Consider the following 109,685-nt stretch of genomic DNA (forward strand, 5'->3'; position numbering starts at 1 on the left):
TCTGGCCCTCGTGAGCGTCACGTGCAACGAGATACGCCTGCTGAAGACGTTTTATCTGGTCTTCAGGCAGGTAGGTTTGAATCAGTTGATTCAGGCTTTCAAACAGATACAAGGGTTACCCGCAGGGTTAATTAACGACGACCTTCAGCAATTGCGGTCACGGCCTGCAGTTCTGCGGCTTCCTGCTCTTGCTGCTCCTGGCGCTCACGCACGTCGAGGATCTGGTTGTTGATAAGACCCTCTTCGATTTCGCGCAGGGCGATAACGGTAGTTTTATCGTTTTCTTCCGGTACCAGCGGATCCTTGCCGCCTACCTGCATCTGACGAGCGCGACGCGCGGCGACCAGCACCAGGTCAAAACGGTTACCAATTTTCTCTACAGCGTCCTGAACGGTTACGCGTGCCATATGTATAAAGCTCCACAGATGAAGAAATGACTGGGCATGATACTGAATGTGGGCTCAGTCTGCCAATAGTTTGCTGATTAAAGCGTCATGTCGCTGCTTCTGACGGCTGATGCGCAGACGTTCAGCGCGGATAATGATTTTCAGGTCGCTCAGCGCGGTATCAAAATCATCATTCACAATAAGGTAATCATATTCGGCGTAGTGGCTCATTTCTGCAACCGCCTGCGCCATGCGTCTGGCAATCACCTCTTCGCTGTCCTGGCCGCGGCCGCGCAGGCGACGATCCAGTTCATCCTTCGACGGCGGAAGAATGAAAATACTGCGCGATTCCGGCATGCGCTTGCGGATCTGCTGCGCGCCCTGCCAGTCGATGTCGAGAAACACATCGACACCGGTTTTCAGCACCTGCTCGATGGTTTCGCGCGAGGTGCCGTAATAATTGCCAAACACTTCCGCATGCTCAAGAAAGGCGTCTTCGCCAATCATTGACCGGAACTGGTCGTGATTAACAAAGAAATAGTGTTCACCGTGCACTTCACCCGGGCGCGGCGCGCGCGTGGTGTGTGAAACGGAAACCTGGGTATCGTACAGCGGTTGGGTTTTCAGCAGAGCCTGAATCAGGCTGGATTTACCCGCGCCGCTGGGCGCAGAAACTATATAAAGCGTGCCTTGAGCCATGAGAAGTCTTGTATGTGAGTCGGAAAGAAAGTCTACATACGAGCCTATTATACACGTCGCCGCTGCGCGACGTAGCCTTTGTCACACTTTTTGTCAGCCAGCGGCGGCTTTTACGCGCCGTTTCCACGATTTTTTGCACCGTTGCAGTCACGAGAGTGGTTTCTCTGAATCGGCTTCGCAAAGGCGAAAATGCGTCGTCGATTGGCGTTTTCCGCCGGGCTATAACTCGCCGCAGATAAAAGGAGGCAACGATGATATGGCGCAGCGTTGGGCTTTTGATACTCATACTGATCGGCACGCCGGGGCAGGCGACATGCCCGGCGTGGTCGGCCGGGCGGGCCGCCAGCGAGATCGCCCGGCTTGAGGCGCAGATAGCGCGCTGGAACGATCGCTACTGGCAGGCGGGTATTTCCGAGGTCAGCGATGAGACCTTCGATCAGCTCAGCGAACACCTCGGTCAGCTACAGGGCTGCTTCGGCCGGTCGAAACCGCTGCCGCCAATTGCCGCCCGGCGCGGCGGCGCGCGTCATCCGGTTGCCCACGTCGGGCTGCGTAAAATGGCCGACGGCGACGCGCTCGCGCGCTGGATGGCTGCAAAGCAGGATCTGTGGGCGCAGCCCAAAATTGACGGCGTGGCGGTGACGCTGGAGTACCGCAATGGCGCGCTGTACCGGGCCATCAGCCGCGGCGACGGCTTCGCCGGCGAGGACTGGACGGATGCCGTCAGGCGGCTCCCGGCGGTGCCGGCGCGGATATCCGGGCCGCCGGGCGACAGCGTGCTGCAGGGCGAGCTGTTCCTGCTGCGCGACGGACACGTGCAGCAGGCGATGGGCGGCATCAACGCCCGGGCGAAGGTTGCGGGCGCCATGAAGCGCAGGGCCGCCGCTTCCGCACCGGAAACGATCGGCATCTTTATCTGGGGCTGGCCCGACGGCCCGGCCGCGATGGCGGCGAGACTCACGCAGCTGAAGGCGGCCGGTTTTGGTTACGTCAGCGACTACACGCTGCCGGTGGCGCACCTGGGCGACGTCGAGCGGCTGCGCCAGCGCTGGCTGACCGCGCCGCTGCCGTTCGTGACCGACGGCGTGGTGGTGCGTGCGGCCCGAGAGCCTGCGGGCAGGTTCTGGAAGCCCGGCGACGGCGAGTGGGCGGTGGCGTGGAAATATCCGCCGGTGACAAGGGTAGCGGAAGTCAGGGCGATTGCCTTCAGCGTCGGGCGCACCGGCAAGGTCGCGGCGGTGGCGCAGCTGGCGCCGGTGACCCTTGATGATAAGCAGGTAACGCGCGTTAGCCTCGGCACGGTCGACCGCTGGCGGCGGCTGGATATCGCGCCGGGCGACCGGCTGGTGATCGGTCTTGCCGGGCAGGGCATTCCGCGCCTTGAGCGCGTGGCGTGGCGGGCCGCAGAGCGAACGAAACCAGCGCCGCCCGCCGGCGATTTCCACGCGCTCAGCTGCTATCGCGACCTGCCCGGCTGTCGGGCGCAGTTCCTGTCGCGCCTGCAGTGGGCCGGAAAAATGCTGCAGATTGAGGGCGCGGGCGAGGCGATGTGGCGGCAGCTGCTGCGGGCGCACCGCTTCGACACGCTGTTCGGCTGGCTGGCGCTGGATGCCGGGGCCCTCGAAAAGACGCCGGGTCTGTCGGCCAAACGCGTACCGACGCTGCTGCACCAGTTTAATCTCGCCCGGCGCAAACCTTTTCGCCTGTGGTTACAGGCGGCAGGCATCCCGCTGAGCGCCGATGCGCTGCGTCTGCTCGGCGATGAACGCTGGGGTCAGCTGCTGGCCCGCAGCGAGGCGGAGTGGCAGCGGCTGCCGCAGGTAGGGAGCGTAAAGGCCGGCCAACTAATGAAGTGGCTGCGCGCGCCGGAGGTGGCCGCCCTTGCCCGCTGGCTGGCGGAGCAGGGCGTGAGCGGTTTTGGCAGTCAGTGAGCGTCGTGGCGGTAGTAGAACACCGGCAGGCCGAGTTTCAGACGCAGCGCCAGCAGGCGGGCGGTAAAGCCAAACAGCAGCGTGGCGATCACCACCACGTCCTGGCTGCTGACGTAGTGCTGCAGGGCGATATAGAGCACCGCGGAGGCGAAGGAGATCCCGGCATACAGCTCTTTCTGGAATACCAGCGGGATGCGCTTGCAGAACATATCCCGCAGCACGCCGCCGAAAACGCCGGTCACCACCGCGGCAATGGTAGCCACGATGGGGCCATGGCCCATATCGAGCGCAATCTGGGCGCCGATAATGGAAAACACCACCAGGCCAAGGGCATCAAGCAGCAGAAACAGGCGGCGCAGGTGCGGCATTACCGGCGCGGCGAATGTGGTGACGACGGCGGCGACGGCCACGATGATTGCGTACTCCGGATGCTTTACCCAGCCCAGCGGATAGTGTCCCAGCAGAATGTCGCGCACGGAGCCGCCGCCTAAGGCCGTGGCAAAAGCAATAATGATCACGCCGAAAGTATCCATCCGGCGACGCCCGGCGGCCAGCGCGCCGGTCATGGCTTCGGCAGTAATGCCAATTAAGTAGAGTACGTGTAGCAGCATGGGGCCTCCCTGAACTGAGGCCGCAGGGTAGTCAATTGTGAGCAGACTCACGATTGAGATTTTCTAAGGCAAGATGCAATTGATTACTTTTTCTAATCTTAAAATCGAATTTTCACGCTTTTAATAAGGGTTGGTGGTTTTTTTATCATAAATTTTACTATCGCCAGAGGTCGGGCCTCGTACGGAACTGCCCCGACATGGCGCTGGGGTTGCGGCGTGCGGCTGCCTCCGGCGGGAAGCAGACCCCGCCCGGGCTCAGTGGGGAAGCTCCAGGATCTCAATCCAGTAGCCGTCCGGATCGAGAATAAATGCCACCTCTTTCATCCGCCCCTCTGACGGCCGTTTTTTAAAGGAGACGCCCATGTTCTCAAACCGCGAGCAGGCTGCGGCGAGATCCGGCACCACCATGCATAAGTGGCCAAAACCGCGCGGTTCGTCGTTACCGCTGTGGTAGCTGAACGCGCTCTGCTTTTCGGTGCCGTGATTCCAGGTGAGCTCCAGCACGCCCGGCCGGGACAGGATCCATTGGTAGCGCAGCGCGTCGTCTTGAGGGATATCGCTTGCCGCGTTTGCGATCATATAGACGATGGTAAAAGCATCGTCGTTAAAGTCCCGACGATAAACCGGTGTGAATCCCAGCACGTGGTCATAGAAATCCATTGACGCCTGCAGGGACTTCACCCGGATCATGGTGTGGTTGAAAATATAGCCATCCGTTGCTGATGTCTTATCTGGATTACGCATAGTCATTTTCTTCTCCAAATAGCGCCCCGACGCAGCGGGGCTGCAAAACGTTAGCGGGCGATTTCGCTGTAATGGTGTTCATCATAGGCTTCGCTCAGGAAGCTGTTCACTACGTCGTTAAACGCAATCCAGTGCGCCGTTTTCTGATGTTCTTCCAGCGCCGCTTTGCTGGTCCACGCCTCAATCAGCGCGTAGTGCAGGGGATCGGCGTCATTGTTCCACAACTGGTAGCGCAGGCAGCCGGCTTCCTTGTTGGATTCAGTGACCATATTGTGCAGAACACTAAGGAAATCAGCTTCTTTAGACGGGGAGACCTTAAAAAATACGTTAAGAATAATCATGGAATTGCCCTTTTACTGTTTATCCCGATGGATATTGGGAGGTGAATAGCGCGTCGCAGCTATACGCCTTAACGCCGACGCGGCAAATAATAGGGCAGGAGATAAATTACTAAAATTGAATTAAAATGACTTAATCAATTCACTAAAAGTGAAATAACATGCTAAAGATCAGATATATAGAGGCTTTTTGTCAGGTCGTGCGTCTGGGAAGTGTTTCTGCGGCGGCCGACGCGCTATTTTGCGTTCCCTCTAACATCACCAAAATGATAAAGGAGCTGGAGTCCGGCCTGCCCGCCCCCCTGTTTAACCGCGACAGGGGAAGGCTGACCGTGACCACCTTTGGCCTCAGTTATTACGATGAAGTAAGCCAGCTTCTGACGATGGCTGCGAATATTGAGGAGAAATATCAATCTGACGCCAGCCGTACCCTCAGAATTGGCGCGCTGGATATCGCCGCCGATTACTGGCTACCGGACAAGCTCGTCGCCTTTCAGCAGGCTTATCCCCACTATTTGCTCAAAGTGTACCGCGCTTTTTCCCGCGAGCTGGAGAGCGGGCTGCTTGAAAACCGTTATGACGTTATCTACTCTGATGGCCCGCTCGTTCATCCCGAAATTGAGAGTCAGCCTGCATTTAACGGCTATCTGCAAAAAGTGGGCTTTCCGGAGACGGCGCGCGGGGAGACCGTCCGGGTCTATAGCTTTGGCCACGACTGTCTCTACCGGGCAATGATCGAGGCATGGATCGCCGACCGTCCCGCCGGCCGCTATCAGATCGTGGATATTGAGAGCTATCCGCTGATAAAGGCGCTGGTGACCAGCGGTTTTGGCATCAGTTTTGTGCCGCAGAGCATCGTGGCGGATCTGCAGTTTCCACAGCAGATTATCGGTAAGGATATCATTAAAACGGAGAGTTGCTTTGCCTGGGAGCGGTTCAGAAAAGACGCGGCGATTGCGCAGCTGATTACCTTTATGCGGGCGTAAATCAGCAGCGGCCGTGCATAGCCGCCGCCAATTGATGATTACAGCCCGTAGGCGCTCAAATCCGGTCCCGCCGGTACAATACCGTTCGGGTTCAGCGCTTTAATCGAGTAGTAGCCCTGCTTGATATGGTCGATGTTGACCGTTTCGCGCACGCCGGGAATATCCAGAATATGCTGGAGATAGCGATCCAGATTCGGGTACTCCGCCAGCTTGCGAAGATTACACTTAAACAGGCCGTGGTAGGCGGCGTCGAAGCGCACCAGGGTAACAAACAGGCGAATGTCCGCCTCGGTAAGCTGCTCGCCGCACAGGAAACGGCGGTTTGCCAGGCGCTGCTCCAGGGTATCCAGCATGGTGAACACGTCGCGAACCGCCTCTTCATAGCTTATTTGCGTTGTCGCAAAGCCGGAGCGGTAAACGCCGTTGTTGAGCTTCGGATAGATCTCCGCGTTGAGGTCGTCTATCTCCGCCTGCAGGTGATCCGGATAGAGGTCGTACTCGCGGCTGGCGAGATCGCCGAATCCGGAGTTAAACATGCGCAGGATATCGGCGGACTCGTTGTTGACCATGGTGTCGGTTTTTTTGTCCCACAGCACGGGAACCGTTGCCCTGCCGGTGAAGTGCGGGTCGGCGTAGGTGTAGAGCTGGTGCAGCCACTCGACCTGCTTTAGCGCGTCCGGGGTTGAGCCGGGGTAATCGCCGAAGTGCCAGCCTTCGTTGAGCAGCCAGGGCTCCACCACCGACAGGCTGACGATCTCCTCCAGTCCCTTGAGCTTGCGCGCAATCAGGGTGCGCGAAGCCCAGGGACAGATCAGCGCGACGTAAAGGTGGTAGCGGCCCGGCTCGGCAATAAAGCCGCCGTCGCCTGTGATCCCCGCCGCGCCGTCCGGGGTAACCCAGTGGCGAAAGCTGGAGGTCTGGCGGACGAATCCGCCTTTTTCATCTTTGGCCTGGACCGGATGCCAGTCCGCCGTCCACTTTCCGTCTATCAGCATATCGTTACCATTAAGCTTTGGTCGTTGGTTTCAGCGCGTATTTACCGTCGCCAATCAGCGCCAGCGCCAGCAGGCCAACTATCCAGAATGCCGGGAACTCCCAGCCGCCGTTCGGATTAGTGAAGAAGAAGCCTGCCGGACCGTGTACGGTAACAATAGCACCAAGCAGAACAGGAACCAGCACAATGGCCACCGCGCGGGCATAAATACCGAGCAGCAGCGCAATGGCGCCTACCAGCTCAATTGCCATGGTGATGTAGGCCAGCCAGCCCGGCAGGCCGAGGGAGGCAAAGAACTTCGCCGTGCCGGCTGGGGTAAAGACAAAAAATTTCAGGCCAAAGTGGGCAAAGAACAGTACGGCCAGCGCCAGGCGCAGAAGCAGCGCTGCGTAGGGAGTCGTGCGTTGATCGAACATAGTGGTTGTATCTCCTGTGTGTTGATGGAGGATACTGTAACGTTTTTTTTCTGCCCGATTATCCCGCTAAAAGGGAGATGTTTATTTCCATAATGGAAATAATACTCACAGCTGTCTGCGCCTCTCCTCATCGGCGAAGATCGCCACCAGAAAATCGATCATTACCCGGGTTTTGTGCGCCATATAGCGTGCGGGAGGAAAGACGGCAAACAGCGCCAGCGGCGGCGCCTCATAGGCGGTGAGCAGCGGGCGGATGCGGCCATTTGCTATCGCGTCACTGGCGATAAACAGCGGCAGGCGGGCGATCCCGAGCCCGGCGCAGGCGGCTTCCAGACACACTTCGGCGTTTGAAAAGCGCATTCTGCCGCTTACCGGCTGTGAGTGGAGCTTCTGCTGGGCGTCTAGAAACGGCCAGTGCCACGGATCGCGAAAGTTAGTATCGACGATGAGCGGATGCTGACTCAGCTCCTGCCAGTGCTGCGGCTCGCCGTGGGCGGCAAGATAGGCCGGTGAGGCAATTACCACGTTGCGTATCGGGCACAGGCGGCGGGCCAGCAGGCTGCTGTCGGTAAGGCTCCCGATGCGCAGCGCCAGATCAAAACCCTCATCGACGACGTTGACCAGCCGGTCGGCGTAGCTGACATCAAGCTCTATCTCGGGATAGCGGCGGGCAAACGCCACCAGGTGCGGGGTCAGTCGGGAGGTGCCGAAGGTGACCGGGGCGGAGATCCGCAGCTGGCCGGAGGGCGCGTTGGAGATATTGCGCACCGCATCGTTGAGCTCGTCATAATCAATGAGCAGCTGGCGGATCCGCTCGTAGTAGGCCAGGCCGACGTCGGTGGGCGTCAGCGAGCGGGTGCTGCGGCGAAACAGGTTGGCGCCGAGCTCTTTTTCCAGCCGGGAAATAAGCTTCGATGCCTGGCCGTGGCTGGTGCCGCGCCGCTGGGCGGCCAGCGTAAAGCTGCCGGTTTCCATCACCGCCACGAACATGCGATCGCAATCCAGTCGTTCCATGTGCCGCCTCTTCCGGAGCCAAAAAGCGTATCTTAATACAAGGGGGACCGGCTTACACTTCGCTCCACGACCGCAGCAGATTGTGATACATGTTGAGCAGCGACAGGGTCTCCGGGCTGTCGCCGTGGCGCGCCTTCAGTCCCTGAATATTCTGGTCCAGCTCAAACAGCATGGCCCGCTGTTTGTCGTCGCGGATCATCGACTGGATCCACAGGAAAGAGGCTTCCCGGCAGCCGCAGGTTACCGGCGTCACGCAGTGCAGGCTGCTGGAAGGGTAAAGCACCAGATCGCCCGCCGGCAGCTTCACCTTGTGCTGGCCGTAGGTGTCTTCAATCACCAGTTCGCCGCCTTCGTAGCTCTCCGGCGCGCAGAGGAACAGCGTGGCGGAGAGGTCGGTGCGCATCCATCCGGCCTGACCGTTTCTGCGCATCGCGCCGTCAACGTGGAAGCCGTAGGTTTCTCCCTGCTGATAGCGGTTAAACAGCGGCGTGGAGATGGTCAGCGGCAGAGCGGCGGCGAAGAACAGCGGGCTGCGGTTCAGGGCCTCCATCACCGCCGACTGCAGGCGCTGATAAAGCTCGCTGTCGGTATCAATTTGCTGATTGTTTTTGACGGTGGCGCCCTGATGGCCCACGGTCGCCCGCCCGTCAATCCAGTTCGCCTGCTGCATCAGCTGTCTGAAGTCGGCAACTTCGGCCGCAGTGAGCACCGCCGGGATGTGATACATCATGATCTACTGTCCTTTAAAACGCGGGGCGCTGCCGCCCCGCAGATAACTCAGAAATGGACGTTTGCCGTCAGCAGGAAGGTGCGCGGCTCGCCCGGATGATAGCGATAGCCGCTTTTGTTGATCGACGCAACGTAATCCTTATCGAACAGGTTATAGACGTTGAGCTGCAGATCGAGGTTGTTGTTCACCTTGTAGCCCACTTTCGCGTCCGCCACCCAGTAGCCTTCGGCGTGGTCCGGCGTGCCCACCGCGCCGTCGCTGCCGCGACGCATGCTGCCGACGTAGCGCGCGCCGCCGCCGACGGAAATCGCTTCGGTGGCCTGGTACTGCGTCCACAGGGTGAAGGCGTGTTTTGGCGTGTAGGAGAGCGAGGAGGAGCCGTCCTGCGAGACGCTGGTGCCTTTTTTCACCGTCGCGTGCTGGTTGGTATAGCCCGCCATCACCGCCCAGTCGTCGGTAATATTGCCGGTGGCCGACAGCTCGTAGCCCTCCACCCGCTTTTTGCCATTCTGTGAGTAGGTGCCGTCGTCGTTGGCCTCAACCTCATTTTCGATGTCGGTGCGGAATACCGCGGCGCTCAGCAGCAGGCGCTTATTGAGGATCTCCCACTTGGTGCCGATTTCGCCGGATTTGGCCTTCTGCGGGCTGAAATCGGTGCGGTTGGCGCTGTTGCCGCTGCCGCCGGCGCTGAGGGCAAAGCTGCTGCCTCCGGGAGGCTGCTTAGAGGTGGCGTAGTTAATGTAGATATTGCCCTCTTTGGTCAGGCGATAGAGCGCCCCGGCCTTCCAGTTCATCAGCGTCCCGGATTTTGAGGTATTGACCGTACTGACCGGAGATCCTTTCGCCACGCCAACCGGACAGGCAATAGCGCCGCGGCCGGTGCCGCCGCAGGCGGTGGCGCTGTCGTAGTCGGTGTCGTAGCGGTCCATGCGCAGCCCGCCGTTAATCTCAATATCGTCGGTGATGGTCAGGGTATCGAAGGCGTAAACCCCGAAGGTATCCGTCTGGCCGTTGGCATTGGCGCCGTTGCGCTGCAGGCCGCCGACGGAGATATCGCTTATCGGATGATAAATATTCACCGCCGGCGGCGTGATGGCGTTAACGCCGTAGTTGGTCTGCTTCTCGCGGGTGAACTCCACGCCTGCGCTGACGTCGTGGCCCACCTGCCAGGTGTTGAACTTCGAGGTGATGTTGGTCTGGTTGGTGAGGATGCGGTTGCTGACGTCCTTGGTGTTCGCCAGCCGCGACCATGACCAGCTGTCCAGGTCATTGATATCCGGAGCGGTGATATTGCTCGCGCCGCCCATTATGGCGGTCAGCAGGTATTTCTGCTTGACCCGCGACCAGCGGGTGGTGTTGCGAATGGTGGTGCCTTCCGTCAGATCGCGCTCGAAGCGGATCGTGCCGGTATCGCGGGTCGAATGGTCGAAGTCGGAGGCGGTGCCGTAGTAGTTGTGGGTGTTGACCTTGCCCGCGTCGCTGAGCGCCCCGTATTTGTCCGACGGCGCCGAGTAGCCCGGCAGGCCGATGGTCGGCACGCCGCCGTCCGGCGTGTTGTTCTGGTGCTCGTGGAGATAGTTGACGTAAAGCCGGGTCGGGGTGTCCAGGCCCAGCGCCAGAGACGGCGCAAAGCCGTAGTGCTCGTTCTGGACGTTATCGCGGCCCTTATCGTGGTTCTTCTCGCCCATGACGTTGAGGCGGAAGGCGGCGTTGTCGTTGATGACCTGGTTATAGTCCAGCGTTCCCCGGCGGCGCCAGGCGCTGCCAATGCTGGCGGAGCCGTCGAGCGAGTTTTCCAGCCGCGGCTGCTTGCTGATCATATTGATCGAGCCCGACGGCGCGCTGCGGCCGTAGTCGGTGCCCGCCGGGCCCTTGATCACCTCAACCTGCTCGGTATTAAACGTATCGCGGCTGACGGTGCCGATATCGCGAATGCCGTCGAGGTAGATGCTGTTAGAGGTGTCGATCCCGCGCATATAGATAGCGTCGCCGGTCGAAGAGCTGCCGTTTTCGCCGGCGTAGAAGGCGCCCACGCCGGGAACGTTTTTCAGCGCGTCGGTGAGGTTGGTCACGCCCTGGTCTTTAAGCAGCTTCTCCGGCACGACCGTCATGGTGCGGGTGGTGTCGACCAGCGGCTGGGTAAATTTCGGATCGGCGGACACGCCCGGTGAATAGAGCGACGGCAGCGGCGCCTGTACGACCAGAGTTTCATCACCATTACTGTTTGATTTCTCTGCTGCCAGGCTGCTGACGGGTAAAGTACCCAGACAGAAGCCGGTGAACAGCGCCAATGAGTTGAAGCTATTAAATGCAAGAGGTGAACTTTTATTCATTTTAGCAGGTGCGTTTTTGTTATTAAGTAACAATTTTCGCCAGTAGAAAGCAAAGAAAACCCTATCTATCATCAAGATAGATTCTTTGAGGTGGCGAACGGTTTAAATGATAAAAGGAATAATTATCATTCTGCTTAGCATTTTACATATTGCGGGTAAGTTATAAATACATTTCTTTACTTAATTTTTAATTCAGAAAAATTGACGGAAAAAACCGCGTCCGGCAGCTATCCGGACGCGGTTTTGGCTACTGATGACGCTATTTTTGTCTGTGGGCCAGTTCAACATCGAAGTGCAGGGGCGCATCGCGGGGCAGGGCGGTAAGCCGGGCGTAGGTATAGCGCTCGTCGTCGCAGGGCAGGTGCCAGGTCCGGCTGTAGGCTTCCGGCGTATTGCCGAGCGGCCCCAGGGCGCGGCCGGCGTCGGGTGTACACTGAGGGTTCGCAGCCTGTCGTCCCGTACCGGGATGTCGCTGCTGCGCATCGCCTCCAGCACCCTGGTGACCGTCATGTCGCGCACGCGCCCTTTTCGTCCAATCGGCGTGAAGGGCGTCTCTTCCGTCTGCAGCCCGGCGGTGAAATAGACAATGCGGCTACCCTTGATGGCCTCCTGTGTCTGCCTGGCCACCGGCGCCTGAAATTGTCTGCATGCTAATTTATTCTACTGATCGCCAATCGTTTTTTGAGTATAAGTTTAAAGTAAACTTTAATGTTGACGGTGCATTCGGGAGGGGTATGAAGATTGGTGAACTGGCGAAAGCAACGGGCCTTGCGCCGTCGCGTATTCGCTTCTATGAAGCGGAGGGGCTTATCGGCCGGGCGCCGCGCAAAGATAACGGCTATCGGAACTATCCGCCGGAAGCGGCGCTGAGCCTGAAGCTTATCGAGCGCGCGCAGCAGCTTGGGTTTTCGCTGGCGCAGATACGTCGCGTGCTGCCGCAGGGTGGGGAGAAGTGGGATCATCGGGGGCTGGTGCAGTCCCTGGAGGAGCGGGTGGCCGGGATCAGGCTGCTTCAGCAGCAGTTGGAGGAGAATATCGCACAGATAAACGATCTGATCGCCGGTATTGAAAGCAGGCCGGACGGCATTACCTGTCAGGAGAATATGCAGCGCGTCATGGATCTGATGCAGTTTGATATCCCGTCTCCGGGACGCGCGGGCAGGTAGCAGGGGCGCATCCGCTGCGCCCTCACTCTTAGCTGTTGATAAAGGCCAGCAGGTCGGCGTTGACCCGATCGGCGTGGGTGGTCGGAATACCGTGCGGCGCACCTTCATAGGTGTTAAGCGTACCGTTTTGCACCAGTTTCGCCGACAACGCGCCGGAGTCGGCGTACGGCACCACCTGATCGTCATCGCCGTGGATCACCAGTACCGGAATGGAGATACCCTTCAGATCTTCGGTGAAGTCAGTCTGGGAGAAAGCGACTATCCCGTCGTAATGCGCCTTTGCACCGCCCATCATCCCCTGGCGCCACCAGTTATAGATAATGGCGTCGGAGGATGCTGCGCCGGGGCGGTTAAAGCCGTAGAAGGGACCGGCGGGCACATCGTAGTAGAACTGCGAGCGGTTTGCCGCCAGCTGGGCCTGCATATCATCGAACACCGATTTCGGCGTGCCCTGCGGGTTGCCGTCGGTTTTCACCATCAGCGGTGGCACCGCGCTTATCAGCACTGCTTTCGATACCCTGTCCTCGCCGTAGCGGGAAATATAGCGCACCACCTCGCCGCCGCCGGTGGAGTGACCGACGTGCATCGCGCCCTGGACGCCAAGTTGCTCAACCACGGCCGCAACATCGTCGGCGTAGTGGTCCATATCGTGCCCGTCCCACACCTGGCTGGAGCGGCCGTGGCCGCGCCGGTCGTGGGCGACGACCCGGAAGCCTTTGTTAACGAAGAACAGCATCTGCGTGTCCCAGTCGTCGCCGGAGAGCGGCCAGCCGTGATGGAAGAAAATGACCTTTCCCTCTTTTGGCCCCCAGTCTTTATAGAAAATCTCAACGCCGTCTTTGGTGGTTACGTAACCCATGCCGTTACTCCCGTCAGTGTAATCGCTGAAGATGGCGCTTTTTCGCGCCTGGATTGGAGACAGTAGCCGCCGGAGAGGTTCGGCAATTGCCGCAGTCCTGCCGGAGCCAGCCATGGGGAAGTATAGGTTTGAAGTTGGGTTTAAGGTCAATGGCGGGTTACCGGAAAAGCGGCCATGTTTTCATGCGTGAAGAGGGGGGTTATTTGCCGCTACCTTCAGGCCCGCTGCAGCAGGCACATCGGCAGTGAATGAGAGAGTTGCGGGGGCGGACAACAATAACGTCATATTTTACGATATAATTGCGCACTCCTCTCTGTTTACGATTATATTGCCATGTTGATAGCAAGGTTATTGATGGGGCCGTTCCCGGCCTTATCAGGCAGGTTGTTTTTGGCAACCCGGTTCACGGGATGGAAATAAAACAGCGATGAAACAGCATGTTAATTCAGCGATTTTGGGGTTCAGTGAGCAAAATCTGCACACTCTACTCGAACTCATTAGCGATGGTATCTGGGACTGGAATGCAAATACGGGCGCAGTCTATCGTAATCCAGGCTGGTACAGCATGCTGGGTTATCCCCGTGATTCCCTTTCCGGGACGGTGGGAACATGGGAGAACATTATCCATCCTGATGATTACCCGCGCGTTATGGAACACTTCAGGCGCTGCATAACCCAGGACGAGCAATATCAAATTGAATATCGGTGCCAGTGCCGGAATGGAACGTACCTGTGGATTGAAGACCGCGCTCGAATCATTGCCCGCAATCCGGATGGCTCTGTCGCCCGAATGCTGGGTGTCCATAAAAATATTGATGCGGCAAAACGTCTTATCCTAAATTTACAGCAGAAAAATAAATCCCTTGAAACTATTATCGCAGAGCGTACTGCTGAGTTATTGGTTCTCAATCAGCAGCTGCAGCATCGGCTGAAAGAATACAAAATATTGCTGGAACGCGATCCGCTGACGCTGGCCGCAAACCGTTACGGGCTTGAAAGAGCCCTTTCCGAACAGTGCGAAAGGGCGCGTCTCTTTCGCCAGCCGCTCTCAGCGATCGTGCTGGATGTCGATGATTTCAAGGAGATCAATGATAAGCATGGCCATCTCTTCGGCGATACCACGCTGATAAAAATCGCAGACTGCATTCGCAGCAGCCTGCGTGAAAAGGACGTTGTCGCCCGATGGGGCGGAGATGAGTTTGTGCTGGTGTTGCCGGAGACCGCGCATGAAGAGGCGGAACAGGTTGCCTGTCTGATTCAGAGGAACGTCAATCAAATACGGCAACCCGATGAGCAGCAAATAAAGCTGACCCTGAGCTTTGGCGTTGTTCAGTTTTGCGAAAACGAAACGCAAATTGATTTTCTTGAGCGGGCCGATAAGGCGCTGTACCGTGCCAAAGGCGCGGGCAAAAACAGCATATCCAGATAGGCCAATGTTTATCCTGTCGGGTCGTCTGTTCCATCAGGTGCCGCGCTAACGGGTCAACGATTTTCTCGCCTTAAATCGGCGCAACGGGTCCTGATGCCGCGGCGGTTGAGAAACGTCATCGGATTAAAAATGCGGTGGGCGTCGTGCCATTGATGTAACCCCGGGTGAGCAGGGCGGGCGAGGGAGAGTGGTCGTCGGGTTACATCCCCGTCCGCAGGCAGGCGGGGAGCGGACATCAATTATTTCGTTCTAATGCCTCTCTACCCGCTTTGCTGAGGCAGCATGGTATGAGAAATGAAGGCATCAGGTGGCGGTCGATAAGCCAGCGATCGACGGAGAACTTACCTGCGCCGGAAATAACGAAACTGCCAAAAAAGACCAGCAACAGCAGAATGTATTCCCAGCCGCCGTTGCTCAGGCCACCCGATGCCCGGATATTCCAGGTATAACCATTAAAGAAATGTCCACCATACTGATTGACGCTCAGAATATATAAAAACCCGCCCAGACCCGCGAGGCGAGTCAGGAAACCGAAACCAAGACCAATTGCCAGCGCCAGTTCGCAGAGCCCGGCAAAAATCACATAGCTGCCGGTGTTGGTGTGCAGTCCATACCGGTAGAATACTTGTTCGAGGTGCTGGAAAGAGTCGTTGCCTGCAAATAGCTTTTCAGTACAGTGACCGACTTCGTTATATGCGAAGTAGATACGTACAAAGGTCATCTGCCACTGCATATCCCCAAGCCAGCCATCTTTCTTATAATGATTCTGGTCATTTCGCATACAGTCGAAAAATTGAATGGCAAAGAAAAACATTCCAATGGAGCATATGACCATAATTGGTTTTACGTCGTTCATTGCGCCTACTCGCCAGGCGATCGCGAAGGGTAATAATGACGTCAGGAAGCCGACAGAAAAGTTGCGTGGCATGACGGTTGTGCAAATAACTAAAGAGATAAGTAACAAAAGTGTCGTTGTATAAGCAGAGAAATCTGGGAGCTGATCCGATATAAAACCACAGTAAATCGCAATAAGTAATGCTATAAAGACGATTGCCGAGATTAATTTGTCCGGGACATACCGTGGTTTTAAGTAGGTTAACTCATTAATACTCTTTTGACTCACAACCCTGTCGTTTTTCATTTTTTAACTCCGGCTATTTTTATCGCCAACAATTCCTATCTCATTACGGAGATAGGTATTTTACTTAATGAAGTATCTATCATCGCTGACATGTCAGAAAAATATCTGGCCGGGAGCGGAATCAGAACATAATCATAACCCTCCGGTAATACCATAGAATATATCGTTCAGGTTTGGCTTTATAGTTTATCCATCCTGGCGCTGTCATTAAAAGGCGCAGTTGTAATAAATACAGTGAAGGCGTTAAGAATCCCCACCTTTGCCTGAAAATAGTTATACAACGGTCCTTTGACTCATGAGATTATTAAGAGGTGTCGTTCATCCACCCATCGGAAAAAATCGGCCAATGCATTTTTAATTAGCATTTTTATGATTACGTTGCGCGACTTTTATTTTATCGGGATTCGACCTCTCTTCTTGCCCATCCGTTCTGAACCCTTGAGCCTACAATAATCCTCCGGGTAACGAGTTTCATTACGAAATTGAACGCCCGGTCAAATTTTGATCTGGCATGTGATGTTTGTCACATAATGACCATGAATCCCCTACCTGATGAGAGGGTAGTCGGTGGTTACAATGCGCCTGGAATGCGCGTAATGTTAATATTTTACAACGAGTTAACACTTTGTTATCTCTGACAGTATCCGGTAAGGACATGTAAATTCTCGGTTATCCCCCCTGGCAATATAAATAGCGGCACCTTATACCGCTGCCAGACCACGCGTCCTCCTGCGGGGACGAGGATAACAAAAACCACCGGGCGAGCAGCTGACAAACAGGGCCAGCGGCGCCAATACGTTTCACTGAAAAAGGTCAGCTTAGCGATGGAAATATTCCGTGAGAAACTCCCCGGCTCTCTGTATTGCGGCATCCGTAACGGGCAGTACGCCAGCCATTTCGATAAAACCATGTACCATGCCGGGGTATTCGATATATTCCACAGCAACGCCGGCCTGTTGCAGCGCATCGCGATACGCACGCCCATCATCACGTAACACGTCACATTCGCCGGTGAAAATCAGCGCCGGGGGGAGCCCTGTAAAATCCGTCGCCTGCAAAGGGGAAACCTTCGGATTTCGACGGTCAAAACCGACAACGAAAGGCTCTGACATTGCTTTCATCAGCGACAGCGTGAGCGGGGGGACCGTGCCGTTTTGCTCCCGGGAGGGGAAGGCGTCTCCCGACGGCGACAGGTCGGTAGAGGGGTAAAATAAAACTTGCGCACGCAATGTCACTTCCCCGGTCCGTAACTGCTGGCAGGCGACTGCGGCCAGGCTGCCTCCCGCACTGTCGCCCGCCACCGCTATCCGGGAGGCATCAAGTCCCAGTTCATCTGCGTGGGCTGCCAGCCATCGGATCGCGGAAACCACATCGTCAGGCCCGGCTGGGGCCGGATGTTCAGGCGCGAGGCGGTAATCAACGGCCAGAACAGGATAACCTGTTGTACGTGCAAATCTGCGACAGACTCTGTCATGACTATCCAGATCTCCCTCACTCCAGCCGCCGCCGTGCAGATAAACGGTTACCGGCAGCGCTTCATCTCCTGGAGGATCGGGCTGATAAAGACGTAAAGGAATCGCGTGGGGACCTTCCGTCACCTTTAATGCTGTTACGGCGTGGACAGCTAATGGCTCTCCTCCCAGCATGTTCCCTATCTGCTTGTATGCTTTACGCATTTCTGGAATGGTCAATGTTTCCAGAGGAGGAATAGTCTTGTCTGCCATCAGGGCCAGCATTTTTTTAACATCAGGGGATAAACGGGAAATTGCAGCAGGATTAATCGCCATAAGAAGTCTCCGGAGATGATTCGGGCCTAACGACGGGCATGTCAGAGCAAGGTAATGCTCATAACGGTTGCAATCCATAACGCATTCAATATAGCCATAATAGTTTATGCTGATGCAATACCTTATTGGTATCGCGGCGTATTCATGCGCGGCGAAAACATTCCTGAATTATTTTTTACATCAATGGCAAGCCTGTCGAGTTTTCCCGGATTATTGAGAGGAGAGAAGATGAGTGTTGATGTAATATGAAGCTTTCATGGTTATACATTAATAATCCAGTCTACGAAAATCCGTGGATTTCATTGAATAATCATGCCCAGTATTGGTGTGGAATGAGCATTAAAAAGCCCATATATATAATGGGCTTATGAATATTATTGGTCTGTTGTGGAATTTACTCGATATTCTGAATCTGTTCCCGCATCTGCTCAATCAGCACCTTCAGCTCAATCGCCGAGGTCGTCACCTCAGTATTGATCGACTTCGACGCCAGGGTGTTCGATTCGCGGTTGAACTCCTGCATCATAAAGTCGAGGCGGCGGCCGACGGCCTCTTTCTTCTTGAGGATGTTCCAGGTCTCTTTGACGTGGGCCTCCAGCCTGTCCAGCTCTTCGGCGACGTCGATGCGCTGGGCCATCATCACCAGCTCCTGCTCCAGGCGGTTATTCTCCAGCTGCACCTGGGCCTCTTCCAGCTTGGCCACCAGGCGCTCGCGCTGCCACTGCAGGATCTCAGGCATATGCGCGCGCACTTTGGCGACTTCGGCGCTGACGCCGTCGAGGCGCTGTTCGATAAGCGCCTTCAGGGCCTGGCCTTCGGTTTCGCGGGCGACGATGAAGTCGTCCAGCGCGCCGTCCAGCGCGGTGAGGATTTCGGCGGTGATGGCGTCCAGATCCTGCTCCTGAGCGGCCATGACCCCCGGCCAGCGCAGAATATCGACCGGATTGATTTCACCCTCGTCGCTCTGCATCTTGACCCAGTTGGCGGCGTTGACCAGCTGCTTTGCCAGCTTCTCGTTGAGGATAAGCTCGCCCTGGGCGCTGGGGTCCTGTTCGAAGCGCAGGGTGCACTCCACCTTGCCGCGGGTCAGGCGGGTGCGCAGGCGCTCGCGCACTACCGGCTCCAGGCTGCGGAACTGCTCCGGCATGCGGAAATAGGTTTCAAGATAGCGCTGGTTTACCGAGCGCAGCTCCCAAGCGGCGCTGCCCCATGTGCCCTTGACTTCGCGGCGGGCGTAGGCGGTCATACTGCGGATCATAGACGTTCCTGTTTTTAAAGGAGAGTGGGAGGATTATAGCCGCCGGGGCTATCACAGGATAGGAATAAGCGCCCTTTATCCGTATATACACGTCATCCTTCAAGTTGCCTCTTTGTTGGCTGCCCTTACTCACCCCGGTCACTTACTTGAGTAAGCTCCCGGGGACTCGCTCGGTTGCCGCCGCGATGCAACTCGAATGATTTTGTGTATAATGCGCAGCCACATTCGTTTGAAGCCGGAGAATTTCCTATGCGTCCAGCAGGCCGTAGCGCACAGCAGGTGCGTCCCGTTACCCTGACCCGTAACTACACTAAACACGCAGAAGGCTCCGTGCTGGTCGAATTTGGCGACACCAAAGTCCTGTGCACCGCCTCTATCGACGAGGGTGTGCCGCGCTTTCTGAAAGGCCAGGGCCAGGGCTGGATCACCGCCGAGTACGGCATGCTGCCGCGCGCCACCCACACCCGCAATGCCCGCGAAGCCGCGAAAGGCAAGCAGGGCGGCCGCACTATGGAAATCCAGCGCCTGATCGCCCGCGCCCTGCGCGCCGCCGTCGATCTGAAAAAGCTTGGCGAGTTCACCATCACCCTCGACTGCGACGTTATCCAGGCCGACGGCGGCACCCGTACCGCCTCCATCACCGGTGCCTGCGTGGCGCTGGCCGACGCCATCAATAAGCTGATCGCCAACGGCAAGCTGAAGACCAACCCGATGAAGGGCATGGTGGCGGCGGTATCCGTCGGCATCGTCGGCAACCAGGCGGTCTGCGATCTGGAGTATGTGGAAGATTCTGCCGCAGAGACCGATATGAACGTGGTGATGACCGAAGACGGGCGCATCATCGAGGTGCAGGGTACCGCCGAGGGCGAGCCGTTTACCCACGAAGAGCTGCTGGAGCTGCTGGCGCTGGCCCGGGGGGGCATCGAATCCATTATTGCGACGCAGAAGGCGGCGTTAGAAAATTGATATTAAGGGCGACGCGGTCGCCCTTTTTTTTGTCCAGAGAGTGTAGAGAGGAGCGAGTCCATGAAACCGTATCAGCGCCAGTTTATTGAATTTGCGCTTAACAAGCAGGTACTGAAGTTTGGCGAATTTACGCTGAAATCCGGGCGTAAGAGCCCCTATTTCTTTAACGCCGGGCTGTTTAATACCGGGCGCGATCTGGCACTGTTGGGCCGCTTCTACGCCGAAGCGCTGGTGGATTCCGCCATCGACTTCGACCTGCTGTTCGGGCCGGCCTACAAGGGCATCCCGATTGCTACCACCACCGCCGTGGCGCTGGCCGAGCACCACGAGCGCGACGTGCCCTACTGCTTTAACCGCAAAGAGGCGAAGGACCACGGCGAGGGCGGCAGCCTGGTCGGCAGCCCGCTGGAAGGTCGCATTATGCTGGTGGATGACGTGATCACCGCCGGTACGGCCATTCGCGAGTCGATGGAGATTATCCAGGCCCACGGCGCGACGCTGGCGGGCGTGCTTATCTCTCTGGACCGCCAGGAGCGCGGCCGGGGCGAGATCTCCGCCATTCAGGAAGTGGAGCGCGACTACGGCTGTAAGGTGATCTCTATCATCACCCTCAAGGACCTGATTGCTTACCTGGAAGAGAAGCCGGAGATGGCCGACCACCTGGCGGCGGTGCGGGCCTATCGCGAAGCGTTTGGCGTATAAAAACGAAACCGGGCGGACGCCCGGTTTTTCTTACTGCAGCTGCGCGGCGACCAGCGGCCAGCGGATCTCAAAATCAGCCGTCGGGCTATACCTGAACTCGCTGCGCACGAAGCGCGACAGCATGCCCTCGCAGAAGGCCAGCAGCTGGCTTGCCAGCAGATTTTCGTCGGTGCTGTAGCCCTCGCCTTCGCGCATCTTCTTCTCGCGCAGCACCTGGCGCAGCTGGGCCTCAATGCGCTCGAACAGCTGGTTGATGCGCCCCTGCAGCCTGTCCTGCTCAAACATCAGCGCGTGGCCGGTGAGAATGCGGGTCAGGCCGGGATTGCGTTCACCGAAGCCGAGGATCAGCTGCACAATGAGCCGCAGGCGGGCAACAGTGTCCTTTTCATCCTTTAAAATCAGGTTGATGCGGGTGATCAGGCTATCTTCGATAAACTCGATCAGGCTGTCGAACATCCTGGTTTTACTGGGAAAATGACGATACAGCGCCGCTTCGGAAACGCCTACCGACGCCGCCAGCTTGGCGGTGGTGATGCGTTGGCTGCCATCGCTGGATTCAAGCATCAGTGCCAGAGATTGAAGTATTTCTTCGCGACGATTCCGTTTCGCAGTTTGTTTTTCTGCCATGTTTTAAAATACCCCTGAAATAAACGCGCATCAGACGGGCACCCGCACTGCGACCGCAACTGCCGTGTTGCGATGCGTTTTTACTTATTACGCAGTGGGGTACTCAGCAGGGCGAGTTATTTACGCCCTGAATGGCCGAAGCCGCCTTCGCCACGGTCAGTGGCGTCAAACTCTTCTACCAGATTAAATTCCGCCTGCACCACCGGGACGAAGACCATCTGCGCGATGCGCTCGCCCGGTTCGATGGTGAAACTCTGCTGGCCGCGGTTCCAGACGGAAATCATCAGCTGGCCCTGGTAGTCGGAATCAATCAGGCCCACAAGGTTACCCAGCACGACGCCGTGCTTGTGGCCCAGGCCCGAGCGCGGCAGGATGACCGCCGCAAGCGACGCGTCAGCGATATGAATAGCCAGTCCGGTCGGCAGCAGCGTGGTTGCGCCCGGGGCCAGCTCAACGGCGTCATCAAGACACGCTCGCAGGTCAAGTCCGGCAGAGCCGGAGGTGGCATAGGTCGGCAGCGGGAACTGCTCACCCACGCGCGGGTCCAGAATCTTAACGTCGATTTTTTTCATCATAACGGGTAACGATCTCGTTCAGTAGTTGTTGGCCAAGGAGCGCCTTCTGCGTAAGCGGTAGGACTTTATCTCCCTCCTGCCAGAAAAGATGCAGTGCATTGCTGTCACTGTTAAAGCCCTGATTTTGCTGCGATACGTCGTTAGCGCAAATCAGATCAAGATTTTTGCGGGCTCGTTTTTGCCGGGCATATTCTTCCACATTATTTGTTTCTGCGGCAAACCCTACGACATAGGGGCGCTGCGCTTTTAGTGCGGCAACGCCGGCAACGATATCCGGATTTTTTACCATTTTCAGCGTTAATTCATCGCCTTGCTTTTTGATTTTTTCATCAGCAATGGCCGCGGCGCGGTAGTCGGCGACGGCGGCGCAGCCGATAAAAATGTGCTGCTGCCGGGCGTGGGCCTGGACGGCGGCCTCCATTTCCAGAGCGGTGGTGACGTCAATACGCTGGACGAAGGGCGGCGTGGGCAGGCTGACCGGGCCGCTGACCAGCGTCACCTTTGCCCCGCGCTGTGCGGCGGCGGCGGCAATGGCAAAGCCCATTTTACCGGAGCTGTGGTTGGTGATGTAGCGCACCGGATCGAGCGGCTCCCGGGTCGGGCCTGCGGTAATCATGATACTGAGATGTTGCAGGTCTTTGACAGGCGAAAAGTGGCCTGCCGCCATCTCCACGATGGTGAGCGGATCGAGCATGCGCCCCGGGCCGATATCGCCGCAGGCCTGGCTGCCGCTGTCGGGGCCCCACAGCTCGATGCCGCGCCCGGCGAGGGTGGCAAGGTTATGCTGAGTGGCCGCCGCGCGGTACATCTGCTGATTCATGGCGGGCACAACGGCGATGGGCGATGGCGTGGCGAGGCAGATGGTGGAGACCAGATCGTTAGCCATACCCGCGGCGACGCGGGCGATAAGGTCGGCGGTGGCGGGGGCGAGGATCACCAGATCCGCCCACTTGCCGAGCTCAATGTGGCCCATCGCCGCTTCGGCGGCCGGGTCGAGCAGGCTATCCGAAACCGGATAGCCGGAGACGGCCTGCAGGCTGAGGGGCGTGATAAAGGCTTTTGCCGCCTCGGTCATGGCGACGCGCACCTCGGCGCCGCGTTCGCGCAGGCGACGCACCAGTTCCGGCGTTTTGTAGGCGGCAATGCCGCCGCTGACGCCGAGGACGATTTTTTTACCCGCCAGACTGATCATGATTCTTTCCCGTGGAGTACATCAGAATGTGCCCATTTTATCACATTAGCCCTGCTGTCGTGCTGCAATGCGCAATTCACTTTGCGAGCCTCTGCGCAGGGACGGTATCGCACAGTCGCCTCGTCCACGCCCGTAGCGCACAATGGGCGGCGGAAGAGGAGCGGAATATGGAGACTGCACAACGGATGTTGCCGCGGGAAAAAATGCAGCACCACGGCATCGGCGCACTGTCGGACGCCGAACTGCTGGCGCTGTTTTTGCGCACCGGTACGCGCGGTATGGATTTACTCACCTTTGCCGAGCGGTTGCTGCAGCGCTTCGGCTCCCTGCGGGGGCTGCTGCAGGCGCCGGAGGAGGAGCTAAAAAGCGTTGAAGGCATCGGCATCGCGAAATATGCCCAACTGAAGGGCATCACCGAGCTGGCGCGCCGCTCTTTTAGCCTGCAACTGCTGGAGGAGGACCCGATTCGCACCCCGGACGCTACCCGGGATTTTCTGCACAGCCAGTTTTGCGACGAAGAGCGGGAGATCTTTATCGTTATTTTTCTCGATAGCCAGAATCGGGTCATCAGGCACAGCCGGATGTTTGCCGGCACGCTGAGCTACGTCGAGGTACATCCCCGGGAAATCGTGCGCGAAGCGATAAAAGTCAATGCGGCGGCGCTGATCCTTGCGCACAATCATCCATCGGGGAGTGCCGAACCCAGTAAAGCCGATCGCCTGGTCACCGAAAAAGTGATAAAAAGCTGCGACTTCATGGAGATAAAAGTGCTCGACCACCTGGTGATTGGCCAGGGTGAGATAGTCTCCTTCGCCGAGCGCGGCTGGATTTAGCCCCTGACGGGACAGGTTCTGAGCGATCCATCGGGATCTTTGTCTGTTCGGGACTTGAGCGGACCGCTCAGGCAGCGTATACTACGCCACCTTTGAGAATCTCGGGTTTGGCAATTGGGCCTGGCTGTACGAGTTCACTAAGAACCGTCAAACCAGGCTGTATCAGCCTGACGAGGCGCCAATACCCTATACGAAGCTCGAGCTAATTTGATTTTTGGAGAATAGACATGTCCCGAGTCTGCCAAGTAACTGGCAAGCGTCCGGTGACCGGTAATAACCGTTCCCACGCACTGAACGCGACCAAACGCCGTTTCCTGCCGAACCTGCACTCTCACCGTTTCTGGGTTGAGAGCGAGAAGCGTTTTGTCACCCTGCGCGTATCTGCTAAAGGTATGCGTGTTATCGATAAGAAAGGCATTGATGCGGTCCTGACCGACATGCGTGCCCGTGGCGAAAAGTACTAAGTACTTAAGAGGAAAAAGTCATGGCTAAAGGTATTCGTGAGAAAATCAAGCTGGTTTCTTCTGCTGGTACTGGTCACTTCTACACCACCACGAAGAACAAGCGTACTAAGCCGGAAAAACTGGAACTGAAAAAGTTCGATCCAGTTGTCCGTCAGCACGTGCTGTACAAAGAAGCTAAAATCAAATAATTTTAGTTTTCTTGCGCAAAAAACCTCGCTCCGGCGGGGTTTTTTGTTTTCTGGCCGTCCCCATAATAACGATATCTGTCTGCAGTCGGAGTCGCTATGCCTGAATTACCTGAAGTTGAAACCAGCCGCCGCGGCATTGAGCCGCACCTGGTTGGCGAGACTATCCTTCACGCCGTTGTGCGCAACGGGCGCCTGCGCTGGCCGGTATCGGCCGAAATTCACAGCCTCAGCGACAAGCCGGTGCTCAGCGTGCAGCGGCGCGCCAAGTACCTGCTGCTGGAGCTGCCGGACGGCTGGATAATCATTCATCTCGGCATGTCGGGCAGCCTGCGCATTCTGACCGAAGAGCTTCCCCCGGAGAAGCACGACCACGTCGACCTGGTGATGAGCAACGGCAAGGTGCTGCGCTACACCGATCCTAGGCGCTTTGGCGCCTGGCTGTGGACCCGTGAGCTGGAGGGGCACAACGTCCTGGCGCACCTCGGCCCGGAGCCGCTGAGCGATGCCTTTAATGCGGAGTACCTGCGCGAGAAGAGCGCGAAGAAGAAGACGGCCATTAAGCCCTGGCTGATGGATAACAAGCTGGTGGTGGGCGTGGGCAACATCTACGCCAGCGAGTCGCTGTTTGCCGCCGGGATCCATCCCGACAGGCTGGCGTCATCGCTGTCGGCCGAGGAGTCGGCGCTGCTGGTGCAGGCCATTAAGGCCGTGCTGCTGCGCTCGATTGAGCAGGGCGGCACCACCCTGAAGGATTTTCTGCAAAGCGACGGTAAGCCGGGCTACTTTGCTCAGCAGCTGCAGGTCTACGGTCGAAAAGGTGAACCCTGCCGGGTATGCGGGACGCCGATTGTCGCCAGCAAGCACGCGCAGCGGGCGACCTTCTACTGCCGGCAGTGTCAGAAGTAGGCGCTAGCGCAGCTTCTCCAGCAGTGCCTGGTGCACCGCGGGCGGCAGGAAATGGCTGACGTCGCCCGCGTGGCGCGCCACCTCTTTAACCAGCGACGATGAGATAAACGACCACTCCTTCGACGGCATCAGGAAGACGCTCTCAAGCGATGGCAGCAGATGACGGTTCATGTGCGCCAGCTGCATCTCGTACTCAAAGTCCGCCACCGCGCGCAGGCCGCGGATCAGAATATTAGCCTGCTGGTCGCGGGCAAAATTGGCCATCAGATCGCTGAAGCCTATCACCTTCACGTTTTTCAGGTGGGACGTCGCCTGACGGGCAAGTTCGACGCGCTCGTCGAGGCTGAACATCGGCTTTTTGCCGGGGCTGGCGGCAATCGCCAGCAGCACTTCGTCAAACATGGCGCAGGAGCGGGTCACGATATCGAGATGCCCGTTGGTTATCGGATCAAAGGTACCCGGATAAATTGCCCGCTTTTGCATATCAGACCTTAGTGTGATTTAGGGGGAAGATACGGTTCCAGTAACTGTAGCAGACGCTGCAGGGCGCCCTGGTTCTGATAGAGCACCTCAACGGCGTGGCGTCCATAGAAGCTACGATAATCCGCGTCGGTGAGCAGCGAGTCTACCTCTTTTACCAGCGACGGGGCATCGGTAACGGTGATAAGCCCGCTCGCCTGGCTCAGGCGCGTGCAAATATCTTTGAAATTAAACGTGTGCGGCCCCATCAGCACCGGAATGGCGTGCGCTGCGGGCTCCAGCGGGTTGTGGCCGCCGCGTTCGACCAGCGAGCCGCCGACAAAGGCGAGATCGGCAATGCCGTACAGCAGCATCAGCTCACCCATCGTATCACCGATAACTACCTGAGTGCCGGAGGAGGGTACTTCGCCGGAGGAGCGCGTGATAAAGCTCAGCCCGGCCTTGCGCACCAGGTCGGCGGCATCCGGGAAGCGCTCAGGGTGGCGCGGCACCAGGATCAGCAGCAGATCGGGATGCTGTTTAAGCAGGGTTTGGTGCGCATCGAGAATAATGCTCTCTTCACCGTCGTGGGTGCTGGTGGCAATCCACACCGGACGGCGCGGCGCCCACTGGCGGCGCAGGGTTACGGCTTTCGCCGCCAGCTGCGGCGTGACGGAGATATCGAACTTCAGGCTACCGGTGACTTTCACCTGGCTGCGCTTGGCGCCGAGCGCGATGAAGCGCTCGCCGTCCTCTTCATTCTGGGCGGCGATAAGCGTAATGCGCTGAAGCAGGGTGCGGACGAATTTACCGAGCTTCGCGTAGCCTTTGGCCGAACGCGCGGAGAGGCGGGCGTTGGCAATCACCAGCGGAATATGGCGCTGGTGCAGGCTGCCAATCAGGTTCGGCCACAGCTCGGTTTCCATGATCAGCACAAGCTTAGGATCGACCCGGTTAAGGAAGCGGTTGAGCGCATCCGGCAGATCGTAGGGCAGATAAACGTGCTGAACGTCGTTGCCGAAGGCGGACTGGACGCGCTCCGAACCGGTCGGCGTCATGGTAGTGACGGTAATGGGCAGGTCCGGGTAGCGGTGGCGCAGGGCGCGCACCAGCGGAATGGCCGCCAGCGTTTCGCCGACCGACACCGAGTGCAGCATAATGCCGCCGGGCTTCAGAGGATGCCGGTAAAAGCCGTAGCGTTCGCCCCAGCGTTTCCGATAGGCCGGTGCCTTACGTCCGCGTACCCAAAGCCGTATCCAGATCAGCGGCTGAATAAGGTAGAGCAGGGCGGTGTAAAGCAATTCGAGCATATGTAGATAACTGACTTAGGAATGTGCTGGGGATTCTATGTATTTAGCCAGGGCTTTGCCATTACTTTTCCCGGATTTGACTGAAATAGCGCGTAATCGGCTGAAAGTTGCCATAGGGCCACAGTTTTTTTGTATTTTTATTCGATTCATTGATTTTCGTCGTTGTGTGATAGAGGTTAGCCTGCGCTCTGTGGGCAGAGGCTTTCCTTTATTAAGATTATCTTGCTGATTTTATGTGTAAAACACAGGATGATGGCTAAAGTTTATTCGGGTCGGCTTGGATACAAAGAAGTGCTACACTAGCGCGTTAAAGCAAGTGCGGTATTCGCGGACGGGTAGCTGTTGAGCCCGGGGCGGTAGCGTGCTTTTTCTGCTGCATTCCTGACGGACAATCTCAACAAAAGAGTCGCTTGTGGATAAGCCATTTCGAAAAATTTTGGTTATAAAAATGCGCTTTCATGGGGATATGTTACTGACAACCCCGGTGATCAGTACGCTGAAGCAAAATTATCCCGAGGCCAGGGTCGATGTCCTGCTTTATGAAGACACGATGCCTATTTTGTCTGAAAACCCCGAAATCCATACGCTTTACGGCATTAAGAATAAGAAAGCGTCGGCGGGAGAAAAAGTCTCCAACTTCCTTCATCTGATCAAGGTGTTGCGGAAAAATAAATACGATCTGATCGTCAATCTGGCCGATCAGTGGATGGTCGCTATCCTCGTCCGCCTCCTCAATGTGCCGGTAAAACTCTCTCAGTCCTTCAGGCACCGCCAGTCCGCGTTCTGGAAGAACAGCTTCACGCTGCTGGCGCCGCTGGAAGGTGGCAATGTGGTAGAGAGCAATCTCTCGGTACTGGCGCCGCTGCGGCCAAAGACCCTCGTGGCGCGCACCACCATGAGCTACCCGGCTGCCGCGCAGGCGCGGGTGCGCGGCCTGCTTGATGACGCGGGCGTGGGCCAGCGCTACGTGGTGATCCAGCCGACCGCACGGCAAATTTTTAAGTGCTGGAACAACGAAAAATTCTCCGAAGTGATTGACGCCCTGCACGAGCGCGGCCTGCAGGTGGTGCTCACCTCCGGCCCCGGCGCCGACGATCTGGCCTGCGTTAATGCTATTGCCGGCGGCTGCCGCCGGGCACCGGTAACGGCGCTTGCCGGTAAGCTGACCTTCCCGGAGCTGGGAGCGCTGATTGCCGGCGCCCGGCTGTTTATCGGCGTCGACTCAGCCCCGGCGCATATCGCCGCCGCCGTGGATACGCCGCTGGTGAGCCTGTTTGGCGCCACCGACCACCGCTTCTGGCGTCCGTGGTCGCAGAAAATGATCCAGTTCTGGGCCGGGGACTATCGGCCGATGCCGGCCCGGGAACAGCGCGATCGCAACGAAATGTACCTCTCTGCGATCCCGGCCAGCGACGTTATCGCCGCCGTTGATAAGCTGCTGGCAGAGTATCCGGGAGCCTCAGCATGATCGTCGCCTTCTGCCTCTATAAATATTTTCCGTTTGGCGGGCTGCAGCGCGATTTTATGCGTATTGCCAGGACCGTTGCCGCCCGCGGCCACCGCGTGCGCGTTTACGCCTGGTCGTGGGAGGGCGAGCGTCCCGGGGACTTTGACATCATCGACGTTCCGGTCGCCTCCCGCACTAACCACGGGCGCGGCGCGGAGTATCACGCCTGGGTGCAGGCGCATCTGGGCGAACATCCGGCGGATCGGGTTGTCGGCTTCAATAAGATGCCGGGGCTGGACGTCTACTACGCGGCCGACGTCTGCTACGCCGAGAAGGTTGCCCGCGAAAAGGGCTTCTTCTACCGGCTGACGCCGCGCTATCGCCACTTCGCCGCCTTTGAGCGCGCGACCTTTGCGCGGGGGCTGCCCACGCAGCTGCTGATGCTAACCGACCGGCAGATTGCCGATTTCCAGAAGCACTACCAGACCGAGGCCGAGCGCTTTCACATTCTGCCGCCCGGCATCTATCCGGACCGCAAATACAGCCAGCAGATCCCCGACGCGCGGGAGATCTACCGGCAGAAAAACGGCATCATGCCGCGCCAGCACTTGCTGCTGCAGGTCGGCTCAGACTTTACCCGCAAGGGCGTCGACCGCTCCATCCGGGCGCTGGCCGCTCTGCCGGAGAGCGTCCGCCGCGACGCGCTGCTGTGCGTCGTCGGCCAGGACAGGCCGAAAAAGTTTGCCGCGCTGGCGGAGAAGCTGGGCGTCAAAGGCAACGTGCAGTTCTTCGCCGGCCGCGACGACGTGGCCGAGCTGATGGCCGCAGCCGACCTGCTGCTGCACCCCGCCTATCAGGAAGCGGCGGGCATCGTGCTGCTGGAGGCGGTTACTGCGGGTCTGCCGGTGCTGACCACGGCGGTGTGCGGCTACGCGCACTACATCGCCGACGCTAACTGCGGCGAGGTGATTACCGAACCCTTTCGCCAGGAAGCGCTGAATGAGGTATTGCGCAGGGCGCTAACCCAGCCGGCGCTGCGCGAAGCCTGGGCGGCGAATGCCCGCTACTACGCGGATACGCAGGATTTATACAGTCTGCCGGAACGAGCGGCGGATCTCATAACAGGTGATGTTGATGGTTGAGCTCAAAGAGCCTTTTGCCACCCTGTGGCGCGGCAAAGACGCCTTCGAAGAGGTGAAAAAGCTGGACGGCGAGGTCTTCAGAGAGCTGGAGACGCGGCGCACCCTGCGCTTTGAGGCGGCGGGGAAAAGTTACTTTCTCAAGTGGCACAAAGGCACTACGGCAAAAGAGATAGCCAAAAACCTGCTGTCGCTGCGCACGCCGGTGCTGGGCGCCGACCGCGAGTGGCACGCTATTCACCGGCTGCGGGATCTGGGCGTTGACACTATGCGCGGCGTCGGCTTTGGTGCGAAAGGCCTCAATCCGCTGACCCGGACCTCTTTTATCATTACCGAAGATCTGACGCCGACCGTGAGCCTGGAAGACTACTGCGCGGACTGGGCGACCAATCCGCCGGACGTGCGCGTTAAGCGGATGATTATCCGCCGGGTTGCCGGGATGGTGCGCAGGATGCACGCCGGCGGCATTAACCACCGCGACTGCTACATCTGCCACTTGCTGCTGCACCTGCCGTTCAGCGGTCGCGAAGAAGATCTGAAGATCTCGGTGATCGACCTGCACCGGGCGCAGATCCGCGCGAAGGTCCCGCGCCGGTGGCGCGATAAGGACTTGATTGGGCTATACTTTTCTTCTCTGAATATCGGGCTGACCCGGCGGGATATCTGGCGGTTTATGAAAGTTTACTTTGCTATGCCGCTGAGGGAAGTAATGCGTGTTGAACAGCATTTATTGGCGGCGACTCAGGCTAAAGCAGAAAAGATCAAAGAGAGAACCCTCCGTAAGGGCTTATAGGAAGAGAATTCGATGCGCTATTTCGATGATGACATCGTTGTTGAAACTATCTCGTTCACCCACGTGCGTGATGCGGCTCTGCAGGATATGATGACCATTTGCTATGGCACGGACGGCAGCTTTATGCCGGGGGCGGCGGTATCTGCCTTTTCCGTCGCTGCTGAAAATCCCGGGATTAATATTGCATTTCATATTTTCACCAATGGGCTTGAGGAGGCGTATCGAACACGATTTGCCGCTTTTGCTGAGGAGCAAAAAGTTACCGTCGTCCTTTATGTCATCAATAGCGATTTACTTAAGTCGCTACCGCAGAACAAACTTTGGTCAACGGCTATCTATTACAGGTTTATTATTGCTGATTTCTTTTACCAGAAGAGAGATCGAATCCTGTATATCGATTCCGATATTGTCTGCACAGGTTCGCTTGAGCCGCTCTTTACCACCAATTTACAGGATAATATTGTAGCGGCGGTTACTGAGCGCGATAGCCAATGGTGGCAGTCCAGAGCATCACGCCTCGGTGAGCCAGAATTGTCCGCGGGTTATTACAATAGCGGAGTGTTGCTTATTGATACGCAACGCTGGTTTGAAGAGAACGCCACTCCCCGAGCGATAGAACGGTTACAGGATGCCCAACTCGTGGCTCGCCTTACCTATTTTGATCAGGACGTGCTCAATCTGACAACTTGTGGGAAAACGTGTTTTCTGGACAAAAAATATAATGTTCAGTACAGCCTCAACTATGAGCTTGGTAGTAAGCATTCGCGCCCTGAGCAAGGGAGCTATACGCTTCTGCACTACATTGGTCCGACGAAGCCCTGGCACCAGTACGCCAGCCGCTATGCAATCTCTGCCTCTTATACACGCGCAAAGGCCGCATCACCGTGGCGCGATTTGCCATATCAGCTGCCGCTTTCAAGCATGCAGTTGCGCTATGCAGCAAAGCACTGCTTTAAACAAAAGCGGTGGCTGTCCGGTTTGAAATATTATGCTCTCTATTTTAAAGCTAAGTTGGTTCGTTCATGTTGAACTATTCTCTTCGGGATTCAATAAAAAATTCGACCATGATTGGCGATCCAGGTCTGTTGGAGCAGAAAAGCCTTTTTCATATTACCTATGGTTCTGATGAAAAATATCAGTTAGGTGTTGCTGTTTCTGCTGTATCAGTTCTTATCAATAATCCTGATAAACACTTTGTTTTTCATATCTTTACAGATGTTTATAGCGCTGAATATCAACGCGATCTTCAGGCTATAGCAGAAAAATTCTCGACAACAATTGTGATATATGTCGTCGATGCCACATTTTTTAGTACGTTGCCAAGTACGAATGTGTGGTCTCATGCAATGTATTATCGTTTGCTAGCTTATCAGCACTTATCACAGAGTGTAGACAGAGTTTTATATCTTGATGCCGATGTGATGTGCGCTGGGGATCTCGGCGTCTTATCCGGGTTCCATTTCAACAATAATATTGCCGCCGTCGTTGATGATTTACCGGGAACCCGAGCCTGCAGCCTTCAGCGGCTCGGTTCATTGTTATACGATACCGGTCATTACTTTAATTCCGGCGTTATGCTGGTAAATTTACGCCTGTGGCAGCAGCATGATTTGACTCGTCAGGCGCTTGAGATGTTGCTTTCACCGCAGTATAGTTCGATCATTAAGTATCCTGATCAGGACGTATTGAATATTCTGCTCAGCGGTAAATTATGCTACCTCGAACGCAAGTATAATACGATTTATACTTTAAAATCTGAATTAAAAGACAGAACACATAAAGTATATCAAAACGTGATTACGGATGAGACGGTTTTGGTGCATTACACTGGTATCACTAAGCCCTGGCATGCGTGGGCTGACTATAGCTCTCGAGAAGTATTTAATCGAGCATGGCGTGCATCACCGTGGTACGGTAGCGCTTTGATGCCTGCGAGATCGGTCATGGAAATGCAAAAGGAATATAAGCACCATTTTGCCCGCAGAAGATATCTTAGTGGTATAAAGGCGCTGATTAGATACAGAATTAAGAAAAAATTATGATTACTTCTACTAAGTACCAAGGCTTTGCATTTTACTATAAAGATAATGATGCTAAGTATAAAGAAATATTTGATGATATCCTGGCGTATAACTTTAAAACAATAAAGGTGTTGCGCAATATTGATGATACCAAGGTATCCCTTATCGATACACGGTATGGTCGTTACGTCTTTAAAGTTTTTGCGCCGAAGAGTAAAAGGAACGAGCGCTTCTTTAAATCTTTTGTAAAAGGCGATTATTATAAAAACCTGATTGTGGAAACTGACCGCGTGCGTAACGCAGGATTATTATTTCCCAATGATTTTTATTTCCTTGCCGAGCGTAAGATTTTTAACTATGCCAGTGTGTTTATTATGCTCATTGAATATATTGAAGGTGTTGAGTTGAATGACATGGAGGTTATTCCTGATGGTGTTAAAAATGAAATTAAGGTATTAATGGAAAAACTTCATGCTTTGAATATGCTCTCAGGCGACCCACATCGCGGTAACTTTATTATCAGTCAGGACGGTGTACGTATTATTGACTTGTCGGGTAAAAGCAGCACTGCTGATCGGAAGGCCCGCGATCGTATGGCAATGGAGCGGCATCTTGGGATTCCTAATGAAAATAAGGATTTTGGTTATTACTCTGTAGTCTATAAAACGAAGTTACGTAAGTTTATTAAAAAGCTCAAAGGTAAGGCATAATCGTAATATTGACTTTTTAAAGGTTTACAATGAAAACTCCAGTATACGTGGTCTCTTTGCTGCGAGATGACGACAGAAGAAACAAAATTGAGAAAGACTTCTCAGAGTTAGGCATAGACTTTCAGTTTTTTGATGCTGTTGATGCCAAAGATCCGAAAAATCATGCTTTAATTGAAAGTATGAGGATGCATGGCATTGGGGCAGAAATGACTAATGGCGAGATTGCATGTACCCTGAGCCACCAGCTGATCTTTAAGGATATGCTGGAGAATTTGCACGAGTGGGCGATTATCCTTGAGGACGACGTGATAGTCGATAAGCGGTTTAAAAAATTCCTCTCCTCTTTTAATGATAATGAGAAAAAGAAGCTCAGGAAAGATCACCTTTACATGCTTGGCGGGCAGAAAGGTTTGCATGACTATCCTGTTCTTGGACTTAGCCTTTTTAGTCGGCAACGAATAAGCACCTGTTCGTTCCGTCGGGTAAATTATAACAAGAAAAAAGTTCGTCGAACTTGTTGCTATCTAATGAATGATGTGATGGCTGATAAGCTGCTGCATTTGACGCAGGTGCACGGTACATATCGGGCGGATAGCTGGAAACTGATGCATCAGCAAAATATCATCAATGATTTTTATCTGGATGAAATTATATTACATCCTGTCGTCTGCGGTGCGAACAGTCATCTAGAAAGTGAGCGCTTGCAGGCATTCGGGAAGGCCAAGAGGCCCAGAACTTACTTACAGAAAAAACTGAAGCTATGGCGTTCATGGCTGAAGGTTTCTTTTTTTTCGTTCTGTAAGTAACAAATTATCTCTTGTTTAAAAATATTCAGGATAATACGTGGGAACAAAAGTGAATGCATTCAGAGAAGTTAGCTGTAAATTGATTTTTTTACTGTACCTGGTCGGAGTGGTTTTTATTCCCATTGAACCAAATATTACTAATAAGATAATTAATATAACGGGTGCGTTCTCATTTCTGCTGCTTCTCATTTCTGGTGAGTATCGCTCTTATCAGCGTAGTATTTTGGTGTTGGCATTAGGGATCTTTCTACTTGGGGCATTAGATCTAGCATGGTATGGTTTCTATAAGACACATGATGTGATCTATAAAAATGGCTACCGGGGATATCTGGAAGCTGGTAAGATGCTTGTATTCAGTGCGTTTACTTTCTTATTATTGAGTAAGCAACGCTTCAGTCATAATATAAAATCCCACGTAGTTGCTGCCTCTATTGTCCAGGGAGTAATGATCGGAAGATCATTCTATCAGAGCATTTATCTGCATGCGGAAAGAATCCCTCTCTCTGCTATGGGGGGCGATATTGGTCAGATGGGTGCTGCAACTGTTGCTGCTTACATGATCACTTTTTGCGCCTTATATTCATCGATTGTTTTTCTATCTCTACACTCAAAATATAAGTGGCCACTTTTTTATATTAATTTTGCGCTGACGTTGGCAGCAATCATGATGACCGGAACACGTTCAGCTTTCTTTACATATCCACTTATGACAGTCTTTCTTCTCTTTATTCAAAATCAGAATCAAAAAAAATACCTCCTAAAGGGCTTATGTGGCTTTATGTTTCTGTTAATTGGGTGTGGATTATTATTCAATAAAGATATTACAAAACGTATTGATGACTTCAAAAGTGACATGGTATCTTATTCAAATAAGAGTAATAGTATGTCTTCTGTAGGAGCTCGTCTTTCCATGATACAGGCAGGATTCGCAAGCCGTCCGGAAGGTCTTCATTGGCAATCTCTTGAACAGCGGGCCGTGAAAATTACAGACTTAAGTCAAAGAGATTCTGTCTATCTTGGCGCAACGGTATTTATGGATGTCCACATGCATAACGAGCTTGCAGAAGCTATTTCTACAAAAGGCATTTTCGGAATTATTTTCCTGGTCATATTCTACTTCGGGCTTATTCACTACTGCCTGCGTGAGAGACTCTATTTGCTACTGGTATTTCCCTCATCCATTATTCTGTTTGGCCTGAGTGATGTGATTACTCATGCCAAACCTATTCCGGCATCTTGGATTGTTTGCCTGATGCTCTCAATTGCGGTGTTAGGTAAGAAAAAAGAAGATAACATCTAGTTCGAATGCGAGTGGGTGACTCACCCACTCATTTTCAATTTTAGCTATTTTTAATTACCTGTGCGACGGCTCCTGCCGTAAGCCGCCTCAGATCTCCCCCCGGCGCCCGGCACACCACCTGATTCTTCCCGTACCCGCCAATCAGTCCCGGATCCGTCGGCCCGTAGAGCGTGACGTTCGGGCGGTCCAGCGCGGCGGTCAGATGGCTCAGCCCGGTATCCACCGACACCACGAACTTCGCCCCGGCAAGCTCCCTCGCCACGCCCTCCAGGCTCATCTTCGGCAGCACCTCGACGTAATCAAACCCCTCCGCCAGCCTCTTAGCGCGCGCTTCTTCGTGCGGCGCGCCCCAGGGCAGCTTAATCGTTATTCCCGACTCGCCCAGCAGAGCAATCAGCTCGCGCCAGCCCGCCTCCGTCCAGTGCTTGTCGTCGCGGGTGGTGGCGTGGAGGAAGACCGCGTACTGCCCGGCATCTGCATTGAGATGACTGAGGAAATGCTGCGCGATGGCGTAGTCGCCCTGGGTTGCCGGCTTGGCATAGCCGAGGCTTCTGGCGAACAGCTCCCGGGTGCGCTCCACCGCGTGCTGCTGCTTAGCGATATGGTGGCGGCGATTATAAAACAGGCTCGCCAGCGGCTCGCGCGCGGTCTGCCAGTCCATGCCGTGCTTCACGCCGTGGGCCAGCCGGGTAACCAGCGCCGCGCTCTTTACCAGCCCCTGGGCGTCGATGACGGTGTCATACCGCTGCGCCTGTACCGCCCGGCGGAAGGCGCGGCGCTCGGCTTTAATCGGCGCAGAGAACCACGCCTTGCGCCAGCGGCGGATAGCCACCGGGATAACGCGGTCAACCGCGTCGTGCCAGGCAGGGATCTGGGCGAAGCCCTCTTCCACCGCCCAGTCAAAGCGGACGCCCGGTATTGCCCGCGCGGCATCGGTCAACGCCGGCAGCGTGTGCAGCACGTCGCCCATCGAGGAGGTTTTTACGATCAGTACCCGCATCCGTCAGGCGTCCTCGTCCAGCAGCAGCTGATTGAGGGTGTCCAGCACCTGTGCCGGGGTAATGTCGATCAGGCTCTGGTGATAGCCTTCGTCGCCGTCGCCCTTGCGCACGCGGTGATAGCCGCTGATCAGGCGAATGACTCTGGCTTTTTTCGACAGCGGCGGGGTGAAATCCGGGCTGCTCGGACCGTAGAGCGCCACCAGCGGGCGGTTCAGCGCGGCGGCGACGTGCATCAGGCCGGAGTCGTTGGTGACCACCGCCTTACAGGCGGCAATCAGCACCACCGCCTGCTCCAGCTGGGTCTCCCCGGCCAGGTTGCGGCACCAGGGCTGCTGCTCCGGGCTCAGCGCAGTGAGGATCTCGTTGCCGGCGTCGTGGTCTTTGGCCGAGCCGAACAGCACCACCTGGTAACCCTCATCAATCAGCTGCTTCGCCAGTTCGGCGTAGTGGTAGTGCGGCCAGCGCTTGGCCGGGCCAAACTCGGCCCCGGGGCAGAAGCCGATGATCGGACGCTCGTTCGATAGCGTGAAGGTGGCGGTCATCTGCATCTTCTCGCTTTCGGTCACCTGCAGCTGCGGCCACAGCAGCGGCTGCGGCAGATCGTTGGCCGACTCCATCGCGCCCTTATCGAAGGCCAGCGCTACGTAGCGCTCGACCATCAGCGGCCAGGCGGCTTTGTCCAGCACCCGGGCGTCGTTGAGCACGCCGTAGCGCATTTCGCCGCGCCAGCCGGTGCGCAGGGGAATGCCCGCAAAGAAGGGCACCAGCGCCGATTTAAAGGAGTTTGGCAGCACGTAGGCGCGGTCGTAGCGCTTCTCGCGCAGGCTATGGCCGAGCCTGCGCCGCTCGCCGATCTCAAGCGCTCCGTGGCCCAGCGGCATCGGGATCGCCTCGTTGACTTCCGGCATCCGCGACAGCAGCGGACGGCACCACGCGGGCGCCATCACATCAATAACGGCCTGGGGAAAGCGCGCCCTGAGCGTGCGATAGAGACTCTGCGACATCATCATGTCGCCTACCCATGACGGGCCAACCACCAGAATCTTCATGATTATGCGTCGCGGTTCAGCCAGGCCATATACTCCGTTACGCCTTCGGCAACGGTCTTAAACGGCTTGTCGTAGCCGGCGGCGCGCAGGTTGGTCAGGTCCGCCTGAGTAAACGCCTGGTAGCGGCCCTTGAGCTTCTCCGGGAACGGAATGTACTCGATGCTGCCTTTTTTGTGGAAGGCGAGAGTGGCGTCGGCCACCGCCTGGAAGGACTCCGCCCGGCCGGTGCCGAGGTTGAAGATGCCGGAGACGCCGTTTTCGAGGAACCACAGGTTTACCGCCGCCACGTCGCCAACGTAGACGAAGTCGCGCTTAAAGCCGTCGCTGCCTTCAAACAGCTTCGGGCTTTCGCCGTTGTTGAGCTGGGTGTTGAGGTGGAACGCCACGCTCGCCATGCTGCCCTTGTGGCCTTCGCGCGGGCCGTAGACGTTGAAGTAGCGGAAGCCGACGATCTGCGAGTCCGCTTCCGGCAGGATCTGGCGCACGTATTCGTCAAACAGGAACTTAGAGTAGCCGTAGACGTTCAGCGGCTGCTCGTACTCGCGGGATTCAATAAAGTCGGAGGTGCGTCCGCCGTAAGTGGCGGCGGAAGAGGCGTACAGGAACGGAATTTCGCGCTCCAGGCAGTAGTGCAGCAGCTCTTTAGAGTACTGATAGTTGTTGTCCATCATGTACTTGCCGTCCCACTCGGTGGTGGAGGAGCAGGCGCCTTCGTGGAAAACCGCCTCGATATCGCCAAAATCTTCCCCGGCCATAATCTGAATCAGGAAATCTTCCTTATCCATGTAGTCGGCGATATTCAGATCCACCAGGTTCACGAATTTGGTGCCGTCTTTCAGGTTGTCGACCACCAGAATGTCGGTGATGCCCTTGTCATTCAGCGCTTTAACGATATTGCTGCCAATAAAGCCCGCGCCGCCGGTAACGATGATCATAACGATAGCCCTTGAGAGTGGATGGCCGGGACTATCCCGGACGCTAATGCTGAATATCATATCATTACATTGCTGAGGCTTCAGCCATTCACCGACTGGCCGCAGGGGTACACGTGATTTATGCTGCAAAACGGGAATCCTGTGCTGCGTCATCTCGTACAGAGGCGAGGCATTGGGTAAGATGTGCCAAATTTTGCCGAATCTGGAGAATTGCAATGCGTGGTGATTTTTACAAGCAGTTGAACAGCGATCTCGACACCGCCCGGGCAGAAGGGTTGTTTAAAGAGGAGCGCATTATTACCTCCGCGCAGCAGGCGGATATCGTGGTCGGTGACGGTAGCCGCGTCATCAACTTCTGCGCCAACAACTACCTTGGCCTGGCTAACCACCCCGATCTTATCGCCGCTGCGAAGGCCGGCATGGACAGCCACGGCTTCGGCATGGCCTCGGTGCGCTTTATCTGCGGCACCCAGGACAGCCATAAGCAGCTTGAACAGAAACTGGCCGACTTCCTCGGCATGGAAGACGCCATTCTTTACTCCTCCTGCTTTGACGCCAACGGCGGCCTGTTTGAGACTCTGCTCGGCCCGGAAGACGCGATTATTTCCGATGCGCTCAACCATGCCTCAATCATCGACGGCGTGCGTTTGTGCAAGGCGAAGCGCTTTCGCTACGCCAACAACGATATGCAGGAGCTGGAGGCGCGCCTGAAGGAGGCCCGCAAGGCCGGCGCCCGGCACGTGCTGATCGCCACCGACGGCGTGTTCTCGATGGACGGCGTGATCGCCAACCTGAAGGGCGTTTGCGACCTGGCCGATAAATACGATGCGCTGGTGATGGTCGATGACTCCCACGCCGTCGGCTTCGTCGGCGACAACGGCCGCGGCTCCCACGAATACTGCGACGTCATGGGCCGGGTCGACATCATTACCGGCACCCTCGGCAAAGCGCTCGGCGGTGCCTCCGGCGGCTACACCGCGGCCCGCAAAGAGGTGGTCGAGTGGCTGCGCCAGCGCTCGCGCCCGTATCTCTTCTCCAACTCGCTGGCGCCGGCCATCGTTGCCGCCTCGATCAAAGTGCTGGAGATGGTGGAAGCGGGCAGCGAACTGCGCGATCGCCTGTGGGCCAACGCCCGCCTGTTCCGCGAAAAAATGAGCGCCGCAGGCTTCACCCTCGCCGGGGCCGACCACGCCATCATCCCGGTAATGCTGGGCGAGGCTACCGTGGCGCAGGAATTTGCCCGCGAGCTGCAGAAAGAGGGCATTTACGTGACCGGCTTCTTCTATCCGGTGGTGCCTAAGGGCCAGGCGCGCATCCGTACCCAGATGTCCGCCGCCCACACTCCGGAGCAGATCGAGCGCGCGGTCGCCGCGTTTATCCGTATTGGTAAGCAACTGGGCGTGATTGCCTGAGGATCGTGAGATGAAAGCATTATCCAAGCTGAAGGCCGAAGAAGGCATCTGGATGACCGACGTCCCGGTGCCGGAGGTTGGCCACAATGACCTGCTGATTAAAATTCGCAAAACCGCCATCTGCGGCACCGACGTCCACATCTACAACTGGGATGACTGGTCGCAGAAGACGATTCCGGTGCCGATGGTCGTGGGCCACGAGTACGTGGGTGAAGTGGTCGGCATCGGCCAGGAAGTGAAAGGCTTTAGCATCGGCGACCGCGTTTCCGGCGAAGGGCACATCACCTGCGGGCACTGCCGCAACTGCCGCGCCGGGCGCACTCACCTGTGCCGCAATACCGTTGGCGTCGGCGTGAATCGCCCCGGCTGCTTTGCCGAGTATCTGGCGATCCCGGCGTTTAACGCCTTTAAAATCCCGGACAATATCTCTGACGATCTGGCCTCTATCTTCGATCCGTTCGGCAACGCCGTGCACACCGCGCTCTCTTTTGATCTGGTGGGCGAGGATGTGCTGGTGTCCGGCGCCGGTCCGATCGGCGTGATGGCGGCGGCGGTGGCGAAGCACGTCGGCGCCCGCAACGTGGTGATCACCGACGTGAACGAATACCGCCTGGATCTCGCGCGCAAAATGGGGGTCACCCGCGCGGTCAACGTCGCCAGCGAAAGCCTGACCGACGTGATGGCCGACCTGGGCATGACCGAAGGCTTTGACGTCGGGCTGGAGATGTCCGGTGCCCCGGCGGCCTTCCGCACCATGCTTGATACCATGAACCACGGCGGGCGTATTGCGATGCTCGGTATTCCGCCGTCGGAGATGGCCATCGACTGGACCAAAGTCATCTTTAAGGGACTGTTTATTAAAGGTGTCTATGGCCGGGAAATGTTTGAAACCTGGTACAAAATGGCCGCCCTGATCCAGTCCGGACTCGACCTGACGCCGATCATTACGCACCATTTCGGCATTGATGATTTCCAGAAGGGCTTTGACGCGATGCGCTCGGGGCAGTCCGGGAAGGTCATTCTTAGCTGGTAAGAAAAAGGGCACCTTGCGGTGCCCTGCTTTTTTAGAGCGCCTGCTCCCGGGTTTCGTGGGTCAACAGCAGGGCAATAAGCGTCAGCACTGCCATGGAGGCCAGGTAGTACCCGACGTAGGCCAGGCCGTAGTTGCCGGTCAGCCACGCGGCGATGTAGGGCGCGACCGACGCACCGAGAATGGACGCGACGTTATACGAGAACGAGGCCCCGGTGTAGCGCACTTCCGTTGGAAACAGCTCCGGCAGCAGGGCGCCCATCGGGCCAAAGGTCAGCCCCATCAGGCTCAGGCCAATCAGCAGGAAGGCCATAATCAGCGTCGGGTTACCGGAGCCGAGCAGCGGCTGGAAGACGAACAGGCCAAACAGAATAATCAGCGTAGTGATGGTTATCATGCTCTTGCGGCGGCCGAAGCGGTCCGCCAGCACGCCGGCAATCGGCACCATCACGCCAAAACCAATCACCGCCATCATCAGCATCCACAGCACTTCATTGCGCGGCAGGCCGAGGCCAACCGGCAGCGGCGCGGTGCTATAGGTCATCGAATAGACGGTCATGATGTAAAACAGCGTATAGGTCGCCAGCATAATGAAGGTGCCGAGAATGGTCAGACGCAGATGCTTGCTCAGCAGGGTGCCCAGCGGTACTTTCACCTGTTTTTTCGCCGCCGCCACTTTGGCAAACACCGGCGTTTCGTGCAGCGAGACGCGCACGTACAGGCCGATGATCACCAGTACCGCGGAGAAGATAAACGGCACGCGCCAGCCCCAGCTCATAAACTGTTCGTCGGTCAGCAGCCAGGAGAGCAGCAGGAAGGTGCCGTTGGCGAAGAAGAAGCCGATGGGCGCCCCGAGCTGCGGGAAGGAGCCGTACAGGGCGCGCTTTTTCGCCGGCGCGTTTTCCGTCGCCAGCAGCGCCGCGCCGCCCCATTCGCCGCCGAGGCCCAGGCCCTGGCCGAAGCGCGCCAGCGCCAGCAGCAGCGGCGCCATGATGCCGATACTCTGGTAGCCCGGCAGCAGGCCGATAACCACCGTCGAGATGCCCATCGTCAGCAGCGAGGCCACCAGCGTCACCTTGCGCCCCACGCGGTCGCCGAAGTGGCCGAACAGCGCCGAGCCAATCGGCCGCGCGACGAAGGCGATGGCAAATGTCGCCAGCGACTGCAGGGTCGCGGCGGCGGCGTCGCCCTGGGGAAAGAAGATGTGCGGGAAGACGATAACCGCGGCGGTGGCGTAAATGTAGAAGTCAAAAAACTCGATAGCGGTGCCGATAAGCGAGGCGACAACCACTTTATTGCGGGAGTTGACCGGCGCGGCATCCTGGGGCGTATCGAGCGTTGTGGCGGCAGTTTGCATAATAATAATTTCTTATTTTTGGACAAGCGAACCGCCATATTAGGCACAGCAAAAGCGACATTTCAATGTGTAACAAAGGGGCTTTCAGTATAAAAAAGAGGCAAAAAGCGAATAATTTGTGCTCCTGCGATTTCACTTCTATGAAATGCTTCACAGAAAAGATACGTTGGCAGATAAAACCAGTTGTTGGTTAAATAAAAGTTACCAACTGGTTTTATCTGCTGAAAGCGCGCGGCGGCTTAGTCAGTTATGCGAACGTCCCGGCATCTGAGGATCGTCTTTATACTCGGCGGTGGCGATCCAGGCGGCGCAGAACAGGGTCAGGCGGGCGAAGAAGTAGAAAAACGCCATCAGGCCGAGCACCGAGCCAAACGCCGCGCCGGAGGGCGACTTCATCAGCGACGGCAGAGTCCAGGTCATGACGATTTTAATCACCTCAAAGCCGATGGCGGCAATAAAGGTGCCGCGCACCAGCGCTTTCTTGCGCGGGCGGTGGCGGGGCAGGCGCCAGAAGATCCAGAAGAACAGCAGGTAGTTGGCGAAAATCGAGATAACGAGGCCAATCAGCCGCCAGGCGGGCTTCAGCCACTCGATGTTGTTCAGGTGCAGGGCGTTAATAATCGTCTGCTGGGCCGCACCGGCGGCAGAGGTGATAGAGAGGGTGATCACCAGCGCCACCAGCAGGCCGGTCAGCGAGATGAAGTCGCGAAAATACTTCACCCAGATCTTCTCCTGGTCCTGGGGCGTGCGCTCCCAGACGTCCCGCGACTGGGCGCGGATCGCCTCGCGCAGGTTGCCCATCCAGTTGAGTCCCGAGTAGAGCGCCACCAGCAGGCCGACGATCCCGACGGTGGTGCGCTGCTGTACGGCGGTATTGATCGTGCCTTTGAGGGTGGAGGCCAGCGTCGGATCGCTGACGTTATTCAAAATTTTATCGAAGATATCCTGCAGCAGCGTCGGGTGCGAGGCCAGCACGAAACCGGCGGCGGCAAAAGAGACCATCAGGATCGGGATCATCGACAGAAACGAGAAGTAGGTTATCGCCGCGCCGAACTGGTTGCCGAGGCGGTCATTAAAGCGCTCGACCGCGCGGATCAGGTGGGCGATGGCCGGCTGACGCTGTACCTTCTGCGCGGTGCCGGTTGCCGCCTTCAGCGCATCGCTGGCCTTTTGCGTCACCTTTGACGGGGTGCTATCGTCGGTATCCATTTTTCTGACTGGCTCATACTCCAGGTCCTGGGTCGGACGTTTTGCCTCATTATCCTGCGTCATCAGGTGATTTTCCCTTTATTTTCACAACGTAAATCTCAGTATAGCCTAAGGCCTACGCCGGTCTGGTTTCGTCCACAGCGCCTTTCAGTCGCGCCGTCAGCCACGCCATAAACAGGTGGACCCGGCGGGAGAGGCCGCGTCCCGGCGGATAAACCAGGGTAACCGGCAGCGGGGCGGCCCGGTACTGGGGCAGGATCTCTATCAGCCTGCCGTCGCGCAGCGCCGCTTTTACGCCGGCGCGCGGCGTCTGAATAATGCCCAGCCCGGCGATACAGGCGCTATGGTAAGTTTCCGCGCAGCTGACGGTCAACACGCCGCCGGTCTGGATGCGGCGACTATCGCCGTTAATACTGAGCGCGAAGCCCTGCGCTTCATCGTTCGCCAGGCGGATCAGCGCGTGGTCGGCGAGGCACTCCAGAGTCTGCGGATAGCCGAAGCGCGCCAGGTAGTCGGGGCTGGCGCAGTTAATCACGGTCAGCTTTCCGATGCTGCGGACGGCGAGGCCCCCCTGCGGGTATTCGCCGACCCGCAGGGCGCAGTCAAACCCTTCCCGCACCACATCGACGGGGCGCTCGCTGCTGCTCAGCTCCAGCGCAATGCCGGGGTAGAGCTGCAAAAAGGCGGAGAGGTGGGGCAGCACCAGCGCGCTGGCGACCCAGGCGGGCATATCGACCCGCAACCGGCCGCTGACGCTGGCGGCATCCTCCCTGAACATCGTATTCAGCTCGTCGAGGTTAGCCAGCAGGTCTTTTGCCCGCTCGTAGTAAACCATGCCCTCATCGGTGAGCTGTACCCGGCGGGTCGTGCGGTGCAGCAGGCGCACGCCCAGCGAGGCCTCCAGAGCCTGAATTTGCCGCGATACGCTGGCCTTCGGCTGATCCAGCGCCTGCGCCGCCAGCGAAAAGCTCTCGAGATCCGCCACCTGGAGAAACAGTTTCATTGCGTGAATTTTATCCATCGACAGCTCCCTTTGTTGTTTTTTCTGGGATAGTTAAGCCATCATGATGCTGTTTGTTGATTGTATAGCAGTCAATGGTGGTCCTGGCACTGTCTTTATGACCGTCCGGGTGGATAACTGAGAACGGGAACGACTATTTTTCGGATTTTTTCTGCCGATATTCACGGGCCAGCAGGCCAAACAGCCAGTCGTTGCGCCACTCACCCGCCAGCCGGTAGCTCTCGCGAAGCTCCCCCTCCAGGCGAAAGCCGGCCTTCTCCAGCACCCTGCGCGACGCCGCGTTGCCGGCGGTGACCGTCGCCGTCAGGCGGCGCAGCCCGCCCTCGCAAAAGGCGTAGTCGCACAGCGCCCGCAGGGACTCGCCGCCGTAGCCCTGCCCCTGCGCCGCCCGGCAGAACAGAAACCCGGCCTCCGCGCAGTCCGGCTCGCGGTGAATGTAGCCCGTGACGCCAAGCCGCGCTTCGCTGCCGCGCTCCCGCACCACCAGGCACAGCCAGTGCGCCGCGCCGGGTGACCAGGCGGGCAGGCGGCTGTCGAATGCGGCGCGGATTTCATCTTCTCCACGGGGATCGCTGACGTAGCGCATGACCTCCGGGTCCTGCTGGAGCGCGAGAAAAAAGGGCCAGTCTGCCTCGCACAGCGGGCTGCAGGTCAGGCGGGGCGTTATCAGGGTCGTCATCGCATTTCTCACTTTTACGGATGGATAAAAAGAGAACTGTTGCAGTAATCTACGCTAACTCACTAAAAATAAAAACAAACCCTACTTTATTCAGGCCTGAGCCTGACGCGGCAAAAGGAAGCGAGATGTCCACAGCAGGGCAAGATGCAGTGCAGGAACTGGCGCGTTACCTGGAGGTGATTCACCGCGCGGCGGCGGCGCTTCTGGCGCGTCTGAACGTCCACGTCGCCGAGGTAAGCGATCTGCACCAGTTTCTTGACGGTCTCGAGCAGGCCCGCCTCAGCCTCGGCGGCTGGGGCCGCGTCGCCCGGCGTCTGAATATGAGTGATGCCGAACTGAGCGAGCTGACGCTGCGCCTGCGCCTCCTCCGCCAGACGGTTGCCGGACGCGAACAGGAGGCCAGTGACAATCAGCGCATTGCCGCTCTGCGCCTGCTGGTGATGCTGGAGCAGGTGTCCGGGCTGACGTTTACCTCTCTGCCGGGCGATGCTGCGGCCATTCGCTATCAGGCCCGGCAGCAGATGCGGACCCTTACCCTGATGCTGGAGGCGCTGGTGACGCGCGCCTGGCCAGATGTCACCCGCTTTCATAATTATCTCAAGCTGCATTTTGGTCCCGACCGCGTGCGCCGCTGGCTGTCGAAGAGCGAGGGCGAGGGCATTATCTCCGGGATGCGCTTTAGCGAGCTGGCGCTGCTGGTGGTGGATAAAAAGCTGTTTGCCCGCCACTACGCGCGACTGTTTAACTCGGCGGCAGCGCTGACGCTGCTGGTTGAACAGCGGGCGACGCTGCACGCCTTCCTGGAGTCGTGCCGCCCGCTGCGCAATGCCATCCTCGCCGGGCGTCCGCTGTCGGCGGCGGAGGGCAGGCTGCTGGATCTCTATTTTCAGCAGATCGCCGGTCCGGTGCAGCGCGCCTGTCGGGAAGGGCGGACAGGGGTCGATCCGCAGGCGCTCGGCCGCGCCGATGACGCCGCGCTGGCGGCCTGGTGGGCGCGGGCGGTTCGCCGGGCGGAGAGCCTCGGCGAGGATACGCTGCCCGTGGGTGAGAGTATCGACCCGTCCAGACAGGGGGAACAGCGTACGCCGCAGGCCCGGGACAGGCTGATGGCGCGCGGGCTGTGGGGACTGGTGGGCGCGGTGGCGCTGGCTATCATCGGCGGCGGCGCCTGGCTTATCGGCGCCAGCGCGACGCCGGAACAGGCCCCGACCGCCGCCGCCCCGGTGTCGTCCGCAGGCGCCGCGCCCGAGCGTCCCTCGGCCCGCGAGACGCTCAGCCGCCGCGGCGTTTCGTGGGACGCCAACGCCCTGCGCGCGGCCATCGACCGTAACGATGTTGGCATCGTACGCCTATTTTTACAGGGCGGCATGACCTGGCGGCTGGCGTGGACCGAGCAGGCGCTGGCCGCAGGCAGCGACGAGGTGCTCGGGCTGCTGCTGCGCTACCGGCTGCAGATGGATGAGGCCAAACCCTGCCGCCGATTTATCAATACCCTGAGTCACGCGATGGCGAGCGGAGCGGCCCTCACGGCGATGCGCAAAACCTATCTGCAGACCTTTTGCACCACCGAACCGGTGGTGCAGCGCCAGCGCTACAGCCTGGATCAGGCGCGGCAGCGGGCGGCGGCGGCGCCGAATGACGAGAATAAAAAATGGCTGACGATACAGTCAGCCATTTATGAGGAGATTGAGTAGCGGCTACGGCTCGCCGTAGAGGCCAATCAGCCTGCGCACTACGCCGTTGGTCCAGCCGAAGCCGTCCTGCAGCGGATACTCGCCGCCGCCGCCCTCGCGGGGGGTGCTGCAGGCGATATGGTACTTCTCAATCAGCTTGTGGTTCTGCTGGTAGAACGCGTTCACCATGTTCAGCCAGCTACGGGCGATTTCGTTGCCCAGCGCATCGTTGCCGTACAGCTTGAAGCCCTGGACCGCCATCCACTGCAGCGGCGCCCAGCCGTTGGGAAAGTCCCACTGTTCGCCGCTGTCGTATTCGGTTGCCAGAATACCGCCGGGGGTCAGCAGCCGGGTGCGGATAGCGGTATCCAGCCTGTCGGCCTGCTCGTGGGTCGCCAGGCCCACGTACAGCGGCACTACGCTGGCGGCGGAAAACAGCGCCATCTGCTCGCGGCGCCAGTCGTAGTCGCGGTAGCAGCCCTGCTCATCGTCCCACAGGTAGCGGGTCACCGCCGACCGGCGTTCGCTGGCCTTAACGCGAAACTCTGCCTCGACTTCACGATCGCCGTTAAGAGCGGAGATATTGGCGATGGTGTTTTCCAGCTTGTACATAAAGGCGTTGAGATCCACCGGTACAAACTGGGTGGTGCGGATGCTCGCCAGTCGGTTGCAGTCCCGCAGCCAGCGGGAGGAGTAGTCCCAGCCGGACTCGGCTCCGGCGCGCAGGTCGCGGTAGACCTCATTGGCCGGGCGACCGGAGCGGCGCGCGGTTTCCACATCCTCAAACCAGGATTCGTCGCGGGGGGTATCGCGATCGTCCCAGTAGCGGTTGAGCAGCGATCCGTCCGGCATTCTGACTACCCGGCGATAGGCCTGGTTCGGCAGCAGGGAGCCGGCGCCGTCCATCCAGAAGGCGTACTCCAGCTTCAGATGTTCAAGATAGCGCCGGGCGCCGCGCACGCCGTCTTCTTCAAACAGCTCCACCATCAGGGCAAACACCGGCGGCTGGGAGCGGCTCAGATAATAGGTGCGGTTGCCATTGGGCACGTGGCCGTAGCGCTCGATCATCCAGGCAAAGTTGTCCGCCATGCACTTCATCAGGTCCGTGCGGCCGCTCTCCGCCAGCCCCAGCATGGTGAAGTAGGAGTCCCAGTAGTAGGTTTCCGTGAAGCGTCCGCCGGGCACGATATAGGCCTGGGGCAGCGCCAGCAGCGAGGACCAGGGAATATGATCCTGCGGCTCGCGGGTCAGCACCGGCCACAGGTTGTCGATATGGTCCTTCAGCGAGCTGCTCGGGTCGGAAACGTAGTCGCTGTCGATATTGTCGGGCAGCCAGAAGTGGGATACCACGAATTTGCGCAGATCGAATCCCGGCTTACCCTGCAGTTTGCGGTAGCGGATCAGGATATCCAGCGGATCCATGCGCGGCGCGCAGTCGGGAAAGGTTTTGCTGTCGGTAAAAATGCGCGCAGACTGCACCGCCTCAAACAGCTCCAGATAGCGATCGGCAGGCGTCAGGGCGTCGGAGGCAGGCAGGCCTTCGATCATCTCCGGCTCCGGCTCCACCTCCAGCATTTCAACCAGCTTTAACTCGCAGGGATCCATCTGGTAATTGGGATCTCCGGTTTCGATAAGCTGGATGCCGTCGGGCGGGTGGCGTAATTTAGTGCTGAGCATACGATCGCAACCTCCGGTAGTGTCGGTATCTCGTCATTTTTAACGTAGCGCATCTTTAATCATAGCCATTCGATGGCCGGAAGATGAGTAAAATGTGCGCAAGATCACGTTTTGAGGCGATTCCGATCGCTCACCGCGACCACAGCCGCCATATCAGCCACGCCGAGCCGCCGATGCCGCACAGGGCGAGGAGCAGCGGGATCGCCGGCACGCCGAGCAGCGTCCAGTGCAGGCCCAGCAGCCACGGCGTCAGTACCAGCACGGTGGCGGCAAGTACGATGGCCAGCGCAAGCGTTGAGGCGGCGCGCTCCAGCGATTTGCCCAGCTGATTGAGGTTATCGACGTTGATATCGGCGTGCAGCCGCCCGTGGCGCAGCCGCTGCATCACCAGCCGCAGGGTCTGCGGCAGAGTATCGCCGCTGTCCAGCAGCCGGTTGCCGAGGGTGACCATGCGCCGCCGGCTGGCGAAGCGGGTATAGCGCCGCATCAGCTGCCGCCTGAGCTGCGGGCGCAGCACGGCGATAATATCGAACTGCGGGTCCATGCGCAGCAGCACGCCGTCGGCGGTGATCAGCGCCTTGAACAGCAGCACCAGGTCCGGCGGCAGCGACAGGCGGAACTCCCGCGCGGTGGCGAGCATGTCGGTCAGGGCCTTGCCCAGCTGCAGAGTGCGGCTGCCCTGGCGCTGCAGGAAGTAGTTGGCGGCCAGCTCCAGCTCGGTGATGTTGAGATCGTCGCGATCGCTCCAGGCGATCAGCGCATCAACGATCCCGCCGGCGTCGCGCTCGCTGATGGCATACAGCAGCGAAAGCAGCTCGTTGCGACGGGTGTCGCTCAGGTATCCCACCATGCCGAAGTCGATAAAGCCTACCCGGTTGTCCGAAAGCGCCATGACGTTGCCGGGATGCGGATCGGCGTGATAGAGGCGGTAGTCGAACAGCATTTTGATGAACGCCTCCGCCCCTCTTCGCGCCAGCACTTTGCCATCAAGGCCGGCGGCGGCCAACTGCTGTCCGTCCAGCGGCGCGGTGCCGCTGAGCAGCGCCTGTACCATCAGCGTCGGGCTGGTCCACGCCCAGTAAATCTCAGGGATAACGACCTGCGGGTCGTCGGCGAAGTTTTGCCGCATCTTCTCGCCGTTGGCGGCTTCGTAGCAGAAGTCCAGCTCCTGCTGCAGGGCCGTCTCCAGATAGCGTACCAGCATGGCAGGGCGAAAGCGGGCGAGGGTTTCGCTCTGCTGCTCGATGCTGGCCGCCAGGAAGTGCAGCAGGCGCAGATCGGCGCGAATGACCGGCTCGATGCCCGGCCGCTGAATTTTAACCACTACCTCGTCGCCGTCGCGCAGGCGCGCGCGGTGGATCTGCGCCATCGAGCCGCTGGCAAGCGGCGCTTCATCAAACCAGGCGAAGACGTTCGCCGGGGCATCGCCGAGCGTGGCGCTGACCTGGGCTTCGAGGGCCGACCAGGGCAGGGGGCTGGCGCCGGCGTTGAGCTGTCCGAGGGCTTCCGTCCATTCGGGGGCGAGCAGATCGCTGCGCGTGGAGAGGATCTGTCCCAGCTTGACGAACGCCGGGCCCAGCTCCTCCAGCGCGGCGCACAGGCGCTGCGGCAGCGGGCGGTCGTCGCGCGAGTGGCCGTGGCTGAGCTTGTCGAGAAGGCCGGAGAGGCCCAGCGCCCGCAGCAGATCCTGCAGACCGTAGCGCACCAGGACGCCGGTTATCTCCTGAAGGCGGGCCCTGTCGCGGGCGGTGGCCATGATGGCTTTGATCATTTTGCCGGAACTCCATGTTTAGCGGGCGATCGATTTCTGCTCTGTAACGTTAGCAGCCCTTTCGCGATACGCCTATAGGGATAAATACGAGAGGCGGCGCTGAAGTTGCATGACAGCGTTCCCGGCGGCGGCTTACTCTTGGGGGAGTCCATTCCGTACAGTCAAGGAGGCAGTAATGCACTTCAGTACGCTCAATATTGTTCTGTTCGACGGCTTCGAAACTCTGGATGCCATGGGGCCTGCGGAAGTCTTTGGTTCGCTGCCGTCCTGCAGGCTGCGGTTTATCTCCCGCGAGGGCGGCCCGGTTGTCAGTACCCAGGGCGTCATCGTTCAGACCGGGATTGCCGCGCCCGGCGGTGAGGCGCTGCTGATCCCCGGCGGGCAGGGTACGCGAACGCGGGTGGACGATGAGGAATATCTTCACTGGCTGTACGGCCTGGCAAATGCGTCGAACGTCTGTATGACGGTGTGCACCGGCTCGGCGCTGCTGGCTAAAACCGGCCTGCTGGACGGCGTCAGGGCGACGACCAATAAGCGCGCCTACGGCTGGGTCACCTCCCTGCGGCAGCAGGTGCGCTGGCAGCCCCGTGCAAGGTGGGTCCACGACGGTAAGTTCTGGACGTCATCCGGGGTCAGCGCCGGCATGGATATGGCGCTGGGGGCGGTGGCGGAAAATGACGGCGTGGCGCAGGCTGAAGCGCTGGCCGGGAAAATGGAGTACTGCTGGAACCGAAACCCGGATGAAGATCCGTTTGCGCGCGGCTGAGGGAGAGGCCCGGCGGTCGCCGGGCCTGACTTAGCTATGAGCCAGCGGGAAACCGCTAGCGCATGGTCACAAACTCCTCCGCGCCGGTCGGGTGGATTGCGACGGTATTATCAAAGTCTTTCTTGGTAGCACCCATTTTCAGCGCGACCGCGAAGCCCTGCAGCATCTCGTCCATACCGTAGCCGATGCCGTGGATGCCGACGATCTTCTCTTCCGGCCCGACGCAGACCAGCTTCATGCGGCACGGCTGGCGGTGCGAGGTGACGGCGGTGTACATCGCGGTAAACGAGGATTTATAGATCTTTACCGCATCCTCGCCGTACTGCTCGCGGGCCGCGGGTTCGCTCAGGCCAACGGTGCCGATCGGCGGGTGGCTGAAGACCACGGTCGGAATGTTGCTGTAGTCCAGGTGCTCATCCGGCTTGTTGTTAAACAGGCGCTCGGAGAGGCGGCGGCCTGCGGCGACCGCGACCGGGGTCAGCTCTACCGCACCGGCGATGTTGTCGCCCACCGCGTAGATGCCCGGTACGCTGGTGTTCTGGAACTTATCGACCACGATGTGGCCGCCGTCGCGGGTTTCAACGCCCGCGGCGGCCAGGTTAATGTTGTCGGTTGATGGCTCGCGGCCGATGGCCCAGATCAGGCAATCGACATTCTGGCTGCGGCCGTCTTCCAGGGTCAGAGTCAGGCTGCCGTCGGCGTTTTTCACCACCGCTTTCGGCGTCGCGTGGGTGTGCAGGGTCGGACCTTCGGCGGCCATCACCTCCACCAGCGTTTCAACGATCAGCGGATCGAAGCTGCGCAGCGGCGCGTGCTTGCGCACGAACAGGTGCGTTTCGGCCCCGAGGCCGTTGATCACGCCCGCCAGCTCAACGGCGATATAGCCCGCGCCGACAACTGCCACGCGCTTCGGCAGGGCGGGCAGCTCGAAGAAGCCGTCGGAGTCGATGCCGTACTCCGCGCCGGGGATCTGCGGATGGATCGGCCGGCCGCCGGTGGCGATCAGAATATGATCGGCGGTGATCGTCTCGCCGTTGACTTCCACGGTCTTCGCGTCGACAAAGCGGGCAAAGCCTTTAATTACGTCGACCTTATTTTTGCCCAGCACGTTATCGTACGAGGTATGGATGCGGTCGATATAGGCGCTGCGGCTGGCGACCAGCTTGTCCCAGTCGAAGTGATTGAGGGTAGTATCGAAACCGTAATCCGGGCCGTACAGGGTGATGGCTTCACGGATCTGAGCGGCGTGCCACATCACTTTTTTCGGCACGCAGCCGACGTTAACGCAGGTGCCGCCCAGCGCTTTGGCTTCGATCAGGGCGCACTTCTGGCCGTACATCGCCGCGCGGTTGATGGAGGCGATGCCGCCGCTGCCGCCGCCGATGGCGAGGTAGTCGTAATGTTTGCTCATGTCACATCCTTAAAATCGTTAATTGCCGCGATTGTATACCCGGTATTCATCGTTTCCACCGATACCTGCAATTACTCCGGCACGACCCAATTGACGGTTGCGTGCCCGGTGCCGGACGGCACCAGCGTGCGGTGCAGCCACGGCAGAACGTTATTCATCTGCTGCTCCAGCTTCCACGGCGGGTTGATGACGATCATTCCGGAGGCGGTCATGCCCCGGCGGTCGCTGTCCGGCAGCACCGCCAGCTCAATCTGCAGGATGCGGCGAATGCCGGTCGCCTCCAGATCTTTGAGCATGCGTTTGATCTGCGCCCGCAGCACTACCGGATACCACAGGGCATAGGTGCCGGTGGCGAAGCGCTTGTAGCCTTCCGCGATACCGGCGACCACGGCCTGATAGTCGGTTTTGATCTCGTAGGGCGGGTCGATAAGGATCAGCCCGCGACGCGACGCCGGCGGCAGCTTCGCCTTCAGCTGCTGATAGCCGTCGGCTTTCTCCACCCGCGCGCGGCTGTCTTTCTGAAACTCCGATCGCAGCAGCGGAAAATCGCTCGGATGCAGTTCGGTGAGCTGGATGCTGTCCTGCTCGCGCAGCAGCTGGCGGGCGATCAGCGGTGAGCCGGGGTAGTAGCGCAGCTGGCCGCTGCGGTTGAAGTGCTGCACGACGCTGATGTAAGGCGCCAGCTCGGCGGGCAGGTCGTCCTGCTGCCAGACGCGGGCGATGCCCTCCAGATACTCGCCGGTGCGCTCCGCGTGCTCGCCGCTCAGCTGATAGCGCCCCGCGCCCGCGTGGGTATCAAGATAGAGAAACGGCTTTTCTTTCTCTTTCATTGATTCAATGATGAGGCTCTGGACGGTATGTTTAAGGACGTCGGCGTGGTTACCGGCGTGAAAGCTGTGGCGATAGCTGAGCATGTAGCGGAGATTCCGAAATAATAAACGTTATCGACAGTTTACCGCAGATTGCCCGGCGATGCTGCCCGCCCGACTGTCATCATAGTGTCAACTGCCTGCGCTAGCGTGGCCTCAAGCAAGGTAATTGATTGAAAGGGATAATAAAATGCAGATACGAGTTTCGCTTTTAGCCGCCGCGCTGGTCTTTGCGCTGCCCGCGCTGGCAAAAGATGTGCCCCTCTCCCAGGCGGCGACGCTGGCGGCAACAGTGACGCCTGCCGCCAGCAGCCCGGATTTTACTGCCCTTGAAGCGGATTCGCTCACTGCCCTGCGCCGCGCGCTGCAGGACAAAGACGGCGCCGTGACGCGCGCGAGTCTTGAGGATGCCGGGCAGTCTGACGTTCAGGCCGACAAAGCCTGGCTCAAGGCCAGCGGCTACGATTTCCATAAAGAGGCGCGCCAGCAGGCGGGTATTGAACTGCTCTCCGGCTTCAGCGCGCTGCCGGCGCCGGTGCTGGCGGCGAATCTGGCAACGGTGACGACCATCAACCGCGACGCCGCTGCCGCCACCCGTCACCAGGCGCTGGCCGATGCGGAGGGGATCGATTTCCTCTATTTCCTCAGCGATGCGCTGGGACCGCGCCTGGGCAGGGCGTTTATTACCGCCTACGATAAGGGCGAGCTTGGCAAGGCGGCGGCGCTGATCAAGGCCAGCGAAATCGGCACCGGTAAAGCCAAAAAACACTTTCACAACGACCGGCCGTTTCTGGTGAAGGGCAACACCATCCACCTGGTTCCGGACGATACGGTGCTGAAGGATAACAAGCCCTATACCGCCGACGGCGGCTCTTTCCCCAGCGGGCATACCAACACCGGCGTCACCGACGCGCTGCTGCTGGCGCAGATGATCCCGGAGCGCTACGATGCGCTGGTCACGCGCGGGGCGCGCTACGGCTACTCGCGCCTGGTGCTGGGCGTTCACTATCCGCTGGACGTGATGGGCTCGCGAATGGTGGCCGAGAGCAACGTCGCGACCTTCCTGAACGATCCCGCCTACCGGGCGCTGTTTAACGAGGCGCGGGACCAGCTGCGCGCGGCGCTGGCGAAGGAGTGCGGCGTTTCCCTCACCGAGTGCGCGAAGCCGGCGGGCAAAGACGATCCGTACAGCAGCCCGGCGATGAGAACGTTTTATACCTTTACTATGACCTACGATCTGCCGCGTCAGGCGGGCGGGCAGGGCGCGCTGGCGGTGCCGCAGGGCGCCGAGGTGTTGCTGGAGACCGCCCTGCCGCAACTCTCCGCCGCGCAGCGCCGGGCGCTGATGGTGAAGACGGCGCTGCCGGCGGGCTATCCGCTCTCCGGCTCGACGCCGGAGCAGCAGTTCTGGCAGCGGCTCAATTTGGTGGAGGCCCGGCGCGCTGCGAAGTGACCTTTACCGGTCGGCAGCGCGCCGGCCGGTTATTTCAGTTCCGCTCTCTCTGCCATTGAAATCCTCTACACTTAACCCCATTCTTGCTCTTATCGCTTAAGCGCCGGAGCACGCGCTCCGACATTCACTCTTTCAAAGGACCGCGCTGATGACCAATCCATTACTCACGCCTTTCGACCTGCCGCCATTTTCTGAAATCCAGCCGGAGCACGTGGTGCCTGCGGTCACTAAAGCGCTGGACGACTGCCGCGCGGCGGTAGAGCGCGCGGTGGCGCAGGGCGCGCCCTACAGCTGGGAAAATCTCTGCCAGCCGCTGGCAGAAGTGGACGACGCGCTGGGCCGCATTTTCTCGCCGGTCAGCCACCTTAACTCGGTGAAAAACAGCCCCGAGCTGCGCGAAGCCTATGAGCAGACCCTGCCGCTGCTCTCCGAATACAGTACCTGGGTCGGCCAGCACGAAGGCCTGTACCAGGCGTACCGCGATCTGCGCGACGGCGACAACTACGCCGGCCTCAATACCGCGCAGAAAAAAGCGGTCGATAACGCCCTGCGCGACTTCGAGCTGTCGGGCATCGGCCTGCCGAAAGAGAAGCAGAAGCGCTACGGCGAAATCGCCGCCCGCCTTTCTGAGCTCGGCAACCAGTACAGCAACAACGTCCTCGACGCCACCATGGGCTGGTCGAAACTGATTACCGACGAGGCCGAACTGGCGGGGATGCCGGAAAGCGCCCTGGCGGCGGCAAAGGCGCAGGCCGAGGCTAAAGAGCAGGAAGGTTACCTGCTGACCCTCGATATCCCGAGCTATCTGCCGGTAATGACCTACTGCGACAACCAGGGCCTGCGCGAAGAGATGTACCGCGCCTACGTGACCCGCGCCTCCGATCAGGGGCCGAATGCCGGCAAGTGGGACAACAGCCCGGTGATGGCGGAAATTCTTGCCCTGCGCCACGAGCTGGCCCAGTTGCTGGGCTTTGAGAGCTACGCCTTTAAGTCGCTGGCCACCAAAATGGCGGAAAACCCGCAGCAGGTGCTCGACTTCCTCACCGATCTGGCTAAGCGCGCCCGCCCGCAGGGCGAAAAAGAGCTGGCCCAGCTGCGCGCTTTCGCCAAAGCGGAGTTTGGCGCCGATGAACTGCAGCCGTGGGATATCGCTTACTACAGCGAGAAGCAGAAGCAGCACCTCTACAGCATCAGCGACGAGCAGCTGCGCCCCTATTTCCCGGAGAACAAAGCCGTTAACGGCCTGTTCGAAGTGGTTAAGCGCATTTACGGCATCACCGCCAAAGAGCGTAAAGATATCGACGTCTGGAATCCGGACGTGCGCTTCTTCGAGCTGTATGACGACAGCGGCGAGCTGCGCGGCAGCTTCTATCTCGACCTCTACGCCCGCGAGCACAAGCGCGGCGGGGCCTGGATGGACGACTGCGTCGGCCAGATGCGCAAGGCGGACGGCTCCCTGCAGAAGCCGGTGGCCTACCTGACCTGCAACTTCAACCGCCCGGTCAGCGGCAAGCCCGCGCTGTTCACCCACGATGAGGTGATTACCCTGTTCCACGAGTTCGGCCACGGTCTGCACCATATGCTGACGAAGATCGAAACCGCCGGTGTCTCCGGCATCAGCGGCGTGCCGTGGGATGCGGTTGAACTGCCGAGCCAGTTTATGGAGAACTGGTGCTGGGAGCCGGAGGCGCTGGCCTTTATCTCCGGCCACTATGAGACCGGCGAGCCGCTGCCGAAGGCGCTGCTGGATAAAATGCTGGCGGCGAAAAACTACCAGGCGGCGCTGTTTATCCTGCGCCAGCTGGAGTTCGGCCTGTTCGACTTCCGCCTGCACGCCGAGTTCAGCCCGGAGCAGGGCGCGAAGGTGCTGGAGACGCTGGCCGAAATCAAAAAACAGGTGGCCGTGGTGCCGGGGCCGGGCTGGGGCCGCTTCCCGCACGCCTTCAGCCACATCTTTGCCGGCGGCTATGCGGCGGGCTATTACAGCTACCTGTGGGCCGATGTGCTGGCGGCAGACGCCTACTCCCGCTTTGAAGAGGAGGGGATCTTTAACCGCGAAACCGGCCAGTCGTTCCTCGACAACATCTTAAGCCGCGGCGGTTCCGAAGAGCCGATGACCCTGTTCAAACGCTTCCGCGGCCGCGAGCCGCAGCTGGACGCGATGCTCGAACACTACGGCATCAAGGGCTGACGCGCTTCGTGAAAATCTGTTTGGTTGATGAATCGGGCGCCGGAGATGGCGCCTTATCCGTTCTGGCGGCCCGCTGGCAGCTGGAGCACGATGCCGACAACCCGATGGCGCTGGTGTTAACGCCGGAGCATCTGGAGCTGCGCAAGCGCGATGAGCCGAAGCTCGGCGGGATTTTCGTGGACTTTGCCGGCGGGGCGATGGCCCACCGGCGGCGGTTCGGCGGCGGGCGCGGCGAGGCGGTCGCCAAAGCGGTGGGCGTTAAAGGCGATTACCTGCCGGAGGTGGTGGACGCTACCGCCGGCCTGGGCCGCGACGCCTTCGTGCTGGCCGCCGTCGGCTGCCGGGTGCGGATGCTGGAGCGCAATCCGGTTGTCGCCGCGCTGCTCGACGACGGGCTGCGGCGCGGCTACGCCGATGCGGAGATCGGCGGCTGGCTGCGGGAGCGCCTGACGCTTATTCACGCCTCCAGCCTGACCACGCTTGCGGACATTACCCCGCGTCCGCAGGTGGTCTATCTCGATCCGATGTTTCCGCACAAGCAGAAGAGCGCGCTGGTGAAAAAAGAGATGCGGGTGTTTCAGTCGCTGGTGGGGCCGGATCTGGACGCTGACGGCCTGCTGGCGCCCGCGCGGCGGCTGGCGACGAAGAGAGTGGTGGTGAAACGCCCGGACTATGCGCCTCCGCTGGCGGACGTCGCTACCGCCAATGCGGTTGTGACCAAGGGACACCGCTTCGATATCTATCCCGGCAGCGCGGAATAAATAAAAAAACCGAGGCGTAAACCTTAATGCCGATCAGTTAAGGATCGGTTGAACGATCCAGTGATTGTGCAAAAATCCGTAATCTCGCAAGGATTACGGATTTTTTTTATGCTGCTTAGCCAGGCTCTCGACACCGTCCATAAATTCACACCTAAAGAGTTTTCTGCTCTGTCTGATCTCCTGTCACCAGAACTCATCAATGAATGTCTTGTGGACACCGGAGTGGCCACTATACGTAAGCGCCGACTGCCGATGGAAATGATGGTATGGGCCGTCACCGGAATGACTCTGTTCCGCTCACTTTCCATGAATCAGCTGGTTTCACATCTTGATATTCTTCTCCCGGGTAAGCGTCCCTTTGTTGCTCCCGGTGCGGTTGTACAGGCCCGTCAGCGGCTGGGGGCCGATGTCATCAGGAGCGTATTCGAAAAAACAAGCCAGCTCTGGTTCGAAAAAACGCCGCTGTCGCACTGGAACGGGCTGACGCTCATGGCAGTAGATGGAACCCTGTGGCGAACGCCGGATACACCGGAAAATGATGCTGCATTCGGAAGAACGGCTAACGGTCATAACCGCTCCGAATGGCCTCAGCTGCGTATGGTTTGCCAGATGGAAGTGACAAGCCACCTGTTGACGGGAACGGCATTCGGCAGCGTATCAGCCATCAGTGGGGTTGACCTCGCCGCTCAGTTGGCCGAACAGATGCCGGAGCACTCGCTGACGCTCATGGATAAGGGTTTTTATGCCCTGGGGCTACTGCATCACTGGCAGACATCAGGCCAGGAGAAGCACTGGCTAATCCCGCTGAAAAAAGATGCACAGTATAAGGTGGTGCAAAAACTGGGTAAGGGAGATGAGTTGGTTGAACTGAAAGTCTCACCACAGGCCAGGCGTAAGTGGGATAGTGTGCCGGAAATACTGACAGCACGACTGGTCAGCAAAGAAGTTAACGAGAAAACAGTCTGTATACTGACCTCAATGAGCGACCCGCTGAGATATCCAAAAGCAGACATCGTTGACCTGTACAGCCATCGCTGGGAAATAGAGCATGGGTTCAGGGAAATGAAGCAGCACCTTCTGAACAATGAGCTGACGTTAAGGAGGCGAAAGCCGGAGCTGGTAGAGCAGGAACTATGGGGAGTGGTACTGGCCTATAACCTACTGCGCTTTATGATGACACAGATGGCCTACAGCCTGAAAGGCGTGGAGCCGTATCAGATAGGTTTTAAGCAGGCAAGCCTCTATCTGACGGCACAGTTAAGCATCCTGCCAGCAGTAGCTCCCGGTAAGATCCCTAAAATACTCACTGAAATCATTCATATGGCAGAGAGTTTCTTTCTTCCTGGCCGAAGAAAGAGGCATTATCCTCGGGCAGTAAAAAAGAAGCCGCAACGTTACGCGTTACGGCTACCTTCAAAAGCTTAACTGACAAGCATTAAGGCGTAAGCCCCGGTTTTTTTTCAGCTTATTTAAGCGAAATTAGCTGGCCTGGGCCTGCTGCTGCCCGGCATAGCCGTAGCCTGCAGACGCCATATAATCGGCGACCGCTTTCTGGGCGTCGGCAATAACCTCTTTCAGCGGCTTATTGGCGTCGATATTCACGATATGGGCGCCGTTAAAAGTCAGCTGCGGGGTAATGGCGATTTTCTTTTCCAGCGCTTCGCGGCGGTGGTCCGGTTTACGGGCGCAGGCCACGTCCAGATCGACATTCAGCTTAATCACCAGGTCCGGCTTGACGCTGGCCATCCAGTGAAACGCCTTTTTTTCCTGCTTGCGCATCCAGGAAACCAGCGGGCTGCCCGGAACATTCGCTGGAAACACGGTGCCGTCATAGGCACCCGGGATCTGCTCCTGCGGGTACCGGTCGGTGAGGATGATATTGCCGTTGCGACGACAGGCGAGCATGTGGCGAAAGCGCATCAGACGGCGCAGCACGAAGAACATTACCACCAGCGCAGGGCCCATGCCCGGCAGCTCAGTTGCGGTTTTGACCTTGTGCTTCTCGATGGATTTACCGACTTTTTTACCCATCAGAGGCAGTTTACTCACGGCACGGCCAACGTTGCCGGCCTGCTTACCCAGGTGAACCTGCGCAACCGGGCCATATTGTTCTACGTAGGGGAGGAGATTTTCGCAGACCGTTGATTTTCCAGAACCATCGCTGCCAATAACCGCGATGAGTGGTGGGAGTTTTGAAGGCATAAAAATACTCACATCATAAAATATTGTAAGAAAATACTCCCTTATTCAGATATCCTCAAGGCGGCGCGCATTAAATGGCAATAGGGCAGTTGCCCTTCCGGCATTAAAAAAGGGCCACGGCACGCGGCGCAAATATTCTGAACTCAGTATCCATTAATATACAGCAAATTTTTGCAAGCAGGTTTTTTCGTGAGTCAACAGATTAGTCCAGGTTCCAGCCACCCGCCAGTGCGGGTGATCGCCATAACGGGTTGTGATGGTTCAGGTAAATCGACCCTGACAACCAGCCTGTTCAATCGCCTCTCTGTAGAGTATCCGGTCGAGATGATCTACCTCGGGCAGTCCTCTGGCCGTATCGGTGAGTGGATAAGCGAGCTGCCGATTATCGGCGCGCCCTTTGGCCGCTACCTGCGCAAAAAAGCAGAAAACGTCAACGAGAAGCCTTCCACGCCGCCCGGCGGCGCGACCGCGCTGGTCATCTACCTGCTCTCCTGCTGGCGCACGTGGAAATTCCGCCGCATGCTGCGCGTCAGCGGCCCGGACAAGCTGCTGATCGCCGACCGCTGGCCGCAGAATGAAGTACCGGGATTTCGCTTTGACGGCCCGCAGCTGGCGAAAACCCGCGGCGGCGGACGCTGGGTGGAGATGCTCAGGGCGCGCGAAGAGAAGCTCTACGACTGGATGGCCTCTTACCCGCCGGCGCTGCTTATTCGCCTCAATATTGACGCCGAGACCGCCCACGCGCGTAAGCCGGATCACAAGCTCTCCGCGCTGCGCGAGAAGGTGGCCGTTATTCCCGGTTTAACCTTTAACGGCGCAAATATTCTCGACCTTGATGGCCGGGATCCCGCAGACCACGTTGTTGATGAATCGCTGCGCGCGGTTCGCGCTGCGCTGGCATAACGCTGCATCACCAAAGATTAAAGTACATGCAAACAGATAAACTCAATACGCAGAGCGATGCGTCCCTGCCTTATATTCCCGGCCTTGTCGCGGTTGTCGGCTGTGACGGCACCGGTAAATCCACGCTGACGGCCGATCTGGTAAAACACCTGAATAAACGCTGGGCCACCGAGCGCCGCTATCTGGGACTGGTGTCCGGTGAAACCGGGGACAAAATTAAACAGTGGCCGCTGATTGGCGTCTGGCTTGAGCGGCGGCTGGCGAAGAAGACCTCTAAAGCCCAGAGCATGAGCACCGGCGGTCCGGCGCTGTGGGCGGCCCTGATTATGTACGGCTTTTCTCTCTACCGCATGGCGAACCTGCGCAAGGTGAAGGCGCTGGCCGACAGCGGCGTACTAGTCATCAGCGATCGCTACCCGCAGGCGGAGGTTTCCGGCTTTTATTACGATGGCCCGGGCATTGGCGTTGAGCGCGTGACCGGCAGGCTGAAGACCTGGCTTGCGCAGCGCGAGCGTCGGCTTTACCAGCAAGAGATGGCGAAGTACCGCCCCGAATTGCTGATTCGCCTGGATATTGACGTCGAGACCGCCTTCTCGCGTAAGCCTGACCACGATTACGAAGAGCTGCGGGATAAAATCGGCATCATGTCGACTATCCAGTACAACGGTACCCATATTTACGAGCTGGACTCAAGAATGCCGTACAAAGATGTGCTGGCGAAAGCGCTTGAGCTGGTTTCTGACGTTGCCGGGAAGTCGCACCGTAATCGCGCGTCGCAGAACGGTGCCGCCGACGGGCAGGCATAACGGGCTTTGGCTTAACATGCTTTCTCGCCTTTAGATTAACCAATTTTTAGTTTATTCTGATGCCCGCCTGGCGCCAGCCCGGACTTTTTAGTCGTCCGGGCGCTGTTAATGGAACGCAACCGTTCTGGCTCTATATACCAAGGACAGAGGCACCTCTTAACTCAGACCATAACTATTGGCGTGTCTGAAGTGTATGCCGGGGAAGTTATTTCCGCTGAGCGATCGATAATCTGGTCTGACTGGTTTTTTTAGCATGAAACGTTGGTTTTCTGACGGTGCGTTCCGCACCATTATCCGCAATACCGCTTATCTGGGCTCCAGTAATGTTGTGAGCGCTCTGCTCGGCCTGATTGCGCTCTCCTGTGCCGGTAAAGGCATGACGCCGGAAATGTTCGGCGTGCTGGTGGTGGTGCAGTCCTACGCCAAAGCGATCAGTGATTTTATTAAATTCCAGACCTGGCAGCTGGTGGTGCAGTACGGCACGCCCGCGCTGGCAAGTAAAAATATTCAGCGCTTTCGCGATGTTATTTCGCTCTCCTTCGGCCTTGATATTGCCAGCGGCGCGGTCGCCGTGGCCGGCGGGATGATCCTGCTGCCGTTCCTTTCTCATTCCATGGGGCTGACCTCAGACGATTTCTGGCTGGCGATGCTCTACTGTACCCTGATCCCGTCAATGGCGGCCTCGACCCCGACCGGGATCCTGCGCGCCGTTGACCGCTTCGATCTGATTGCCATTCAGCAGGCAACCAAGCCGTTCCTGCGGGCGCTGGGCAGCGTGATTGCCTGGTACTTCGAACTGGGCTTTGCCGGTTTTGTGGTTGCCTGGTACCTCTCTAACCTTGTTGGCGGCACCATGTACTGGTGGTTTGCGGCGAAAGAGCTCAAGCGCCTGAATATCCGCAATGCCTTGCGCCCGAGCATCTTCAAAGCCGGACGCAAGCTGGAAGATGCGTGGAACTTCGTCTGGACCACCAACTTCGCCCACTCTATCTGGGCGGCGCGCAACTCCTGCACTACGGTGCTGGTCGGTATCGTGCTGGGCCCGGCGGCTGCGGGTCTGTTTAAAATCGCCATGACCTTCTTCGACGCGGCCGGTACCCCGGCAAGCCTGCTGGAGAAGAGCTTCTATCCGGAAATCATGCGCATGGACCCGCGGACGAAAAAACCGTGGAAGCTTGCCATCAAGTCCGCGGCCCTGGCAGGCGGCGTCGGTATTCTGGTGGCGGCGGCGGTGCTGCTTATTGGTAAACCGCTTATTTCGCTGGTCTTTGGCCACAAATATCTGGAGGCCTACGACCTGATTCAGGTGATGCTGGGCGCCATTGTTATCTCAATGGTGGGCTTTCCACAGGAGTCGCTGCTGTTTATGGCCGGTAAGCAGCGTATTTTCCTCGTGATGCAGACTGTCGCATCGGTCTCTTATATTATTTTGTTAATCGTACTGTCGCATTTCTTTGGCGTAATTGGTGCCGCCTGGGCCTATTTTGGCGGCCAGGCACTGGATGTGCTGACGTCGTTCTTCCCGACGATGCGTGCCTATTTTCAACGCAAGCAATTAAAATTTAAGGGTGCCAGCGAGAGTAGCTCATGACCAATACATGGAATCACTTTTCCGCGCAGACGGAGCAACGGCTTTTTGATGCTATTGACGAAGATGATGTTATTGACGAGCACGTTAGCCTGCCGCCGGTAATTAATTTACGCTGCACGGAAGAGACGATCCGCGCCAACTACGCGCTCTGCCTGCAGCACTGGGAGGACGGCTTCACCCGCACGGAGCTGTGGCGCCTGGTGAGCAAGCAGATCAGAAACGGCGGTCTCTCCAAACAGGAGCGCCAGCAGTTTAAGTATATTCGCTCACGCTATAAGCACCTGCGCTTTGCCCTGCGTCTGTACAGCCACAAACACGAAGCGCGCTATCTGTTCGGCAAGGTGACGGTCTATCTGGGCCGTTTCCAGGACGCGTTCCGCAACCAGAACGCGCAGGGCATAGCGCATTACGGCAAACTGTTGCGGATGCATTTAAGCATCCCGTTCTGGATGATGGTACGTTACTCCCTGCGCCATATCCGGCTGGCCAGCGTGGAGAATTTTAACGCCTACCGCCAGCAGCAGATGCGTGATTTGCAGCAGATGATCGCCAGGCCCGAACTGACCGGACGCGAGTTCCACGACGTGCGGAAGATAATCAGCGAGCAGGTCTCCTACTACGATACGCTGCGCGCTATCGAGCCGAACAACGAAGAGGCGCTGCAGGTATCGCGCTTTATGGCCGCCATCAACGGTATTATGGGTGACAAGCACGACGAGCTGGTGGCCGACGACCTGTCCGGGGTGAAGCCCTACAGCGCGCCCGTGTCGCTAGACGCGGATCTGCGCCAGCGTCTTGAATTGCTGCTAGAGCGCTATCCGCTGTAAGCCTCAACCAGCGCACGGCCGCGGCCGTGCGCGGTGGCCCGCCGGGCGCTATCTCGCCATTTTCGTAACGCTGTTTCCCTTGGTCTATCGTTATAGTTAACAGGGTCGCTCCCGCAAAAGGAAACAACATGAAGTTACTAAAATTGCTGCTCCTGCCGCTGTGTCTCTTCCCCCTGATGGCCTCGGCGCACAACTTTGTGGTGGGGCAGCCGCCGGCGCCGATAACCATTACCGATGGCGGAGAAATGCTGCTCAATGACGATGGTTCCTTCAGCTACCGGCCGTGGAAAAGCGCGCAGTTTGCAGGGAAGATACGCATCGTGCAGTATATCGCCGGGCGTACCTCGGCAAAAAAGAAGAACTCTTTTCTGATCAAGGCCGTTAAGGCTGCCCACTTTCCCGACGACCGCTTTCAGCCTACCACCATGGTAAACACGGACGACGCGATCCCCGGCTCCGGCTTTTTTGTGAAGGGCAAGCTTGAGAAAAATAAACGTCGCTACGCCTGGTCGCAGTTTATCGTCGATAATGAAGGGATTGGCCGACTGGCCTGGCACCTGAAAGAGGAAAGCTCAACGATTCTGGTGCTGGATAAAGAGGGGCGCGTGCGCTGGGCCAAAGACGGGGCGTTAACCACTGATGAAGTCCATCAGGTGCTGGCGATGGTGCATGATATGCTGCAAAAAGAGAGTGAAGGGTAGGCGGCCAGCGGGCTGTCTGCGCTTTGATAATGCGGGATAGTGAAAGTATATGTTTTTGATTGAGCGCTATATCGTTGGCCAGACCCAGAGGTTAGTCCTTACCATCGTGGGCTTCCTTATTTTTATCTTCGCCAGCTACTCCGCCCAGCGCTACCTGACCGAGGCTGCCAACGGCACGCTGGCGCTTGAGGTGGTGATGAGTGTGGTCTTTTATAAGGTCCTGATTGCCCTTGAGATGCTGCTGCCCGTTGGCCTGTATGTGTCGGTCGGCATTGCGCTCGGCCAGCTCTACAACGACTCGGAAATGACGGCGATGTTCGCCACCGGCGCCAGCCCGGCGAAGATCTACAAAGCCGTACTGTGGCTGGCGGTGCCGCTGGGGATCCTGGTCACCGTGCTGTCGATGTACGGCCGTCCCTGGGCCTATGCGCAGATTTATAAGCTGCAGCAGCAGTCCCAGTCGGAGCTGGACGTTAACCACCTGGTGGCCAACAAATTCAACGTCAATGACGATGGTCGCATGGTGCTGGCCTCGCAGATCAATGATGGCACCAGCCGGCTGACGGATGCCCTGATCTACACGGCGTCCGACAGCAAAACCAGCCTCTATCGGGCGCAGGTGGTGCAGGTTACCAACCCGTCGCCGAAAACGCCGTCGGTTGAGCTGAAGGCGGGTACCTCCTATACGCTGGACCACAACGGCAGCGCCGACAACGAGCAGATCTATAAGAACCTCAGCCTGCATCTCAAGCCGCTGCTGCAGGGGCTGAATATCAAACGCAAGGCGGAGTCGGCCAGGGCGCTGCTGCGCTCCCATGATTCGGCGGATAAAGCGGAGCTGCAGTGGCGACAGAGCCGCGGGATAAGCACTATCCTGATGGCGCTGATGGCCATCTCCCTGAGCCGGACAAAACCGCGGCAGGGGCGATTTGCCACGCTGCTGCCGCTGACGGTGCTGTTCATTGTTATCTTTTACGGCGGCAACGTCTGCCGGACGCTGGTGGCTAATGGCGCGATTCCGGTGATGCCCGGTATGTGGCTGGTGCCGCTGCTGATGCTGATCGGGGTCCTGCTGCTGGTTGCCCGCGACTTTTCACTGCTGCAGAAGTTTTCCCGATGAACATATTCAGCCGCTACCTGATCCGCAACGTCTTTCTCGGCTTTGCCGCCGCCGCCGCGCTGCTGATCCCGCTGTTTACCACCTTCAACCTGATCAACGAGCTGGATGACGTCAGCCCCGCGGGCTACCACTGGACGCAGGCAGTGATGGTGGTGGTGATGACCACGCCGCGCAGCCTGATCGACCTTGCGCCTTTTATCGCGCTGCTGGGCGGTATTGTCGGCATGGGCATACTGTCGAAAAACCTGGAGCTGACCGCTATCCGCACCGTCGGTTTTTCTATTTTCCGCATTGGCCTGGTGGTGCTGGTTGCCGGGGTACTGATCGCTCTGCCCCTGGGGGCGCTTGATGAGTGGGTGGCCTCGCCGCTGCAGCAGCGGGCGCTGCAGATGAAAAATAGCGCCATGGCGAAGGATAAAGACAATACCAATCCGAGCAACGTGCTGTGGGCGCGTAAAGGGAACGAGTTTGTCACCGTCAAGCAGCTCGATGCGAACCAGCAGCCGCAGGGGGTGGAAATTTTCACCTATAAGCCGGATCTGTCGCTTGAGAGCTATATCTACGCCCGCAGCGCCACGGTGCAGAAGGACGGTACCTGGCTGCTGCAGGGCGTTAATCAGAAGCGCTGGCTTGACCGCCAGAAGAAGGTTGAGACGGTGGATAGCCTGGAATGGCACTCCATTTTCACCGGCATGTCGCTGGAGGAGCTGACCATGCCGGCGGACAGCTTCTCTATCCGGCAGCTGAACCACTATATCGGCTATCTCAACGACACCGGGCAGCCGAGCGTCCAGTACCGCATCGCGCTGTGGCAGAAGCTGGGGCGCCCTATCCTGATGCTGGCGATGATCCTGCTGGCGATCCCCTTTACCTTCGTCGCGCCCCGTTCGCCCGGCGTCGGCAGCCGGCTGGCCGTCGGCGTGATCGTCGGTCTGCTCACTTATATCAGCTACCAGATTATCGTTAACCTCGGCCTGCTGCTGTCGCTTAACGTTCAGCTGGCGACGCTGCTGCCGCCGCTATTGCTGCTGGCGGTGGCGCTGTGGCTGGTCTATCGGTTCGATAAGAATCACTAGCATAGGCTAAGCTCCTTTAGAACCGCCCACCGCTGACTAAAGGAGAAACCTCATGACTGATGAAAAGAGCAGGCAGCCGCAGATCGATCCTGCCGAGGAGAATGCCTTCTTCCCCTCGGCCTACTCGCTGAGCGAGTTTACCCGCCCCGTCTCCGATCTCAGCGCCGCTGAGTATCCTCAGCGCGCGCGGCCGGGAATGAAGATCCTGGTTATTGCCGCAGACGAACGCTATCTGCCGATGGATAACGGTACGCTCTTCTCCACCGGTAACCATCCGGTTGAGACGCTGCTGCCGATGTACCATCTGCACCAGGCGGGCTTTGGCTTCGATATTGCCACCGTCTCCGGCATGATGACCAAATTTGAGTACTGGGCGATGCCGCACCAGGACGAAAAAATTGTCCCCTTCTTCGGCCAGTATCAGACGCAGTTCCGCAGCCCGAAAAAGCTCTCTGAAGTGGTGGCGGGGCTGGGTGCCGATAGCGAATATGCCGGCGTTTTTATTCCCGGCGGCCACGGTGCCTTAATTGGCCTGCCGGAAAGCGAGGATGTTGCCCGGGCGCTGCGCTGGGCGATGGGCAGCGATCGCTTCGTTATCTCAATCTGCCACGGCCCGGCTGCGTTCCTGTCGCTGCGCGGCGGCGATAATCCGCTTAGCGGCTACGCTATCTGCGCCTTCCCGGATGCGGCCGACAAGCAAACGCCGGATATCGGCTATATGCCCGGCAGCCTGACGTGGTTCTTCGGCGAGGAGCTGAAGGCGATGGGCATGACGCTGGTAAATGACGATATCAAGGGCAGCGTGTACAAAGATCGCAAGGTGCTCACCGGCGACAGCCCGTTCGCGGCGAACGCCCTTGGCCAGCTGGCGGCAAAAGAGCTGCTGGCACACTTCGGCTAAAACAAAGCGGCCCGCCGGTTTCCCGGCGGGCCGCTTTTACGAGCGTGGCTGAATTACTGATTCTTCATATCAGCAAACACCTTAATGATGGTATCGATTTGCTCGTCGCTGTGTGCGGCGTTGACGCTGCAGCGCAGCAGGGTAATACCGGCCGGCGCCGCCGGCGGCAGCACCAGGTTAACGTAAACGCCGCGGCTGATCAGCTCGCGCCAGAAGCGCAGGCCTTCTTCTTTCGAGCCAATCACCACCGGCACAACCGGGCTGATGTTCGGCCCGAGCTCGTAGCCCAGCGCCTTCAGGCCTTCATAGAGGCGATGTGCGTTGCTCCACAGCTTTTCACGCAGCTCCGGATGCTGAGCAATGGTTTTCAGCGAAGATCGCACGGAGGCGATGCTGGAGGGCGACGGTGAGGCGGTAAAGATATAGGGGCGGCTGGCGTAGCGCAGCACGTCCATCTCCTTGTTACCGACCGCGAAGCCGCCAATGGCCGCCAGGCTTTTACTGAAGGTGCCGACGATGATATCGACATCGGCTTCAACGCCAACTTCTTCCGCCAGGCCGCGGCCATGTTTGCCGAGCACGCCGAAGGAGTGTGCTTCATCAACGATCAGGTAGCCGCCGAGGCGGCGCTTGATATCGACGATCTCGGCCAGCGGGGCGACGTCGCCCAACATGCTGTAGATGCCTTCCACAATGATGATAGCGTCGCGGGCGCGCTCGCCCAGGCGCACCATGCGGCGTTCAAGGTCGCTGGCGTCGTTGTGGCGGAAGCGAATAATTTCGGCACCGCCGAGGGTGCAGGCGTCGTAGATGCTGGCATGGCTGTCGGCGTCGAGAAGAACGACGGCGCCCGGCACGGCCAGGGCGCTAATGACGCCGAGGTTTGCGGTATAGCCCGTCGAGAAGACGATAGAAGAAGGGCGATCGAAGAACTCAGCAATCTCGTGCTCAAGCTGCAGGTGCGGACCGTAGCTGCCGTTGGCCATGCGCGAACCGGTGGTACCGGTGCCCTGCGCGGCCAGCGCTGCCTGACCGGCGGCGATAGCCTGCGCATTGAAGGTCAGACCGAGATAGTTGTTGGTACCGGCGAGAATAATTTTCTGGTCGCCGATACGGCCTTCGGTTGCCGAATAGATCTCGTCAATGCAGGTACCGAAAGGATTGATACCTGAGGTTTGAAACTGTTCACGATCCTTCGCAAGGCGCGTAAACCTATCATAAAGGCCCATAGGTTTTCTCCAGGTGAGGAAGCAAGGCTGCCAGCAGCTGCGCCGGCGTTCTTACATCCAGTAAAATATTGATTGGAATGGAAATATCAAAGCGATCTTCTAACATCATCAGCAGGTCCATCACTTTGATAGACTCAAGACCGAGTTCATTAACGAGGTCGCTGTCCGGCTCGATTTCCACCCCATTTGTAACCATACCCTGTAAACATTCAAGGATATAGTCCATCACTATTTCACGATTTAGCATAGAAACTTTGACGCACCTATTGTCAGATTATCAGAACTGCCGTTCACGCAGCGCGTGTTCAAGACTGATCCTCGGGAACCAGTTTATCTCTTCCGACAAGCCGTTATTGCTTGCAGACCAGTTCTGATGTGTTAGTTCGTTGATTTTACTGCGGGTCAGCATCGGCTCTTTTCCAGCCAGACGACAAGCGATAACGCTGATGTCAGCCAGTAGTTTTAACACAGGTAATGGTATTCCGACTAATCGTACCTTTCCATTACGCACTTTTTCACCAATATGCTGCACGCGCTGCCAGTTATAGCCCGCCGGGTCACCGTCGCACAACTCGCGCGGACCGCAGGGCGGCCGCTCTGCAACCAGCCACTGGCCCACGGCTTCGGCCAGGTCAGTGACGTGCAGAAAAGAGAGCTTTGCGCTGGCATCACCCAGACGCGGTAGTATACCGCGAAGCATCCAGTCGAACAGCGGCTTCATCTCTTTATCGCCAGGACCATAGACCGCCGTCGGACGAAAAATACCGAGGGTCATGCCCGAAGCCATAGCGGTCAGCTCCTGTTCAGCCGTGCTTTTTGACTTTGCGTACCAGGAGAGATCGGGATGGCGGGCGGCAAGAGAAGACATAAATAAAAAGCGCTCGCAGCGCCCGCTCTCTATCGCCGCCTGCATTAAGTGTAGGCTACCGTTGACGTTGCAGTCGGTAAAGATGGCTTGTGCGTGTCCGCGTACCTGACCGGCGCAGTGGACGACGCAATCGGCGCCGCTGACCAGCTCGGCAAGAGAATCTCTGTCTTCGAGTGAGCCGCGTACCCAGATTAGGTTGTCTGCTGCGCTTTTTCGCGAGGTTCTGGTTAAGGCCCGCACGCGGAAGCCGCGTGCGAGAAGATTGTCAGCGATATGCTTACCAATGAAACCGGTCACACCCGTAATGGCGACCGTTTTCGTCATTGAGCATAGCCTGCCACTTGCTGCATTTGCGGAGGAGTCAGGGCTTCAGTCAGGGCAGTCAGGTAGCGTTTTTTCGCTTCCGCACGCGCCGGCTTGCCGGAGGAGGTGCGCGGGATACTGTGCGGCGGCAGCAGCTCGATATCAACGGCGACGCTGAATTCGCTCTGGATGCGCGCGGTGAGGGAGTGGACGATCTGCGCGCGGCGCTCTTCGGAGCTGACGCGGCACTGGATCTGCAGCACGATACGACCGCTCTCTTCCTGATCCTGCGGAGTGACGAACGCAATGGCGTCACCAGGATGAATTTCTGGCTCCATCTCCGCGACGTACTCGATATCCTGCGGCCAGATGTTGCGGCCGCGAATGATGATCAGGTCTTTCTTACGGCCAGTGACGTACAGGTAACCATCAAGCAGGTAGCCGAGGTCGCCGGTATCCATCCAGCCGGTTTTCTTGATCTCTTTCTGCGATGCGGCGTCGTGGAAGTAGCCGCTCATCAGGCTCGGGCCGGAGATGAAAATGCGGCCAACTTCGCGCTCCGGCAGCGGAATGCCGCTTTCGCTACGCACTTCGATACGGTGGCCAGGCAGGGCCTTGCCGCAGTTGACGAAGCTGGAAACAGCGCGAGTGTCTTTTGTCGGTACCACGGCTTTGCCCTGGTATTCAAGGATGTCGCGGTCCACTTCGTTGACTTTGAAACCTTCGTTCTCATCAGAGAAGCTGACGGCCAGCGCATTCTCAGCCAGGCCATAGCACGGCATAAAGGCGTTGCTGTTGAAGCCCACGGCGGCAAAGCGCTCGCCGAACTGTTCCAACTGCTCGGCGGAGATAGGTTCTGCGCCAACCCCGGCAACGCGCCAGCTGGAGAGATCCAGCTCGGCCATATCTTTCTCTGTGCTGCGGCGCAGGCTGAGATCGTAGCCAAACGGCGGCGCAACAGAGACGGTGCCGCGGTTTTTGCTGATGAGCTTCAGCCACAGCATCGGGCGCATGGCGAAGTCCTGGGTGCTCATGTAGTCCACGGAAAGCTGGGTAGCGACCGGCGTCAGCAGGAAGCCCACCAGGCCCATATCGTGATAAAACGGCAGCCAGGAGACGCAGCGATCGCCCGGACGTAATTTGATCCCGTCATGGCTGATAACCTGCAGGTTAGCCATCACGGAGCGATGCGTAATGATGACGCCGCGCGGGAAGCGCGTGCTGCCGGAGGTGTATTGCAGATAGGCAATGTCTTCGGGCGCGGGCAGCGTCAGTTCAATATCTGCTTCAGGCAGAGCATTTAAATCGGCATGGCTGAGAATACGCAGGTCTGGCGTATCGGTGCTTACAGAGTTGATCAGCGGCAGCCACTCTTCGCTACTGATAATCGCCGCGGGCTTACAGCTGGCGATAAGGCCCTGTAATTTGCTCATGTATGAATCACGCTGGCCAACACCCATTGGGATCGCAAGCGGCACGGCGATTAAACCGGCATACTGGCAGGCAAAGAATGATTCAACGAAGCCAACGCTGGTTTCAGCGATGAGGGCAACGCGATCGCCTTTGCGCAGATTGAGCGACAGCAGGCGACGGGCATTGGCCATCGCGCGACGCTTCAGATCGCTATATTCCAGTACGGCTACGAGTTGATTACGCCGGTCGTAGAAATTCATCCCTGTATTTCCCTGAGCGGCATAGTCTAAAGCCTCTACCAGGGATGGAAAGTCAGCATATCGCATGGGGATAGATTGGGTTGAACTTGTTTCAGACATATGCAAAGCAGCCATAGATTCAAAATCACCGAATGATACAGATATTCACTTGGGGGGAAGATGGTGTATTTTGTAAAAATTTATTTATAATATTGTAATAATAAATTTTCATTCTACCATATCTTATACTAATAAACCCACGTTCGTCAACATAAACGGTGAAAAAGTAAACGCTCATATTCATGAGTCTACCGCATGGCCGACAGATGCCTGGCATCCATAGCGACTACGCCCGCGGGTACATGGCGATTGACTCAGAAAGATGGATATAACTCGACCAGTATGACGGAAGATTTTCAAAAGTGTATGCTTAGTTTGTGATTCAGGCCCACAACAGCATCAAGTGCTAAAAAGCTGGGTCACATCAGTAGATACGATTAGCAATGATTTGTATTTATCGCTATAACGCTCAATAAATCAAATCCAAATAAAGGTTAAAAGGTATACTCGCCGGGCGCCTGATTTTGCAAATAGTAAAACAGACGAGGCGCTGTAATATTGCTGTCGTATCTGAATCCGGATTTACTAAAATCGTCGTTAAGGTAATTTTAAGGTAACTCCGCACTGTCTCGCAGCTAATGGATTGATCTCATTTTCTTATCCTAATGGATTAGTAATGATGCTGCGCAATGCTCCACGCATCATTTAATTCATGGCGCTTTATTGCGTAATTGTTTCCGTAATTTATAGAGTCTAAGGCTGGTTATGATCCGCATCGAAAAAGTCCAGGATAAGCAAGAGCTTAAGGAATTCATCACTTTCCCCTCCACGCTGTTTCGCGATGATCCTAACTGGATTGACCCTCTCTTTATTGAGCGTGAAGAGCATCTGTCGAAGAAAAATCCCGGCACCGACCACATCACCTGGCAGGCGTGGGTGGCAAAGAGGGAAGGTAAGGTTGTTGGCCGCATCACCGCGCAGATCGATACCCTGCACCGCGAACTTCACGGCGACGACACGGGCCACTTCGGCATGATTGACGCCATCGACGATCCTGAGGTGTTCAGCGCGCTGTTCGCGGCCGCCGAAGAGTGGCTCAGATCCCAGGGCGCACGTAAAATTACCGGCCCGTTCAGCCTCAACATCAATCAGGAAAGCGGTCTGCTGATCGACGGCTTTGATACTCCGCCCTCGACCATGATGCCGCACTCAAAGCCTTATTATGCCGCGCGCGTAGAAGAGCAGGGCTACAGTAAAGGCATTGACCTGCTGGCTTACTGGATGCAGCGCACCGATCTGCACTTTAATCCATCCCTGAGCAAGCTGATGGACCGGGTGCGCTCCCAGGTCACCATTCGTCGCCTCAACCGCAAGCAGTTTGCGCAGGAGATGCAGGTGATGCGCGAGATCTTCAACTCCGGCTGGCAGCACAACTGGGGCTTCGTGCCTTTTACCGAGCACGAATTTGCCACCATGGGCGATCAGCTGAAGTTCCTGGTGCCGGATGACATGATTTACATTGCCGAGATTGAAGGCAAACCCTGCGCCTTTATCGTCGGGATGCCGAATATCAACGAAGCGGTTGCCGATCTGCACGGCCGCTTACTGCCGCTGGGCTGGGCCAAGCTGCTGTGGCGCCTGAAGGTGAGCGGCGTGCGCACTGCCCGCGTGCCGCTGATGGGCGTAAGGGAAGAGTACCAGTTCAGCCGCATCGGGCCGGTGATTGCCCTGCTGCTGATTGAAGCGCTGCGCGACCCGTTTAAAAAGCGCAATATCGACGCCCTGGAGATGTCCTGGATCCTCGAAAGCAATACCGGCATGAACAACATTCTGAAGAAAATCGGCGCCCTGCCGTATAAGCAGTATCGTCTCTACGAAAAGCAGATTTAAGATGACGCGCTCTGCCGATCGGTGAAGCCGACCGGCAGAGGTTTTACAGGGAAGGACTGGCGTCAGGCAAGACGTTATTCGTCTTCTTCATCACGCAGCGGTACGATCAGCATATCAACGTGGACGGTATTGATCAGCTGACGCGCGGAAGACATCAATTTGCTCCAGAAATCCTGATGATGCCCGCAGACCACCAAATCCATATCATATTTCTTAATCGCATCGACCAGCACCTGGCCGAGGTCGCCGCTGCCGCTCAGCGTCTCCGCAATGGGATAGCCGGCGCCGGTTGAGAGCTCGGTAAGCGCATGGTGGGTCTCTTCGGAGATGCGCTTTTGCATATCGCCCAGATTGACGTCGATCAGCCCCGTATAGAGGTCGGAGTAGTTCACATCAACATGGATCAGGGAAACCTTCGCATTGTACGGACGGGCCATAGAGACCGCTTTCTCAACCAGCATTTTGCTTTCCGGTGAGAGATCGACCGCGATAAGAATGTGTTTGTAAGCCATAGTGTACTCCTTCCTTAAGTGTGTAAGCGCTACCTGAATTATAGACGATTCACCATAAAACGGAGCGGCAATCCGCGTCAATAAGCCTTACGTGCCAGAGAGATACAGGTATCATTAAAAGATTTCATCATCAACCTGATGGGATCGCAGCGCATCAGTGTGGCAAAAAAATTCACTGATCTCCTACACTATTAAAGGAGTCGGTCAGGTGGATTAATGTGACCGTACTCGCACTCTTTCACAAACTGTCGGTTGAGTTTCGGGGGAGCGGTAGCCCCGGAGAGGGTCTCCGTGGGCGGGTCGCCGGGGAGGAGGTATGATCAGCACTGTCGCGCTGTTTTGGGCTCTGTGTATTGTGTGTGTGATAAATATGGCGCGCTATTTTTCATCGCTGCGCGCCCTGCTTGTGGTACTGCGCGGCTGCGATCCGCTGCTTTATCAGTACGTGGACGGCGGCGGTTTCTTTACCTCTCATGGGCAGCCGGGAAAGCAGATGCGCCTCGTGTGGTATATCTGGGCGCAGCGCTATCGCGATCATCATGATGATGAATTTATTCGCCGCTGCCAGCGGGTGCGCGGGCAGTTTATTTTGACCAGCGCGCTGTGTGGCCTGGTGCTGGTGAGCATGATCGCACTGATGATCTGGCACTGAACTGCCGTAAAAAAAACGGGTCCGCCTGCGCCGACCCGTTTTTTATTGCCTGACGTTCAGCGCCGTCAGATGAGCTTCAGGCTCAGCCAGTAGAGCACGCCGGAGAGAATAATCGCCGCCGGCAGGGTAAGCACCCAGGCCATCAGAATGTTGGTGACGGTCTTGCGCTGCAGGCCGCCGCCGTCAACGATCATCGTACCCGCAACGGAGGACGACAGAACGTGGGTGGTGGAAACCGGCATCCCGGTATAGCTCGCCAGACCAATCGACAGCGCGGTGGTCATCTGCGCGGATACGCCCTGAGCATAGGTCATGCCCTTCTTACCGATCTTCTCGCCGATAGTGGTCGCGACGCGTTTCCAGCCAATCATCGTTCCCACGCCGAGCGCCAGCGCCACGGCCATGATTATCCAGATGGGCGCGTACTCGATGGTGCTGAGCATATCGGTTTTCAGCTTCTTCAGCAGGCGCTGATCGTCGCCGGTCACCTGCGGCAGCTTAACGGTTTTGTCCACCGTGTCAGAGATACAGAGCATAATGCGGCGCATCTGGCTGCGCTGCTCAAGCGTCAGCGAGTCGTAAGTTTCGGTATTACCCAGCAGATCCTTGACGAAATTCAGCGCATTGATCGTATTTGATGGATGGCAGTGGAAGTCGGAAGGCTGGTTCGCCTCCTCTTCCGGCGGCGGGATCAGCTGATTAACGCCGGTCGCCTCTTTCAGCAGGCCAGCATTATGCTGATAGAAGATCTCCAGGTTATTCACCGCATCGCGGGTCCGGGTGATTTCATAGCTTGAGGCATTCATATTAATGACGAAGCCCGCAGGCGCAACGCCGATGAGGACCAGCATCACCAGGCCGATGCCCTTCTGGCCGTCGTTGGCGCCGTGAGAAAACGCCACGCCCGCGGCGGAGAGGATAAGCGCGATACGGGTCCAGAACGGCGGCTTTTTCTTACCGTCTTTCTTGGTTCGCTGGGTCGGCGTCAGGTGGGTGCGGCGGCGCTTTTTGGTGCCGCTCCAGTAGCGGCGCAGCAGCAGGATCATCCCGCCAGCGACCACCAGGCCGACAATCGGCGAGAGGATCAGTGAACCGAAGATCCCGGCAACTTTAGGCAGGTTCAGCGCGTCGACCACGGAGGTATCCGTCATCAGCGCGTGGGTCAGACCAATACCGATAATTGCGCCAATCAGCGTATGCGAACTGGACGCCGGCAGGCCGACATACCAGGTGCCGAGGTTCCAGATAATCGCCGCCAGCAGCATGGAAAAGACCATGGCCAGGCCATGAGCAGAGCTCATGTTAAGCAGCAGTTCCGTTGGCAGCATATGCACGATGGCATAGGCGACGCTCAGACCGCCCAGCAGGACGCCGAAGAAGTTGAAGACAGCCGCCATCAGCACCGCCAGCTGCGAACGCATTGCACGGGTGTAGATGACCGTTGCTACAGCGTTTGCCGTATCGTGGAAGCCGTTGATCGCTTCGTAAAACAGAACAAAAACCAGAGCAAGCAATAATAAAAGCCCGGTATGTAAATCCAGGCCGGTAAACAAATGTAGCATAGGACGTTACGCCATTTTGAGGACATGAACGCGGCGCATTATCGTGGACAAACGCGGCGCGGGCAAAGAGAAATATAGACTTTTATTGATTATTGTTCAGAACCGCAGCAGCGCACTCAGGATTTATCCTATATCTTTCAACGGCATGTCATGAAGGCGGAAAATAGAGGCTGGTCGCGGCGGCGGGGAAAATTTACAATTCCCGACACTATAAACAGTGGGGTGAATACGTGGAAAGGTTTGATGCCATCGTGATCGGCGCGGGTGCGGCGGGAATGTTTTGTGCGGCGCAGGCGGGGCAGGCCGGTCTGCGGGTGCTGCTGCTGGATAATGGCAAGAAGCCCGGCCGCAAGATCCTGATGTCCGGCGGCGGGCGCTGCAACTTCACCAATATGTATGTGGAGCCAGCGGCCTACCTCAGCGGCAATCCTCATTTCTGCAAGTCCGCGCTGGCCCGCTATACCCAGTGGGACTTTATCGACCTGGTGGGCAAATACGGCATTGCCTGGCACGAGAAAACGCTGGGCCAGCTGTTCTGCGATGACTCGGCGGCGCAGATTGTCGATCTGCTGGTCAGCGAATGCGGGAAGGGCGGGGTAGTGACCCGCCTGCGCAGCGAAATTCTCAGCGTCGCGCGCGATGAAGAGGGCTATCAGCTGCAGCTCAACGGCGAAACTGTTTTTGCCCGCAGGCTGGTGATTGCCAGCGGCGGCCTGTCGATGCCGGGGCTGGGCGCGTCGCCCTTCGGCTACAAAATCGCCGAACAGTTTGGCCTCAGAGTGCTGCCCACCCGGGCCGGGCTGGTGCCGTTCACGCTGCACAAGCCGCTGCTCGAACAGCTGCAGGCGCTTTCCGGCGTCTCCGTCCCCGCCGTCATTACCGCCGATGACGGCACGGTATTCCGCGAGAGCCTGCTGTTTACCCACCGCGGGCTTTCCGGCCCGGCGGTGCTGCAGATCTCCAGCTACTGGCAGCCGGGCGAATTTGTCACCATTAACCTGCTGCCGGAGTGCGATCTGGCGGCGTTTCTCGACGCGCAGCGCGCGGAGCACCCCAACCAGAGTCTGAAAAATACCCTGGCGATGCAGCTGCCGAAGCGGCTGGTCGAGTGTCTGCAGCTGCTCGGACAGATCCCCGATGTCTCGCTCAGACAGCTTAACAATAAAGAACAGCAGCAGCTGATTGAGACGCTGACAGCCTGGCGGGTACAGCCTAACGGCACCGAAGGATACCGCACCGCGGAAGTGACCCTCGGCGGCGTCGATACCAATGAGCTCTCTTCGCGCACGATGGAGGCGCGCAGGGTGCCGGGCCTCTACTTTATCGGCGAAGTGATGGACGTCACCGGCTGGCTGGGCGGCTATAACTTCCAGTGGGCGTGGTCGTCGGCCTGGGCCTGCGCGCAGGCGCTGGCGGAGAGATAACCTTTCCTCTTGCAAATCCCGCTGCGGAAGTTCACTATTTAATACAAGGTGATGGTGTTCCACCTTTCCCAACCGCTTCCCTGAGAAGATGATGACGCCTGGTATGTCTCTTATTAACGAGAGACGTGTCAGGCTTTTTTGTTTTTGTCGCCGGCCCGACACGTTTCCCCAACCTGGGCCATTCTATGATTAACGTTTTTGGGCATCTTAACCCCGATAGTGACGCAATCTGCAGCGCCGTGGCTACCGCGTGGTGGCTGAATCAGCGTGGTCAGCGGGCAAAAGCCTGGCGGCTGGGCGAGATGAATCGCGAAACCCAATTTATTTTTCAGCAGGCGGGCGTGAGCGCCCCCGAATTGCTACAGGGTTCCCTGAAGGATAAGCCCGTCTGGCTGGTGGATTTTACCGAGCCGGCCCAGGGACCGGAGACGCTTGAAGAGAGCCTGGTTCTCGGCGTTATCGACCATCACCGCCTCGGCGGCCTCTTTACCCGCGAGCCTGCGGATATCTGTATTAAACCCTTCGGCTGCAGCGCCACGGTGCTGTGGGAGACGATGTCGCCGGAGATCCGCCGCGCGCTGCCGCCCTCCCTTGCCACCCTGATGCTGGGCGCGATCCTCAGCGACACGATTGCCTTCCGCTCCCCCACTACCACGGAAACCGATCGCCAGGCGGCCACCCGCCTCAGCGCGCTGGCGGGCATCGACTGCGAAGCCTTCAGCAGCGAGCTGCTGCAGGCAAAAACGGATATCCGCGGTATTGATGCGCAAACGCTTCTGCACCGCGACCTGAAGTCCTTCACGCTGCAGGGGAAAAAGGTCTTTATTGCCCAGATTGAGCTTGCCAGCCTGCGGCAGGTGGCAGAACTGCAGCCTTCTCTGCTGCATCAGCTTGAAACGTTAGCAAATGAAACCTCTGCCGATATCTGTGTGCTTATGCTGACAGATATAAGCCATACCTGTTCAGAACTTTTCTTTTCCGGTCCGGCGCGTCCGGCAGATTCATCCTGCCGCGTGCCGGGAATGCTCAGTCGCAAGAAGCAGCTGCTCCCCTGGCTGGATGAGCGACTGAATGAGCTCAGGAGGACATCATGAACAACTACCGGCATGCCATGGTGATGGTTGAAAACGTTGACGATGGCGCCGCGCTGCTCAACTGTGTGGCACCGTTAGCGCTCGATCCCCAGTCGCCTACCGAGATCACCCTTTCTCATTTCAGCGAAGATTATCGGGCCATGAACTACATTTCTGACAGCATGATGGATGACGCCGTTGCTGAGGATGTGATTAAAGCAAAGGCCATGCTCAGCCATCTGGTTAAGATCTCGCCATTCCCTATTAAAACGCTACAGCTTGTTACGCTCCGCCAGTTTGATGATGTGGAGAAGTGTATCGCCGATCTGAAAATCGATCTGGTGATTGTCGGCCACCGCAATCGCCTGTTTGGTACTTTCACATCCCGCGCATTCGACCTTATTAACCATTTGAATACTGATATTTTAATCCGTCACATTCCTGATAAAGGAGAGCACTGATGAACGTTATTATCAATAAAATCCAGGCCCGTGAAATACTCGATTCCCGCGGTAATCCTACCGTTGAGGTCGATATCACAGACAGCACAGGCATAACTGCCAGAGCTTCTGTGCCTTCCGGAGCCAGCACCGGCTCGCGGGAAGCGGTAGAGAAGCGCGATGGCGACAAGTCGCGCTACCAGGGTAAAGGCGTGCGCGAAGCGGTGAATGAGATTAATACTCGTATTAACGATGCGCTGAAGGGACTTGATGCCAGCGACCAGCGTCTGATCGATAACACCCTGATCGCGCTCGACGGTACGGAAAACAAACAAAGCCTGGGCGCCAACGCCCTGCTGGGCACTTCGCTTGCGGCGGCGCGTCTGGCGGCCAACAGTCATCATCAGCCGCTATTTCGCTATCTGGGCGGACTGGCCGCCAACCTGCTGCCGGTGCCCTGCATGAACATCATTAACGGTGGGGTTCACGCCCGCGGCCAGGGCGCGGATTTCCAGGAGTTTATGATTGCTCCCCACGGTGCGCCGTCGCTAACCGAGGCCGTGCGCATGGGCAGCGAGGTCTATCAGACGCTGCGCCAGCTGCTGCTTGAAAAGGGCCTCACTGTCGGCGTTGGCGACGAGGGCGGATTTGCGCCTGCGGTGACCTCTAACCGCCAGCCGCTGGACTTTATTGTGCAGGCTATCGAACGCGCCGGCTATCGCCCAGGGGAAGATATCAGCGTCTGCATGGATCCGGCCTCCAGCGAATTTTATAAAAATGGCCGTTATCATCTGCATACCGAAGGCGCCGACCTCACCGCCGCAGAGATGACCGACTACTACGCGGAGCTGCTTAAAGACTATCCGATTATCCTGCTGGAAGATGGCCTTGCCGAAGATGACTGGGACGGCTGGAAGGTGCTGCACCAGCAGCTGGGCGATAAAATCGAGCTGGTGGGCGACGATCTGTTCGTGACTAACGTGAAGTATATCCGCCGCGGGATCGAAGAGAACCTGGCGAACTCGGCGCTGATCAAGCTCAACCAGATAGGTACCCTCAGCGAAACCTTTGATGCCGTCGCGCTTTGTCACCAGAACGGCTGGGGCACCTTTATCTCCCACCGCAGCGGTGAAACCACCGACAGCTTTATCGCGGATATGACCGTCGCCCTGCGCGCCGGACATCTGAAAACCGGTGCGCCATGCCGCGGTGAGCGCGTAGAGAAATACAACCAGCTGATGCGCATTGAACAGGCACTGGGCGATGATGCTCACTATGCCGGGCGTAACGGCTTTATCCGTCGCTAATCATTCCATTGTCTCCGACATCCGGCCGCAGGCCGGATGTCTCCCGCGTTGCCTGGCGTGAGCCTTATATGATGAAATCCCTGATTGCCGTCATCATTGGCGGCTCGGTCGGCTGCGCCATTCGCTGGCTGCTTTCCGTGCGTCTGAATGCGCTGTGGAGCCGACCCTGTCGCCTGGAAACTGCTGATCACTACCGGCCTGTGCGGTAATCTCCGTGCTGGGAGCGCTGATGATGACTGTGCTGGGATTATGTGGCTGGCGTAGCCGCCTGCTTAAACAGAGCCAGTAAGCGGGCAACGGGCTCATCAAGAGGAACGAGGCTCTCCCTGACGATCAGATGCAGCGGCGTTGCCCGGCGGGCGCCGTGGTGCAGAGGGAGCTTTCTGAGCTCTCCGCTAGCCAGCGCATCGGCGATCCGCTCTTCCGGCAGCCAGCCGTATCCTACCTGGGTCATTACCGCTTCCATCGCCGCATCTATTGTTGAGAAGGTCCAGCTATCACCCTCTGGCCGGAGCTGTCGATCGGCGATGCGGATCGCTGGCCAGTCGTTGAGCTGGTTTTCCGACAGCGGGGCAGGGAGCTGCAGAAGGGGGTGATGTTGATGTGCTACGGCGACGAAATCAACATTCATCAGCCATTCGCCGCGTCCGCCATTCAGCTGGCGACGGGTGAGCACCATTACATCGGCTTCGGCCAGCGTCGGCGCATCTTCGCTGATGCTTTCCAGTACCTCCGTCAGCCGGACCTGGATCTGCGGATACTGCTGCTGGAACTGGCGCAGGATAGCGAACAGGCGGCGGCGGGGAAAGATACTATCGACCACCAGATCCAGCTGCGCCCTGGCGCCGTCGCGCAGCGTGGCCGCCCGGTTTTCCAGCCGGGTAAATGCCTGAAGCATCGGCTTTACCTGCCCCAGCAGCAGTTCACCTTGCTCCGTCAGCACGGCTTTTCTCCCCTCCTGGCGCAGCAGCGCCAGCCCCAGCCGCTCCTGCAGCAGCGACAGGTTATAGCTCACCGAGGACTGGCTGCGGTGGGTCTCTTCCGCAGCCCGGGCAAAGCTGCCCAGCGCCACCACTCTCTCCAGCAGCGCCCACTGCTCAAGGGTTGTCTTATGCATAATTTATCGAATTATTGAATGAGAATGAGTTAAAAATAGCGTTATTAATTAAAAATTCAAGAGTGTAGCCTGTCTGTAACGCAACAGAGGAGACACAATATGAGCACTTTTGATAAACATGACCTGAGCAGCTTCGTTGGCAAACACCTGGTTTATACCTACGATAACGGCTGGAACTACGAGCTGTACGTGAAAAACGATCGCACCGTCGATTACCGCATCCACAGCGGTATGGTCGGCAACCGCTGGGTCAAAGATCAGCGGGCGTATATCGTTCGCGTCGGGGAGAGCATCTATAAAATCTCCTGGACCGAGCCGACCGGCACTGACGTCAGCCTGATCGTCAATCTCGGAGACCGCTTGTTCCACGGCACCATCTTCTTCCCGCGCTGGGTGATGAACCACCCGCAGAGAACCGTCTGCTTCCAGAATGAGCACATTGCCGAGATGGAAACGTATCGTGATGCCGGCCCGGCCTATCCAACGGAAGTGATTGATGAATTCGCCACCCTGACCTTCGTGCGCGACTGCGGCGCGGACAACGATGAGGTGATTAACTGCCCGGCCAGCGAGCTGCCGAAAGATTTTCCGGCAGGACTTAAATAACTACGGCTCCACGATCTCAATCAGCGACGGCGTCAGCGCGAGCGGCGTTGCCGTACACGCCGCCAGGCTTACGCCCTCGTGCAGCAGGCTGCTCAGGTGACAGCCTCGCGGCGCGCTGCTGTCCATCGCCACTATCTGCCACACGCTGCCGCCGCGCTGCTTCACCATTGCCTCTTTGCGGGTCCAGATTTGCCAGAAGAGGTCGAGCCTGCCGGCATCGGCGGCCTGCTCCATCAGCGCATGTTCGCCGACGGTGAATACCGCATTTGCCAGCTGCTGCCACGTCGGATGCGGGCGCAAACGCTCGATGTCGCAGCCTACCGGCCCTTCATCGCTGAGCAGTAGAATGATCTCGTCGCCGCTGTGGCTGAGGTTAAACCACGGGCCGCGCGCTTTTTCAAATTCCGGTTTTCCCTGCTCGCCGTAGTGTACGGGCGGCAGCGGCGACACCGCGCGGCTGAGCAGCGCCCGCCCGGCAATCCAGGCGCTGTGGCGCGGGCCGGCGGGGGCCTGTGCCGCCAGCGCAGCCGGCAGGGCGGTCTGTGAAAGGGCCGAAATGCTTCCCAGAAACAGGCGGTACATGCAAACTCCAGGCTATCAATGCAAAAAGGAACGCGTTTGTCTTTATTGGCCCGCGACTTTCCCACAATGTGACGCCGATTACTACCGGATTGGCCGCATTTTGCTTAACCCGGCAGCCGACTCTTCGGCCGCCCGGGCCCCAGCAGGATAGCCAGCTTGCTGCCGCCCTGGGTGGTCTCCATCCAGATTTTGCATACGCTGGTCAGCGGTACCGACAGCAGCATACCTACCGGCCCCAGTAGCCAGCCCCAGACCAGCAGAGAGAGAAAGACCACCAGCGTAGACATTCCTAGTCTGTGACCCATCAGGCGCGGCTCGAGGATATTGCCCAGCAGCATATGCACCACCAGAAACAGCGCGCCGACCAGGGCGCACTCGTACCAGCCGTTGAACAGCAGGGCCTGCAGCATCGGCGGGATAGCGGAGATAACCGAACCGATATTCGGCACATAGTTGAGCAGAAACGCCAGTACGCCCCACATCAGGGCGAACTGTACGTCGAGCAGCAGCAGACCGAGCCATACCGTTACCCCGGTAAGCAGGCTGATGAAGGTCTTCAGCGCCAGATAGTGGCTGACGCCCTTGAGCGCGCGGTGGAGGCGGGCAATATGGATCTGCGGATTGACCAGCGCAAAGCGCATTTTGTAGGGGACGTGGCGCGCCTCGAACAGCATAAATACCACCGTCATCATCAGCAGCACCACGCTGACCATCGCCCCGGAGAGCTGGGTCATCATGGTGGTGGCGAAGGTCATCATCCTGTCACCGTCGATGCGCTGCAGCAGGCGCTCGGGCGACATGTGCAGATGCAGGAACGGCAGCAGCTCCTGCAGTTCCAGCAGCTTTTTGGTCAGTTCGCGGTTATAGGTCGGCAGCAGCGCGGAGAAGTCGCTTAATGAGGCCGCCAGCACGCCGCCCAGCGCGGTCAGCACGCAGAGCATCACGAAAACGACAATCGCAATGGCGGCGGGGCGCGAGACGCGGCGGCGCACAAACCAGGTCACCAGCGGGTTGAGGACGATGGCAAAAAAGAGCGCCAGCAGCAGCTGAACGATAATATCGGCGGCGGCGTGAATGCCGGCCAGAATAACAACCAGGCACGCCAGTTTTAACAGAATATGCAGACCCGCTTTATCCGCGGCAGGGGTGGTCATAGGGACATCCTTATGAAAGGTAGTCCCTTAGTGTAGTGCGTGGCGCGCGGTTGACTATCGGAAAGTCAGCTGATTTTAACGGCCCGGCGAAACGGATTCACCGGGCGCGGGCGGGATCAGGAGGCCAGGCAGAGTTTGCCTTTTTCGATATTCTGCACCAGCCACTGGGAGATGCGCGACTGCTGGTCGGCATTCAGCCACATGCCCTGCTTGGTGCGGCGCCAGATGGCGTCGTCGAGGCGGCGCACCCATTCGTGCTCGACCAGGTAGCGCAGCTCGGCCTCGTAGAACTCGTGGCCGAAATCTTCGCCGAGGTCGGCCAGCGTTTTGGCCTCGCCGAGCAGGACTTCGCTGTTACTGCCGTAGGTGCGGGCATAGTGGCGCGCCAGGCTCTCGCTGATAAACGGATAGCGGCGGCGCAGCTTCGCGGCGTAGTCGTCGCGGCTGCCGCCCAGTTCGCCGCCCGGCAGCACGGCCTCTTTGGTCCACGCCGGGCCGATACCTTTATAGTACGGAGTCAGTTTTTCCAGCGCGTGCTCAGCCAGCTTGCGATAGGTGGTCAGCTTGCCGCCGAATACCGACAGCAGCGGCGCCTGGCCGTTCACGTCGTGCACGTCGAGGGTGTAGTCGCGGGTGATGGCCTGCGGCGAATCGGACTCGTCGTCGCACAGCGGACGCACGCCGGAGTAGGTCCAGACAATATCGTCCCGCCCCAGCTGCTTTTTAAAGTGCGCATTATAGACTTTCAGCAGATAGCTGATTTCGCCTTCGTCGATCTCGACGTTCTTCGGATCGCCTTTGTACTCCTGATCGGTGGTGCCGATGATCGAAAACTCGTCCATCCACGGAATAACAAACACGATGCGCTTATCTTCGTTCTGCAGAATATAGGCCTGCTTCTGGGTGTGGACGCGCGGCACCACGATATGGCTGCCTTTGATCAGGCGAATGCCGTACGGCGACGGCAGATGCATCCCTTCGTCGAAGAAGTGCTTCACCCACGGGCCGGTGGCGTTAACCAGGCCGCGGGCCTGCCAGGTGTGCTTCTTACCGGTATCAATATCTTCAGCCTCGACGATCCACAGGCCGTTTTCGCGGCGGGCGGAGGTGGCGCGGGTGCGGGTCAGCACTTCACCGCCTTTCTTCACCACCATCTGGGCGTTGGCGAGCACCATGCGGGCGTCGTCGACCCAGCAGTCGGAGTATTCAAAGCCGCGGGTGATCTCAGGCTTCAGCACCGACTCTTCGCCGAAGCGCAGGCCGGTAGAGCCGGGCAGGCTGGTACGTTTGCCGAGGTGGTCGTACATAAACAGGCCGATGCGGATCATCCACGCCGGGCGCAGATGCGGGCGGTGCGGCAGGCGAAAGCGCATCGGGAAGGCGATGTGGGGGGCCATTTTGAGCAGGACTTCGCGCTCGGCCAGCGCTTCGCTGACCAAGCGAAACTCGTAATGTTCGAGATAGCGCAGGCCGCCGTGGATCAGTTTAGAGCTGGCGCTCGAGGTCGCACAGGCAAGATCCTGCGCTTCCAGCATCAGCACAGACAGCCCGCGCCCGGCGGCATCAACCGCGATACCGGCACCGTTGATGCCACCGCCTATCACAATCAGATCTTTGGTTTCCATGCTCAGTCCTCGTGCGCTTTCGTTTCAGCTCATAAATGTTCGTTATCGCTCAATATAGCAAAAAAACGCGCACTTGGTAACATCGAAAAAACATTTCAGAGTGATGCATGTAACAAATTAGCGTTTCACTGGCTCCTGAAAGTACACTTGGCGGTAGACTGTTGCCGGATTCTGTCCCGCGCCACCCACCTGTATATAAAAGAAAGAGAGCACCATGGATCAGTTTGCATGTATTAACGTTGAAGAAGCCCATCAGAAGCTGCAGCAGGGGCTGGCGGTGATGGTGGATATCCGCGACCCGCAAAGCTACGCCCTCGGGCACGCGCCCGGCGCGTTTCACCTGACCAACGATACGCTGGGCGCGTTTATGCGCGAAAATGACTTCGAGCAGCCGGTGATGGTGATGTGCTACCACGGCAACAGCAGCAAGGGGGCGGCCCAGTATCTGCTCCAGCAGGGCTATGACCAGGTCTACAGCATTGACGGCGGATTCGATGCCTGGCACCGACATTTTCCGGCCGAAGTGGCGCACGGGAGCTAAGACGGTATACTGTCCCCTTTTGTGTGGAATAAGCGACAACCCCGTATGTTGATGATTACCTCTTTTGCCAACCCGCGCGTTGCCCAGGCGTTTGTCGACTATATGGCAACCCAGGGTGTTATCCTGACGATTCAGCAACATACCCAAACCGATATCTGGCTCGCCGACGAAAGCCAGGCCTCCCGCGTTCAGGATGAGCTGCAGCGCTTTTTAGAAAACCCGGCCGATCCGCGCTACCTGGCGGCGAGCTGGCAGTCGGGCAATACCCAAAGCGGCCTGCGCTACCAGCGCTACCCGTTTCTCGCCACCCTCAAAAGCAACGCCGGTCCCTTTACCTGGACCATTACTGTCGCCTGTATCGCGGTATTTATCCTGATGAATATCGTCGGCGATCAGGCGGTGATGATCTGGCTGGCGTGGCCCTATGATGCGGAGCTGCAGTTCGAGGCCTGGCGCTACTTTACCCACATTTTCATGCACTTCTCGCTGATGCATATCCTCTTCAACCTTCTGTGGTGGTGGTATCTCGGCGGCATGGTCGAGAAGCGTCTCGGCAGCGGTAAGCTGGTGGTCATCACGGTGATTAGCGCGCTGCTCAGCGGCTTTATGCAGCACAAATTCGGCGGGCCGTGGTTTGGCGGCCTCTCCGGCGTGGTGTATGCGCTGATGGGCTATGCCTGGCTGCGCGGCGAGCGCGACCCGCAGAGCGGCATCTTCCTGCAGCGGGGGCTTATTCTCTTCTCGCTGATCTGGCTGGTCGCGGGCTGGTTTAATGTTTTCGGCATGTCGATTGCCAATGGCGCCCACCTTGCCGGACTGGTGGTGGGGCTGGCGATGGCCTTTGCCGATACGCTTAATGTGCGAAAACGAACATAATATTCAGGGTCTTTTGATGAAACAAACGCAGCGTCACGACGCCATAATTGAGCTGGTTAAGCGGCAGGGCTACGTCAGCACCGAAGAGCTGGTCGAGCAGTTCGCCGTCAGCCCGCAGACCATTCGCCGGGACTTAAACGACCTGGCCGATCAGCAGATGATCCTGCGCCACCACGGCGGCGCGGCGCTGCCGTCCAGTTCGGTGAATACCTCATGGCACGACCGTAAAGCGACGCTGACGGCGGAGAAAGAGCGCATTGCCCGCAAGGTGGCCAGCCAGATCCCCAACGGCTCGGCGCTGTTTATTGATATCGGCACCACGCCGGAGGCGGTGGCCCACGCGCTGCTCGGCCACGCCGATCTGCGGGTGGTCACCAACAATCTCAACGTTGCTAACACCCTGATGGCGAAAGAGGATTTCCGCGTGATCCTCGCCGGTGGGGAGCTGCGCAGCCGCGACGGCGGCATTATTGGCGAAGCGACGATGGACTTTATCTCCCAGTTCCGCCTCGATTACGGCATTCTCGGGATCAGCGGCATCGACAGCGATGGCTCGCTGCTGGAGTTTGACTATCACGAGATGCGCACCAAGCGGGCGATTATCGACAACTCTCGCCACGTGATGCTGGTGGTTGACCACTCCAAGTTCGGGCGCAACGCGATGGTCAATATGGGCAGCATCAGCATGGTCGATGCGGTTTACACCGACGTGATGCCGCCCGCCGGGGTGATGCGAGTCATCACTGAACACAGCATCCAGTTGGAGCTGTGCTAGCTAAACGCCGTAGCCCATCATTTTCAGCAGCTGCTGGGCGTGCTGCACCGCATCCTGACGGTGCGCCACGCCGAGCTTCTGGTACAGATTGCGGATGTGGGTTTTGATGGTGGTGGCCGCCACGTCCAGCTCGCCGGCAATCTGGTCATTGCTGTAGCCGGAGTAGATAAGCCCCAGAACCTGCCACTCGCGCTGGGTCAGCGGGCTGGTGCGGATAAGCTCCGGCACCTGCGGGTGGTTAAGCAGCCGCTCGACAAAATTCTCATCAAAGTGGGCGAACTTGTGCCGGTGGTGCTGATTAATCTCGCGCAGGATGCGCTGGGCGCGGTGCTGTTCCAGCTCCGGCAGGTTGCCCAGCTGCAGCAGCTGGCGCAGCTGCTGCGCCATCGCCTCGCCTTCAATCACGAAGTGGCTGATAAAACCGGTGCGGTTAGCCAGCGCCAGCGCCTCCATCAGTACGCGCTGGGCATCGTTTTTACGGCCCGCCTGCCAGTAAAGCTGGTTAAGCAGCAGCAGGTTGCGGTTGAGATCGCTCATCAGGCGCAGGGCGCCGGCGTTTTCATTCAGCTCTTCCAGCACTATCTCCGCTGACTCAAACTCCCCGAGCAGGATCTGCGCCCTGGCGATGTTGCGCCACTGGGTCTGCAGGAAGTGATTGTTGGCAAAGGCCGGCTTCGGCGTCTGCCGCAGCCAGTTGGCCGCCGCCTTCAGATCGCCGGTCATCTGCCAGTAGATCACCCGCACTTTATCGGCGTTGGAGACCCAGTCGCTGTGGTACTGGCCGTTGCCGAGCAGGTTTTCCAGCCGGTTGAGGTGGTTGCGGGCGTTGTCGAGGTTGCCCCGCGCCAGCGAGCTCTGCACCAGCAGCGCCAGGCACTGCAGCTGCTGCTGCGGCTGGTAGCTGGCGAGTACTTCCATACCGTGGCGGGCGCTGAATTCAGCCTCATCAAGCCGCGCCCAGGCCCACAGCAGCTGGGCGCGGATGCGCAGCAGGAACTCGTGCATCGGCAGCTGTTCCAGATGCTGGTCGCGGACCAGCTGGAAGCCTTTCTCCTGGGATTCCCACGCCGCCTGCAGGAAGCCCTGGGCAAAGAGAATTTCGCTCTGCTGAATGAGGCTCCACAGGGCGTAATGCCAGACCTCGTGGCGGCGGGCCATCTGCTCGGTCTGCTGCATCACCCTCAGGGACGGGCTCAGTTTGCCCCGGCAGTGCAGCACCTCGCCGTGCACCGACGTGGCGACGATGCGGCTGTAGTAGCTGGCGAGCGGCAGTTCGGCGAGGGCGACCATTGACAGCCGGTCCGCCTCGTCCTGGTTGCCGTCGTTGATGGCGACCTGGGCGCGCAGGGCGTTAAAGTCGCCGTGCAGGGAGGCATCCATCTCGCCCTGCATCTCCTCCTCGACGCGGGCCAGCAGGGTATTGACCTCGCTGTAGCGGTGCTGGCTCTGCATCAGCCACGCCTGCAGCAGCACCAGGCGCGGGTTTTCCAGCAGGCTCTCCCAGGGTAACGCCGCGAGAGAAGCCTCCAGCAGCGACAGTTCGCTGTGGTGGAACAGCCCCCAGGCGTGATTGAGCAGAATGTCGCGCAGCATTGCGGCATCGCCCGCAGACAGCGCGTGGTGTATGGCCTCGCTCGGATAGCCCTGCGCCATCCAGCCTTCGGCGGCGGCGCGGTGGATCTCCGGCAGCTCGGTGGCCAGTTCCCACTGGCAGCGCTGGCGCAGGAAGCTGCCGAACAGCGGATGGTAGCTGAACCACTCGCCGGAGTTGTCCATGCGCTGTAAAAATAGCCCCTGGCGCTCTACGTCCTCCAGCCGCATCTGGCCGTTCTCTTCCCCGGTGACCCGGACGATCAGCGCATCGTTCATCGAGCGCAGCAGCGCGCTTTTCAGCAGAAAATTGCGGGTAGGGCCATCGACGTTGTCCAGCACTTCGTCCACCAGGTAGTCTGACAGGTGGCTGGCATTAATGCCGGAGAGGCGGCGTGCGGACTGGTGCACCGCGCTGCTGTCCTGGCGCGCCGAGAGGGCAATCAGCTGTAGCGCCGTCGCCCAGCCCGCCACGTCGTCGCAGACCCGGCCTATCTCCACCTCTTCAATAGGCGAACGCAGGCGGCAGTCGAAGAACTGTTTGGCCTCCTGATGGTTAAACGCCAGCTGCTGGCTGCCAATCTCCAGCAGTTGCTCCCGCACCCGCAGATTAGCGATGCCGAGCTGGGGCAGATTACGCGACAGGACCACCAGGGTCATATTCTCCGGCTGGTGGCGCAGGAAAAAGCGCATTGCGTCGTGGATAACCGGATTAACGATCAGGTGATAGTCGTCGATCACCAGGAACAGCGGGCGCTGCCAGCTGTTCAGCTCGATAAATAGCTGCGAGAAGAGTGAGGTGAGGCTGGCATACTGACGCTTTTGTACCATGGTTTCACTGGCGGTGCAGTGGCCGCCCGTCGCCTGCTGCACGGCGGCGACAAGATAGCTGGCGAAGCGCTCCTGCTGGTTATCGCCGTCATCCAGTGAGAACCAGCCCAGGCCGCTTTTTTCCGCCGCCCACTGCGAAATGAGGGTTGTTTTGCCATAGCCTGCCGGGCTGGTGATCAGCGCCAGCCGGTAATTGTTCGCGCCGGACAGCTTGGTCAGCAGCCGCTCACGGATCACAGTGTGATCCAGGCGAACCGGGCGACTTAATTTGGACGGAATCAACATAGGTTTATCACTTCACTGTGAGAAAAAAGCCTGTCTGGATCCAAACTGGCTGCGCCAACGACGCTTGGGGGAGTAGGCTTAAGGAGTTTTTTTGAGCTTCGTAATTAATGGCCATAAAGTCGGATATATGGCGAGTTATTGCAAGTTATGTCCGAATTTGATGTCCATGAATTTGCACTCTGTCACAAATATTAACGAATAGTAAATAAAACCCTGAAACCGGTGCCAGCGCGCATGGTTGCTGGTTTTGTAAGGTTAAGCAATTGTTAGCAAGTCGGCTTTGTTTGCCGGGACGATGTGGCGCACTATGTGGCGCAATGGCAGGAAAGTATTAGCGGGCAAATCTTACGCATTCCGCTAACGTTATAGTGGCGAAGATCACACTTTACGCTCATCCCCGCCGCTCCTCCCCGGTGAATCCCCGCCGGGATGAGGACGGCGGCGGCTCTGACTGACACACTAGCGCCAGTGTTTTAGCTAACAGGATTGATGCATATGTCACAGACGACCTTTCACAAAGAACAGTTTCAGGCTGCCCTGACCCGTCAGTGGCAGCGTTTCGGTTTGCGCGCCGCCGACGAGATGACGCCGCACCAGTGGTGGCAGGCGGTCAGCGGCGCGCTGGCTGAGCTGCTGGCGGCGCAGCCGGCGGCAAAACCGGTAAAGGAGCAGCGCAACGTTAACTATATTTCGATGGAGTTCCTGATTGGTCGCCTCACCGGCAACAACCTGCTCAATCTCGGCTGGTATCAGGAGGTCAGCGATGTGCTGAAAGGGCACAACGTTAATCTTACCGATCTGCTGGAGGAGGAGACCGATCCGGCGCTCGGCAACGGCGGCCTGGGGCGGCTCGCGGCCTGCTTCCTCGACTCAATGGCCACCGTCGGCCAGCCAGCCACCGGCTATGGCCTGAACTACCAGTACGGCCTGTTCCGCCAGTCGTTTGCCGACGGCCAGCAGATGGAGGCCCCGGACGACTGGCAGCGCGGCAGCTATCCGTGGTTCCGCCACAACGCGGCGCTGGATGTGCAGGTCGGCATCGGCGGCAAAGTGGTGAAGGGGCGCTGGGCGCCGGGCTTCACGATTACCGGCCAGGCCTGGGATCTGCCGGTGCTCGGCTACCGCAACGGCGTGGCGCAGCCGCTGCGCCTGTGGCAGGCGACCCACGCCCATCCGTTTAATCTCACCAAATTCAACGACGGCGACTTCCTGCGCGCCGAGCAGCAGGGTATCGACGCCGAAAAACTGACCAAGGTGCTCTACCCCAACGACAACCACCTGGCGGGAAAAAAGCTGCGCCTGATGCAGCAGTACTTCCAGTGCGCCTGCTCGGTGGCCGATATCCTGCGACGCCACCATCTGGCCGGGCGCAAACTGCACGAACTGGCCAAATTCGAAGTTATCCAGCTCAACGACACCCATCCAACTATCGCGATCCCCGAGCTGCTGCGGGTGCTGATCGACGAGCATCAGCTGTCCTGGGACGACGCGTGGGCCATCACCAGCAAAACCTTCGCCTACACCAACCACACGCTGATGCCGGAGGCGCTGGAGTGCTGGGACGAAAAGCTGGTGAAAGCCCTGCTGCCGCGCCATATGCAGATCATCCATGAAATTAATAAGCGTTTTCAGGCGCTGGTTGAGAAGACCTGGCCCGGCGACGAGGCAACCTGGGCGAAGCTGGCGGTGGTCTACGACCGACAGGTGCGGATGGCAAATCTGTGCGTGGTCAGCGGCTTTGCGGTGAACGGCGTGGCGGCCCTGCACTCCGATCTGGTGGTCAAGGATCTGTTCCCGGAATATCACCAGCTGTGGCCGAACAAGTTCCACAACGTCACCAACGGCATTACGCCGCGCCGCTGGATCAAGCAGTGCAACCCGGCGCTGGCGGCGCTGCTGGATAAAACGCTGAAGAAAGAGTGGGCAAACGATCTCGACCAGCTTATCGCCCTTGAGAAACAGGCCGACAATGCTAAATTCCGCAAAACGTACCGCGATATCAAGCGCGCTAACAAGCAGCGGCTGGCGGCGTTTGTGAAGCAGCGCACCGGGATTGAGATTAACCCAGAGGCGATTTTTGATATCCAGATCAAGCGCCTGCACGAGTACAAGCGTCAGCACCTCAACCTGCTGCACATTATTGCGCTGTATAAAGAGATCCTCGACAACCCGCAGGCCGACCGCGTGCCGCGCGTCTTCCTGTTCGGCGCCAAGGCGGCGCCGGGCTACTACCTGGCGAAGAACATTATCTTTGCCATTAATAAGGTCGCCGAGGTTATCAACGCCGATCCGAAGGTGGGCGATAAGCTGAAGGTAGTGTTCCTGCCGGACTACTGCGTGTCGGCGGCGGAGATGCTGATCCCGGCGGCGGACGTGTCGGAGCAGATCTCGACGGCGGGTAAAGAGGCCTCCGGCACCGGCAACATGAAGCTGGCCCTCAACGGCGCGCTTACCGTCGGCACCCTTGACGGCGCCAACGTGGAGATCGCAGAGCAGGTCGGCGAAGAGAACATCTTTATCTTCGGCCACACTGTCGAAGAGGTTAAGGCGCTGAAGGCTGAGGGCTACGACCCGGTCAAGTGGCGTAAAAAGGACAAGCAGCTGGACGCGGTGCTGAAGGCGCTGGAGAGCGGTAAGTTCAGCGGCGGCGATAAGCACGCCTTCGATCAGATGCTGCACAGCATCGGCAAGCAGGGCGGCGACCCCTACCTGGTGCTGGCGGACTTTGCCGCCTACGTCGAAGCGCAGCGGCGCGTGGACGAGCTGTACCGCGACCAGGAGGCCTGGACCCGCGCCGCCATTCTGAATACCGCCCGCTGCGGTATGTTCAGTTCAGATCGCTCTATCCGCGACTATCAGGCCCGCATCTGGCAGGCAAAACGCTAAGGGAGTGCTATGGAGAGCAAACGTCTGGAGAAAGCCGCGCAGGCGGCGGGCATCAGCCCGAGTTACATCAACGCCCACGGCAAGCCGCAGTCGATTAGCGCAGATACCACGCGCCGCCTGCTGGAGGCGATGCATCGCGAGAGCGCGGCGGCGGGGCCGGTGCCCAACGTGCAGGTCTTTATCCGCGGCAAAACCATGACCCTGCCCGTGGCGGGCAGCGGCGACTACCGCTGGATGCTGACCACCGAAGAGGGCGGCCAGCACCAGGGCAATATCGCCGGCGGTAAGGCGCTGGCGCTGCCAAAGCGGCTGCCCGAGGGCTACCACACGCTGACCCTGACCCGGGACGGCGAGCGCTGGCACTGCCGGGTGATTGTTGCCCCCGGACGCTGCTACGAGCCGCAGGCGCTGAAGCAGGGCGACAGGCTGTGGGGCAGCTGCGTGCAGCTCTATACCCTGCGTTCGGAGAATAACTGGGGGATCGGCGATTTCGGCGATCTCAGGGCGATGCTGCCGGAGATAGCCTCCCGGGGCGGCGCGTTTATTGGCCTCAATCCGATCCACGCGCTCTATCCGGCCAATCCGGAGAGCGCCAGTCCCTACAGCCCCTCCTCCAGGCGCTGGCTGAACGTTATCTACATTGACGTTAACGCCGTCGAGGATTTTCGCGACAGCGAAGAGGCCCAGGCCTGGTGGCAGCTGCCGGATACCCGCCAGCTGCTGGCCGCCGCCCGGGCGTCAGAGTGGGTGGACTACGCGGCGGTGACCGCGCTGAAGATGGCGGCGCTGAGGCTGGCGTGGAAGCGCTTTTCGCAGCGCGACGACCGCCAGATGTCGGCCTTCCGCACCTTTGTCGCCGATGAAGGCGAGAGCCTTTACTGGCAGGCGGCCTTCGATGCGCTGCACGCCTGGCAGGTGAAAGAGGATCCGCAGCGCTGGGGCTGGCCCGCGTGGCCGGAGGCGTATCGGGACATCCACAGCGGTAAAGTGAAGGCGTTCTGCCGGGAGCACGCCGACGAGGTGGACTTCTTCCTCTGGCTGCAGTGGCTGGCGCACGGCCAGTTCGCCGACTGCTGGCAGGTCTGCCAGCAGCAGCAGATGCCCATCGGCCTCTACCGCGATCTGGCGGTGGGCGTGGCCGAAGGCGGAGCGGAGACCTGGTGCGATCGCGAACTCTACTGCCTCAAGGCCTCCGTCGGCGCGCCGCCGGATATTCTCGGCCCGCTGGGCCAGAACTGGGGCCTGCCGCCGATGGATCCCCACGTCATCGTCGCCCGCGCCTACGAGCCGTTTATCGCCCTGCTACGCGCCAATATGCAGAACTGCGGCGCGCTGCGTATCGATCACGTGATGTCGGTTCTGCGCCTGTGGTGGATCCCCTATGGAGAAACGGCGGATCGCGGCGCCTATGTCCACTATCCGGTGGACGATCTGCTGGCGATCCTCGCCCTGGAGAGCAAGCGCCATCAGTGCATGGTGATCGGCGAAGATCTCGGCACCGTGCCGCCGGAGATCGTCGGCAAGCTGCGCAAGAGCGGCGTTTACTCTTACAAGGTGCTCTACTTCGAAAGCGACCACCGCAAGGTGTTCCGCAGGCCGCAGGATTATCCGCCGCAGTCAATGGCGGTCGCCACTACCCACGATCTGCCGACTCTGCGCGGCTGGTGGGACAGCGGCGATCTGTCGCTGGGTAAAACCCTCGGCCTCTATCCCGATGACGAGGTGCTGCGCGGGCTTTATCAGGAGCGCGAGCAGGCGAAGCAGGGGCTGCTGGAGGCGCTGCACAAGGCCGGCTGTCTGCCGAAGCGCGCCGGGCACAGGGCGTCGCTGATGGGCATGACCGACACCCTCAATCGCGGCATGCAGCGCTACATTGCCGACAGCGGCAGCGCGCTGCTGGGCCTGCAGCCGGAGGACTGGCTGGATATGGCCGGGCCGGTTAACGTTCCCGGCACCAGCAGCCAGTATAAAAACTGGCGCCGCAAGCTGACGGTGCCCCTGGAGGCGATGTTCGCCGATCCGCGCGTCAACCGGCTGATTAAGGATCTGGACCGGCGGCGGCGGGCGGCGAAGAAAGCCTAGCCCTCGCGTCAGCGCCGCTCTATCCGGCACCGTGAAGAGGCAGAAAGGAAACAAAAAACCCGCCGGTCGGCGGGTTTTTTGTGACGCAAGTGGGGATCAGAACACCATGCCCAGCAGCAGGCAGCCGACCAGGCCGCAGACCGAGATGATGGTTTCCAGCATCGACCACGACTTGATGGTCTCGCCGATAGTCAGGTTGAAGTACTCTTTAAACAGCCAGAAGCCCGGATCGTTGACGTGAGAGAAAATCACGCTGCCGGAACCGACGGCGATAACCATCAGCTCCGGGCTGACGCCGGTGGTGGCGATCAGCGGCGCTGCGATACCGCCGGCGGTGATCGCGGCAACGGTCGCCGAACCCAGAGCGATACGCAGTACCGCGGCAATGAGCCATGCCATCAGCAGCGGCGAAAGGTTAGTGGCGTGCATCATGGAGGCGATGTACTTATCCACGCCGCTGTCGACCAGCACCTGCTTGAAGGCGCCGCCGCCGCCGATGATCAGCAGCATCATGGCAATGATTTTAATCGATGAGCCCAGCGTTTCGTTGATCTGATCCATCGAGCGGCCGCGGTTGATGCCGAAGGTGAAGACCGCGATCAGTACGGCAATCAGGGTCGCCATCACCGGATCGCCGAAGAACTCCGCCACCGGCAGCAGGGCATGGCCTTTCGGCAGCACCATCTCGGCAATCGCGCGCAGGGCCATCAGCACTACCGGCACCAGCGAGGTCCAGACGCTGACGCCAAAGCCCGGCATCTCTTCGTCAGTGAAGGTTTTCGCGTTGTACAGTCCTTCCGGGATCGGCTTATCGATGCCTTTCAGGAAGCGGGCGTAGACCGGGCCGGCCAGAATAACGGTCGGGATCGCGAGGATGGTGCCAAACAGCAGTGTTTTACCCATATCCGCGTGGAAAATGGTGGCGATAGCGGTCGGACCCGGATGCGGCGGCAGGAAGCCGTGGGTTACCGACAGCGCGGCGGCCATCGGTACGCCGACGTACAGCAGCGGAATGTTGGCCGCGGCGGCGATGGTGAACACCAGCGGCAGCATCAGCACGAAGCCCACTTCGTAGAACAGCGCGAAGCCGACGGTGAAGCCGGTCAGGACCACCGCCCACTGAATGTGTTTTTTACCGAATTTAGCGATAAGCGTGGTGGCAATACGCTGCGCACCGCCGCAGTCCGCCAGCATTTTGCCGAGCATAGCGCCGAAGCCCATGATCAGCGCCAGGCTGCCCAGCGTACCGCCGACCCCGGTTTTAATAGAACCAATGACTTTATCCAGCGGCATACCCTGCATTAAACCCACCGCAAGCGCGACGAGTACCAGCGCAATGAATCCGTTTAGCTTGAAGCGGATCATCAGCAGGAGCAGTAGGGCAACCCCGATTGCAACGATGACTAATGGCATGATTTACCTGGCCTTAATTTGTTATGGGTAACTTCAGTGTGTAAGCAATAACGTTTTTACTACCTTCAGGCAGCAACATTAGCGGCACTGTTTCCGTTATCATTGTGTCCGGAAAGAATAGCTGGCTATTTTTCCCGCGACAGTACCTGCGTGAATGATACGGGTAACATGCGGGGCTTGAACATCACCTGGCGGGGTAAAATCTCAATTATGAGAAGCCGGTCATACTCTTTTACAAAGAAATGAAATTACGTAGGAGAGGAGAGGGATGCTCCGGCAGCGGACGCCGCCGGAGGCGATGAAGCTGTCAGTAGTAGGAGTGCTCGCCGCGCTGGTGCTCGGTGAGATCGCGCACGCCTTTCAGCTCAGGAAATTCGTTCAACAGTTGCTTTTCGATACCCTCTTTCAGGGTCACATCCACCATTGAACAGCCGTTACAGCCGCCGCCGAACTGCAGGATGGCGAAGCCTTCGTCGGTGATCTCCATCAGCGATACGCGGCCGCCGTGGCCCGCCAGCTGCGGGTTGATCTGCGACTGCAGCAGATACTCGACGCGCTCCATCAGCGGCGCATCGTCAGAAACTTTACGCATTTTGGCGTTCGGCGCCTTCAGCGTCAGCTGCGAGCCGAGCTGGTCGGTGACGAAATCAATTTCGGCGTCTTCCAGATAGGGGGCGCTCAGCTCGTCAACGTAGGCGGTAAGCTGCTCGAACGGCAGGGCAGTGTCGGAGGCTTCCACCGCGTCGGGCGGACAGTAGGATACGCCGCATTCAGCATTCGGGGTGCCGGGATTAATCACAAATACGCGGATTTGTGTCCCTTCTTCCTGATTTGCCAGCAGTTTGGCAAAGTGGGCTTGTGCAGCGTCAGAGATACGGATCATAGCGTTGGCCTAATAGTTGACTACTTTAGTTGGTTATAATACGCCCATCGCGGGGGGCCTACAAGGTACGACACAGGCACCATACCTGAACTGACGCGGCGCCGTTTTGCAAAAGCAGGCGGCAAAGTTCGGCGGCGGTGGCGCCGGTCGTGACGACATCGTCTATCAGGGCGATATGGAGTCCGGCCACCGGGAATTCAAGCCGAAAGGCGTTTTTCAGGTTTTGCCTGCGCCGCCGGGCCGACAGCCGGTGCTGGAGCGGCGTTGCCCGCGTTCGCCGTATCGCTTCCGGACGGTAGCGGCACCCCAGCCAGCGGGCGAGAGGGCGGCACAGCAGGTCGGCCTGATTGTAGCCCCGCCGCCAGTGGCGCAGGCGCCACAGCGGCACGGCGATCAGCAGATCCGGCTTCTCCCGCTGCGGCAGCAGGCGCAGCAGCAGCAGGCGGGCCAGCGCGCGGGCGATTTCCGGCCGGCCGCTGAACTTGAAGCTTTTCACCAGCCCCGATAGCGGGGCGACGTAGTCGTTAATCGCCACGAGGCGCCGCCACGGCGGCGGCTTTTGCAGGCAGCGGCCGCAGGGCAGGTGCGGATAGGCCGCCGGCAGCCCGCACTGCGGACACAGCGGTACGGTCGCCATGACCGCGGCCGTACAGCAGGAGCAGACTCCCCAGTGGCTCACCGCCAGCGGCATCCGGCATAGCCAGCACAGGCCGTGTATTGATAGCATAGCGCTCCTCCAATGCGACGAAAGAGACAATAACCGATGAGCGACATCTGGTGGCACACTGCGGGTGAAGGTAAATGCGATCTTGTGCTGCTGCACGGCTGGGGACTGAATGCGCAGGTGTGGGATTGCATCGTTCCGCTGCTGAGCGCGCAATTTACCCTGCATCTGGTCGATCTGCCCGGCTATGGCCGCAGCCAGGGCTTTGGCGCCATGACGCTTGATGAGATGGCGGAGCGCGTGCTGGCGCAGGCCCCGGCGCGCGCGGTCTGGCTCGGCTGGAGCCTCGGCGGGCTGGTGGCGAGCCGGGCGGCGCTGATGGCCCCGGAGCACGTAACGGCGCTGGTGACCGTCGCCTCGTCGCCCTGCTTCAGCGCCCGCGACGGCTGGCCCGGCATTAAGCCATCGGTGCTGTCGGGCTTCCAGCAGCAGCTGAGCGAGGATTTTCAGAAGACCGTGGAGCGCTTCCTTGCCCTGCAGACGATGGGCACCGAAAACGCCCGCCAGGACGCGCGGCGGCTGAAAAGCGCGGTGCTGTCGCTGCCGATGCCGTCGACGGAGGCGCTCAACGGCGGGCTGGAGATCCTCAAAACAGCCGATCTGCGCGCGGCGCTGACCGCGCTTAGCGCACCGTTCCTACGCCTGTACGGCGCGCTGGACGGCCTGGTGCCGCGCAAAATCGTCCCGCTGCTCGACGCTCAGTGGCCGCAAAGCCGGTCGCTTATCGTGGAGAAGGCGGCGCACGCGCCGTTTATTTCCCATCCGCAGACGTTCTGCGAGGCGCTGGAGGCGTTTGTCGCGGGGCGATAGGCCTTATAAATCATTTCTCAGGAGATCGACATATCGCCTGTAGATATAGCTTTTCCCACGGCTACGGCCAGTTGTTTCGACGAGAATATCGGCATTTTCAAGTACTTTTATGGCCAGACTTGCCGTGGGGAACGTCACACCAAGTTCTTGTTGGGCGCGTTCGACTGTCAGTTTTGGCATTACTGGCAGAAGCTCAAAAAGACGCAGGGCCTGTAAAGAACTTGATTTGTTTTCCAGGAGCTTTTTACGATCCATTGCAAGGAGAGAAGCAATCTGAATAATACTGTGTTGTGCCTCCTCTGCGGCTATTTCTACTCCTTCCAGAAAGAAGACTATCCATTGTTCCCAGTTGCCATTGCTTCTTATCTCAGAGAGACATCTGTAGTATTCCAACTGATGTTTTTTTAGATACCCGGAAACGTATAAAAGTGGCTCCGGTAGAACCTCCCATGTTTCAAGTAGCATTGCGATGAGCAGCCGTCCTATACGACCATTTCCATCCAGGAATGGGTGTATCGTCTCAAACTGCGCATGAACTAGCGCAATTTTTACCAGCGGTGGAAGCGACTGGCGCTCATCATGAATAAATAGCTCAAGATCTGCCAGCAAGTCGACGACGTACTCCGGCGGGGGAGGGACGAATGCTGCATTACCTGGACGGGAACCCCCAATCCAGTTCTGGCTTGTCCTGATGTGACCGGGTTGCTTATTTGTACCGCGAATGCCGTGCAGAAGAATTTTGTGCGCTTCTGTCAGTAAGCGGACTGAAACCGGGAGTCCATGAGGTGAGTTGATCTGCTCTCTGACATATCGGTATGCCTGTAGGTATTGGATAACTTCTTCAACATCATCCGCATTGGCAACAGATAATCCGGCCTCTTCATCAAAGACATCCGTAAGCGTAGCCTGAGTGCCCTCCAACTGGGATGTTAGTAGAGCTTCAAGGCGAAGAGCACTGTAGATCAACCACTCGCCAGACGAAACGAGACCAGACATTCCGGAAAGCCTGGCAAGAGCCAGTTCGGCGCTTTGGTTATGCGTTAACCATGACTCCTGGACCAGCGTGGGATTCGAAGGAGGGAGAGGTTCAGGAACAAATGCTTTCACGCGTTCCTGGTAACTGTTTGTGGTCACATAGCGACCAGATTCACGGTTCATGAAAGCTTCCTTTAATAATGTCTTTAGTTATTAAAAGACTCTTTAATAACATAGTCACGTATTAAAAGCCGCTTAAATAAACGCTATGCCGATGACTAAACAATAAGCGTCCACAGCTCCCTGCGGCACGCCTTTCCCTCCGGACAGCTTTTGCAGCTGCCGGTAAGGCACGACTGCGGGTCGTCAATGATCCGCTTAGCTTTGCCCATCGCCTCCAGGCGCAGCAGCATGGCGTCAACCATCGGCTGCGGCGTATGCAGGGCCTGGCTCAGCTGCCGGGCCTCCATCCGACCCTGCAGGGCCAGCGTATCGCGCAGTTCAATCATTGACGCCATTGCGTGTCTCCTTAGTGGCAGTCGCCGGTGGTGGTGCTGCAGCAGCTGTGGACGGTTTTGCGCGTAGCCATCAGGTTAACGTCAACCCGGCTGCGGGCCCGGCGCAGCAGGCCGAGCAGGATAACGTTAAACAGCACCACCGTCAGGATGCACACCAGGCTGTAGCGCGGATGCTGGCTATAGCTGGCGACCTGGTAGAACAGGGTAGAGAGCGAGTAGGCGATGTTCAGTCCCCACAGGATAGAGAAGCCCATCCAGCCGCGGCTCGATTCACGGGCGATGGCGCCCATTACCGAGATGCACGGAATGTAGAGCAGGACGAAGATCAGGTAGCTGTAAGCCGCCGCCGCGCTGCCGAACTTGCTGCTCATTACGCCCATCGAGCCGGTGGCCATTTCGCCGTCGCCCTTGCTGGCCTCAATCGGGTTGGCCAGCACGCTCAGGCTGAAGGTGTCCTTCAGGCTCTGCCAGGTTTCGCCGACCGCGGCGCCCAGTTCATCCAGCAGATTAAACGTCGCCGGATTAAACGCCTCCTCCTGGATATTTTCAGCGGTATAGAGCGTATTCAGGGTGCCGACCACCACCTCTTTCGCCATCGCACCGGTAAACAGGCCGACCGTGGCCTGCCAGTTATCTGCGTGTACGCCGATGGGCTTAAACAGCGGGGTGATGACCCGGCTGACCGAGGCCAGCGCCGAATCGTTGATGCTATCGGCGGCTTTGCCGTCGAGGGTAAAGCTGTTCAGCGCGCTGAGGAAGATGCTGACGATCACAATCACCTTACCGGCGCGCAGCACGAAGCCCTTCAGGCGCTGCCAGGTCTGAATAACCAGGCTCTTGAGGTGCGGCACGTGATACACCGGCAGCTCCATGACGAACGGCGAGGCTTCGCCGCGCATGATCGTGTGCTTCAGCATCAGGCCGGTAAGGATCGCCATCACGATGCCGAGCACGTACAGCGAAAAGACCGCCAGCGCGCCGTTCTGGCCGAAGAAGGCCGCAGCGAAGACGGCGAAAATCGCCAGCCGCGCGCCGCACGACATAAACGGCGCCATCATGATAGTCATCAGCCGCTCGCGCGGGGCGTCGAGGGTGCGGGCCCCCATCACCGACGGCACGTTGCAGCCGAAGCCGACGATCAGCGGCACGAAGGATTTGCCCGGCAGGCCGAGGGCCTGCATCAGGCGGTCCATGACGAACGCGGCGCGGGCCATGTAGCCGGAGTCCTCAAGGAAGGAGAGGAACAGATACATCATGCCAATCTGCGGCACCAGCGGCAGCACGGTGTTGATACCGCCGCCGATCCCCTGGGCCAGAAAGATGGTCAGCCATTCGGGGAAGTGGAGGGTGGCACCAAGCCACTGAATGCCGTGGATAAAGAGGGCCACCGAGCCGCCGTCGAATATCGGCTGCAGCGCGCCGCCGATGTTGATCGCCAGCAGGAACATCAGGTACATCACAAACAGAAAGATCGGCAGGCCGAGGAAGCGGTTAAGGATGATTTTATCCACCGCTGCGGTAAAACGGCTCGGTTCGGCGGTGAGGGTGTTGCTGACGGCGTCGCAGATGGCGGCGATAGTCTGATAGCGGGCGTCGGCGATGTGCAGAGCCGGATCGTCAATCTCGCTCTCAAGACGCGCCAGGGAGGCCTGCAGGTGCTGGCGGGCGTCACCCGCATAGGCGAGGCTGTAGATATCCCCTTCCAGCATCTGCAGCCCCAGCCAGCGGCGCTGCTGCAGCGGCATATCGGCAGGGACGTGTTGTGCCAGCACGTTGGCTTCCTGCAGCAGCGGCTGCGGATAGTGCACCAGCTCGATCGGCCGGTTGCCCTGCAGGCGGTCAATTGCCATCTTCAGGGCGTCAATGCCGCGTCCGCGGGTCGATACCAGGGGGACTACCGGGCAGCCCAGGCGGGCGGCAAGGGCGTCAACGTCGATATGTACCTGCTGCTTCTCGGCGATGTCCAGCATGTTCAGCGCCACGATGCACGGCATCCCCAGCTCCAGCAGCTGGAGCGTCAGGTAGAGGTTGCGTTCAAGGTTGGAGGCGTCAACCACGTTAATCAGCAGGTCGGCATCGCCGCTGAGGATATAGTGGCAGGCGATTTGCTCGTCGAGCGAGGTCTGCGAAGAGATCGTTGTAAGCGAGTAGGTGCCGGGCAAATCCACCAGCGTCACCTGATTATCGGTGGTGGCAAACTGCCCCTCTTTGCGCTCAACGGTAACCCCTGCCCAGTTGCCCACGCGCTGACGCGCGCCAGTTAATTGATTAAACAGGGTTGTTTTACCTGAATTCGGATTGCCAATTAAGCCAATGGTTAATTTTTTCATATTATAAACTCGTTTATTTGGCGTGAATTAACAGTTAACCGCTTCAATTTCAATGAGAGCCAGATCTTTTTTCCGCAGGACCAGGCTCACCCGGCGGGTTTCAATATGGACCGGATCGCCTAAAGGGGCGACGCGAACGACGTGAAATGAGGAACCGGGCAACATGCCGAGCGAGAGTAATTTTTGGCGATAGGCCGGACTGATATCGCGTGAGAACCCGGTGATCTTCCAGGTGCTGTCAGGAGTGAATTGCATAGGGTTGTGCTCTTTGTCGCTTGCCAAAACACTTCACACGTAGGGTCAACGTATGAAACCAACGAATTTGCCAAAGGCGAAAGGATGAAATATCAACAGTTACGATGATAATGAGAATAGTTACCGCCATCAATTGGAAAAGGACGACGAAATGTTTAACCGGCAATGTATTCACACACCTTTTGACATTGCTCAATATTCACGATGCACGTGATGTTTAATGAAAGAGGCAGTTGTTACGCAACTGAAAAATAAAAGGCGTGATTTTTAATTCAGGTAAGAAAGTATCAATGATAAGCCCTCTTAATTAATTAAGAGGGCTGAGAGGTTAATTATTTTTTCTTAAATGCTGCCGCCAGCGCGTCCATCATGGCGCTATTGCCTGCGGGCTGCGCCTCGCGTCCGCGCGGTTTTGCCGCCCGCGCCGCCGGGCGGTTGCCCTGCTCGCGATTGCCGCCGCCGCGGCGGCTGCCGCTCTCGCCGGGCTGCTCGTCCAGGCGCATGGTCAGGGCGATACGCTTGCGCTGCATGTCGACTTCCAGCACCTTCACCTTAACGATATCGCCGGCCTTCACCACGGTGTGCGGATCCTCAACGAACTTGTCCGCCAGCGAGGAGATATGCACCAGCCCGTCCTGGTGAACGCCGATATCGACAAAGGCGCCGAAGTTGGTGACGTTGGTCACCGCGCCTTCCAGCACCATGCCCGGCAGCAGGTCGTTCATGGTCTCGACGCCGTCGGCAAACTTCGCGGTTTTGAACTCGGGGCGCGGATCGCGGCCCGGTTTTTCCAGCTCTTTGATGATATCGGTCACCGTCGGCAGGCCGAAGCGCTCGTCGGTGAAGTCCACGGCTTTTACGCTGCGCAGCGCGCTGCTGTTGCCCATCAGATCGCTCAGCGCCTGCTCGGTGGCGGCCAGAATGCGCTCAACCACCGGATAGGCCTCCGGGTGGACAGTGGAGGCGTCCAGCGGGTTGTCGCCGTGATTGATGCGCAGGAAGCCCGCGCACTGCTCAAAGGCCTTCGGCCCCAGGCGGCTCACCTTCAGCAGCTGCTGGCGGTTCTGGAACTGGCCGTTCTCATCGCGCCAGGCGACGATGTTCTGCGCCATCATCCGCGTCAGGCCGGCCACGCGGGTCAGCAGCGGCACGGAGGCGGTATTGAGATCGACGCCGACGGCGTTCACGCAGTCTTCGACCACCGCATCCAGCTTACGCGCCAGCTGGCTCTGGCTGACGTCGTGCTGGTACTGGCCGACGCCGATGGATTTCGGGTCGATCTTCACCAGCTCCGCCAGCGGGTCCTGCAGGCGGCGGGCGATGGAGACCGCGCCGCGAATAGAAACGTCCAGATCCGGAAACTCCAGCGCCGCCAGCTCGGAGGCGGAGTAAACCGACGCGCCCGCTTCGCTGACGATCACCTTCTGGGCGGTGACTTTCGGGAACTGCTTCTGTACGTCGAGGTAGAAGCGCTCGGTTTCGCGCGAGGCGGTGCCGTTGCCGATGGCCACCAGCTCGACGTTATGCTTCTCGCACAGCGCCGCTACCGCCACCGCAGCCTTCGCCGCCTGGCCGGTGTGGGGATAAATGGTGTCGGTCGCCACCAGCTTGCCGGTGCCGTCAACCACCGCCACCTTGACGCCGGTGCGCAGGCCCGGATCGAGGCCCATGGTAGCGCGCAGGCCCGCCGGAGCGGCCATCAGCAGATCGTGCAGGTTGCGGGCGAAGACATTGATAGCCTCATCTTCCGCGCGTTCGCGCACGGTGCCCATCAGCTCGGTTTCGAGGTGCATCAGCACCTTGATGCGCCAGGTCCAGCTCACCACGCCCTTGCGCCAGCTGTCCGCCGGGGCATTATTCAGGCGCAGGCCGAGGTGATCGATGATGATCTGCTCGCAGTGGCTCTCTTTCGGCGGCTCATCAAACTGCGGGTCCGGATTGAGGGAGAGCTGGAGAATACCTTCGTTGCGGCCGCGGAACATCGCCAGCGCGCGGTGGGAAGGCACGGAGGAAACCGGTTCATGGTGATCGAAGTAGTCGCGGAACTTGGCGCCTTCCTCTTCTTTACCGCTGACCACGGTCGCCACCAGGTGGGCGTTGCGCCACAGGTAGTCGCGGACCTTCGCCAGTAGCTGGGCGTCTTCGGCGAAGCGCTCCATCAGGATATAGCGCGCTCCGTCCAGCGCGGCTTTGACGTCCGCCACGCCTTTATCGGCATCGACGTATTTTTCGGCCTCTGCCTCCGGCGTATGGGACGGCTCATTCCACAGCAGCTCCGCCAGCGGCTCAAGACCCGCTTCAATGGCAATCTGCCCGCGGGTGCGGCGCTTGGGCTTATAGGGCAGGTAGAGGTCTTCCAGCTCGGTTTTGCTCAGGGTGGCGTTGATGGCGCTTTCCAGCTCATCGCTCAGTTTGCCCTGTTCGCCGATGGACTTGAGGATAGCCTGGCGGCGCTCTTCCAGTTCGCGCAGGTAGCCAAGACGGGTCTCAAGCGTGCGCAGCTGGGTATCGTCCAGCCCGCCGGTGACTTCCTTACGGTAGCGTGCGATAAACGGCACGGTGTTCCCTTCATCAAGCAGGCGAACGGCGGCTTCAACCTGCTCGTTCCTGGCCTGAAGTTCACCCGCAATTATGCGGCAGAGCGAATTATTCATCATGGCTATATTTCATTCGGTGGAGTAAAAAACAGGGGATAGTTATACGGACAGACGGCTAAAAATGCCAGTTGCCGTCCTGCCAATCGGAGTACTCTGGCGGATCACTTCACATACTCAATCTCGTTAACGTACCAGCTCGCCTCTCCGGCAGGTGTCTGCACCACGGCGAGATCGCCGACCTCTTTTTTGAGCAGCGCCCGGGCCATCGGCGAGTCGATGGAGATATAATCCTTGCGGCCAAAGATTTCGTCGTAGCCAACAATGCGAAAGCGCTTTATGTCGCCGTCGTCGTTCTCAATTTCAACCCATGCGCCGAAGAACACTTTCCCTTCCTGTTGCGGGGAGTAGTCGACAATTTTCAGACGTTCGAGGCACTTTGTCAGGTAGCGAACCCGCCTGTCGATTTCGCGCAGGCGCTTTTTATTGTACTGATAATCGGCGTTCTCGCTGCGGTCGCCGAGGCTGGCGGCCCAGGTCACCTTCTTTGTGACTTCCGGGCGCTCTTCGCGCCACAGATAGTCCATCTCTTTTTTCAGCTTTTCGTACCCTTCGCGGGTAATAAGCGGGGTTTTCATGCATCTTACCTTCAGGCTGAGATTCCTGGCACATAGTACCAAAGATGCTTAAAAAAAGGCTTTCTGTGATGAAACGTACAGATAACCTGCTGTAAAATATGCTTTGTAACAATTTCGGCTAGAATTTATACCAGATTTAGCTGGAGCAAAACCTATGCTTTTTTAAGAATACGCACTCACGATTGTTGCGAATCTTCTGGGAGTAAAAACAATGCAAGAGAATTATAAGATTCTTGTTGTGGATGACGACATGCGCCTGCGCGCGCTGCTGGAACGTTATCTGACCGAGCAGGGCTTCCAGGTTCGAAGCGTAGCCAACGCCGAACAGATGGACAGGCTGCTGACCCGTGAATCCTTCCACCTGATGGTGCTGGATCTCATGCTGCCCGGTGAGGACGGCCTCTCTATCTGCCGCCGCCTGCGCAGCCAGAGCAACCCGATGCCGATCATTATGGTGACGGCGAAAGGGGAAGAAGTTGACCGTATCGTCGGCCTGGAAATTGGCGCCGACGACTACATTCCAAAACCGTTTAACCCGCGTGAGCTGCTGGCCCGCATCCGCGCCGTGCTGCGTCGCCAGGCCAACGAACTGCCGGGCGCGCCGTCGCAGGAAGAGGCCGTTATCGCCTTCGGCAAATTTAAGCTCAACCTTGGTACCCGCGAAATGTTCCGCGAAGATGAGCCGATGCCGCTCACCAGCGGCGAATTTGCGGTGCTTAAGGCGCTGGTCAGCCATCCGCGCGAGCCGCTCTCCCGCGATAAGCTGATGAACCTCGCCCGCGGCCGCGAATACTCGGCGATGGAGCGCTCCATCGACGTCCAGATCTCCCGCCTGCGCCGCATGGTGGAAGAGGATCCGGCCCATCCGCGCTATATCCAGACCGTATGGGGTCTTGGCTACGTCTTCGTGCCGGACGGTTCTAAAGCATGAGGCGACTGCGCTTCTCGCCGCGAAGTTCGTTTGCCCGTACGCTGCTGCTTATCGTCACCCTGCTGTTCGTTAGCCTGGTGACGACCTATCTCGTGGTGCTGAACTTCGCCATCATGCCGAGTCTCCAGCAGTTTAATAAGGTGCTGGCGTACGAAGTCCGTATGCTGATGACCGACAAACTGCAGCTGGAGGACGGCACGCAGCTGGTGGTACCGCCGGCGTTTCGCCGCGAGATCTACCGCGAGCTGGGCATTTCGCTTTACTCTGACGAAGCGGCGGAAGACGCAGGGCTGCGCTGGGCGCAGCATTATGAGTTCCTCAGCCAGCAGATGGCCCAGCAGCTGGGCGGCCCGACGGAAGTGCGCGTCGAGGTCAACAAAAGCTCTCCCGTCGTCTGGCTGAAAACCTGGCTGTCGCCCAACATCTGGGTGCGCGTGCCATTGACCGAAATCCATCAGGGCGACTTCTCGCCGCTGTTCCGCTACACCCTGGCAATCATGCTGCTGGCGATTGGCGGCGCATGGCTGTTTATTCGCATCCAGAACCGGCCGCTGGTCGACCTGGAGCACGCGGCGCTGCAGGTGGGGAAAGGCATTATTCCGCCGCCGCTGCGCGAATATGGCGCCTCGGAAGTGCGATCGGTCACCCGCGCCTTCAACCACATGGCGGCGGGCGTCAAGCAGCTTGCCGATGACCGCACCCTGCTGATGGCCGGCGTCAGTCACGATCTGCGCACGCCGCTGACCCGCATTCGCCTGGCGACAGAGATGATGGGCGAGCAGGACGGCTATCTCGCCGAGTCCATCAACAAGGACATCGAAGAGTGCAACGCTATCATCGAGCAGTTTATTGACTACCTGCGCACCGGCCAGGAGATGCCGATGGAAGATGCGGATCTCAATGCCGTACTCGGTGAAGTGGTGGCGGCGGAAAGCGGCTACGAGCGTGAAATCGAAACCAACCTGCAGCCCGGTGAAATTCCGGTGCGGATGCACCCGCTTTCCATCAAGCGCGCAGTGGCGAATATGGTGGTGAACGCCGCCCGCTACGGCAACGGCTGGATCCGGGTGAGCAGCGGCAGCGAGCAGAATCGCGTCTGGTTCCAGGTGGAAGATGACGGTCCCGGCATTCAGCCGGAGCAGCGGCAGTACCTGTTCCAGCCCTTTGTGCGCGGCGACAGCGCCCGCAGCACCAGCGGAACCGGTCTGGGGCTGGCGATTGTTCAGCGCATTGTCGATAACCACAACGGCATGCTGGAAATCGGCACCAGCGAGCGCGGTGGCCTGCTGATACGCGCCTGGCTACCGGTGCCGGTGATGCGTGTCGTCAGCAGCCTGAAAGAGAGCTAAAAAAGCCCCGGCAGATAAACATCTGCCGGGGCTTTTAACTACTGCATGCGGTGATTTACAGTTTCGGACCTGCCGCCACCAGCGCTTCGCCGGCCGGGGTGTCGGTGTACTTCTCGAAGTTATTCACGAACAGCTTCGCCAGCGCCTGGGCTTTCTCCTGCCACTGTTCCGGGGAGCCGTAGGTGTTGCGCGGATCGAGGATATGGGTATCGACGCCCGGCAGCCGGGTTGGGATCTGCAGGTCGAACATCGGCAGGGTGAACGTTTCCGCATCGTCCAGCGAGCCGTTGAGGATAGCGTCGATGATAGCGCGGGTATCTTTGATGGAGATACGCTTGCCGGTGCCGTTCCAGCCGGTGTTGACCAGATAGGCCTGAGCGCCTGCGGCTTTCATGCGCTTAACCAGCACTTCCGCATACTGGGTCGGGTGCAGCGACAGGAACGCCGCGCCGAAGCAGGCGGAGAAGGTTGGGGTCGGCTCGGTGACGCCGCGCTCGGTGCCCGCCAGCTTGGCGGTAAAGCCTGACAGGAAGTGGTACTGGGTCTGATCTGCGGTCAGGCGCGAGACCGGCGGCAGTACGCCAAAGGCATCGGCGGTCAGGAAGATGACTTTGGTCGCGTGGCCTGCTTTGGATACCGGCTTAACGATGTTTTCAATGTGGTAGATCGGGTAAGAGACGCGGGTGTTTAA

General features: G+C 58.5%; 104 protein-coding genes and 1 riboswitch (1 of these 105 only partly in view). Of the genes, 51 read left to right on the plus strand and 53 right to left on the minus strand.

The annotated features are described in order from the left end of the window. The 3 genes in view from spoT to gmk are tightly spaced (at most 54 nt apart) and all read right to left on the minus strand, a layout consistent with a single transcriptional unit that may run on beyond the window. Window positions 1-112, minus strand: partial view of a bifunctional GTP diphosphokinase/guanosine-3',5'-bis pyrophosphate 3'-pyrophosphohydrolase gene (gene spoT, locus ENGE1_RS12010; RefSeq protein ID WP_043081312.1) — the beginning only. Its footprint begins 2,003 nt before the window's first position; only the first 112 of its 2,115 coding nucleotides appear in the window; its start codon is at window positions 110-112; its stop codon lies beyond the left edge, outside the window. 19 nt (window positions 113-131) lie between these two features. Continuing rightward, the gene (rpoZ, locus tag ENGE1_RS12015; protein ID WP_000135058.1) at window positions 132-407 is read right to left on the minus strand and encodes a DNA-directed RNA polymerase subunit omega; all 276 of its coding nucleotides are present in this window, start codon (window positions 405-407) and stop codon (window positions 132-134) included. Between the two features lie 54 nt (window positions 408-461). Then, window positions 462-1,085 carry a guanylate kinase gene (gene gmk, locus ENGE1_RS12020; protein ID WP_045290368.1) on the minus strand — a complete coding sequence of 208 codons (624 nt, stop codon included), beginning with the start codon at window positions 1,083-1,085 and terminating at the stop codon, window positions 462-464. A gap of 251 nt (window positions 1,086-1,336) precedes the next feature. Between gmk and ligB the strand changes: the two genes are divergently transcribed. Then, on the plus strand, window positions 1,337-3,016 hold the full coding sequence (gene ligB / locus ENGE1_RS12025) for an NAD-dependent DNA ligase LigB (RefSeq protein ID WP_048253607.1): 1,680 nt from the start codon (window positions 1,337-1,339) through the stop codon (window positions 3,014-3,016). Here the strand turns inward: ligB and ENGE1_RS12030 are convergent. From ENGE1_RS12030 to ENGE1_RS12040, 3 genes are all read right to left on the minus strand, one after another. Continuing rightward, window positions 3,010-3,627 carry a trimeric intracellular cation channel family protein gene (locus ENGE1_RS12030; protein ID WP_043081309.1) on the minus strand — a complete coding sequence of 206 codons (618 nt, stop codon included), beginning with the start codon at window positions 3,625-3,627 and terminating at the stop codon, window positions 3,010-3,012. The genes ligB and ENGE1_RS12030 overlap by 7 nt on opposite strands. Before the next feature lie 255 nt (window positions 3,628-3,882). Continuing rightward, window positions 3,883-4,371, minus strand: coding sequence for a lactoylglutathione lyase (gloA, locus tag ENGE1_RS12035; protein ID WP_225823459.1), 489 nt, complete (start codon window positions 4,369-4,371; stop codon window positions 3,883-3,885). Window positions 4,372-4,421: 50 nt separating this feature from the next. Continuing rightward, on the minus strand, window positions 4,422-4,712 hold the full coding sequence (locus ENGE1_RS12040; protein WP_048253609.1) for a putative quinol monooxygenase: 291 nt from the start codon (window positions 4,710-4,712) through the stop codon (window positions 4,422-4,424). Window positions 4,713-4,870: 158 nt separating this feature from the next. Between ENGE1_RS12040 and ENGE1_RS12045 the strand changes: the two genes are divergently transcribed. Further along, on the plus strand, window positions 4,871-5,695 hold the full coding sequence (locus ENGE1_RS12045) for a LysR family transcriptional regulator (RefSeq protein WP_072065281.1): 825 nt from the start codon (window positions 4,871-4,873) through the stop codon (window positions 5,693-5,695). A 38-nt stretch (window positions 5,696-5,733) separates the two neighbouring features. Here the strand turns inward: ENGE1_RS12045 and ENGE1_RS12050 are convergent, their stop codons facing one another. The 5 genes from ENGE1_RS12050 to ENGE1_RS12070 all read right to left on the minus strand — a co-directional run bounded on the left by ENGE1_RS12050 (window position 5,734) and on the right by ENGE1_RS12070 (window position 11,182). Then, window positions 5,734-6,690 carry a glutathione S-transferase family protein gene (locus ENGE1_RS12050; protein WP_048253611.1) on the minus strand — a complete coding sequence of 319 codons (957 nt, stop codon included), beginning with the start codon at window positions 6,688-6,690 and terminating at the stop codon, window positions 5,734-5,736. 10 nt (window positions 6,691-6,700) lie between these two features. Continuing rightward, window positions 6,701-7,105: a DoxX family protein gene (locus ENGE1_RS12055; RefSeq protein WP_048253612.1), complete on the minus strand. Its 405-nt coding sequence runs from the start codon at window positions 7,103-7,105 to the stop codon at window positions 6,701-6,703. Window positions 7,106-7,210: 105 nt separating this feature from the next. Continuing rightward, on the minus strand, window positions 7,211-8,119 hold the full coding sequence (locus tag ENGE1_RS12060) for a LysR family transcriptional regulator (RefSeq protein ID WP_043081303.1): 909 nt from the start codon (window positions 8,117-8,119) through the stop codon (window positions 7,211-7,213). A 52-nt stretch (window positions 8,120-8,171) separates the two neighbouring features. After that, window positions 8,172-8,849, minus strand: coding sequence for a PKHD-type hydroxylase YbiX (ybiX, locus tag ENGE1_RS12065; RefSeq protein ID WP_048253613.1), 678 nt, complete (start codon window positions 8,847-8,849; stop codon window positions 8,172-8,174). 47 nt (window positions 8,850-8,896) lie between these two features. Then, window positions 8,897-11,182: a catecholate siderophore receptor Fiu gene (locus ENGE1_RS12070; protein WP_048273179.1), complete on the minus strand. Its 2,286-nt coding sequence runs from the start codon at window positions 11,180-11,182 to the stop codon at window positions 8,897-8,899. Window positions 11,183-11,543: 361 nt separating this feature from the next. Here ENGE1_RS12070 and ENGE1_RS28445 point away from each other — a divergent pair, with 361 nt between their 5' ends. Together ENGE1_RS28445 and ENGE1_RS12080 are read left to right on the plus strand one after the other, a co-directional pair. Next, the gene (locus ENGE1_RS28445; RefSeq protein WP_155409076.1) at window positions 11,544-11,765 is read left to right on the plus strand and encodes a hypothetical protein; all 222 of its coding nucleotides are present in this window, start codon (window positions 11,544-11,546) and stop codon (window positions 11,763-11,765) included. Between the two features lie 151 nt (window positions 11,766-11,916). Then, window positions 11,917-12,348, plus strand: coding sequence for a MerR family transcriptional regulator (locus ENGE1_RS12080; protein ID WP_043081300.1), 432 nt, complete (start codon window positions 11,917-11,919; stop codon window positions 12,346-12,348). A gap of 28 nt (window positions 12,349-12,376) precedes the next feature. On the opposite strand, the gene ENGE1_RS12085 is transcribed toward ENGE1_RS12080, so the two are convergent. Next, entirely contained in the window at window positions 12,377-13,207 is an 831-nt protein-coding gene (locus tag ENGE1_RS12085) for an alpha/beta fold hydrolase (protein ID WP_048253615.1), read from the minus strand. A gap of 427 nt (window positions 13,208-13,634) precedes the next feature. Here ENGE1_RS12085 and ENGE1_RS12090 point away from each other — a divergent pair, with 427 nt between their 5' ends. Next, a complete protein-coding gene (locus ENGE1_RS12090) occupies window positions 13,635-14,636 on the plus strand; it encodes a sensor domain-containing diguanylate cyclase (protein ID WP_048253616.1) in 1,002 nt (333 codons plus the stop codon). 235 nt (window positions 14,637-14,871) lie between these two features. Here the strand turns inward: ENGE1_RS12090 and ENGE1_RS12095 are convergent, their stop codons facing one another. The 3 genes from ENGE1_RS12095 to ENGE1_RS12105 form a co-directional block, all read right to left on the minus strand. Further along, window positions 14,872-15,777 (minus strand): DoxX family protein, encoded by a 906-nt coding sequence (locus tag ENGE1_RS12095; RefSeq protein ID WP_048253617.1) that lies wholly within the window; start codon window positions 15,775-15,777, stop codon window positions 14,872-14,874. An 818-nt stretch (window positions 15,778-16,595) separates the two neighbouring features. Then, window positions 16,596-17,564: an alpha/beta hydrolase gene (locus ENGE1_RS12100; protein WP_053075588.1), complete on the minus strand. Its 969-nt coding sequence runs from the start codon at window positions 17,562-17,564 to the stop codon at window positions 16,596-16,598. Window positions 17,565-17,958: 394 nt separating this feature from the next. After that, window positions 17,959-18,822, minus strand: coding sequence for a YicC/YloC family endoribonuclease (locus ENGE1_RS12105; RefSeq protein ID WP_048253621.1), 864 nt, complete (start codon window positions 18,820-18,822; stop codon window positions 17,959-17,961). A 249-nt stretch (window positions 18,823-19,071) separates the two neighbouring features. Between ENGE1_RS12105 and rph the strand changes: the two genes are divergently transcribed. Next, a complete protein-coding gene (gene rph / locus ENGE1_RS12110; protein WP_043081271.1) occupies window positions 19,072-19,788 on the plus strand; it encodes a ribonuclease PH in 717 nt (238 codons plus the stop codon). Between the two features lie 60 nt (window positions 19,789-19,848). Further along, entirely contained in the window at window positions 19,849-20,490 is a 642-nt protein-coding gene (gene pyrE / locus ENGE1_RS12115) for an orotate phosphoribosyltransferase (protein ID WP_045290382.1), read from the plus strand. Window positions 20,491-20,520: 30 nt separating this feature from the next. Here pyrE and slmA read toward each other — a convergent pair whose 3' ends face one another. The 3 genes from slmA to coaBC form a co-directional block, all read right to left on the minus strand. Then, window positions 20,521-21,117 carry a nucleoid occlusion factor SlmA gene (gene slmA / locus ENGE1_RS12120; RefSeq protein ID WP_043081269.1) on the minus strand — a complete coding sequence of 199 codons (597 nt, stop codon included), beginning with the start codon at window positions 21,115-21,117 and terminating at the stop codon, window positions 20,521-20,523. 116 nt (window positions 21,118-21,233) lie between these two features. Then, window positions 21,234-21,692 carry a dUTP diphosphatase gene (gene dut / locus ENGE1_RS12125; protein ID WP_048253622.1) on the minus strand — a complete coding sequence of 153 codons (459 nt, stop codon included), beginning with the start codon at window positions 21,690-21,692 and terminating at the stop codon, window positions 21,234-21,236. After that, complete coding sequence (gene coaBC / locus ENGE1_RS12130) at window positions 21,670-22,884, minus strand: bifunctional phosphopantothenoylcysteine decarboxylase/phosphopantothenate--cysteine ligase CoaBC (protein WP_043081267.1); 1,215 nt, start codon at window positions 22,882-22,884, stop codon at window positions 21,670-21,672. Before coaBC ends, dut begins: the two co-directional genes overlap by 23 nt. 167 nt (window positions 22,885-23,051) lie before the next feature. Between coaBC and radC the strand changes: the two genes are divergently transcribed. The 4 genes from radC (at window position 23,052) to mutM (ending at window position 25,275) form a co-directional block, all read left to right on the plus strand. Continuing rightward, window positions 23,052-23,717, plus strand: a complete 666-nt coding sequence (radC, locus tag ENGE1_RS12135; RefSeq protein ID WP_043081266.1) for a RadC family protein — start codon at window positions 23,052-23,054, stop codon at window positions 23,715-23,717. A 227-nt stretch (window positions 23,718-23,944) separates the two neighbouring features. Continuing rightward, window positions 23,945-24,181: a 50S ribosomal protein L28 gene (gene rpmB / locus ENGE1_RS12140; protein WP_043081265.1), complete on the plus strand. Its 237-nt coding sequence runs from the start codon at window positions 23,945-23,947 to the stop codon at window positions 24,179-24,181. A 20-nt stretch (window positions 24,182-24,201) separates the two neighbouring features. Next, the gene (gene rpmG, locus ENGE1_RS12145) at window positions 24,202-24,369 is read left to right on the plus strand and encodes a 50S ribosomal protein L33 (protein ID WP_003024094.1); all 168 of its coding nucleotides are present in this window, start codon (window positions 24,202-24,204) and stop codon (window positions 24,367-24,369) included. A 96-nt stretch (window positions 24,370-24,465) separates the two neighbouring features. Beyond that, a complete protein-coding gene (mutM, locus tag ENGE1_RS12150; RefSeq protein ID WP_043081264.1) occupies window positions 24,466-25,275 on the plus strand; it encodes a bifunctional DNA-formamidopyrimidine glycosylase/DNA-(apurinic or apyrimidinic site) lyase in 810 nt (269 codons plus the stop codon). 3 nt (window positions 25,276-25,278) lie between these two features. Here mutM and coaD read toward each other — a convergent pair whose 3' ends face one another. Beyond that, window positions 25,279-25,758, minus strand: a complete 480-nt coding sequence (coaD, locus tag ENGE1_RS12155) for a pantetheine-phosphate adenylyltransferase (protein WP_043081263.1) — start codon at window positions 25,756-25,758, stop codon at window positions 25,279-25,281. Window positions 25,759-25,766: 8 nt separating this feature from the next. Then, window positions 25,767-27,044 carry a lipid IV(A) 3-deoxy-D-manno-octulosonic acid transferase gene (gene waaA, locus ENGE1_RS12160; RefSeq protein ID WP_048253623.1) on the minus strand — a complete coding sequence of 426 codons (1,278 nt, stop codon included), beginning with the start codon at window positions 27,042-27,044 and terminating at the stop codon, window positions 25,767-25,769. A gap of 412 nt (window positions 27,045-27,456) precedes the next feature. Here waaA and rfaQ point away from each other — a divergent pair, with 412 nt between their 5' ends. Genes rfaQ through ENGE1_RS12200 form a run of 8 tightly spaced genes read left to right on the plus strand, consistent with a single transcriptional unit; the run spans window position 27,457 to window position 35,260 of the window. Then, entirely contained in the window at window positions 27,457-28,512 is a 1,056-nt protein-coding gene (gene rfaQ, locus ENGE1_RS12165; protein ID WP_071883284.1) for a lipopolysaccharide core heptosyltransferase RfaQ, read from the plus strand. Beyond that, the gene (locus ENGE1_RS12170; RefSeq protein ID WP_048253624.1) at window positions 28,509-29,633 is read left to right on the plus strand and encodes a glycosyltransferase family 4 protein; all 1,125 of its coding nucleotides are present in this window, start codon (window positions 28,509-28,511) and stop codon (window positions 29,631-29,633) included. The genes rfaQ and ENGE1_RS12170 overlap by 4 nt, the downstream gene beginning before the upstream one ends. Then, complete coding sequence (gene rfaP, locus ENGE1_RS12175; protein ID WP_048253625.1) at window positions 29,626-30,423, plus strand: lipopolysaccharide core heptose(I) kinase RfaP; 798 nt, start codon at window positions 29,626-29,628, stop codon at window positions 30,421-30,423. The genes ENGE1_RS12170 and rfaP overlap by 8 nt, the downstream gene beginning before the upstream one ends. Window positions 30,424-30,435: 12 nt before the next feature. Then, complete coding sequence (locus tag ENGE1_RS12180) at window positions 30,436-31,452, plus strand: glycosyltransferase (protein WP_048253626.1); 1,017 nt, start codon at window positions 30,436-30,438, stop codon at window positions 31,450-31,452. Then, complete coding sequence (locus ENGE1_RS12185) at window positions 31,446-32,465, plus strand: glycosyltransferase family 8 protein (RefSeq protein WP_080964531.1); 1,020 nt, start codon at window positions 31,446-31,448, stop codon at window positions 32,463-32,465. The genes ENGE1_RS12180 and ENGE1_RS12185 overlap by 7 nt, the downstream gene beginning before the upstream one ends. Further along, window positions 32,462-33,154 (plus strand): lipopolysaccharide core heptose(II) kinase RfaY, encoded by a 693-nt coding sequence (gene rfaY, locus ENGE1_RS12190; RefSeq protein WP_048253628.1) that lies wholly within the window; start codon window positions 32,462-32,464, stop codon window positions 33,152-33,154. Before ENGE1_RS12185 ends, rfaY begins: the two co-directional genes overlap by 4 nt. Before the next feature lie 29 nt (window positions 33,155-33,183). Beyond that, window positions 33,184-33,960: a glycosyltransferase family 25 protein gene (locus ENGE1_RS12195; protein WP_048253629.1), complete on the plus strand. Its 777-nt coding sequence runs from the start codon at window positions 33,184-33,186 to the stop codon at window positions 33,958-33,960. A 37-nt stretch (window positions 33,961-33,997) separates the two neighbouring features. Further along, entirely contained in the window at window positions 33,998-35,260 is a 1,263-nt protein-coding gene (locus ENGE1_RS12200) for an O-antigen ligase family protein (RefSeq protein ID WP_106912777.1), read from the plus strand. A 40-nt stretch (window positions 35,261-35,300) separates the two neighbouring features. On the opposite strand, the gene rfaC is transcribed toward ENGE1_RS12200, so the two are convergent. The 3 genes from rfaC to rfaD are packed head-to-tail and all read right to left on the minus strand — an operon-like array spanning window position 35,301 to window position 38,245. After that, window positions 35,301-36,260 carry a lipopolysaccharide heptosyltransferase RfaC gene (gene rfaC, locus ENGE1_RS12205; RefSeq protein ID WP_048253630.1) on the minus strand — a complete coding sequence of 320 codons (960 nt, stop codon included), beginning with the start codon at window positions 36,258-36,260 and terminating at the stop codon, window positions 35,301-35,303. A gap of 3 nt (window positions 36,261-36,263) precedes the next feature. Continuing rightward, complete coding sequence (rfaF, locus tag ENGE1_RS12210) at window positions 36,264-37,310, minus strand: ADP-heptose--LPS heptosyltransferase RfaF (RefSeq protein ID WP_048253631.1); 1,047 nt, start codon at window positions 37,308-37,310, stop codon at window positions 36,264-36,266. Window positions 37,311-37,312: 2 nt separating this feature from the next. Further along, entirely contained in the window at window positions 37,313-38,245 is a 933-nt protein-coding gene (rfaD, locus tag ENGE1_RS12215; RefSeq protein ID WP_045290406.1) for an ADP-glyceromanno-heptose 6-epimerase, read from the minus strand. A 215-nt stretch (window positions 38,246-38,460) separates the two neighbouring features. Here rfaD and kbl point away from each other — a divergent pair, with 215 nt between their 5' ends. Both kbl and tdh read left to right on the plus strand, forming a co-directional pair. Further along, window positions 38,461-39,657: a glycine C-acetyltransferase gene (gene kbl, locus ENGE1_RS12220; protein ID WP_048253632.1), complete on the plus strand. Its 1,197-nt coding sequence runs from the start codon at window positions 38,461-38,463 to the stop codon at window positions 39,655-39,657. A gap of 10 nt (window positions 39,658-39,667) precedes the next feature. Next, window positions 39,668-40,690, plus strand: coding sequence for an L-threonine 3-dehydrogenase (tdh, locus tag ENGE1_RS12225; protein WP_043081245.1), 1,023 nt, complete (start codon window positions 39,668-39,670; stop codon window positions 40,688-40,690). A gap of 31 nt (window positions 40,691-40,721) precedes the next feature. On the opposite strand, the gene ENGE1_RS12230 is transcribed toward tdh, so the two are convergent. From ENGE1_RS12230 to ENGE1_RS12245, 4 genes are all read right to left on the minus strand, one after another. After that, entirely contained in the window at window positions 40,722-42,044 is a 1,323-nt protein-coding gene (locus ENGE1_RS12230) for an MFS transporter (protein WP_048253633.1), read from the minus strand. A gap of 243 nt (window positions 42,045-42,287) precedes the next feature. After that, entirely contained in the window at window positions 42,288-43,316 is a 1,029-nt protein-coding gene (gene yhjD, locus ENGE1_RS12235) for an inner membrane protein YhjD (RefSeq protein ID WP_043081247.1), read from the minus strand. A gap of 52 nt (window positions 43,317-43,368) precedes the next feature. Further along, on the minus strand, window positions 43,369-44,274 hold the full coding sequence (locus ENGE1_RS12240) for a LysR family transcriptional regulator (RefSeq protein WP_064360623.1): 906 nt from the start codon (window positions 44,272-44,274) through the stop codon (window positions 43,369-43,371). A gap of 133 nt (window positions 44,275-44,407) precedes the next feature. Next, window positions 44,408-44,953 (minus strand): GNAT family N-acetyltransferase, encoded by a 546-nt coding sequence (locus tag ENGE1_RS12245; protein WP_048253634.1) that lies wholly within the window; start codon window positions 44,951-44,953, stop codon window positions 44,408-44,410. A 125-nt stretch (window positions 44,954-45,078) separates the two neighbouring features. Here ENGE1_RS12245 and ENGE1_RS12250 point away from each other — a divergent pair, with 125 nt between their 5' ends. Beyond that, window positions 45,079-46,647, plus strand: coding sequence for an STY4199 family HEPN domain-containing protein (locus ENGE1_RS12250; RefSeq protein ID WP_048253635.1), 1,569 nt, complete (start codon window positions 45,079-45,081; stop codon window positions 46,645-46,647). A gap of 3 nt (window positions 46,648-46,650) precedes the next feature. On the opposite strand, the gene ENGE1_RS12255 is transcribed toward ENGE1_RS12250, so the two are convergent. Beyond that, window positions 46,651-48,303 carry an alpha,alpha-trehalase gene (locus tag ENGE1_RS12255; protein ID WP_043081251.1) on the minus strand — a complete coding sequence of 551 codons (1,653 nt, stop codon included), beginning with the start codon at window positions 48,301-48,303 and terminating at the stop codon, window positions 46,651-46,653. A 130-nt stretch (window positions 48,304-48,433) separates the two neighbouring features. Beyond that, on the minus strand, window positions 48,434-50,074 hold the full coding sequence (locus tag ENGE1_RS12260; RefSeq protein ID WP_048253636.1) for an ABC1 kinase family protein: 1,641 nt from the start codon (window positions 50,072-50,074) through the stop codon (window positions 48,434-48,436). Window positions 50,075-50,249: 175 nt separating this feature from the next. On the opposite strand from ENGE1_RS12260, the gene ENGE1_RS12265 reads away from it, so the two are divergent. Further along, complete coding sequence (locus ENGE1_RS12265) at window positions 50,250-50,840, plus strand: DJ-1/PfpI family protein (protein ID WP_048253637.1); 591 nt, start codon at window positions 50,250-50,252, stop codon at window positions 50,838-50,840. A gap of 55 nt (window positions 50,841-50,895) precedes the next feature. Here the strand turns inward: ENGE1_RS12265 and gorA are convergent, their stop codons facing one another. Together gorA and ENGE1_RS12275 are read right to left on the minus strand one after the other, a co-directional pair. Next, window positions 50,896-52,251, minus strand: a complete 1,356-nt coding sequence (gorA, locus tag ENGE1_RS12270) for a glutathione-disulfide reductase (RefSeq protein WP_048253638.1) — start codon at window positions 52,249-52,251, stop codon at window positions 50,896-50,898. A gap of 71 nt (window positions 52,252-52,322) precedes the next feature. Next, entirely contained in the window at window positions 52,323-53,165 is an 843-nt protein-coding gene (locus ENGE1_RS12275) for a 23S rRNA (adenine(2030)-N(6))-methyltransferase RlmJ (RefSeq protein WP_048253639.1), read from the minus strand. Between the two features lie 145 nt (window positions 53,166-53,310). On the opposite strand from ENGE1_RS12275, the gene ENGE1_RS12280 reads away from it, so the two are divergent. From ENGE1_RS12280 to ENGE1_RS12295, 4 genes are all read left to right on the plus strand, one after another. Next, entirely contained in the window at window positions 53,311-54,573 is a 1,263-nt protein-coding gene (locus ENGE1_RS12280; RefSeq protein WP_048253647.1) for an acid phosphatase, read from the plus strand. A gap of 148 nt (window positions 54,574-54,721) precedes the next feature. Beyond that, window positions 54,722-56,764, plus strand: coding sequence for an oligopeptidase A (gene prlC / locus ENGE1_RS12285; RefSeq protein WP_048253640.1), 2,043 nt, complete (start codon window positions 54,722-54,724; stop codon window positions 56,762-56,764). 8 nt (window positions 56,765-56,772) lie between these two features. Next, window positions 56,773-57,525, plus strand: a complete 753-nt coding sequence (gene rsmJ / locus ENGE1_RS12290; protein ID WP_048253641.1) for a 16S rRNA (guanine(1516)-N(2))-methyltransferase RsmJ — start codon at window positions 56,773-56,775, stop codon at window positions 57,523-57,525. Between the two features lie 108 nt (window positions 57,526-57,633). After that, the gene (locus ENGE1_RS12295) at window positions 57,634-58,950 is read left to right on the plus strand and encodes an IS4 family transposase (protein WP_064360624.1); all 1,317 of its coding nucleotides are present in this window, start codon (window positions 57,634-57,636) and stop codon (window positions 58,948-58,950) included. 54 nt (window positions 58,951-59,004) lie between these two features. On the opposite strand, the gene ENGE1_RS12300 is transcribed toward ENGE1_RS12295, so the two are convergent. Further along, a complete protein-coding gene (locus ENGE1_RS12300; protein ID WP_043086325.1) occupies window positions 59,005-59,727 on the minus strand; it encodes a dTMP kinase in 723 nt (240 codons plus the stop codon). Between the two features lie 189 nt (window positions 59,728-59,916). On the opposite strand from ENGE1_RS12300, the gene ENGE1_RS12305 reads away from it, so the two are divergent. From ENGE1_RS12305 to hchA, 8 genes are all read left to right on the plus strand, one after another. After that, entirely contained in the window at window positions 59,917-60,630 is a 714-nt protein-coding gene (locus tag ENGE1_RS12305) for a nucleoside/nucleotide kinase family protein (RefSeq protein ID WP_048254550.1), read from the plus strand. Window positions 60,631-60,656: 26 nt separating this feature from the next. Then, window positions 60,657-61,436, plus strand: a complete 780-nt coding sequence (locus ENGE1_RS12310) for a nucleoside/nucleotide kinase family protein (RefSeq protein WP_048254548.1) — start codon at window positions 60,657-60,659, stop codon at window positions 61,434-61,436. Window positions 61,437-61,689: 253 nt separating this feature from the next. After that, window positions 61,690-63,027 (plus strand): lipopolysaccharide biosynthesis protein, encoded by a 1,338-nt coding sequence (locus ENGE1_RS12315; RefSeq protein WP_043081237.1) that lies wholly within the window; start codon window positions 61,690-61,692, stop codon window positions 63,025-63,027. Continuing rightward, the gene (locus ENGE1_RS12320; RefSeq protein WP_043081236.1) at window positions 63,024-63,854 is read left to right on the plus strand and encodes a hypothetical protein; all 831 of its coding nucleotides are present in this window, start codon (window positions 63,024-63,026) and stop codon (window positions 63,852-63,854) included. The genes ENGE1_RS12315 and ENGE1_RS12320 overlap by 4 nt, the downstream gene beginning before the upstream one ends. Before the next feature lie 128 nt (window positions 63,855-63,982). Continuing rightward, window positions 63,983-64,555, plus strand: a complete 573-nt coding sequence (locus ENGE1_RS12325; RefSeq protein ID WP_043081235.1) for a YtfJ family protein — start codon at window positions 63,983-63,985, stop codon at window positions 64,553-64,555. 49 nt (window positions 64,556-64,604) lie between these two features. Then, on the plus strand, window positions 64,605-65,675 hold the full coding sequence (gene lptF, locus ENGE1_RS12330; protein WP_043081234.1) for an LPS export ABC transporter permease LptF: 1,071 nt from the start codon (window positions 64,605-64,607) through the stop codon (window positions 65,673-65,675). After that, on the plus strand, window positions 65,672-66,751 hold the full coding sequence (gene lptG / locus ENGE1_RS12335) for an LPS export ABC transporter permease LptG (RefSeq protein WP_048254547.1): 1,080 nt from the start codon (window positions 65,672-65,674) through the stop codon (window positions 66,749-66,751). Before lptF ends, lptG begins: the two co-directional genes overlap by 4 nt. Window positions 66,752-66,803: 52 nt before the next feature. Continuing rightward, on the plus strand, window positions 66,804-67,652 hold the full coding sequence (hchA, locus tag ENGE1_RS12340; RefSeq protein WP_048254545.1) for a glyoxalase III HchA: 849 nt from the start codon (window positions 66,804-66,806) through the stop codon (window positions 67,650-67,652). 53 nt (window positions 67,653-67,705) lie between these two features. On the opposite strand, the gene spt is transcribed toward hchA, so the two are convergent. From spt to ENGE1_RS12360, 4 genes are read right to left on the minus strand one after another with little or no spacing between them, the layout of a single operon-like run. Beyond that, window positions 67,706-68,881 (minus strand): serine palmitoyltransferase, encoded by a 1,176-nt coding sequence (spt, locus tag ENGE1_RS12345; protein WP_043081231.1) that lies wholly within the window; start codon window positions 68,879-68,881, stop codon window positions 67,706-67,708. Then, a complete protein-coding gene (locus ENGE1_RS12350) occupies window positions 68,868-69,128 on the minus strand; it encodes an acyl carrier protein (protein ID WP_043081230.1) in 261 nt (86 codons plus the stop codon). Before ENGE1_RS12350 ends, spt begins: the two co-directional genes overlap by 14 nt. Window positions 69,129-69,158: 30 nt before the next feature. Next, entirely contained in the window at window positions 69,159-70,073 is a 915-nt protein-coding gene (locus tag ENGE1_RS12355; protein ID WP_043081229.1) for an NAD-dependent epimerase/dehydratase family protein, read from the minus strand. Next, entirely contained in the window at window positions 70,070-71,824 is a 1,755-nt protein-coding gene (locus ENGE1_RS12360; protein WP_371320880.1) for a fatty acyl-AMP ligase, read from the minus strand. The genes ENGE1_RS12355 and ENGE1_RS12360 overlap by 4 nt, the downstream gene beginning before the upstream one ends. A 705-nt stretch (window positions 71,825-72,529) precedes the next feature. On the opposite strand from ENGE1_RS12360, the gene ENGE1_RS12365 reads away from it, so the two are divergent. Then, the gene (locus ENGE1_RS12365; RefSeq protein ID WP_043081227.1) at window positions 72,530-73,654 is read left to right on the plus strand and encodes a GNAT family N-acetyltransferase; all 1,125 of its coding nucleotides are present in this window, start codon (window positions 72,530-72,532) and stop codon (window positions 73,652-73,654) included. Window positions 73,655-73,728: 74 nt separating this feature from the next. Here ENGE1_RS12365 and uspA read toward each other — a convergent pair whose 3' ends face one another. Further along, window positions 73,729-74,166 (minus strand): universal stress protein UspA, encoded by a 438-nt coding sequence (gene uspA, locus ENGE1_RS12370; RefSeq protein WP_043081226.1) that lies wholly within the window; start codon window positions 74,164-74,166, stop codon window positions 73,729-73,731. Between the two features lie 316 nt (window positions 74,167-74,482). Here uspA and uspB point away from each other — a divergent pair, with 316 nt between their 5' ends. Beyond that, window positions 74,483-74,818 (plus strand): universal stress protein UspB, encoded by a 336-nt coding sequence (uspB, locus tag ENGE1_RS12375; RefSeq protein WP_043081225.1) that lies wholly within the window; start codon window positions 74,483-74,485, stop codon window positions 74,816-74,818. 65 nt (window positions 74,819-74,883) lie between these two features. Here the strand turns inward: uspB and pitA are convergent, their stop codons facing one another. Next, entirely contained in the window at window positions 74,884-76,380 is a 1,497-nt protein-coding gene (gene pitA, locus ENGE1_RS12380) for an inorganic phosphate transporter PitA (RefSeq protein ID WP_043081224.1), read from the minus strand. Window positions 76,381-76,610: 230 nt separating this feature from the next. Between pitA and ENGE1_RS12385 the strand changes: the two genes are divergently transcribed. The 5 genes from ENGE1_RS12385 to ENGE1_RS28025 all read left to right on the plus strand — a co-directional run bounded on the left by ENGE1_RS12385 (window position 76,611) and on the right by ENGE1_RS28025 (window position 80,833). Next, window positions 76,611-77,804: a BaiN/RdsA family NAD(P)/FAD-dependent oxidoreductase gene (locus ENGE1_RS12385; protein ID WP_048254543.1), complete on the plus strand. Its 1,194-nt coding sequence runs from the start codon at window positions 76,611-76,613 to the stop codon at window positions 77,802-77,804. Window positions 77,805-77,842: 38 nt separating this feature from the next. Continuing rightward, window positions 77,843-77,912, plus strand: a riboswitch (Fluoride riboswitch). A gap of 77 nt (window positions 77,913-77,989) precedes the next feature. After that, window positions 77,990-78,898, plus strand: a complete 909-nt coding sequence (locus tag ENGE1_RS12390; RefSeq protein WP_048254541.1) for a manganese-dependent inorganic pyrophosphatase — start codon at window positions 77,990-77,992, stop codon at window positions 78,896-78,898. Beyond that, window positions 78,895-79,338: a hypothetical protein gene (locus ENGE1_RS12395; RefSeq protein WP_048254540.1), complete on the plus strand. Its 444-nt coding sequence runs from the start codon at window positions 78,895-78,897 to the stop codon at window positions 79,336-79,338. Before ENGE1_RS12390 ends, ENGE1_RS12395 begins: the two co-directional genes overlap by 4 nt. After that, window positions 79,338-80,624 (plus strand): phosphopyruvate hydratase, encoded by a 1,287-nt coding sequence (gene eno / locus ENGE1_RS12400; protein WP_048254538.1) that lies wholly within the window; start codon window positions 79,338-79,340, stop codon window positions 80,622-80,624. The genes ENGE1_RS12395 and eno overlap by 1 nt, the downstream gene beginning before the upstream one ends. A 68-nt stretch (window positions 80,625-80,692) precedes the next feature. Beyond that, complete coding sequence (locus tag ENGE1_RS28025; protein ID WP_240500543.1) at window positions 80,693-80,833, plus strand: CrcB family protein; 141 nt, start codon at window positions 80,693-80,695, stop codon at window positions 80,831-80,833. Between the two features lie 38 nt (window positions 80,834-80,871). Here ENGE1_RS28025 and ENGE1_RS12405 read toward each other — a convergent pair whose 3' ends face one another. Further along, window positions 80,872-81,741: a LysR family transcriptional regulator gene (locus ENGE1_RS12405; protein ID WP_043081219.1), complete on the minus strand. Its 870-nt coding sequence runs from the start codon at window positions 81,739-81,741 to the stop codon at window positions 80,872-80,874. A 99-nt stretch (window positions 81,742-81,840) separates the two neighbouring features. Here ENGE1_RS12405 and ENGE1_RS12410 point away from each other — a divergent pair, with 99 nt between their 5' ends. Further along, a complete protein-coding gene (locus tag ENGE1_RS12410; RefSeq protein WP_043081218.1) occupies window positions 81,841-82,347 on the plus strand; it encodes a phenolic acid decarboxylase in 507 nt (168 codons plus the stop codon). On the opposite strand, the gene acpT is transcribed toward ENGE1_RS12410, so the two are convergent. The 3 genes from acpT to glpD form a co-directional block, all read right to left on the minus strand. Beyond that, the gene (gene acpT, locus ENGE1_RS12415) at window positions 82,348-82,929 is read right to left on the minus strand and encodes a 4'-phosphopantetheinyl transferase AcpT (protein ID WP_043081217.1); all 582 of its coding nucleotides are present in this window, start codon (window positions 82,927-82,929) and stop codon (window positions 82,348-82,350) included. It lies immediately after the preceding gene. Window positions 82,930-83,033: 104 nt separating this feature from the next. Further along, window positions 83,034-84,083 carry an AI-2E family transporter gene (locus ENGE1_RS12420; RefSeq protein ID WP_043081216.1) on the minus strand — a complete coding sequence of 350 codons (1,050 nt, stop codon included), beginning with the start codon at window positions 84,081-84,083 and terminating at the stop codon, window positions 83,034-83,036. 116 nt (window positions 84,084-84,199) lie between these two features. Next, window positions 84,200-85,708 carry a glycerol-3-phosphate dehydrogenase gene (glpD, locus tag ENGE1_RS12425; RefSeq protein ID WP_043081215.1) on the minus strand — a complete coding sequence of 503 codons (1,509 nt, stop codon included), beginning with the start codon at window positions 85,706-85,708 and terminating at the stop codon, window positions 84,200-84,202. A gap of 214 nt (window positions 85,709-85,922) precedes the next feature. On the opposite strand from glpD, the gene glpE reads away from it, so the two are divergent. The 3 genes from glpE to ENGE1_RS12440 are packed head-to-tail and all read left to right on the plus strand — an operon-like array spanning window position 85,923 to window position 87,900. Further along, window positions 85,923-86,249, plus strand: a complete 327-nt coding sequence (glpE, locus tag ENGE1_RS12430) for a thiosulfate sulfurtransferase GlpE (RefSeq protein ID WP_043081213.1) — start codon at window positions 85,923-85,925, stop codon at window positions 86,247-86,249. A gap of 45 nt (window positions 86,250-86,294) precedes the next feature. Further along, entirely contained in the window at window positions 86,295-87,125 is an 831-nt protein-coding gene (gene glpG / locus ENGE1_RS12435) for a rhomboid family intramembrane serine protease GlpG (RefSeq protein WP_043081211.1), read from the plus strand. A gap of 16 nt (window positions 87,126-87,141) precedes the next feature. Continuing rightward, the gene (locus tag ENGE1_RS12440; protein ID WP_043081210.1) at window positions 87,142-87,900 is read left to right on the plus strand and encodes a DeoR/GlpR family transcriptional regulator; all 759 of its coding nucleotides are present in this window, start codon (window positions 87,142-87,144) and stop codon (window positions 87,898-87,900) included. On the opposite strand, the gene malT is transcribed toward ENGE1_RS12440, so the two are convergent. Next, complete coding sequence (gene malT, locus ENGE1_RS12445) at window positions 87,901-90,606, minus strand: HTH-type transcriptional regulator MalT (protein ID WP_048275824.1); 2,706 nt, start codon at window positions 90,604-90,606, stop codon at window positions 87,901-87,903. Window positions 90,607-91,101: 495 nt separating this feature from the next. Between malT and malP the strand changes: the two genes are divergently transcribed. After that, window positions 91,102-93,492: a maltodextrin phosphorylase gene (gene malP / locus ENGE1_RS12450; protein WP_048254534.1), complete on the plus strand. Its 2,391-nt coding sequence runs from the start codon at window positions 91,102-91,104 to the stop codon at window positions 93,490-93,492. A 9-nt stretch (window positions 93,493-93,501) separates the two neighbouring features. Next, window positions 93,502-95,574, plus strand: a complete 2,073-nt coding sequence (gene malQ / locus ENGE1_RS12455) for a 4-alpha-glucanotransferase (protein ID WP_048254532.1) — start codon at window positions 93,502-93,504, stop codon at window positions 95,572-95,574. A gap of 96 nt (window positions 95,575-95,670) precedes the next feature. Here malQ and gntT read toward each other — a convergent pair whose 3' ends face one another. From gntT to gntX, 3 genes are all read right to left on the minus strand, one after another. After that, on the minus strand, window positions 95,671-96,987 hold the full coding sequence (gntT, locus tag ENGE1_RS12460) for a gluconate transporter (protein ID WP_043081206.1): 1,317 nt from the start codon (window positions 96,985-96,987) through the stop codon (window positions 95,671-95,673). 307 nt (window positions 96,988-97,294) lie between these two features. Further along, a complete protein-coding gene (nfuA, locus tag ENGE1_RS12465) occupies window positions 97,295-97,870 on the minus strand; it encodes a Fe-S biogenesis protein NfuA (RefSeq protein ID WP_043081205.1) in 576 nt (191 codons plus the stop codon). A gap of 58 nt (window positions 97,871-97,928) precedes the next feature. Continuing rightward, window positions 97,929-98,597 carry a DNA utilization protein GntX gene (gene gntX, locus ENGE1_RS12470; protein ID WP_048254530.1) on the minus strand — a complete coding sequence of 223 codons (669 nt, stop codon included), beginning with the start codon at window positions 98,595-98,597 and terminating at the stop codon, window positions 97,929-97,931. A gap of 36 nt (window positions 98,598-98,633) precedes the next feature. Between gntX and bioH the strand changes: the two genes are divergently transcribed. Further along, window positions 98,634-99,404, plus strand: a complete 771-nt coding sequence (gene bioH / locus ENGE1_RS12475; protein ID WP_048254528.1) for a pimeloyl-ACP methyl ester esterase BioH — start codon at window positions 98,634-98,636, stop codon at window positions 99,402-99,404. 3 nt (window positions 99,405-99,407) lie between these two features. Here the strand turns inward: bioH and ENGE1_RS12480 are convergent, their stop codons facing one another. The 6 genes from ENGE1_RS12480 to greB form a co-directional block, all read right to left on the minus strand. Further along, entirely contained in the window at window positions 99,408-100,562 is a 1,155-nt protein-coding gene (locus tag ENGE1_RS12480; protein ID WP_048254526.1) for a Fic family protein, read from the minus strand. A 95-nt stretch (window positions 100,563-100,657) separates the two neighbouring features. After that, complete coding sequence (gene feoC / locus ENGE1_RS12485) at window positions 100,658-100,897, minus strand: [Fe-S]-dependent transcriptional repressor FeoC (protein ID WP_043081201.1); 240 nt, start codon at window positions 100,895-100,897, stop codon at window positions 100,658-100,660. A gap of 11 nt (window positions 100,898-100,908) precedes the next feature. Continuing rightward, entirely contained in the window at window positions 100,909-103,227 is a 2,319-nt protein-coding gene (gene feoB, locus ENGE1_RS12490; RefSeq protein ID WP_048254524.1) for a Fe(2+) transporter permease subunit FeoB, read from the minus strand. 27 nt (window positions 103,228-103,254) lie between these two features. Further along, on the minus strand, window positions 103,255-103,482 hold the full coding sequence (gene feoA / locus ENGE1_RS12495) for a ferrous iron transporter A (protein WP_045288320.1): 228 nt from the start codon (window positions 103,480-103,482) through the stop codon (window positions 103,255-103,257). A gap of 332 nt (window positions 103,483-103,814) precedes the next feature. After that, on the minus strand, window positions 103,815-106,139 hold the full coding sequence (locus ENGE1_RS12500; RefSeq protein ID WP_043081198.1) for a Tex family protein: 2,325 nt from the start codon (window positions 106,137-106,139) through the stop codon (window positions 103,815-103,817). A 101-nt stretch (window positions 106,140-106,240) separates the two neighbouring features. After that, the gene (greB, locus tag ENGE1_RS12505) at window positions 106,241-106,714 is read right to left on the minus strand and encodes a transcription elongation factor GreB (protein WP_043081196.1); all 474 of its coding nucleotides are present in this window, start codon (window positions 106,712-106,714) and stop codon (window positions 106,241-106,243) included. A 211-nt stretch (window positions 106,715-106,925) separates the two neighbouring features. On the opposite strand from greB, the gene ompR reads away from it, so the two are divergent. Next, window positions 106,926-107,645 (plus strand): osmolarity response regulator transcription factor OmpR, encoded by a 720-nt coding sequence (gene ompR / locus ENGE1_RS12510; protein ID WP_001157751.1) that lies wholly within the window; start codon window positions 106,926-106,928, stop codon window positions 107,643-107,645. Next, a complete protein-coding gene (gene envZ / locus ENGE1_RS12515; protein WP_043081188.1) occupies window positions 107,642-108,994 on the plus strand; it encodes a two-component system sensor histidine kinase EnvZ in 1,353 nt (450 codons plus the stop codon). Before ompR ends, envZ begins: the two co-directional genes overlap by 4 nt. Window positions 108,995-109,049: 55 nt before the next feature. Here the strand turns inward: envZ and ENGE1_RS12520 are convergent. Then, a partial coding sequence (locus ENGE1_RS12520) for a phosphoenolpyruvate carboxykinase (ATP) (protein ID WP_155731554.1) occupies window positions 109,050-109,685 on the minus strand: 636 nt, incomplete at its 5' end.

It is taken from the genome of Pluralibacter gergoviae ATCC 33028 = NBRC 105706, from assembly GCF_001598855.1.
GTDB classification, from domain to species: Bacteria; Pseudomonadota; Gammaproteobacteria; order Enterobacterales; family Enterobacteriaceae; genus Pluralibacter; species Pluralibacter gergoviae.

Excerpts from the sequence above, each read along its gene's own strand:
- rpoZ (WP_000135058.1), bottom strand. The coding sequence starts at position 407 with ATGGCACGCGTAACCGTTCAGGACGCTGTAGAGAAAATTGGTAACCGT.
- gmk (WP_045290368.1), bottom strand. The coding sequence starts at position 1,085 with ATGGCTCAAGGCACGCTTTATATAGTTTCTGCGCCCAGCGGCGCGGGT.
- ligB (WP_048253607.1), top strand. The coding sequence starts at position 1,337 with ATGATATGGCGCAGCGTTGGGCTTTTGATACTCATACTGATCGGCACG.
- ENGE1_RS12030 (WP_043081309.1), bottom strand. The coding sequence starts at position 3,627 with ATGCTGCTACACGTACTCTACTTAATTGGCATTACTGCCGAAGCCATG.
- gloA (WP_225823459.1), bottom strand. The coding sequence starts at position 4,371 with ATGCGTAATCCAGATAAGACATCAGCAACGGATGGCTATATTTTCAAC.
- ENGE1_RS12040 (WP_048253609.1), bottom strand. The coding sequence starts at position 4,712 with ATGATTATTCTTAACGTATTTTTTAAGGTCTCCCCGTCTAAAGAAGCT.
- ENGE1_RS12045 (WP_072065281.1), top strand. The coding sequence starts at position 4,871 with ATGCTAAAGATCAGATATATAGAGGCTTTTTGTCAGGTCGTGCGTCTG.
- ENGE1_RS12050 (WP_048253611.1), bottom strand. The coding sequence starts at position 6,690 with ATGCTGATAGACGGAAAGTGGACGGCGGACTGGCATCCGGTCCAGGCC.
- ENGE1_RS12055 (WP_048253612.1), bottom strand. The coding sequence starts at position 7,105 with ATGTTCGATCAACGCACGACTCCCTACGCAGCGCTGCTTCTGCGCCTG.
- ENGE1_RS12060 (WP_043081303.1), bottom strand. The coding sequence starts at position 8,119 with ATGGAACGACTGGATTGCGATCGCATGTTCGTGGCGGTGATGGAAACC.
- ybiX (WP_048253613.1), bottom strand. The coding sequence starts at position 8,849 with ATGATGTATCACATCCCGGCGGTGCTCACTGCGGCCGAAGTTGCCGAC.
- ENGE1_RS12070 (WP_048273179.1), bottom strand. The coding sequence starts at position 11,182 with ATGAATAAAAGTTCACCTCTTGCATTTAATAGCTTCAACTCATTGGCG.
- ENGE1_RS12080 (WP_043081300.1), top strand. The coding sequence starts at position 11,917 with ATGAAGATTGGTGAACTGGCGAAAGCAACGGGCCTTGCGCCGTCGCGT.
- ENGE1_RS12085 (WP_048253615.1), bottom strand. The coding sequence starts at position 13,207 with ATGGGTTACGTAACCACCAAAGACGGCGTTGAGATTTTCTATAAAGAC.
- ENGE1_RS12090 (WP_048253616.1), top strand. The coding sequence starts at position 13,635 with ATGAAACAGCATGTTAATTCAGCGATTTTGGGGTTCAGTGAGCAAAAT.
- ENGE1_RS12095 (WP_048253617.1), bottom strand. The coding sequence starts at position 15,777 with ATGAAAAACGACAGGGTTGTGAGTCAAAAGAGTATTAATGAGTTAACC.
- ENGE1_RS12100 (WP_053075588.1), bottom strand. The coding sequence starts at position 17,564 with ATGGCGATTAATCCTGCTGCAATTTCCCGTTTATCCCCTGATGTTAAA.
- ENGE1_RS12105 (WP_048253621.1), bottom strand. The coding sequence starts at position 18,822 with ATGATCCGCAGTATGACCGCCTACGCCCGCCGCGAAGTCAAGGGCACA.
- rph (WP_043081271.1), top strand. The coding sequence starts at position 19,072 with ATGCGTCCAGCAGGCCGTAGCGCACAGCAGGTGCGTCCCGTTACCCTG.
- pyrE (WP_045290382.1), top strand. The coding sequence starts at position 19,849 with ATGAAACCGTATCAGCGCCAGTTTATTGAATTTGCGCTTAACAAGCAG.
- slmA (WP_043081269.1), bottom strand. The coding sequence starts at position 21,117 with ATGGCAGAAAAACAAACTGCGAAACGGAATCGTCGCGAAGAAATACTT.
- dut (WP_048253622.1), bottom strand. The coding sequence starts at position 21,692 with ATGATGAAAAAAATCGACGTTAAGATTCTGGACCCGCGCGTGGGTGAG.
- coaBC (WP_043081267.1), bottom strand. The coding sequence starts at position 22,884 with ATGATCAGTCTGGCGGGTAAAAAAATCGTCCTCGGCGTCAGCGGCGGC.
- radC (WP_043081266.1), top strand. The coding sequence starts at position 23,052 with ATGGAGACTGCACAACGGATGTTGCCGCGGGAAAAAATGCAGCACCAC.
- rpmB (WP_043081265.1), top strand. The coding sequence starts at position 23,945 with ATGTCCCGAGTCTGCCAAGTAACTGGCAAGCGTCCGGTGACCGGTAAT.
- rpmG (WP_003024094.1), top strand. The coding sequence starts at position 24,202 with ATGGCTAAAGGTATTCGTGAGAAAATCAAGCTGGTTTCTTCTGCTGGT.
- mutM (WP_043081264.1), top strand. The coding sequence starts at position 24,466 with ATGCCTGAATTACCTGAAGTTGAAACCAGCCGCCGCGGCATTGAGCCG.
- coaD (WP_043081263.1), bottom strand. The coding sequence starts at position 25,758 with ATGCAAAAGCGGGCAATTTATCCGGGTACCTTTGATCCGATAACCAAC.
- waaA (WP_048253623.1), bottom strand. The coding sequence starts at position 27,044 with ATGCTCGAATTGCTTTACACCGCCCTGCTCTACCTTATTCAGCCGCTG.
- ENGE1_RS12170 (WP_048253624.1), top strand. The coding sequence starts at position 28,509 with ATGATCGTCGCCTTCTGCCTCTATAAATATTTTCCGTTTGGCGGGCTG.
- rfaP (WP_048253625.1), top strand. The coding sequence starts at position 29,626 with ATGGTTGAGCTCAAAGAGCCTTTTGCCACCCTGTGGCGCGGCAAAGAC.
- ENGE1_RS12180 (WP_048253626.1), top strand. The coding sequence starts at position 30,436 with ATGCGCTATTTCGATGATGACATCGTTGTTGAAACTATCTCGTTCACC.
- ENGE1_RS12185 (WP_080964531.1), top strand. The coding sequence starts at position 31,446 with ATGTTGAACTATTCTCTTCGGGATTCAATAAAAAATTCGACCATGATT.
- rfaY (WP_048253628.1), top strand. The coding sequence starts at position 32,462 with ATGATTACTTCTACTAAGTACCAAGGCTTTGCATTTTACTATAAAGAT.
- ENGE1_RS12195 (WP_048253629.1), top strand. The coding sequence starts at position 33,184 with ATGAAAACTCCAGTATACGTGGTCTCTTTGCTGCGAGATGACGACAGA.
- rfaC (WP_048253630.1), bottom strand. The coding sequence starts at position 36,260 with ATGCGGGTACTGATCGTAAAAACCTCCTCGATGGGCGACGTGCTGCAC.
- rfaF (WP_048253631.1), bottom strand. The coding sequence starts at position 37,310 with ATGAAGATTCTGGTGGTTGGCCCGTCATGGGTAGGCGACATGATGATG.
- rfaD (WP_045290406.1), bottom strand. The coding sequence starts at position 38,245 with ATGATCATCGTTACCGGCGGCGCGGGCTTTATTGGCAGCAATATCGTT.
- kbl (WP_048253632.1), top strand. The coding sequence starts at position 38,461 with ATGCGTGGTGATTTTTACAAGCAGTTGAACAGCGATCTCGACACCGCC.
- tdh (WP_043081245.1), top strand. The coding sequence starts at position 39,668 with ATGAAAGCATTATCCAAGCTGAAGGCCGAAGAAGGCATCTGGATGACC.
- ENGE1_RS12230 (WP_048253633.1), bottom strand. The coding sequence starts at position 42,044 with ATGCAAACTGCCGCCACAACGCTCGATACGCCCCAGGATGCCGCGCCG.
- yhjD (WP_043081247.1), bottom strand. The coding sequence starts at position 43,316 with ATGACGCAGGATAATGAGGCAAAACGTCCGACCCAGGACCTGGAGTAT.
- ENGE1_RS12240 (WP_064360623.1), bottom strand. The coding sequence starts at position 44,274 with ATGGATAAAATTCACGCAATGAAACTGTTTCTCCAGGTGGCGGATCTC.
- ENGE1_RS12245 (WP_048253634.1), bottom strand. The coding sequence starts at position 44,953 with ATGACGACCCTGATAACGCCCCGCCTGACCTGCAGCCCGCTGTGCGAG.
- ENGE1_RS12250 (WP_048253635.1), top strand. The coding sequence starts at position 45,079 with ATGTCCACAGCAGGGCAAGATGCAGTGCAGGAACTGGCGCGTTACCTG.
- ENGE1_RS12255 (WP_043081251.1), bottom strand. The coding sequence starts at position 48,303 with ATGCTCAGCACTAAATTACGCCACCCGCCCGACGGCATCCAGCTTATC.
- ENGE1_RS12260 (WP_048253636.1), bottom strand. The coding sequence starts at position 50,074 with ATGATCAAAGCCATCATGGCCACCGCCCGCGACAGGGCCCGCCTTCAG.
- ENGE1_RS12265 (WP_048253637.1), top strand. The coding sequence starts at position 50,250 with ATGCACTTCAGTACGCTCAATATTGTTCTGTTCGACGGCTTCGAAACT.
- gorA (WP_048253638.1), bottom strand. The coding sequence starts at position 52,251 with ATGAGCAAACATTACGACTACCTCGCCATCGGCGGCGGCAGCGGCGGC.
- ENGE1_RS12275 (WP_048253639.1), bottom strand. The coding sequence starts at position 53,165 with ATGCTCAGCTATCGCCACAGCTTTCACGCCGGTAACCACGCCGACGTC.
- ENGE1_RS12280 (WP_048253647.1), top strand. The coding sequence starts at position 53,311 with ATGCAGATACGAGTTTCGCTTTTAGCCGCCGCGCTGGTCTTTGCGCTG.
- prlC (WP_048253640.1), top strand. The coding sequence starts at position 54,722 with ATGACCAATCCATTACTCACGCCTTTCGACCTGCCGCCATTTTCTGAA.
- ENGE1_RS12295 (WP_064360624.1), top strand. The coding sequence starts at position 57,634 with ATGCTGCTTAGCCAGGCTCTCGACACCGTCCATAAATTCACACCTAAA.
- ENGE1_RS12300 (WP_043086325.1), bottom strand. The coding sequence starts at position 59,727 with ATGCCTTCAAAACTCCCACCACTCATCGCGGTTATTGGCAGCGATGGT.
- ENGE1_RS12310 (WP_048254548.1), top strand. The coding sequence starts at position 60,657 with ATGCAAACAGATAAACTCAATACGCAGAGCGATGCGTCCCTGCCTTAT.
- ENGE1_RS12315 (WP_043081237.1), top strand. The coding sequence starts at position 61,690 with ATGAAACGTTGGTTTTCTGACGGTGCGTTCCGCACCATTATCCGCAAT.
- ENGE1_RS12320 (WP_043081236.1), top strand. The coding sequence starts at position 63,024 with ATGACCAATACATGGAATCACTTTTCCGCGCAGACGGAGCAACGGCTT.
- ENGE1_RS12325 (WP_043081235.1), top strand. The coding sequence starts at position 63,983 with ATGAAGTTACTAAAATTGCTGCTCCTGCCGCTGTGTCTCTTCCCCCTG.
- lptF (WP_043081234.1), top strand. The coding sequence starts at position 64,605 with ATGTTTTTGATTGAGCGCTATATCGTTGGCCAGACCCAGAGGTTAGTC.
- lptG (WP_048254547.1), top strand. The coding sequence starts at position 65,672 with ATGAACATATTCAGCCGCTACCTGATCCGCAACGTCTTTCTCGGCTTT.
- hchA (WP_048254545.1), top strand. The coding sequence starts at position 66,804 with ATGACTGATGAAAAGAGCAGGCAGCCGCAGATCGATCCTGCCGAGGAG.
- spt (WP_043081231.1), bottom strand. The coding sequence starts at position 68,881 with ATGGGCCTTTATGATAGGTTTACGCGCCTTGCGAAGGATCGTGAACAG.
- ENGE1_RS12350 (WP_043081230.1), bottom strand. The coding sequence starts at position 69,128 with ATGCTAAATCGTGAAATAGTGATGGACTATATCCTTGAATGTTTACAG.
- ENGE1_RS12355 (WP_043081229.1), bottom strand. The coding sequence starts at position 70,073 with ATGACGAAAACGGTCGCCATTACGGGTGTGACCGGTTTCATTGGTAAG.
- ENGE1_RS12360 (WP_371320880.1), bottom strand. The coding sequence starts at position 71,824 with ATGTCTGAAACAAGTTCAACCCAATCTATCCCCATGCGATATGCTGAC.
- ENGE1_RS12365 (WP_043081227.1), top strand. The coding sequence starts at position 72,530 with ATGATCCGCATCGAAAAAGTCCAGGATAAGCAAGAGCTTAAGGAATTC.
- uspA (WP_043081226.1), bottom strand. The coding sequence starts at position 74,166 with ATGGCTTACAAACACATTCTTATCGCGGTCGATCTCTCACCGGAAAGC.
- uspB (WP_043081225.1), top strand. The coding sequence starts at position 74,483 with ATGATCAGCACTGTCGCGCTGTTTTGGGCTCTGTGTATTGTGTGTGTG.
- pitA (WP_043081224.1), bottom strand. The coding sequence starts at position 76,380 with ATGCTACATTTGTTTACCGGCCTGGATTTACATACCGGGCTTTTATTA.
- ENGE1_RS12390 (WP_048254541.1), top strand. The coding sequence starts at position 77,990 with ATGATTAACGTTTTTGGGCATCTTAACCCCGATAGTGACGCAATCTGC.
- ENGE1_RS12395 (WP_048254540.1), top strand. The coding sequence starts at position 78,895 with ATGAACAACTACCGGCATGCCATGGTGATGGTTGAAAACGTTGACGAT.
- eno (WP_048254538.1), top strand. The coding sequence starts at position 79,338 with ATGAACGTTATTATCAATAAAATCCAGGCCCGTGAAATACTCGATTCC.
- ENGE1_RS28025 (WP_240500543.1), top strand. The coding sequence starts at position 80,693 with ATGATGAAATCCCTGATTGCCGTCATCATTGGCGGCTCGGTCGGCTGC.
- ENGE1_RS12405 (WP_043081219.1), bottom strand. The coding sequence starts at position 81,741 with ATGCATAAGACAACCCTTGAGCAGTGGGCGCTGCTGGAGAGAGTGGTG.
- ENGE1_RS12410 (WP_043081218.1), top strand. The coding sequence starts at position 81,841 with ATGAGCACTTTTGATAAACATGACCTGAGCAGCTTCGTTGGCAAACAC.
- acpT (WP_043081217.1), bottom strand. The coding sequence starts at position 82,929 with ATGTACCGCCTGTTTCTGGGAAGCATTTCGGCCCTTTCACAGACCGCC.
- ENGE1_RS12420 (WP_043081216.1), bottom strand. The coding sequence starts at position 84,083 with ATGACCACCCCTGCCGCGGATAAAGCGGGTCTGCATATTCTGTTAAAA.
- glpD (WP_043081215.1), bottom strand. The coding sequence starts at position 85,708 with ATGGAAACCAAAGATCTGATTGTGATAGGCGGTGGCATCAACGGTGCC.
- glpE (WP_043081213.1), top strand. The coding sequence starts at position 85,923 with ATGGATCAGTTTGCATGTATTAACGTTGAAGAAGCCCATCAGAAGCTG.
- glpG (WP_043081211.1), top strand. The coding sequence starts at position 86,295 with ATGTTGATGATTACCTCTTTTGCCAACCCGCGCGTTGCCCAGGCGTTT.
- ENGE1_RS12440 (WP_043081210.1), top strand. The coding sequence starts at position 87,142 with ATGAAACAAACGCAGCGTCACGACGCCATAATTGAGCTGGTTAAGCGG.
- malT (WP_048275824.1), bottom strand. The coding sequence starts at position 90,606 with ATGTTGATTCCGTCCAAATTAAGTCGCCCGGTTCGCCTGGATCACACT.
- malP (WP_048254534.1), top strand. The coding sequence starts at position 91,102 with ATGTCACAGACGACCTTTCACAAAGAACAGTTTCAGGCTGCCCTGACC.
- malQ (WP_048254532.1), top strand. The coding sequence starts at position 93,502 with ATGGAGAGCAAACGTCTGGAGAAAGCCGCGCAGGCGGCGGGCATCAGC.
- gntT (WP_043081206.1), bottom strand. The coding sequence starts at position 96,987 with ATGCCATTAGTCATCGTTGCAATCGGGGTTGCCCTACTGCTCCTGCTG.
- nfuA (WP_043081205.1), bottom strand. The coding sequence starts at position 97,870 with ATGATCCGTATCTCTGACGCTGCACAAGCCCACTTTGCCAAACTGCTG.
- gntX (WP_048254530.1), bottom strand. The coding sequence starts at position 98,597 with ATGCTATCAATACACGGCCTGTGCTGGCTATGCCGGATGCCGCTGGCG.
- bioH (WP_048254528.1), top strand. The coding sequence starts at position 98,634 with ATGAGCGACATCTGGTGGCACACTGCGGGTGAAGGTAAATGCGATCTT.
- ENGE1_RS12480 (WP_048254526.1), bottom strand. The coding sequence starts at position 100,562 with ATGAACCGTGAATCTGGTCGCTATGTGACCACAAACAGTTACCAGGAA.
- feoC (WP_043081201.1), bottom strand. The coding sequence starts at position 100,897 with ATGGCGTCAATGATTGAACTGCGCGATACGCTGGCCCTGCAGGGTCGG.
- feoB (WP_048254524.1), bottom strand. The coding sequence starts at position 103,227 with ATGAAAAAATTAACCATTGGCTTAATTGGCAATCCGAATTCAGGTAAA.
- feoA (WP_045288320.1), bottom strand. The coding sequence starts at position 103,482 with ATGCAATTCACTCCTGACAGCACCTGGAAGATCACCGGGTTCTCACGC.
- ENGE1_RS12500 (WP_043081198.1), bottom strand. The coding sequence starts at position 106,139 with ATGATGAATAATTCGCTCTGCCGCATAATTGCGGGTGAACTTCAGGCC.
- greB (WP_043081196.1), bottom strand. The coding sequence starts at position 106,714 with ATGAAAACCCCGCTTATTACCCGCGAAGGGTACGAAAAGCTGAAAAAA.
- ompR (WP_001157751.1), top strand. The coding sequence starts at position 106,926 with ATGCAAGAGAATTATAAGATTCTTGTTGTGGATGACGACATGCGCCTG.
- envZ (WP_043081188.1), top strand. The coding sequence starts at position 107,642 with ATGAGGCGACTGCGCTTCTCGCCGCGAAGTTCGTTTGCCCGTACGCTG.